This window comes from Herpetosiphon llansteffanensis, from assembly GCF_003205875.1.
Taxonomy (GTDB): domain Bacteria; phylum Chloroflexota; class Chloroflexia; order Chloroflexales; family Herpetosiphonaceae; genus Herpetosiphon; species Herpetosiphon llansteffanensis.
The window spans coordinates 56,570-171,912 of sequence record NZ_PUBZ01000125.1 but is presented as its reverse complement, the minus strand read 5'-3'; the positions used below and the strand labels follow the sequence as shown (position 1 = coordinate 171,912).

Genomic DNA, 115,343 nt, shown 5'->3' with positions numbered 1-115,343 from the left:
AGAGTTGAATTGAATCTTGGATGCGTTGCTTGGCAGCTTCAGCACCTTGCCATTCGCCAACTTCGACAGTTTTGTTTTCCAAGGCTTTGTATGAGGCAAAGAATTGGGTTACTTCTTTGATGAAGTGGGGTGGCACATCACCCAAATCTTTGATATTGGCGAAGTAGGGGTCGTTGGCTGGAACGGCAAGAATTTTATCGTCGTTTTCGCCGCCGTCGATCATGCCAAACACACCAACTGGGCGCGCTTCGATCAAACAGCCAGGAAAGGTTGGGAAGTTGATCAGCAAAATTACATCTAATGGATCGCCATCGTCACAGTAGGTTTGGGGAATCAACCCATAATCGCCTGGATAATAGACGGCTGACGAAAGCACCCGATCAAGCTTGATCAAACCAGTATCTTTATCGATTTCATACTTATTGCGTGAGCCACGGGGAATTTCAATCACTACGTTAATAATTTCTGGCGCATCGTCGCCAAATGGCACATCATGCCAAATATTCACAGGGAATTCCTCCATACATGGGTTATCAAAACGGCGCAACTATACCACGTTTTAGCGTGCTTGCAATGTATTTGACGCACTGCATTGTAGAGAAATATGCCACAAGGGGCTATAATTCACTACGTTGTGGCTATTAGGATAGCATACAATCACGCAATAGCTTACTAAACATGGAGCAGCCTCATGCGTTTTCCCATTGTAATTCAAGGCGGCATGGGTGTCGCCGTATCAGATTGGCGGCTAGCCAAGGCCGTTGCAAGCGCAGGTCAACTTGGTGTGGTTTCTGGAACTGGGATCAATGTAGTGCTTGCTCGGCGTTTGCAAGAGGGCGATCATGATGGAGCAATGCGTCGGGCGCTGGCGCATTTCCCGATTGCTGGCTATGTCGAGCGCATTCTCGAACGCTATTTTATCGAAGGTGGCAAGCCTACCGATCAGCCATATCGGGCTGTGCCGATGTATACTGCCGTGCCATCGAATGAATGGCAGCTTTTGAATGTTGTGGCTTCGTTTGTCGAAGTATTTTTGGCCAAGGAAGGCCACGACGGCGTGGTGGGCATCAACTTGCTTGAAAAAGTGCAAATGCCCAATTTATCAGCCTTGTATGGCGCAATGTTGGCCGATGTTGATTATGTGCTGATGGGTGCGGGTATTCCGCGCGAAATTCCTGGCGTGCTTGATCAGTTTTCAGTTGGCGAGGCTGCTAGCCTGAATATTTACGTTGAGCAAGCTGGAGCTGACGATAAATTAGCTGTGCATTTCGATCCAAAGCAGATTTTTGATAATCCACCTGCCACGCTCAAGCGCCCAGAATTCTTGGCCATTATTGCATCGAATACCTTGGCAATTGCTTTGGCCAAAAAAGCCACCGGCAAAGTTAATGGCTTTATTGTCGAAGGCCCGACCGCTGGTGGCCACAATGCGCCGCCGCGCGGCCAACCAGTCTTTAACGAACGCGGCGAACCAGTCTATGGCCAGCGCGATGTGGTCGATTTGGTCAAATTGCAGGATTTAGGTTTGCCCTTCTGGATGGCTGGTTCGTATGGCTCGCCCGAGCGTTTGGCTGAAGCCTTGGCCAGCGGCGCTGTTGGCATTCAGGTTGGCACTGCGTTTGCCTTATCGAATGATTCAGGCTTTAGCCCTGAAATTCGTCAATCGCTGCTAACCGATATTGCCAACGATAGCCTGACAATTTTTACCGATGCTTTGGCTTCGCCAACCGGCTTTCCCTTCAAAGTGGCCGAGCTGAATACCACGTTAGCCTTAGAGCCGACCTACAAAGAACGGCCACGGATCTGCGATTTGGGCTATTTGCGGGTGGCCTACCCCCGCGAAGATGGCACGATGGGCTTTCGTTGCCCAGCAGAGCCAGTTGATCAATACGTGAAAAAAGGCGGCGATATTAATGACACAACCGGGCGCAAATGTTTGTGCAATGCCTTGTTTGCCAACATTGGTATGCCACAGCAACGCAAAGAGTATACCGAGCAACCTTTGGTGACCTTGGGTGATGATATTAAAACTGTCGCCGCCTTGCTCGAAATTCATCCGCAAGGATTTAGCGCGGTTGATGTGTTGGAATATTTACTGGCAGCAGTGCCCCAGCAATAGCGCAGCTTAGCTAATTTGATCAATAAGAAGCAGCAGCAATCATGGGCGATTACTGCTGCTTGATCGTTAAGCGGCCAAGGTAAGGTCCGCCAAGGTAATCCGATGGGCCATGCCTTCTAATACATCGGTCATCACCGCATCGGGCTTAATCAGATTGGTCAAGGTGGCAAATAACACATAGGCACAGGCACAGGCTTGGGTATCCAACTCGTTGGACAACTGATCTTGGGCTGTGATGCTCATGCTGATGGCATCGATTTTCAAACATAAATCATCAAGCAATTCGTATACATTCATAACATACTCCTTTTTCACTCACTGAACTTAGGCGCAATGGGTCAGGGTGTTGGCGGCAATAATCGATTTTTGGGTTGCAAATAAGGCCTGAATCAAGCGTTGATTGGCGGGAATTTGCTGGCTGAGGGTTAATTGCATCACTTTGATCAACGCTTTGGCTTGGCGCACGTGCTCAGCAGAGATGGTATTTTGCGCTTGTAGCAGACTCATTAGATCGTCTAATTCATCAATGGCTGCTGCCAATGAGGCATGGGGATCGATAATTTCGGCCAATAATTGATTGAAGCGTGCTTCTTGCTCTGGAGTCATTGCGTTTCCTCCGCTAAACCATCGAATTTGTCGCTACTGTATATAGATGCAGAAACAGGGTTTTTTTTGCATGCTGCAATCAAATTCACCAAAATTGCTGTGAATCTGCTGCGATTGTGCGGCAACGCAGTTGGAATTCTTGCTAAAGTGAAGGTACTGGCTAATGCTTAGTAGGGAGATCCTGATGCGACGATTAATCTGGCTAATCCTGATGGGAATAATGAGTGGCATTTTGACTGGTTGTAGCACAGCCCCAGCGATTGGCTCTGCCGTTCCGGTAACGCCCTTAGCACGGCTTGACGATCGCTACAATGGTGTACCGCTCTACCAACTTGAAGAAACCGAGCTTGGTTTGATGATTGCAGGTATGCCGAATGAGCACAAGGCGTTGTTGGCGGTGACACCGCGGGCTTGGCAGCCGATTGTGGCCGACGTAGACCTTAAAAAAACACTTTTGATTGGGGTATTTACTGGTGAGAAACAATCAGGTGGTTATCAAGTTGCGATTAAAGCAGTTGGTTACGTTGATGCTACCTTAACCATTCAAGTACACTACACTATTCCCGATCCCAATGAGTATTCTCAACCGTTTATCCCAACCACCTCATTAGAGATTTTCGGGATTGATCGAATGTCTCTACCAATGGCAACCCTCCTCGGTGTACGCGTGATTGATCAAACTGATACCGAACTGGCACATCAAACCTATCAATTGCCATAGCTTGTTCTAGCGTAATTGAAGCAGATTTGTCACGGCTTCAGGCCAACTTGGATACTCAAAACGAAATCCATGCTCAAGCAAACGTTGGGGAATAACATTGCGGCTTTTGAGCACTAATTCGGCTTCCGTGCGCAGCATCCATGCGCCAATCTGCATAAGTGGGCTGGGGATAGGCACGCCAAAGCGGGTATTCAAAGCTTGGCGTAAGTGCCGCATAAACTGATGATTTGGCAATGGCTGCGGTGCGCTGAGATTAATCGGCCCTGCTAGGTCTGGTTGTTCAATTAGCCAAGCTATAGCACGCACCAGATCGTGGCTATGAATCCATGCGACATATTGTTGGCCATTACCAATTGTTCCGCCTAAGCCAGAGCGCGCCAAGCGACAAAGAATATCGAACACACCACCACGATCGTGGCTCATCATCATGCTGGTGCGTAGCATTATTTTGCGTGTATGTGGAGTTTTGGCAGCAACTGCCTCATATTCCCATGCCTTAACGAGATCAACATTAAACTGCCAACGTGCCGAAGCATGCGTTTCATTGCCGCCAATTGTATGCTTCGCTTCGGTTTGTGGCTCGTTGCTATGGGCATAGATGGCTGAACCGCTTGCTTGCAGCCAGAGCCGAGGTGGGTTTGAAAGTTGTTGGATTGCTTGCCCAAGTAAGCGCGTCGTCTCGATTCGCGAACGCCAAAGCTCGCGACGATTAGCGGCTGTATAGCGGCAATTAACGCTCTTGCCTGTCAGATTAATCAAAACATCGCTATGCTCCAGGTGCTCAACCCACGGCCCAAGCTGCACCGCATCCCAACTGATTGTTGTCTGCGTGCTTGTTGAACGCCCCATAATCTGCACGCTATGGCCTTGATTACGCCAATAGCTGGTTAATAACTGCCCAATTTGGCCACTTCCGCCAACAATCACTAGCTGCATTGTCAATACCTCGCAAGGCTTAATAATTAATAAAACATTTGTGCTATACTCAGCTTGCTAATTTGAAGTAAGGCCTAAATAAGTGGCATTGGCGCTAGTGGAAGATACGTCTTGATATAACTCACTAAGCTGGTGTTTGCCTGCAAACATTGCCAACTCTGCTGGGCCAAGGCTGCGCGGCGTTGTTCGATGGCGGCAACTGCGCGTTGGGGGTGTTGCTGGTCGAGGGTTGCTAAAGTTGTGCGAATTGAGTCAAAATCGGCATGTGCTTGCCGTAATAAAACAACAATTCGTAAACGGCGCAACTGACGCTCATCATAATAGCGATATTTGTTGGATTTATGACGGATTGGCTGCAACAAGCCTTGTTGCTCCCAGAAACGCAAGGCCGAAATTGGCACACCAACTGCCTTGGCAGCCTCGCCAACCAAGAGCCGTTGCTGCTGGCGCTGGCTTGGCGCTAGTTGGTCGGCCACCGCTTTGAGTAGGCTTAATGTCTGATCAAGCTGCTGGTGAATTGTATCGAGTTTAGCATGATGTTGATTGATCAGATTAAACGCTGTTTGCTGATCGGGCTGGTGAAGCGCCGCCATAATTTTTTGCGCAGTGCGCCAGCCATAGCCATTGATCATGGACTGGGCAGCGTTCAGTGCATCGATATGTTGCTGGGTATAGCGGCGATAGCCATTTGGGCCGCGTTCGACAACTGGCAAAAAACCTTCAGCTTCATAATTGCGCACTTGCTGAACACTGATATTAATCGTCCGCGCCAAATCAATTGTGCGGAAATAACGCTCAACCTTCATGTTAAACCTTCATCTTGCACTTGAGGCTTTAATTGATGATTTGAGTGTGGTGAGCACCTAAAAAAGCCTAAAACTCACGAGACTTGCATCTATGTTCTAGAATAAACCTAGATCGTTTGGATAGCAAGTTGATTGCTGGTAACGATTCACTCAGCGGCCAGAGATTTGTAGTTATCAAGGAGTCTGATGATGCAGGATCGAGCGTTTATTGAGGTGTATGGCGCACGCGAAAACAACCTCAAAAATATTTCCTTGAATATTCCTAAACAGCGGGTGACAGTATTTACCGGAGTCTCTGGTTCGGGGAAGTCGTCGTTGGTGTTTGATACAATTGCCGCCGAGGCCCAACGCCAACTCAATGAAACCTTTACCTTTTTTGTGCAGGGCTTTTTGCCGCATTACGGCCAGCCCGATGTTGAACGAATTGAACATCTCAACTCACCAATTATCATCGACCAAAAGCGGGTTGGCGGCGGTTCACGCTCAACGGTTGGCACTTACACCGATATTGCAGTGCTGTTGCGTTTGCTCTTCTCGCGGGTTGGCAAGCCTTTTGTTGGGCCTGGCTATGCCTTTTCCTTCAACACGCCGCAAGGCATGTGCCCAGAATGCGAGGGCATTGGCAAGACGGTTCAGCTTGATATGGATAAATTGCTCGACCGCAGCAAATCGCTGAATGAGGGTGCGATTCTGCACCCAGAGTTCAAAATTGGCAAATGGATGTGGAAGATGTATCCGCTTTCGGGCTTGTTTGATAACGATAAACCGATTAAGGATTATAACGAACAGGAATTGCAAGCCTTCTTGCATGGTGCTGATCTTAAGGTTTCGTGGGGCGAGTTTAGCTCAAAATACGAAGGCTTGCTGGAACGTTTAGAGCGCATGTATCTCAAAAAAGATGCTGCTGCAATGTCCGATCGCAATCGAGCAGTGTTTGAGCAATTCACTACCTCGCAAACTTGCCCGCTCTGCCATGGCCAGCGTTTGACCCAAGCCGCGCTGAATTGTCGGATTGCTGGGCGCAATATCGCCGAACTTGCCGATTTGGAAGCCACCGATTTGATGAGTTTCTTGGCCGATTTTACCGATCCGATTGGCGATCGGGTGGCGGAAAAACTGTTGGAGCGCATCCAACAGTTGGTTGACATTGGCTTGGGCTATTTGAGTTTGAGCCGTGAAACTGCCACGCTCTCTGGTGGCGAATCGCAGCGGGTCAAGATGATTCGCCATCTTGGTAATAGCTTGACTGAAATGCTCTACATTCTTGATGAGCCAAGCGTGGGCTTGCATGCCCGCGATGTGGCGCGGCTCAATCGGTTACTGCAACAACTACGGGATAAAGGCAATACCGTGCTGGTCGTCGAGCATGATCCCGATGTGATTGCGATTGCCGACCATATTGTCGATATTGGGCCACGGGCGGGCGTGCATGGTGGCGAGGTTGTGTTTGAAGGCAGTTTTGCTGATCTCAAGCGTTCAAAAACCTTGACTGGAACCTATTTGCAGCAGGAAGTGCCAACCAAACAGCATTCGCGCACCCCAACCGGACACTTGCCAATTGTGAATGCGAATTTACATAACCTCAAAAACGTTAATGTTAATATTCCGACTGGCGTGTTGACCGTAGTGACGGGTGTTGCTGGCTCAGGCAAAAGCACCTTGATTAACGAAGTCTTTTTGAGCCAACATCCGAATGCGATTGTGATCGATCAATCCAAAGTTACCGCCAATAGCCGTTCTGCTCCAGCGACCTACACCGGCATTATGGATGATATTCGTCAGACGTTTGCCAAAGCCAACGGGGTGAGCGCCTCGTTATTCAGTTTCAATTCAACAGGCAGTTGCGATAATTGTAATGGCTTGGGCTTGGTTTATACCGATTTAGCCTTTATGGAAGGCATTTCTTCGACCTGTGAAATTTGCGAAGGCAAGCGTTTCAAAGCAGAAGTGCTGGAATATCACCTGCGCGGCAAATCGATCAGCGACGTGTTGGATATGACTGCCGAGGAAGCACTGGATTTCTTCAGCGAAAAGAAGATTAAGCCTGTGCTGCAAGCCATGAACGATGTTGGTTTAAGCTACTTGAAACTTGGTCAACCTCTCAGCACGATCTCTGGCGGCGAAGGTCAGCGGCTCAAATTGGCAACCGAATTGCACAAAAAGGGCAGCGTTTATGTGATGGACGAGCCAACCACAGGCTTGCATCGCTCGGATATTGGCCTGCTGATGCGCATTATCGATAGCTTGGTTGATGCCAAGAATACAGTGATTTTGATCGAACACCACTTGGATATTATTCGCCAAGCAGATTGGATTATCGATATTGGGCCTGATGGCGGCAGTGCTGGCGGCGAAATTATTTTTGAAGGCCCTCCGTTGGCTTTGAAAGATTGCGCCCGCAGCATCACCGCCCAATTTCTCTAATTATGGGTTCCCTCACCCCAACCCCTCTGTTACAAGGGAAGGTTGTGATCGATTGGTGGTGGCAAGTATTCCCTCACCCCCCAGCCCCCTCTCCCACTGAACGCGGGCGAGGGGGAGCTGCGCGGTTTCACCACGATTTCGGCGAAAACCACCAACCCAAAAAGCCCCTCGCCCGCGCACGGGAGAGGGGTTGGGGTGAGGGAAGGTTTGAACACAACACGATATTAACAATCTACCTTGTAAGGATCGGATGAGGTTCTCAATCGATAGCCTTGATTTGATCAAGTGCCATGTTCAATTGCAACACATTAACCCGTGGCTCGCCCAAAATTCCCAGCGTTGGTTGGCTGGTATGTTGCTCAACCAATTGTTGCACTTGGCTTTGCGTCAGGCCCCGTGCCGTGGCAACTCGCTGAACTTGATAGAGCGCAGCAGCAGGCGAGATTTCCGGATCTAGCCCGCTGGCCGAGGCGGTGACCAAATCGACTGGAATTGGCAATGGGTTGTTGGGATCGGCGGCCTTGAGCGCGGCGATCCGAGCTTGAACCGCTTCGGCCAAGCTTGGATTGAGCGGGCCGTAGTTCGAGCCGCTGGAAGCTGCTGCGTTGTAGGGCACTGGGCCGGTTGCTGAAAGACGGCCCCAAAAATAACCAGCTTGGTCAAATTGTTGGCCAATTAAGGCTGAGCCACGTTGCACGCCTGCTTGCTCAATTAGGCTGCCATTGGCCTGGCTCGGAAACGCCACTTGGGCAATGGCTGTCACCAACACTGGATAGATAATTCCGGTCAAAACGCTAAAGATGATGATTGCGGCCAAAGCTGGCCGAAGAAACGTACGCATTATTGATGTTCCTCATCGTTAATCCAACGATAATTAATTGCTTGCTGATCGCGCCGAACGTATTGCAAATGGCCGTGGGCAGGCGTGGCCGAATGCCGCCACGCCCAGATGCTGATTGCTGCATAACCCACGATCAACACAGCGATTGATAACGTGATAGTGAGAATTTGGCTCAATGCTTGGATTTGAATTTCGCCAATGCTCACAATGATGCCAGCACACATCAGATCAAGCCAAATGTGTGATGCTTGCTGCCGTTGCATGATCGTGCTCCTAGACAAGGCCCAAGCCCACTAACAACAGATCGATTAGTTTGATGCCAATGAAGGGCACAATCAAGCCGCCAAGCCCATAGATCAGCAAGTTGCTGCGTAAGGCTTGCGCTGCGGCGACCGCCCGATAGCGTACTCCGCGCAAGGCCAGCGGAATCAGAAACACAATAATCAAGGCATTGAAAATCACCGCCGAAATAATTGCGCTTTCTGGCGAGGCCAAGCCCATAATGTTGAGTTGATTCAACACTGGGTAGGTGCTGGCAAAAGCCGCAGGAATAATCGCAAAATATTTGGCAATATCGTTGGCAATTGAAAAGGTGGTCAGTGCGCCACGAGTCATCAATAATTGCTTGCCAATCTCGACAACTTCGATCAATTTGGTCGGGTTGGAATCGAGATCGACCATATTGCCTGCTTCTTTGGCGGCGTTGGTGCCAGTATTCATGGCCATGGCTACGTCTGCTTGAGCCAAGGCTGGCGCGTCGTTGGTTCCATCGCCAGTCATCGCCACCAAGCGCCCACCAGCCTGATATTCGCGAATCAGGCTAAGTTTGGCTTCGGGCGTGGCCTCGGCCAAAAAGTCGTCAACACCTGCTTCGGCAGCGATGGCGGCGGCGGTCAGAGGATTATCGCCAGTGATCATGACGGTTTTGATGCCCATGCGGCGCAGTTCGCCAAAGCGCTCTTTCATACCACCCTTGACAATATCCTTGAGCTGGATAACGCCCAAGGCGCGTTTGCCATCGGCGACGACCAATGGCGTACCACCAGCGCGCGCAATCGTTTCAACATTGGCACGCACATCGCTTGGCAAGACCGATTGTTGTTCGCGCAAATAACGCTCGATTGCATCGACTGCGCCTTTGCGAATTTGGCGGCCTGCGATATTGATGCCGCTCATGCGAGTTTGGGCGGTGAAGGCCACAAATTCAGCATCTAGCCCAGCAGCTTGGCGCTCACCAATTTGGTAGTGCTCGTTGGCAAGCAGCACAATCGAACGGCCTTCTGGCGTTTCGTCGGCCAGCGAAGCCAATTGGGCTGCATCGGCCAACTCGCGCACTTCCACGCCTGCTGCTGGCAAAAAGTTGGTAGCTTGGCGATTGCCCAAGGTGATCGTGCCAGTTTTATCCAATAGCAACACATCAACATCGCCTGCTGCTTCGACTGCCCGCCCCGACATGGCGATCACATTGGCTTGAATCATGCGATCCATGCCTGCGATACCAATCGCCGAGAGCAAACCGCCAATCGTGGTCGGAATCAAACAGACCAACAGGGCGACCAAGGCAGTGACGGTAATTGGCAAGGCTTGGCTGCTTGGATCAAGCGCCTTAACCGCTGCGACGCTATAGATTGAGAAGGGCAAAAGTGTTGCCGTCGCCATCAAAAAGATGATGGTTAATGCAGTCAGCAAAATGTTGAGCGCAATTTCGTTTGGCGTTTTTTGACGTTTTGCGCCTTCGACCATGGCAATCATGCGGTCGAGGAAGGTTTCGCCTGGATTGGCGCTAATTTGGATAAGCAGCCAATCGGAGAGCACTCGCGTGCCGCCAGTTACCGCCGAACGATCGCCGCCACTTTCGCGAATGACCGGAGCGCTTTCGCCAGTGATTGCGCTTTCGTCGACCGCCGCCACACCTTCGATCACATCGCCATCGCCTGCAATCGTTTCGCCAGCGCTGACCAAAATGTAATCGCCTTTGCGCAGATCGCTAGCAGCCACAGTTGTTTGCTTGCTGGTGCGTTGCGCTGAGCTTAATTTAACTGCTTGCACATCACGACGTGATTGACGTAATGTATCTGCTTGGGCTTTGCCGCGACCTTCGGCCATAGCTTCGGCAAAATTGGCAAACAACAGCGTCAACCAGAGCCAGCCAGCAATCGCCAAGCTAAAATTGGGCGAAGTTTCGCCGCCAGCAATTAATGCGTGCATCCATAAACCAGTGGTGAAAATCGCCCCAACAAAGACCACAAACATTACCGGATTGCGCACTTGCAAGCGCGGATCGAATTTGAGCACGGCTGCTTTGAGCGCTGGCCCAACAATCGCGCGATCAAACAGCGAGCGGTTTTTTGGAAGTGTATGATTCATCGTTCTTGCCTTATAAACTCATCAATAAATGTTCAACGATCGGGCCAAGCGCCAAGGCTGGAATAAACGTCAGCGCCCCAACAATCAACACCACGCCAATCAACAAGCCAACAAACAAGGGCGTATGGGTTGGCAAGGTGCCAGCGCTTTGCGGAATGAGCTTTTTATTGGCCAGCCCGCCAGCAATCGCCAAGGTTGGAATAATCAGCCAGAAGCGCGAGACCAGCATGGCGATGCCTAGCCATGTGTTGTAGAACGGCGTATTGGCTCCAAGGCCTGCGAAGGCGCTACCATTGTTATTGGCGGCAGAAGTTGCCGCATACAGCACTTCGCTAAATCCATGCGCGCCGCTATTGAACACCGTGGCTTTGCCAGCGTCGCTGCTCACGGCAATCGCGGTGATCAACAAGGTCGTGACACACGGAATCAAGATAATCAGCGCGGCCATTTTCATCTCAAAGGCTTCGATTTTTTTGCCCAAATATTCAGGCGTTCGGCCAACCATCAAGCCCGCTACAAACACCGTGATGATTGCAAAGATCAGCATGCCATACAGGCCAGAGCCAACCCCGCCGAAAACCACCTCGCCAAGCTGCATCAGCACCATTGGGGCTAAACCACCAAGCGGCGTGTACGAATCGTGCATCGAATTGACCGAGCCATTTGAGGCGGCGGTAGTGACGGTCGCCCACAAGGCCGAATTGACGATGCCAAAGCGGGTTTCTTTGCCTTCCATATTGCCGCCCGCTTGCAAGGCCGAAGCTTGGTCGTCAATGCCGAGCTTCTGATAGAGCGGATTGCCAGCTTGTTCAGCGCCCACGGCCAGCGCCGTAAACCCAAGCAAAATGATCGTCATGGTGGCCAGAATCGCCCAGCCTTGGCGTTTATCGCCGACCATAATGCCGAAGGTGTAACAGAGCGCCGCCGGAATCAAGACAATGCTCAACAGTTCTAACAAATTGCTCAGCGGCGTAGGATTTTCCAAGGGATGCGCCGAGTTGACGTTGAAAAAGCCACCGCCATTGGTTCCCAATTGTTTGATGGCAATTTGCGAAGCTGCTGGACCAAGCGCAATTGTTTGTTGGCTGATTGTCTGGCCATCGACGTTGACGATTGGTTGCAGCAACTCGATCGTTTGCGAGGTGTTTAAGCTTTGCACTACGCCCTGCGACACCAATACCAGCGAGAGCACCAGCGATAATGGCAACAAAATATAGAGCGTCGAACGCGTCAAATCGACCCAAAAATTGCCAATTGTGCTGCTCGAACGGCGGGTAATGCCGCGAATCAGGCCAATCAACACCGCCATGCCCGTGGCGGCTGAAACAAAATTCTGCACCGTTAGGCCCAGCATCTGGGTCAAATAGCTCATCGTTGTTTCGCCAGCATAGCCCTGCCAATTGGTGTTGCTCACAAAACTGGCAGCAGTGTTGAAGGCCGAATCGGCGCTAATTGCTGGCAATTGTTGAGGATTGAGTGGCAGCCAAGCCTGCACACGTTGCAAGCCATAGAGCAACAGCAAGCCCACACCATTGAACCCCAGCAACGCCACGGCATAGTGTTTCCAGTTCATCTCTGTTTTTGCATCGATGCCCAAGAGCCGATAGATCAAACGCTCGATTGGGCCAAAAAAGCGTTGCATGGGCGGCGTTTCGCCATAAACCTTGGCCATATAGCGGCCCAATGGAATGACACAAGCCAAAAGCACCAGCAAAAAGCTGCCAATTTGAATGATAATATTGCTGATCATTAAAACACCTCGGGCTGCATCAACGCCCAAAAGAGATAAATAACTAAGCCAAGGGTTACGAGTGCCGCAATTAAATACAATGTGCTCATTGCTTGCTGCCTAACGCGGCACACAGCCGCAACAATGCCCATGTCACGAGCACAAATATTCCCATTAATCCCAGAAACCAAACATCCATAAACGAACCTCAATCAACCATATTTAACCTGCATCTATTCAACCAGAAATGGCCTCAAGCAGGTATCAAGATTGATCAAAACCAGATCAAGAAAGTATCAAGATGAAGGATGAAGGATGAAAATTAACCGCGAAGAACGCGCAGAGCACGAATGTGTTATCGATTTGGTGCTTGCATAACCAAATTTAACGCAGAGGCGTAGAGGATGAAGGGCTATTGGCTGGAGGCATTGGGCTGGCACGAATCTAATCCAAATAATCTGTGTCAATCTGTGGCTAAAAATATGTATTCGTCGAATTCGTGGCGAAAAAATATAGCTTCGCGATCTTCGCGGCCTTCGCGGTTTCGATCTTTCGTGCCCTTCGTGCGCTTCGTGTTCTTCGTGGTTCCTAACCCTTCGTGCGCTTCCTGGATCAACATTGGAGTTTGCTGTTTTCAGCACTGGGATTTTCGGGTATCATGGTAGCAGTTGAACCAACGAGGTATCCCCATGGCTGTTGTCAGTGTCAATGCTCAATCCAAAACCCAACGTAAATGGCTCCTGTTTTTCGCTCCGTTAATTGGCATTATTGGGCTGTGGCTAGCGAGCGGTTGGCTTGTGCCTAGCAATTTAGCCCCATTAACCAATAAACTGCAAGGTTTGGTTACGACCTTCCAAGGGATTTTTATCGAAGCCTTGCCCTTTTTAAGTGCAGGGGTGATTGTCTCGGTTTTAATTGGCGAGTTTGTGAAGCCCCAGCATTTGGCCAGTTTTGTGCCGCAAAATGCCTTTGGTGCGTCAATTTTTGGTTCGCTCTTGGGCTTGCTGTTTCCCGTCTGCGAGTGCGGGGCGATTCCCACTAGTCGGCGCTTGTTGCGCAAAGGCGCTCCGGCCCCAATGGGGATTGCCTTTGCCTTGGCGGCTCCGGTGGTCAATCCTATCGTGTTGATCTCAACCTCAATTGCCTTTGGCGATGTGCGTTGGGCGTTGGCGCGGGTTGGCTTTACGATCGTCATTGCTTTGACGATTGGCTTGATTATTGGGGCTGGAATTAAGCGCGAGTCGATTCTCACGCCGCTTTCATTGACTGCCGATGATCATGACCACAGCCATTGCGACCATGACCATGGTGCGTGCGACCACACTCACGACCAATCAAAAGGCCGTTTGGCGGGCTTGATTGCCCATGGCAGCACTGAGTTTTTCGAGATGGCGCAATATTTGGTCATTGGCTCGTTGCTGGCGGCCACGATGCAAACCTTCATCCCACAATCAGCCTTATTAACCTTGAACGATAGCAGCATCGGCTTTTTTGCGCCGTTGGTCGGGATTGTGGTGCTGATGTTGGTGGCAGTGCTGCTTTCAGTTTGTTCAACCGTTGATGCCTTTTTGGCCCTTTCGTTCCTTGGTTTGTTCCATCCTGGTGCGGTCATGGCCTTCTTAGTATTCGGCCCGATGATCGATATTAAAAGCACGTTGATGCTGACCTCAACCTTCCGGCGCTCAGCGGTGGTGGCGATGGTCGTGCTGGCGGCGTTATTTGCAATTATCGCTGGCTTGATCAGCTATGTTGTTTTGGTGTGAGGTAGAAAATGCAACGTCAAGTGCTTGAGCGTTGGCTCTCGATTGCGGTGATGTTTGGCTTGGGAGCCATGATTATTTTCAAATGGCAGACCAACCGCTTGAATTTGTATATTCATCCGCGCTATACTAGCTTGTTGGTAGCGACGGCGATTGTGTTGCTGCTGGCGGCGCTAGGTATGGCCCTGACCAAAGCGCCAGCAATTCCCAAACATATGCTGGCCTTGCTGACGATTCCGGTGGCTTTTGCTTTGCTGGTTCCTGCTCGTCCGTTGGGCGCAAATTTGGTCTCTGGCAAGGCGTTAAATGCCAATTCGAGCGATAATTTGCTTGCCCGCTGGAAAACCAACTTATCTGATGATAGCAAAAGCTGGACGCTGCTTGAGTGGACGACCGCCGTGCGTCAGAGCGATCTTGCGGTGTTGCGCGATAAGCAAGCTGCCTTCGAGGGCTTTGTCTATCGAACGCCCGATTTGCCTGCTGATGAAGTGTTGGTTGGGCGCTATGTTGTGACCTGCTGCACCGCCGATGGCACCGCCTTGTCGTTGCGCGTGAAGGCCAGCAATGGCGCAGATTTTACTAACGATCAATGGGTGCGGGTTGAAGGAACATTTGTACCAGCTGAAATTAATGGCTCGATTGTGCCGCAGATCAGCGGAACGCTCGTTGCAATCGATATGCCAAGTTCACCCTATTTGTATCCATAACTATTGCTGAGGAGTTTACGATGAAACCATGGCTTCGCCGAACGATCATTTTCTCAGGTATTAGCCTGTTGTTGGGTGCAATTTTCAAGGAATTTTCGCAACCACGTGGTTTGCGGGTTGGTGAAGGCAAAGTTTTGGGCGTTCCCTACAGCCTACGCCTACCAAACGGCAGCGATCTGCGTCAACGCTATTGGAATGCAGAAGGCAGCCCAGTTGCGCCACCATTGCTAGGGGTTGGTTTTTATCCCAATATTCCAGCCTTGTTGCGCAAGTTGCAAAAGTAGGGTTCGGGGGTCGGGGAGCAGAACATAGAGCATAGAACATAGAGCATAGGAACTGGGGATTGGCCATCAGGATTGGTTGTTTAATGCAGAGGCGCAGAGGATGGAATGGCTACAGGCTATTGGCTCTGGGCTAGCGGAAAAATTTTTTCGTGGAATTCGTGGAATTCGTGGCGAAAAAAGCTTCGTGTGCTTCGCGTTCTTCGCGGTTGCGGCCCTTCGTGTTCCTTCGTGACTTTCGAGGATCAATTGTGGAGATCGGTAGTTATGACCAGTGTTGCGATTATTGCCAATCCAGCCTCAAGTAAAGACATTCGGCGGGTGGTTAGCCATGCATCGAGCGTCTCGAACAACGAAAAAACCAGCATTGTGCGGCGGGTTTTGCAAGGTTTGGCGGCTACGCCAGTTCACGAAGTTTGGTATATGCCTGATCATGCTGGGATTGTGCGCAACGCTGCTGAACGCCAACAATTGCCATTTCGTTTAATCCCATTCGAGGGTCAATGGCACGATCATGCTGATGATACGACCTTGGCAGCCCAGTTGGCCGAGCAACATCAGATTGGCTGTTTGATCACGCTTGGCGGCGATGGCACTGCTCGGGCCGCGATCAAAGGCTCGCGTTCGATGCCGATTTTGGCGCTTTCGACCGGAACCAACAATGCCTTTCCGCAGACAATCGAGCCGACCTTGGCTGGCTTGGCTGCTGGCAGCGTGGCATGTTTTGCGCCTGAGGCAATCAATCGCCATGCCTTGCTCGAAATTTATCGCAACCACGAATTGATTGACATAGCCTTGGTTGATGTGGCCAGCGTTGCCGATAGCCTTGGCGGGCGGGCGGTATGGGAAATTAGCAAAGTGCAGCAATTGATTACGACCCGATTAACCCCGGGCACAGTTGGGCTTTCGGCGATTGGCGGCCATGCTGGAGTTGCACCTGCTGAGGCGCAAGCGGTGCATGTGCTGCTTGGGGCTGGTCGCAGCATCAACGTGCCAATTGCGCCTGGGATGATTACGCCAGTGTCTGTTGCTGAACATAGCTATTTGCATGCTGGGCAACGCATCGAGTTGCGCAGTGGCGCTATTGCGCTTGATGGCGAGCGCGAATGGATGGCACGGGTGGGCGAACAGTGGCAGGTTAACGTCATTGCCGAAGGCGTGACAACTGTTGATCTTGTTGCGGCCTTGGCAGCATTTGCCCAACAGCAAGCGAGGTAAGTTTGTGGCCCGTTTAGATTTAGCGCTTGAAGACATTGTACAACTGCGCAAACCGCATCCCTGTGGCGGCTATCGCTGGCGAGTCACCCGCTTGGGAGCCGATATTGGCTTGCGCTGCATGACCTGCGAGCATAAAGTGATGTTGCCACGGGCAACCGTCGAGCAACGCACCAAAGCCCATTTTGATGCAGAAGGCCAGCCTAAGCCTGCAATAACCACCGACAATGCTCCATAAATGAATGGGGCATTTCTTCATGCTTGGTGCTAGTTACGTGGATTCCACTCAAAAATTGTTGGTGCATTGATATGATGCTGATTGAGCCAGTTATTAATGAACAAGGCGAGTGCAAACCAGCCACTGCCTTGGTCTTTATAAGTATGGATTGTTTGAATGAGTGCTAATAGCGCAGTTTGATTGACGGGGGTTGATTGATTGAGCGTATTCCAAGTCTCCAAGCTTGCAATGCCGCTCTCCCAGCGCGGATCGAGAGGATTAATTGCCTGCATTGATTGAAAATAGCGCATTAACCCTGCATATGTGTCAACATCAAGCATCTATTCCTCAGTTTGAATAGGCCGAATACTAGGCCAAATCGTGGTACTTGCTGCCTCTTTAAATACTCATCAACCCCCAACATTGGGTTGCCAGATTTCTAGTACAATAGTACCACCTGTGAAGGAGGTGGCGTATGCTTGAACGACCTTGTTGGCAGTGCCAAACTGGCAATAGCCTCGATCAAACTCATTGCGTTGTGTGTGGGGCCGATTTGGCGCAACCAACCCCAACAACCAGCCTTGCAACCAAGGCTCCAACCAGCTTAACCTCGCGCCTGCGGCAATCGCCAATTTTGCGCAGCCCTGTGGCGAAGTCGGTGGCACTTGGCCTTGCGGCCTTGGCCGTCGATCTCGGCTCGAATTTGTTGAGCAAGCGTCAAAAGCCTGCCACGCCAACCACGGCTTTAGCAACGCGGCCAGCTGCGGCGCAGCGAGTGTTTTTGCGCCAGCGCGAGTGGCAAGAGTTTGATGAGCAGGGAACCTTACGTCGCCATGTTGTGGAGCGTCTGATCATTCGCGATGAATAAGCCAATCTTTATCAAACTTGGCGGCTCGATGTTGACCGATAAAACCAGCGCCGAACGCTTGGTCGATCACACGCTCAAGCAGGTTGTGACCGATTTATTTGCTTGGCGACAGGCCCATCCTACCCAGCCGATTTTGCTGGGCCATGGTGGTGGCTCGTTTGGCCATTATTGGGCTGAACGCTATCACACGGCGCAGGGCATTATCGACGACCAAAGTTGGTGGGGCGTGGCGCGGGTTGCCGATGCGATGGCGCGGCTCAATCGCGCTGTGGTCGGGGCCTGCCTCGATGCCGAATTGCCAGCGATTGGTATGCAGCCGATGGCTTCGGGCTTTGCTAATGCTGGCGAGATTCAACAAATTGGTACCCAGCAAATCGCAACCTTGTTGGCTGCGGGAACGATTCCAGTAGTCTATGGTGATGTTTTGCTCGATCGCGTTCAAGGTTGTACAATCGCTTCGACCGAACGGATTTTTAGTGCCTTGGTGGGCACACTCCAACCAAGCCAAATCATTTTACTTGGCGAACAGGCCGTCTACGATGCCGACCCCCGCCAAAACGCCGCTGCCCAACCAGTTCCTTTGATTAATCGGACAAACTACGCTACCATGATTGCTCGTCTCGGTGGCTCGCATGGCGTTGATGTCACCGGTGGCATGCGCAATAAAGTTGAAGCAATGTGGCAATTAGTCCAACACGCACCACAGCTCGAAATTTGGATTTGTGGTCCTCAACAGTTGCAAGCTGCGTTATCAGGACAATTAAACGGCCCTGGCACAATCATCAAGCTCGATTAATGCCCTGCGTGCTGATCGCTATGATTTGCTATGCCTTTGGAGGTTTTTATGCAACGGCTTAAATTATTCACATGGTGTCTGTTTTTATTGGTTGGCTGTGGCCAAATTGCGGTTGAACCCAAGCCAGCTCCACCAGAATCGATCACCAGTGATGATTATGATGTTGCGGTGGTAAGCGTCGATTTCGACCCTGCCTTGCAAGGTTCGCGCTTGCCAATTAGCGATAAATATGCGGTTTTGGTCGCTTTGGAAAATCGTGGCCTGCTAACCGCCTATAATGTCAAAGTTAATGCGCGCTTGCGCCGCACGAGTGATGATATACTTATGCTGAGTGGTAGTAGAAGCGTCAATGAGTTGGCTCCTGGCCAAATCATCGTCGTGCGAATCGAGCCTGAGGGAGCGATACCAGCCAATGCCGATGTCTATAGCTTAATTGTGCGCGCCGAACCACTTAGCCAAGAAACCCTTACCAGCAATAACACGCGCGAATTTACCATCCGCGTTGAGCCATAGCCTGCGGGAGCACCTATGCGTCAACTATTACCCCAAAACCGTGCCATTTTGTCGCTGTTCGCTTTGCTTTTCGGTGGGTTGTTTGTCGGCATGCTCATGTCGGTCAAGCCCCAAGTGGCACTTTCGAGTAGTAGTAGTTCGCGCAATAGCTCGGCTAGCCTCAGCGTCGATCGCATCGGCACGCTGCGCGAGCATCAGCAAGAATTAAACGCTGAACTTAGCCGCCTGCGCGATGAACAAGCAGATTTGCAAAAGCAATCGACTTCGAGCCAAAGCAACTTCGAGGAAATTCGCACCCAAATCGATCAGCAACAACAGCTTGCGGCCTTAGTTGCCATGCGCGGGCCTGGGGTTGTCGTCACCCTGAATGATAGCAACGCCAATTCGTTGCCCGATGAAGTTGCTGACGTAAATCGCTATATCATCCATCAGCAACAGCTCGTCACTTTGGTTGGCGTGCTATGGAGCAATGGCGCAGAAGCAATTGCGATCAACGATCAACGTATCACTGATCAAACGTCAATTTACTGCGTTGGCTCAACCATTCTGATCAACCAAGAGTTGATGGCTCCGCCGTTTACGATTCGGGCCATTGGCGACCCCACCAGTTTGGCCAATGCCGCCAGCAATTCCTCATTGCTCACCGATTTGTGGAACCGCCAGCGCGAATTTGGTATTGGTGTTGATGTCAAGCAAAAAGCTCAAGTCCAAGTGCCAGCCTATACCGGCCCCTTGGCCAACCGCCATCTGGAGGTTGCGCCATGAAATTGCTGCGGATTCGGCGGGGCATGTTGCGCCAAAGCCTGCTGACCTTGATGTGTATGTTGATTGGCTTTGCAGTGGTAACCCAACTCCGCACCTATGAAAATATTGCTAACGATGTGGTGAAGCTTTCGCCTGAGCAACGCGCCGAATTGATGATTAGTCTGATCGACCGCAATGCAGCAACCGAGCGCGAAATCAATGGCTTGCGCCAACAAAACGACGAGTATCGCCGTACCCAATCGAATGGTACCAGCACCCTCGATCAATTGGCTGGCGATTTAAATCGCTATAAATTGCATACTGGTGCGGTGCAAGTCCAAGGCGCTGGGGTCACCATTACGATTAATTATCCCTTGCGGGCAGCAGATGTGATTGCCTTGACCAACGAAGTGCGCAATGCCAGCGCCGAGGCGATTGCGATCAACGGACGGCGGATTATTGCCCGTACCCGAATCGAAGAAGATGATAACGCCGAATTGTATCTTGATGGCGAAATCCAGCACGCACCCTACACCATTCAAGCGATTGGCGACAAAGAAACCTTGATGGGCGCATTAAATCGGGTTGGCGGCCTGATTCGGATTTGGAACGAGATCGATGGGGTTGATATTACAATCGAGCAAACAGCTGTCATCACAATGCCGCGAGTGAGCAACCAGCCTGAATTTCGTTATGCCCAACCAGCGCCCAAAGATGGCCAATAGTTTTGTCATTTTGGGCCAAAATACGCTGCCATAGCCCGACATCCTTTGGTACAATAGTGCAAACATCATTGCACATCAAAGGAGATCGTTCGGAATGGTTCACCAAGCACAGGTCGTAATTATTGGGGCAGGCATCATTGGGGCTTCTGTTGCCTACCATCTTGCTGCGCGGGGCTGTACCGAGGTAGTGGTGTTAGAAAAAGAAGCGGTTGAGGTTACTGGCTCAACTGCTCGTTCTGCGGCTGGGGTTCGCCATCAGTTCTCATCACGCACCAATATCTTACTTTCCCAATATAGTATCGAACGCTACAAACATTTTACCGAAGAAATTGGCGGCCATGCCGAATTGCATCAACATGGCTATCTCTTTTTGTTTAACGATCAGGCAGCATGGCAAGCCTATCAAGCAGTGATCGAGTTGCAACGCAGCCTCAATGTGCCAGTCGAGGTGCTTACGCCAGAACAGGCAGCAGGCTACATTCCCGAATTAAACATTAGCGATATTGTTGGGGCAACCTATTGCGCCGAAGATGGCTTTGTCGATCCGCATGGCATTGCGATGGGCTACTTGAACAAAGCCCGCGAACTCGGCGTGAAGGTGCTGCGCGATGCACCAGCCCTCGGCTTTGAATTTGCTGATGATCAGGTCGTAGCGGTGCAAACGCCCCAAGGCACAATTCGCTGCAATTATGTGGTTAATGCTGCTGGCCCGTATGCTGGCGAAGTTGGCAAAACTGCTGGCTTTGAGATTCCAATCAAGCCTTATCGCCGCTGTATCTATGTTTCCGATCCCTTCCCTGCCTTGCCCAAAGATATTCCGCTGACGATCGATGTTGGCACGGGAGCCTACATTCGCAAAGAGCAAGATACGGTTTTGATGGGTTTGAGCAATCACAACGAGCCATCATCGCACGATACTACCGTCGATTGGGATTGGCTGGATACGGTTTTGGAAGCAATGCTTAATCGCTTTCCAATTTTGGAGCGGGCTGGCCTCTCTGAGCGCCAATCGTGGGCTGGCTCGTATGAAATTACGCCCGACCACCTGCCAATTCTAGGCCGCATGCCCAATTGTCCCAACTGGCTGAATGCAGCCGGATTTAGCGGCCATGGCGTGATGCATGCTCCCGCAACGGGCTTGCTGATTGCCGAGGAAATTCTTGATGGCCGCGCGCACTCAATTGCGATTGACGAGTTGCGGATCGAACGCTTTGCTGCTGGCGAATTGCACGCCGAACGCAATGTGATCTAGGGGTGTTTCAAGCCTGCGTTTTGCGTAGCGAGCGACGCAGGCTTGTTGGAGTGGTGAGCAACGCCTATGCAGAGCATCGACAAACTCTTTGTAAACCGCGAAAAACAAACTGCTGGCTTCATCAAAATGCTCAACGGCCAAACCTCCAAACGGATCATGATGATCGAGGCCAGCGGGGGCTTGGGCAAATCGTGGACTGTCGAATTTATGCGGGCTGAATGCCAACGGCAGCGCATTCCAAATGCTGAAATTGATTTTGCCGATAGTATCGTCTTTGATTTTTTGGCGTTGTTGCGCCGCGCGCGCGATGGCTTCGGCGTTGCAGCCTTTAATCTTTTTACCCAAGCAATTAATGAGGTAACCCAGCCAACCGTGCGAATTGAAACTGGGGTTGCCAATACCAATGCCATTAATAATTTGCTTGGCCAAAGCAACACATTCTCCGGCTCGAATGTCAATGTTGGCGAAGTGGTTGCTGGCAATGTGATCAAAGATAATTCGTTTGTAATTAATGCAGATAATGCTGTGGTGCGCCAAGCCTTGCAAGATCGTTTGAGCAGGGCTTTTTTTGAATGTTTGGCGGCGCTGACGAGCCAAGGCCCACTATGTTTTTTCTTCGATACCTACGATAAAGTAACGGTCGAAGCTGAATCGTGGCTGATGGGCCAACTGCTGCCGCAGATTCGCGATGGCTTGATTAATAATGTGGTTGTGGTGATCGCTGGGCGTTCGGTGCCAAAATTAGATAGCCAATGGGATCATCTGATTGCCCGAACTGGTTTAGATTTATTATCCGAACCCCACGTTAAGGAATATTTAGTTCAGCGGCGTGGCCTCAGCGATGATCCGAATGTGATCAAAGCCTTGTTTCAAGGCAGCACTGGTCAACCTCAATTGCTCGCGATGTTGGCCGATAACATCTTGCGCTCGCAAGCGAGTGGAGGCGACGATGACTGGCTCTGAACCCCATCAATGCCCCAACTGCGAACAGCTTTTGCGCTCAACCAGCCTGTTTTGCCCGCGCTGTGGCACGCCGATTATGCCGACCGTCAGCAATGCGCTGCAACTCTCGATTACCCAAATTTTGGCAAGCATGAAGCCTGGCCAAGCAGAAGTGATGCGGCGTTGTGCGGTTCCACGCTGGTTTGATGCAGAAATCTTGGCTGTGCTGCGCGATCGCGACGATGGCAATAATGCTAAAATTCTGCAACAAGTAGCCGAATATAGTTTTGTGCGTCAAATTGGCGAGGGCCGCTATGCCTTTATCGACGATGTACGCAACTATTTGCTTGGCGATTGGCGCTTGCGCCCCGATGAATTGCGCCTGATTCATGAGCGCTTGTATAAGTATTTTAAGCTGCGTGTAGAGTCAACCGTTGTTGAAAACCGCGCGACATGGCGGCGTGAATTTGTATCGTATGATTTGCTTTTGGCCTCGGCTATAACCACAAGCCAGCACGATCCATCTGATAATGAGTCGGCTCTCTCTAAATATGTAAAAGCGATTAAGAGTTTTCGTGATTTGTTCGAAGAAGCCTTCAATGCCCATCGCATGGCCGAAGCTGAGGCGATTTTGCTTGCTGCCGAGGAGCAAAGCAATATTCTAACTCCCTTGGTGCGCGATTGGCTGCTCTATTATCGTGGCAAGATGAATTTTGCCATGGTGCGGCTCGATGAGGCGATCGAGTGTTTTGAAATTTTGTTGAAGCGCGATGATCTTGATGCTGAGTTGCAAGTGTTGCTGGCAATTAGCCTCGGCGATGTGCAGGTTGAGGCTGGGCATTGGTCGGCCTCAATTTTATCGTATCAAAAAGCCTTGGCAACGCCAAAAATTGAGCTAGATCAACAGGCCGAAGCCCACCTTGGGATTGCCGATGCCTACAATGAAATTGCGGTCAGTGCTGGTGGTTGGCATCAACCACAAATTCAGAAATATCCGATAGCCCGCGCTTTTGCAAAAGTTTTCCAATCGATTGCAATTATTCCGATGTTTATTTTGGTCAACATTTTGCGCCGTTTGGGGGCCGCTGTGCCCAAACCGCTGATTTTGCTGCGCTACCAAAATTGGCTGCTGGCACGGATTTTTCGGGCCTCGCGCGAAGAAACTATGGCCGCCTATAAAATCTTCCGTCAACAGAACGATCACGTGAATATGATTCGTTGTGAGATGCGCTTGATCGACATTGATGTGCTGTTTGGCAGCGTTGATGATGCCATAAACTTGGCCAAGCAAAGCCTCGAACGACCTGGCTGTGAAGAGCCATATCGCAAAGCGCGGGTGCAAGTAACCTTAGGGCGAGCATTAATCGCCAAACGCGATTTTGCGCAGGCAATTGATGTGCTCAATCAAGCTTTGACGGTGTTTCGAGCGGTCGATGATGGCCGTTGGGAAGCACGGGCGCTGACTGCACTTGGGCGGGCTTTGCAGGAATCTGGCCAAACGGAAGCGGCGCTCAAAACCTACCAAGCAGGTCTAGCGCGGGCGCGTGGCATTGGCTCGGTGCTGAGCCGCGAACGCATTTTATACGAGCTGCGCACCTGGCGACGCTCACAATTAACCTACCCCAGCGAAATTAGCACAATCTTGCGCGATGAGCCAACCCAACGCTTTGTGGCGCGCTTTCCACGCTTTCTGCTGCCCTATTTGCAGGTTGGCCAAACCTTGCTGATTCCCTTGATTTTGGTCTTTGCGGCAATTGTCGCGCCCACGGTTGGCAATCAAACAATTGTCCAAGCGAGCAGCAATTTGGTCTTGCCTGCTGCTGATGTGTATATTTTTCCTTGGTATCGGCTGATTATCTCGCCGTTGATTATGCTGGTGGCGACCGGCATTGGCTATAGTATTTTGGGCTTGATTGTGCTGTGGTATATGCCGCTGACCCAGTTGCGTAATAATCAGCCAACCGTGCACACGCTCACGCCTGATGAGTTGATTCACTACGATCCATCTGGCCACGAATCGCATCGGATTAAGTGGTCTGATGTGACCGAGATTATTACTGCTGATCGGCGGGTTTGGAAACGCCCGTTGATGGTGTTTTCGCGGAGTTTTGTGCGCTCGACGATGCAGCCGTTGCTACGGGTTGATGGCATTACTGGCTGGTACAACAGCGTTATCTATTTGATTGAAAAACGTGCGCGTGAAGCTGGGGCGCAAATTACCTATCTGAGCGCCGATATTAGCTTGTTGCGCAGCAGTTGGGGCGTAGTGATCGGGCTTGGCACGCTATTGTTGAGCGTGATCATTGCCAGTGTCAATGGCTGGATTCCGAATATTGCCGAATTTTTGCCAGCAAGCTTCTACGCAATTATTCAATTAGTTGGCTTTAGCGGGGTTTTGCTGATTGGCCCAACTATCTTCTGGACGGTGATTCGCCCGCTACGGCTGGATAATGAATTTGCTTTGGATGAGCGTTTGCCAAGTTTGGCGGCGATGATTGGCTTTATTGTGATGGTGCTGTTTATTATCACCGATGGCGCGATTGTGCGGGTGCCAATTTTCAGCGTTTCGCTGTTTATTGCTGGGGTCTATGTCTTTAGCGAGGGCATTTATCAGCTTGGGGTGCGGCGCGGCAAAGATCGGCGCTGGCGCACTGGGGTAACGATTGTTGGCTTTGGTTTGCTGCTAGGAGCAATGCTGATTGTGCGTGAAACGGTTTGGCGCGAGTTTTATCATGCTCGTTCCTATGCCTATGCCATTCAGGGCAACGATGCGGCGGCGGCTGATGATCGCTTGCGCGAAGTTGCCCAAACGACAATGCTGTTTGAGCGGCCTATGGCCTTGGAGCAAGCAGTGTTGGCCAGCCAAAGTAGCGATTGGGAGCAAGCCGACCAGCAATATACGGCGATTGTCAACAACCGCGAATACGATGCGCGAACGCAGGCTTTGGCCTACCATAACTGGGCCTTGACCGAGCTTGCGCGCTGCAAAAAAAATAGCTGTAGCGAAGCAGAATGGGCGCGAATTGCCCAGTTCGAGGCCACAGCAATTGAATTAATTGATCAAGCAATCACCCAGCACAATGCTAATTCCGAAGAGCGGGCGGTGTTGCTTGAGGCCCAAGGCGCGGCCTATATCGAGGTTGGCCAAATTCCGGCGGCGATTCAAAAATTAACCGAAGCCTTGGCCAGTACCAGCGAACCTCAAGCCCAGCAACGAATCCGTGATCTGTTAAATTCGCTGCAACGCTAAATTACTCAATTGCCAAGCGATAGCCAACCCCAGGCTCGGTCAATAAATAGCGTGGCCGGGCGGCATCGGCCTCAAGTTTATGCCGCAATTGGCCCATATACACCCGTAGATAATGGTTTTCTTCGGTATAGGCTGGCCCCCAAACCTCGCGCAAGAGCTGGCGATGGGTCAGCACTTTGCCTGCATGCTGCACTAAGGTGGTCAATAACTTATATTCGTTGGGCGTGAGATGCACCTCTTCTTCGGCCACAAACACCTGCCGCCGCACCAAATCGACGCGCAAGCTGCCAACCTGAAAAACTGGTTCGCTTTTTTCACCAGTTTGGTGGTGCAAATGGCGCAAGGCAACCCGCAAGCGGGCCAACAATTCGCCCATGCCAAATGGCTTGGTCAGGTAATCGTCGGCACCTGCATCGAGGGCGGCAATTTTATCATCCTCGCGTCCGCGCGCTGAGAGCACAATAATTGGCGTGTTGGTCCATTCGCGCAAGCGTTTCGTCACCTGCAAGCCATCCATGTCGGGCAGGCCCAAATCTAAAATGATAATTGCTGGGCGTTGCATGGCCGCCTGTAATAAGCCATCCTCGCCATTTTCTGCCTCGATTAGCGTATAGCCATGGCTTGGCAGCGAGGCGCGCAGAAAACGCCGAATTGGCGCTTCATCTTCAATCACTAAAACACTGATTGCGTTTGACATCAACCTTATTCCTCGTCGATTTGCGGCGGTTGGCCGTCGATTGGCAGAGTGAAGGCGAAGATTGTGCCGCCTGTTGGGCGATTTTCAGCCCAAATTGTACCACCATGCGCTTCGATAATGCCGCGACAGATCGTTAGCCCAAGCCCAACCCCGCTGCTTGCTGAACGATTGGTTTGCAAACGAAAAAACTTTTCGAAGATCGTTTCAAGCGCACTGGCTGGAATGCCAGGCCCATGGTCGGCAATCTGAACCTCGATCATGGCAACTTGTTGGCTGGCGCGAATCTCGATTGGACTACTGCTCGGCGTATATTTGAGGCTATTTTCGAGCAAATTGACCAGCACTTGCTCGATTAACACGCTATCAAACGGTACAAAGGTTTGTTCTGGCACATCAATACTGATTGTGCGATGCTCGATCTGTGGGCTTAAGCGGGCGAGGGCTGTGCCAATCACTTCTTCGAGCGCTTGCCATTCTTTATGCACTTGCACCGCGCCTGCTTCCAAGCGGGTCATATCGAGCAAATTGCTGAGTAAGCGGTTGAGCCGCTCGCCCTCGTCGGCAATCATCTGAATGAGTTCTTGCTGCACCTGTTGGTCAAACTGGTTGGGCTGATCAAGCAAGGTGCTGGCTGCACCGCTGATTGCCGCCAACGGCGTGCGCAGATCGTGGGAAACCGAGCTAAGCAGCGAGTTGCGCATGCGCTCGGTTTCAATTTGCACGCTGGCAGCCTGGGCTTCCTCGGCGAGGTGGGCGCGTTCGATTGCGACCGTCGTTTGGTTGGCAAAGGTTTCGAGCAAATGGCCATGGCTTGGGTCGAGCAAGCGACGTGGCTGTTCTGGTTGTAACGCCAATACGCCGACAATTCCACGGGTTGCCACTAAGGGCAGATACATGGCCTGCGCGCTGGGCAAGGTGTCGCTGTGCATGCCCGCTTTTTGCTGGTGATCATAGACCCACTGGGCGGTGATAAGTTCGCGTTGGTCGTTGATGAATGTTGCTTGTTGACCGACGACCGCCCGCACGTGACCCTTAGCATTGGGCAGCAAAATCGCTGCTTGGCCTTCAAAAACGCTGCTAATATGCTGCACTGCGGTTTGCAGCAAATTATCCAAGCCGCGAATGCTGGCAAATTCGCGGGTCATGGCATAGAGCGCGGCGGTGCGGCGCTCGCGTTGGCGGGCGGTTTCGGCCTGCGCCTGAATTTGCACCGTCAGGGTGCTGATCGTCAGTGCCACAACTAACATCACTAGAAAGGTCAACAGATATTGCACATCGGAGACGGCAAAGGTCAAATAGGGCTGCACGAAGAAAAAATCAAATGCTGCGACGCTCAAAAGCGAGGCGCTGATCGCTGGCCCGCGTCCGTAGCGTGCCGCCACCCACGTTACGCCCAGCAGATAGAGCATAATCAAATTCGATAATTCAAGATGCGGAAAGATGCCTTGGGCCACGATCGTACACAGGCCAATAATGCTGATTGATTTGACATAATTAATTATCGCTGGTTTTGTTTGCTGGCTTGGCTTGGTTTGGGGTTTATGGGTATCGTCGTGTTCGCCGCTAATCACATAGACATCGATTTCACCGCTTTGGCGAATCAATTGATCAACGATTGAGCCAAACAGCAATTCGCGCCAACGCGGCTGAGCTGGCTTGCCAACAACGATCTTGGAAACATTGCGTTGGCGAGCATAGCGCAATATTTCATCGCCCGGGTTGATGCCGCCAAGGGTCACGATTTGCGCGCCCAAACTTTCGGCGAGGCGCAAGGTTGCGGTCACACGGTCGCGATCGGCCTCGCTGAGCCGTAGTTGTTTGGGTGTTTCAACATAGGCTACAATCCACTCGGCCCGCAGATCGGTGGCCATGCGGCGAGTTGCGCGCACCAAACGCTCGGAAAGCGGGCTTGGCCCAACCCCCACTAACAAGCGTTCGCGGGTTGGCCAGGTAGTAGGAATCGCGTGATCCGAGCGATAACGCTGCATTTGGGCATCAACCCGATCGGCAGTGCGGCGTAGGGCCAGTTCGCGCAGGGCAATCAAATTGCCTTTGCGGAAAAAATTACGTGCTGCTTGGGCTGCTTGGCTGGCAATGTAAATTTTGCCTTCGTTCAAGCGCCCAAGCAATTCATCAGGCGGCAGATCGATCAACTCAACTTCATCGGCGGATTCAAGCACCGCATCGGGCACCGTTTCGCGCACAATCACGCCAGTAACTTGAGCCACAAGATCGTTGAGGCTGGCCAGATGCTGCACATTGACAGTGGTATACACATTAATTCCCGCATGCAACAGCTCGTCAATATCCTGCCAGCGTTTGGCATGGCGCGAATTTGGCGGGTTGCTATGCGCCAATTCATCGACCAAAATCAGGCGTGGCTTCCGCGCCAAGGCCGCATCAAGATCAAACTCGCGCACGGTTGTGCCGCGATATTCAACCTGCAAGGCTGGCAGCTGAGGCAAGCCAACCAAAAGCGCATCGGTTTCGGCGCGGCCATGGGTTTCGATATAGCCAACCAGCACCTCAACCCCTTCGGCGTGGCGTTGTTGGGCAGCTTGCAGCATTGCGTAGGTTTTGCCAACGCCTGCTGCTGCACCAAAAAAGACCTTTAACCGCCCACGTTGCGCTTGTTGGCTGGTATGTTGAATTCGTTCAAGCAGACGATCTGGGTTTGGGCGTTGATGTTCCATCGAAAAAAAGCCTTCTCTGTTGGTAGAAAATGTCAAGTTTTAAGCGTTGGTTTGCGCTAAGCTGCATCCATCGAATGGTGATTGGATCAATCATCAAACCAATGGAGGTATGTGATGGATGGACTGAATAAACCGCATTCACGGCGTAAATTTCTTGCCAGCAGCGGTTTGGCAGCGGTAGCCGCAAGTAGCCTGTTGGGCGATCAAGCGCCAGCAGCGGCGACCGCAAGTTCTAGCCCAACCATGCTTGATCAAATGGCGCTGCCGCCAAGTGCCAAAATGAGCATTCGTTGTCTGCGTGCACTGACCCTGCTCACAATGAGCACTAAGCTGACTGATCAGGAATTTAGCGCCGAAGTTTACGCAGTTGGCCTCAAAGATTTTACAACCAATTTGCAAGCCTTGGTTGGCCGGGGCACAAGTGACCTTGTGAGCTATCGGCCAAATCCTGAAGAGAGCCTGCCAGCACGGCCATGGTGGTGGCCCAAGCGGCGTTTTCGACTCTATGCTGGGCAAATTCCAAGCCATGAGCCAATTCCTGAGGCTGGCGGATTAGTTTTGGATTTACTGCGCAGCCTCGACAGTTATAACATCGCTTTTTATTCCGATCAGCTTGAATTTGCCGAACTAAGCCAACATTTGGCCTTGGCCGAATTGCAAAGCCAAACCCAACGCTTAATTGATGCCCAAAGTTTGGCTGGATTATACCCAGGCGATGATATTTGCCCGTGGTGGTGGCCGATTCCACGCCCAAATTGGTGGGTCGATTTGGCCGAAAATGGCTTCGCAGTGCCACCGATTCCAATTCCACCGTGCGATTTACGCGAGCTTGCGATGAATCTGCAACGCGGCTTGCTGCAAATGGCGGTTGCCGAACGCTATAGCGATAGCGAGCGCGGAGCCTATCGACTTGATACATTGCGCCCATTCATTCACGCTGGAGCCAACCAACTCGCTGCCTATGCTGGCACGCTGACTGGCTGGCTGGCTGAAGATATGCTTGATCGCCCGCCACCGTTGCCTTATTTTGAAACCGATAATCTGCTCGACGAGCTTGATGGCCTAGTTGATCGCCCGCCACCGCAGCCCTATCGACTTAATCTTGCCGACCAAATTATGCAAGCCTTGCAGATTGTTGGCGTGGCTTGTCATATTCGCAATAAGCAACTTGCTGGGCGCTTGCAAACTGCTGCCCTCAATCAGATCAAGGATTTGGCCTATCAGATCTAAGCGGCGGCTGGGAAGTGAGATTCTACCTTGCTTTAGCCCAAGCATGGCAGGTTGCGACGAAGCGCTGCGCCATGCTTGGGTTGGCGAGCCAATGCAGATGAATATAACTTGCCAGTAAATTGCCCACCTGATAGCCCTCGTGGTGCTGGGTTGTGCCATCAGGCGCGATCACGCGATAGGCGGCATTACTTGGCTCGGGATTTGCCCAGCGCGAATAATGAAATTCGTGACCGCGCACCTGACTATCTGCACTGAACAAGGGATTATCGTGGCAAGTGCTAATGGAGCGATAGCCCAAACTGACCCGTTGTTGCATGCTGCTTGCGCCTGGTAAGAGGCCAACCATCGGCCAAGCAGCGCCTGCATGGTCAACAATCGCCTCGGTCAAATACATCAATCCGCCACATTCGGCGTAGATTGGCATGCTGGCGGCGTGGGCTTGACGTAATGCATTTAGCATGGCCTGATTCGCGCTCAACTCGGCAGCATACAGCTCAGGATACCCACCGCTCAAAATAATTCCTGCACAACCAGTTGGCAAGTGCTGATCGGCAATTGGGCTAAATAACACCACATCTGCTCCTGCTGCCTGCAAACATTCTTGCATCTCAGGGTAGATAAAGCTAAACGCCGGATCATAGGCCACCGCAATGACAGGCCGTTGGGCATAATCGATTGTGGCGCTTGCCAATGGCTCAAGCTGAATTGCTGGCGCAGTTTGCGCCAATTCAAGTAACCGATCAAGCTGGCAGGTGCTGCTTAATGTTGTTGCGACCGATTCGAGCGTTTCCAAAGTAGTCTGCTTAGCAGAATCAGCAGTGACAAGGCCAAGATGGCGTTCAGGGAGTTTGAATTGGGCTTGGCGTGGCAAATAGCCCAAGCATGCAATTCCTGTGTGGTGCTCAATCGCGCTGGCGCATAAATCGGCATGGCGAGCGCTGCCAACCTTGTTTAACAAAACCCCGCCGATCTGCACTTGAGGATCGAAATGCTGAAAGCCAGCGACGATTGCCGCCGCGCTGCGCGCCATGCCGCCAGCATCGATCACCAAAACCACTGGTGCTTGCAATAAACGGGCAATGTGAGCGGTGCTGCCTGTATCATCCAACGCGCCATAACCATCGAACAGGCCCATCACGCCCTCGATAACCGCGAGATCGGCGCTGGCTGCGATTTGGCAAAAGTGGTGTTGCAATTGCTCAGCGCTGAATAACCACGCATCTAAATTGCGGCATTGGCGTTGAGCAACGAGGCTATGATGGCCTGGATCAATATAATCAGGGCCGCATTTGAAGGGCTGAATGCTTAGGCCACGCTGGCGCAGCGCCCCAATCAAGCCAGCAGTTAACAAGGTTTTGCCACTGCCACTATGGGCGGCAGCAATAATCACACGGGCAGTCACACGATGCTCCTATCCACAAAAAAACCAAGCATCATTCGCTGATGCTTGGTTGAACCAATCAATCAAATCGCTTTAGCTATGAGTTGCGGCAGCTTCCTCAGGCAGTTGGTTGCCTGCATCGTGAATCGCCTTGGTGGTGTTGGTCAAAAAGAGAATCACAATCCCACCAACAAACAATACAATTAATGAGAGAATTGCTTGGCGATACGAACCGGTTGTAGCGACTACCCGAGCAAAAATAAACGGCCCAATCCACGAAGTGCCGCGCTCGGAGATTTCGTAAATGCCATAGAATCCAGCCTCGCGGCCATGCGGAATCATGCGCGAGAACAAAGCGCGAGAGAGTGATTGCGAGCCACCAAGCACCAAAGCAATGGCAGCACCCATAAACCACGCTTGCAGCACGCTATCCAGCAAGGCATAGGCATAGATGATTACGCCTGTCCAGATAAACAGCGAAATCAAAATTGCCGTTTTGGTGCCGACTTTACGTGAAATGCGCTCAAAGCCCAACGCGCCGCCAAAGGCCACAAATTGAATCATCAAGACCAAGCCAAGCAAGAACGATTGTGAATCAGCCTCTGGTAAGCCTTTGGCTTTAAAGAGTTCGTTGGACAGAAACACCGCTGACATGCCGATGACCGTTTGAATACCATCGTTGTAGAGCAAATAGGCGATTAAGAAGCGCAGGGTTTGGGGCAAACGCTTAAGTTCGCGAAAGGTCGTCCAGAGTTCGCGCATACTGACCGTCAGATAATGTTGGCCTGCTGGTACCTTGCGGCTGGCAGCCCGATTTTTGAGCCGCTTGATGCCAAAGTAGCCAAAAATACCCCACCATAAGCCTGCTGAAGCCAAGGAAATCCGCACGGCCAACCCAGTTGTCAGGCCAATTTTCTCTGCAAACATCACCAACACAAGATTGATCGCCAATAGCACCCCGCCGCCAATGTAACCAAAAGCAAAGCCTTGGCTCGAAACCTTATCGCGCATATCCTCGGTGGTAATTTCGTTGAGGAAGGCATTGTAGAAGACGATTGAGGCCCCAAAGCTTAGGTTGGCCACCACAAAGGCAAATGCCGCAAAGATGTAGGTCGCTGGGGTTGCAATAAACAACATCGTTGTTGCAGCAGCACCCAACAAACAAAAGAACATCAACAATTGCTTTTTGATATTGGTGTAGTCGGCCAACGCGCCGAGTAATGGCAAAAAGAGAAATTGTAGCAACACCGATAACGAAACCGCATCAGGATAGAGCGATTCGGCAGTAATCTTGTAGAAACCCAAATTGAACACCGTGCCCTCATCACCAACCCTCTGTTTGGCCAAGGCTTCCAAAAATGGCCCAAATAAGGCGGCAATCACAGTTGTGGTGAAACCTGAGTTTGCCCAGTCGTAAAGCCGCCAACCTGCGATCTCCCGTCGATCATTGACTGGATGTGCTGAAGCTGTGCTAGGAACTAAATCGGCCACTGGTGGTCTCCTTGTGCCATGCAAGAGGAATGAATGTGTGTTCCGTGGGTGTGCGCCTAAGTATAGCCGATTGTGGCATTTTTCGGATACACCGAAGGGTACAGCCCAAGGATGATGCTTTGCTAAAGCGTTGGTTAAGGATTTCGTTGAGGTGGCTAGCTCGTTTGGGTTTGAGTGCTGGCGCAAAGATGCGACTATTTGTTGCAATATGATATTCAATTCGCTACTAATTGATCGCTAAAATTCCCACAGATCTCGTTGATTGCTTGTTTGCGCTGGATTTGTGAGCGAAATTCAGCTTTTTCTCTCAATGGAAACGCTACCGACATTTAATGGTGGCCGTTTTAGGCACCAATTGCATTGTATACTAGCGAGCGATAGGCAAAAATACCAATTAAAACCAGCATTATTGATCGACGCTGAAGCCAAATTAATCGGATTGATGAGCTTGGATTATCCACACATCAGCAGCTTTGCTGGTTGATTGTGGTTTGAGCAATGGTGCTAGAAAGTGAGTTCGCTATGAATCAGCATGATCTTGATCGCGCTGCTGAACAGGAGGTGTTAGAGCGTTTGGCAACGCTAAGTACAATGCAATTTGATGATGTTGATCGGGCAATCCAGACCTATCTGGCAGTTGCATGTGAGGTGGCTGGCACCAAAACAGCGCTGATCGGCGATTTGAATCGCACACATCAATATATTCGGGCAATTTACCCGGCCTCGACGGGAAATCTGGCTGCTGGCAGCATTTTGGCGCGCGAAGATACGTTTTGTCAGTATATTGATGTGACGGCTCAGCCGCTGGTTGTCGGCGATACAGCAACCGATCAGCGGGTGCAACCATTGCTTTTGCGGCTTGAAACCCCAATTCGTGCCTATTTGGGTGTTCCAATACCAGCCTCGACCGCAGCGCTGACACCAACCTTATGTACCTTTGATCCGCAGGCCCATCGGTTTACGTCGGTTCATGTAGCAGCGCTTAAATTATTGGCCCATCAGATTGCCCGCTGGATGCCAGAGTTGCGTGCTCCTGCGACTGACGAACCGCCAGTTGCCTTGGCCAATATGAGCGTAGCCGAATTGAATCAGATTGTGGCCCACGATATTCGTAATCCCCTGCATTTTTTGCAAGGCACGCTGGAATTATTGCAAAGCGAGCCTGCGCTGATTCCTGATCCCACGTTAGGCAGTTTGTTGCCTCAGGCCTATGGTTCGGTGATGCATATTCAACGGCTGGTGCGCGATTTGGTTGATGCAACGACGTTAATGACCGGCTCGCTCTCATTTGTGCGCCATACAATTGAGCTTGGCTCATTAATCGACGAGATTGCAGCGGTTGCCAAAAGTACGCTCAACCCACGCTGTAGCTTGGTCGTTGCGATCGAGCCAGATTTGCCAACCCTGATTAGTGATCGCGATCGGGTGTGGCAGGTATTGCACAATTTGATTAATAATGCTGTGCGCTACACCGAAACTGGCACAATTACGGTTCGCGCGCGGGCCAGCAAGCAGCAAACCATTCGGATTGAAATTGACGATACTGGGCCGGGGATTCATCCAGCAGATATTGAACGGATTTGGGAGCGTCATGCGCGCGCCAGCACAATCGCTCATGGTTGGGGCTTGGGCTTGGCGATTGTGCGTTCGTTGGTGTTGGCCTTGGGTGGCCAAGTTGGGGTTGAAAGTACGGTCGGCGAGGGGAGTTGCTTTTGGGTGGTGTTGCCAGTGGTGCGCTCTGAACCAGCTTTGGTCGATTATCAGCCGTGGCGTTCGTAGCAATTAGCCATGGGTATGGCGAATTGGGCTGTGTCCCCTTACCACTAGCCCCTCTCCCACTGCACGCGGGCGAGGTTCATCAAGAATTGTGCTAGAACGGGGGTATTAAAGCCCCTCTCCCGTTGGACGGGAGAGGGGTTGGGGTGAGGGGATCAGCTTAAAACCTTAGTGAATAAAGCTGGTTTCCCCGCTTGTTTCGCCTGTGCGGCGCAAAAAGAGCGCCAACAGTAAGCCAACCACGGCCAAACCTGCCGCAACCGCAAAGGCCTGCTGGATACCAGCGTTTAATGCCGCCAACGGATCGGCGGAGATCGTTTGTAAATGGCGGGCCTGCCCAGCGCTCATAATCGTGATCAACAAGGCTGTGCCAATTGCGCCGGCAACTTGCTGCAACGTATTGGAGATTGCGGTGCCATGCGAGTGCAATGCTTGGGGCAATTGATTTAGCCCAGTTGTCAGTACTGGTGTAAACAAGCAGGCAAGGCCCAAACTGAAGATTACATGCAAGCCTAAGAGCCATATGACTGATGTGCTTGGATTGAGCGATGTCCATTGCCAAAGAGCGAATACTACCAGCAACATTCCGCCGATAACCAGCACCCGTGGCCCCGAACGATCGAAAATACGCCCGACAAATAGCCCACTAAAGCCCATCAATGCGCCGCCAGGCAGCAAAAACAGCCCAGTTTGCAGCGTATTGAAATGGCGAATTTCTTGAAAATAGAAGGGCAACAAAATCGCCGATGAGAACAGCGTCACCATCACAACCATCATCATTACGACGCTTAGCGTAAACATGGGAAAGCGAAAGACGCGCAGATCAAGCAATGGGCTAGCTAAGCGGGTTTGTCGCCAAGCAAATAAAGCTATGCCAACCACGCCAATCCCAATCAAGCCCAATACCAACGGATCGCTGAGGCTGCTGCCTGGTTCGCCTGCGCGGCTAAAGCCATAGACCAGCCCGCCAAAACCGACGGCGGCAATAATGATTGATGCAATATCAAGGCTGGCTGGCTGAAGCTTGCCAACATTAACCAAGCGCAGATAGCCATAAATCAGCACACCAAGCGCAATCGGAATCACGAAAATAAACATAAAGCGTCATGATAAGGCTTGGATAATCAGGCCCGATATGGCTGGGCCGATGGCTGGAGCAACCGAAATGACCATGCTGGCGGTGCTCATCATGGCCCCACGCCGCTCCATCGGCACAAGCACCAAAATCACCGTCATCAGCAAGGGCAACATGAGCGCTGTGCCCGATGCCTGAAAAATGCGCCCAACTAAGAGCACTTCAAAACCTGGGGCCGCTGCTGCTGTCAGCGTGCCAAAGCTGAACAAACCCATTGCCGTTAGAAAGAGCGTTCGCGTGCTAAAGCGCTGAATCAAAAAGCCCGTGGTTGGAATCAACACCGCCATCACCAAAAGGTAGGCCGTGGTCAGCCATTGAACGGTGCTGGCCTCAACTTGGAACTCGGCTTGTAAGCGTGGTAGCGCCACACCCATAATGGTTTCGTTGAGAATCACCACAAACGTAGCGATCAGCAAGGTTAAAATGATGCCTTTCTCGCTAGTCGTGTTGGTCGAGGCATGAGAGTTCGAAGTTGTCTCTACGCGCATAACATTCCTTTAACTATTCCAGCCCAAACCATACGCTGGTTGGTACAATCGGTATCTATCGAGCGAGGCCCTTCGCGCTTCAATTGACATGCTTGATACAATCAGCCTGATCAGCGGTGATCAGCGAGCCATAACTGGAGTGATAGCATGAGCGATCTATTAGAACAAAATAAACAAAAAGTCCAAGCATTTTACGATTTAATGTTTAACCAATGTCAGCCTGCAGAAGCGATCGAGCGCTATGTTGGCGATCAATATATTCAACATAATCCGGCGGTGGCCGATGGTAAAGCAGCATTCATTGCCTATTTTGAGCGCATGGCAGCAGAGTATCCCGGCAAACATGTTACGTTCAAACGCGTGATTGCCGAAGGATCGTATGTGGTGTTGCATTGCTACCAAACGTGGCCCGGCGATCGCGATTGGGCCGGAATCGATATTTTTCGCCTTGATGAAGCTGGTAAGATCGTTGAACATTGGGATGTGCTCCAGCCGATTCCTGCTGATTCGGCCAATGACAACACCATGTTCTAGCGTTTAGCGCCAGCGTTGCAGTGCGCCATGAAAACAGTAATGCATCTTAACTCCTGTTGGGTGGAAACTTACAAAGCTTGAAAGTAGCGGGCTATTGGCATCAGTTGAAAGCCTTGTTTGACGTAGGTTTGGCGCGCAGGCTCATGGCCAGGGTCGCCACCAGTTTCAACCATTGCTACCCGCATGCCAGCGCTGCGAAACTGCTCGACCGCAAAGTTGGTCAGTGCAGCACCTACCCCACGTTGCTGGTAGCTTGGCTCAACTGCGAGCATCACAATTTCGCCCATGCTACTTGCTTGATGCAGGGTTGTGGCCACAAAGCCCGCAAGCTGCTGATCAAGCAGCGCAACCCAAACGTGGTTGGTTTCAGCGGCACAGACATAAGCCACTGCCTTGCGCTGGTCTTGTTGCCAGTCGGGATAAAAATGGCTGAATACGGCTGCATCCATTGCTGCTGCCATCGAAGCAAACACTGGTGTCCAAGCCCGAATCGAAAGCTCGCCTACCGCCGTGCCATCCGCAGCGGTGTAGCGCCGAATCGCGACCTCCATAATACCTCCATAAAGAGAGCCGTAGACCACATTCTACGGCTCCGTTGATCCTACCATGACTGGTCGCCCCAACCCTCCATCGCGAGACCGAACATTGTGAAAGGATATGCTATGAAGAATCATGACATTGAAATTATCGTCTGTTTGGCAGATGATGATCGTGAAAGTGAAATACCTGGATGGATTGCGGAAATCTGGCATAAAGGCGAGACGGTAGCTGAAGTGTATGATTCTCCTCAAGGCTTGCAGATTATCCTCTATCCGCGCCGCGATGGTGATCCATGGCGCTGGGCGTATGCCGATTTGATGTTGATGCTTGAGAAGGCCAAAAGCGTCTTCAAAAACTATCAATAGCCTGTGATTATCGGGAATACTGGGTGCGAACGTCTTCTTGCAAGAGGACGTTAGTTAAAGGAGTTCGATCGTGCCTGTGCTGCCATCGACTCGAATTCGTTGGCCATCGCGGATGCGCTGAGTTGCATCGGCAACGCCAACCACTGCTGGCAAGCCATATTCGCGGGCAATCACCGCGCCGTGGGTCATTAGCCCGCCAACTTCGGTGACAAGGCCGTGAATTGCTACAAACAATGGGGTCCAGCTTGGGTCGGTAAACCGAGTGACCAAAATATCACCTGCTTCAAGCGTTGCTGCTTCCATCTGTAATATCACCCGTGCCCGACCTTCGATGAGGCCCGCCGAAACCGGCAAACCTACCAGCGCCCCAGCTGGTACGTCGCTGCGTTGATAGCTGCCATTCAACAGCTCGCCGTCAGAGGTCAGCACGCGGGGCGGGGTTAGTTTTTGATAATGGCTGTACTCAACTCTTCGCTGCTCAACAAGGCGATAATCAAGCTGCTGCGTACGCATAACCTCGTGGAGTTCAGCAAATGTGAGATAGCCTATATCGCTTTTGTTGCGCAAGATGTTGGCTTGCAGCAACACTTCGGCGGCCTGCAACAACGCCTGTTTATAGACAAAATAGCGGCTAACAATGTGATATTTGGGATACTCGCGATAGCCAATAAAGTTGCGAATGAGATCGATCACGCGTTTGGTGGCGGCGGCTTTGGCTGCTCCATCAGGCAATTGCTGCAAGCGCGCCAAAAGTTCATGCTCTTTGTTGAAGGCTACTTGGCGACCATGGGCGAATTTTTGTTGGCTGGCTCCAGGCGTAAAGCTTTTAATGTTATGCAGCATTAATGGCAGCAGGGTTGCTGGATTTTCGCTCCAACGGGTACGCGTAATGTCAATTTCGCCAGCGCAGCGCATCCCGTATTTGGCCAAATAGGCCTCGATTGCCTGCTGCGCTATGCTGCCACCCTCAAATTGTTCCAACTGGGCTAAAAAATTCGGCTTGGTGGTCTGGGCTAAATAGTTAATTACTGCTGGATAGGGGCGAATTGCATCGGCCACATCCAACAGCGCTAAACCCATTGCCGACGTGATATTGTGATCGACCGATTGCGAAATGCTATCAGCAGCGTTTTTCTCATCCAGCCACTCGTCCATGCGCTCGTTGAGCCAATTCGACGCATTAATTGCATTCATAATCACCCCAAAACTTTGTGGGTTAGCGAGGCTTTGCTTGAGCTGTTGAATGTCGTGCAGAATATAGTCGCAGAGTTCAGCCCCAGATTTTGCAACGATGGTTTGTTTTAAATTGGCCAGATCGCGCTCACTTTGCTCAATCAACGCAGTCACAAGCGCTGGGTCGTTTTCAATCGTTGGCTGAAATTCGAGCGAATCAGCGCTTGCAGGCTTGAATTTATCCAGCGTTGATGCTGCTGGCTGCGCTGGTGCTGCTGGAATAAAATCGCCGCGCTCGATCAGCGTGGTCAAGGCAGAGCGAATTAACGGATCGGATTTGCCCAAAACATCGACCATAATTGCGCGGCGGGCTGGTACAGCCAGATCATCAATCACATCGACAAATAAGCGTCCGCCAGCATGCACCATTGGGCGGCCAGCAGTTAATTGCCAAATCGACAAACCCAAGGGTTTCATCGCATCGGTCATCATTTGTTGGTGGCCCACCGAAATGTAGATGTGATTGCGCGCATCATTGGCGGCAGGAATTGGGTACAGCGTGGTGATTGGGCGGCTCTGAACGATATAAAACTGATCGTCGGCCAAGCACCACTCAATATCTTGGGGCTGGCCAAAATGCTGTTCGATGGTTCTGCCAATAGCTTCAAGCTCCAATAATTGGGGCTGGCTGAGGGCTGGTTGGTGTTGTTGTTTAGGCGTAATTGGCTGTTCTTCAGTTCCGCCAGCCTTGCTTGGAACACTGGCTCGTTGCTTGATGGCGATGCTTGTGCTCACAATCTCGCCATTGCGCAGTTGATAGCTATCTGGATTGACGCGGCCAGCAACCAAGGCCTCGCCCAAACCAAAACTGGCTTCAATTGCCAAAAGCTTGCGATTGGCCGTAATCGGATCGGCAGTGAACATAATGCCTGAAACGTTGGCGAAAACCATGGCCTGCACAATCACTGCCAAGCGAACGCTACGCTGATCAAAGCCCTGTTGCAGCCGATAGATCATGGCTCGTTCGCTGAATAGCGAGGCCCAACATGCTTTGATCTGCTGAATGATTGCCGCTTCGCCAACGACATTCAAATAGCTATCGTGCTGGCCAGCAAACGAGGCGCTTGGCAAGTCCTCGGCGGTTGCGCTTGAGCGAATCGCATAGGCCGTGGCTACGCCAAACTGTGTCAGCTTCTGGCTAATTGCTGCCTGAATCTCGGGCGGCATTGGGCTTGATTCAATTGTTTGGCACAGGCTGGCGCTCAATTCGGTAATTGCTGCCCGATCAGCAACCCGCAACAGTGCTGCTTGCTCAAGCAATTTGCTGATGGCTGGATTCATTTCAAGCATTCGCCGAAACGCGGCGGTCGAAAGACAAAAGCCAGTTGGCACATGGATGCTTGGAATCTGGGTAAGTATAGCTAAATTGGCGGCTTTTCCGCCCACCAGCATGCTATTGGTTGGGTTAATTTCATGAAATTCAAACACATAGGCATTCATCAATTGCTCCCTTTGTTCGTGTTGGATCGCGCTTGCTTAGCCGAATGCTGAGGATTGTAGCTGAGTGGCGTGCGAAAAAGAATCGGCGTTGGGCCGTTTTGTGGCCTAGACAGCCATGCTATACTCAATCTGAGCAAAGCACCAAAACCAAGCGACCATTTTGGTCGCTTTTTTGTTTAATTATAGTCAGAAATATTGTTTTTATTGACATAATGAATTGGAAAGGATTGAAAATGCTAAAATATGCGCTACCAGCGATTGTGCACCAGACCAGCAATAGCTTGATTCTTGGCACCCTGCCCGGCGACCAATCGCTGGCCGCTCAGTTCTACTATATGCATCCCCGCAATCAATTTTGGCGCATTATGCAGGCATTATTTGCTGCTGAGCCTGGCACAACCAGCGCAGAACGAACTGACTTTTTAGCGCGCCATGGCATTGCACTTTGGGATGTGTTGCATGCTGCTGAGCGTGATGGTAGCCTTGATACGGCCATTACTCAGCCCATCCCCAATGATTTTGCAACGTTCCTAAGCAACTATCCAACGATTCGCACAATTGGCTTGAACGGGATCAAAGCCCAGCAATTGTTTGAGCGGCTGGTGTGGCCGACGCTGAGCGCTGAATTGCAATCGCGATTAACGGTGCATGCGCTGCCATCGACCAGCCCCGCCAACACCCAAGCCTTTGCCGCGAAACTCCAAGCATGGGCCGTGATCTTGCAGCATAAGCAGCAAGTTTAAAAGCATGAGCCTTGCTCAAATTGAGCCAATTCGGAAAAATAGTGTGGAGGTATGCGCCATGAAATATACAGTAGCGATCGAGATCGACTTGCCGCGCTCGGAGGTGGCCCAGCTGCTCGCCGACCAGACAAACATTCCCAAATGGCTGCGTGGCGTGGTGCTGCACGAGCCGCTAAGCGGAGCACACGGCCAAGTTGGCACAACATCGCGAGTTGTGATGCAGATGGGGCAGCAGACCTTTGAAGCCACCGAGACGATTACGCGGCGAGAACCGACCGATCTTCGCACTATCCCGCCAGCGAGCGTTGTTCACTTTGCACGCGAGATCGTTGGTGCTGGCATGTGGAGCGCCGCGCACGAGCAACTGACCGAAGTTAGCCCAGCTAGAACGCTGTGGGTGAGTGAGAACGAATACCGATTTAGCAGCTTGCTGATGCGCTTGGTGGGGTTGCTGATGCCTGGGACATTTCGCAAACAGTCGCTCCAACACATGCAAGATTTCAAGGCCTTTGCCGAGCATGGCAAGGATGTGCGCGAAGCAAATGGCTGATTATTGCGCTTTTATGAATCATTTACTTCCTGGTCGATGCGAATCTCAGGATGAAGGCGTGCGGGTTGCGTCGGGTGCTTGCGCGTAACGATATAGAAATGTGCAAAGCCGCAGTCAATGATGCCCAGCTGAGATTGATATTCAACGTTGAGCATAACCCAACTGTAAGCTGCAAGCTCGACTGTAACCATTTTGTCTGTAGCTACCTATGGAATATGCCTGATTCCTCCACGCTTTCGTCTGCCTCTGATCAGCAGCATTGTTGTCACGAAGAACGCCAACCGGTCTTTTGGTGTGTGTATTCTTACCGCAACGCTTGGAGGAATCGATGATCCGTCGTTTGTGCTGTTTGATTCCGTTGGGCATGATCGTACTCCTGTTTATGCAGCCTATTGCGCATCCGCTTGTGGCGGCCCAATCAGGTGATACCGTTGTTGACGCGCAGAGTGCACATGTAGCAAATGGTAGCTGGGCTAGCGCGTTGAGTTTGCCCAATAGCAATCTCGATAGTATTGCCGTGATTGATACGACGCTCTATGCAGTCTATTCGCAAAGTGGCATTACCCGCCTTGCACGCTGGGATGAGGTAGCGGTGCAATGGGTTTTAATTCAGGCTGACACCACAACTGATTCATGGCGCTCGCTGCAAGTTGGCGCAGATGGCCGTTTGTATGCCTTGCGCACGACTCACAGCGCGGCACTGCCCTATCGGATTACTGTGCTTGCTGGTTCTGCTTGGGTTGATGTCACCACGCCAATACCGTTTAGCAACTTTCCGCTTGATTCGGTTGTCGCTGTGCGAACCAATGCAATTTACGCTATTGATACTTCTTCACTCATGGCCATTTGGAATGGCAGTGCATGGACGTTTACCTATGCGCGCACAGCAGAGGATGGGTCGATTGGCGAGATTCATAATCTGTATCGCTGTGGCAATAGCCTCTACTTTACGATTAGCACTACATCACAAGTTAATGAGCATGGCGGCGATGTTCGGACATGGGTCAAGAAAGTTGCATTATCAACCAATAGCCTATCGAATATTGGCAGGCTTGATCGTTTAGGCGGTTGTAGCGGCCAAACCTATTATGGCTGGGCGGAAAGAACGATCAATATTGGTACAGAAACCAGTGTTACCCGTTCATTTAACATTGGCCCAGCCGAGGCCAACCCCTACATTACTTCCATGGTTCAAATTGGTGGCTATGTCTATGTGGTGGGCTACTTTGATACGATTGATGGGGTTCAAACGGGCAGCGTTGCGCGTTGGAATGGCAGTTCGTGGGAAGGGCTTGGCCCAATTTTTCAACGAGCCAATGGAACTCCTTGGCAGGTTATGGCTTGGGGGCATCAGGTTGTGCTGGGCGGAGCTTTTTTTGGCCCGACCGGCAGTGCTCGCAATGTTACTGCTTGGAGCCAGAATTTACCCTATACCACCTATAGTCCATGGCTTAGTAAGTAACATTATTGAGAGAAAAGTCTGTTTTACAAACAGGATCAATCAAGAGAACGTGGAGTTGCGAATAGAAGCCTTGCTTATAAGCAGCTAAGGCTCCTTGGCTGCATCCCACGTTCTGCAAACCATTCTACCTGCGCATAATTGGGCTGATTATTCCTCTATGGCCCCGCCGATCTCGCGCAAATGCTGGCGAAAAGTTAGGCTTGAGTCAAGTGCACGTTGCTTCAGATAGGTCTGAAATTGGACTTGTTCGCGCAACGTGCTGCCTGCTTGGATGGCACTGGCTTGTTGGCGTTCACGCTCAGCGATTTGTTGGGCGGTTGCCAAAACCTCAGCGGCATCGGCAGCAGCGACAAACAACACGCCATCTGCATCGGCAAATACCAAATCAGCCTTGGTTACGCGACACGTGCCGATCTGGGCATTGCTTAGGGCTTCTACTTCCCATGGGTCAAGCCGCTGTGGCCCAGCTGCGCAACGCCCAGCGCTAAAAACTGGCAAGCCAATGCGCAATAGATCCTTGGTATCGCGATGCAAGCCCCAAACGACGATTGCTGCCAAGCCAACTGCTTGCGCTTCGAGCACAATCAAATCGCCAATACAGGCTTCATCGGTTCGGCCTGCATTATCAATCACCAAAATATCGCCAGCTTGGGCAGTTTCGAGCGCAGCGAGGAATATATCAACGCTGCCATAATGCCGAACTGGCAGCGCTCGGCCAACACAATGGCTATTTGGCAGCAAGGCTTGAATTGCTGTTGGCGCAGCGCGCAGCGGTAGCTTGAGGCGTAGACAGGCATCGGCAATTAATGGGGTCGAAAGTGACGCGAATTGGCGAGTATAGGCACCATGATCCATTCCATCCTCCTGCATTGAGGTCTATTCAACGTTGATAGTTGTATGATACAAGTGGCGACAAGTGACATTCTTGGGATGCAGGCAGGACAATTTGAGATTGTGAATTAATTGGATGCAGGCTCGACGATATGCTCGTCGAGCCTGCGTGCGCGTAGGTTTAGTTGGCTGCTGGCTGGTGTAAGCCAATCCGGTTGCCTTCGGTATCGATAAAGATCGCCATCCAGCCTTGTGGGCCGATGGGGGTTTTATCGAGGACGACCGTGCCACCTGCTGGTGCAATCCGTGCGACAATTTGTTCAAGCGCTTGGCCTGCATTGAGATAAATCAAGGTTCCACCACTGGCTGGCGTTGCATCGTGAGGAGCCACAATTGCCCCACCCACGCCACGCTGATCGGCAGCGAAAAAGCCATGAGGAATGCCCATAAAATCATCTTCACGGATATCTTGCGCTAAGATGGTGCTGTAGAAACCAACGGCGCGCGAGAAATCGGTGGCGGGAATCTCAAACCAAGTAATTGCGTTGTTCATAAAGTCCTCCTGAAAAGTGATATGCGCTGAGCATACCGCAGCTGAGTGACAACCCTATGTCAGTAGCAATTTGGCATTTGAGTGAATTTCCAATATTCGTTCAATTCGGCAGCAACAAACCTTTAGCTGCGCTTAGAACCTAAAAACGGCACAACTGGGTATGCCAGTTGCGCCGTTTTAATGATGTTTAATTTGGCTTAATTAGTTCATGACAAGCGTTGCCACAAATGCCAGATAGGTAATGCCTGCCAATGCTCCTAGCAAATTGGCAAAGGTCGAGGCTCCAACGCTGCGCAATAAAATAAAGCCTGCAATTAAAACCCAAACTAGGGTATGACCCCAACGCAAAATCAAATAGCGAATGCTGGTGGTATCGCCTGGCACTTTATCGCTTGGCCAAACATAGACAAAGATTGCTGCAATAACGAGCGCCAACATCGACCAAACTACTGCTGGAATTCCTAAAAAACGTGTACTCACGTTGACTCCTTCACACTACGAAAATTGAGCGATTACTGCTATTTGATCACTGATTTCTCATTCCTTCGCCACCGTCCGTCCGATCCCCTCACCCCGCCCCCTCTCCCGTGGCGCGGGGCTTTAACATAGTGGTTCTATCGCGACTCGTCGCTGAAAAATGGCGGCTCCCCCTCGCCCGCGTTTTCGTGGGAGAGGGGGCGGGGGGTGAGGGAATGCCTCCCGACCCCCAACAGCCGATCCCTGTTGTCCTAGCCCTTTTGCCAAAAAACCGAATCTTCGTCAATCGGCTGCATGGTGACGGTTTCGCCAATTGATTCGAGATAATCATGGACGGCGTTGTAGCACTCTTCGAAGGTCGCGTAATCATCAACAATCACATAGCCACCTTGGGAAACTTTGGGGTACAACGCCTCTAAAGCATCGTAGGTTGAATCGTATAAATCGCCATCTAAGCGCAAGAGGGCCAAATTATCGATTGGCGCTTGATGCAGGGTATGGCAAAACCAACCCTTGAGAAACTTAACTTGCTCATCAAGCAAGCCATATTGCTCGAAATGTTGGCGCACTTCCTCGTAGGACGTGCCCTTCCACAGCAGATCGAGAATATCTTGAATCGGTTTGGGCGGTGGGCCATTTTGTTCTTGGGGCAAGCCAGGCGATTCGGTTTCGCCGAGCAGGCCTTCTGCTTCGTTTTTGGGAAAGCCTTGGAATGAATCAGCGACCCAAACGGTACGATCGCTGCAATTGTAGGCCTTGAGAATGCCCCGCATAAAGATCGTTGCCCCGCCGCGCCAAACGCCAGTTTCAATCAAATCGCCAGGAATTTGCTTTTCGAGAATATCGGTAACCACAGTTTGAATATTGTTGAGCCGATGCATGCTGAGCATGGTATGTGCTTGGCTTGGCCATTCATGACCATTCAGCCGTTTCTCGCGATCAAAGGTGCTGTAGGGGCCGGTGTAGGGCGCGGCCATGCTAAATGGCTCATACACAATATTGCGTAACGGCTGATCTTCATAGACCAAGCCCATAATACAGCGCTTAAGCAGGTCGAGGTAGAGTTGTGCTTCGACATGTGCCATTGGTTGTTGGTCTCCCATGCAAAAATTGCTAGCTGGATATTAATTCGTTGGCGCTGACAACGAGCGTTGTTGCGCCACGTTGGTTAATAGCTCAATGACCCGTTCTGGGCCTGGTAGCTCGCGAATTTCGGCTTGAAAGCGTTGGGCGTTGCTGCGATAGCGGGGACTTTGCAATAGCTCGCGCACGCTGGCCCGAATCGATTCGACCGAAAACTCAGGAACCCATTGATCAAAAAATTCTTTGGGTTGGTTGGGCAAGCGCAAAACCTTGCCTAAACCAAGCTCTGCCGCCCGCATCGCGCCCGCTGGTTCTTCGCCAGCCACAGGTATCATCAACAACGGCATGCCATGGCTAATTGCTGACATAATTGTGGCAAACGGACAGTGAGTGATAAAAAGATCGCAATGCGGAAACAGCAAGGCTTGGGGAATGTATTGCTCGATATACACATTCGCTGGCTGCGGCCCAAATTGGGCTGGATCTTGTTTGGTGCCAACCGTCAAAATCAAATTAATTGGCTCGTCGCGCAGGGCCTCAAGAATCATTGGAAAGATCGTTGGGGTATCAAAGACTGAACTCATTGAGGCATACACTGTTGGCCGATCGGGCAATTGCGCGACCCACGCTGGCAATTCGCCATCGCTAAACCGCGTAAAACGCAATGGCCGCAACGATTCCATGGTCGGAATTTCCTTGGGCTGGAACGAAGGTGGCGCGAAGGCCAAATATAATGCTGGATAGAGCATATCCATGGTTGGGTAGGGCGCTAGGCCATAGGTGCTGCGCAAATAAGCTAATTCTTCGCCAATTAATGATTCAAGTGCATTCGCCGAAAGAAAATAGCTAATGCTGATTGTCGCTTGCGGAATGCCCAATAGTTCGGCGGCAACACAGCTGCCAAACTCAAAATCGTTGCGCACAATAATATCTGGTTGCCACGTTTTACCGAGGTTGAGCAGATCGGCAACCATCGCATGCGCAGCAGCATCAGCGAAGATGCTGCCTAAAATTGCCTGCCCTTGTTCAGCAAACGGCAGCTCGAAAATCTCTGGAAAGGTTTGGGCCATTTCTGATGAAAGCCACTCTAATCCAGCAGGAAAGCCATTAAACCCCTTGGCTACGATGCTTGGAAGCATTTTGGCCGATACTGCAAAGGCCACGTCATGACCAGCCTCTTGCAACACTTGGGCAACTGGCAACATGGGATTCAAGTGACCAATGCCAGGATTCAGGACAAATAAGGCACGCATTGAACAATCCAATCCTTTCTGGCTGGGTGGCGGGCTAGCCGCTGTGAACAATGTTGGTCGCTGGCTTGCGCCGATGAAACTGCTAAGCTAGCGATGTGACCGACCGAACTACCGCTTGGATGTGGTGGTTGACATGCTTGGTTAGCTCGTGCTGCGATGGGTTGTGCAGATAAAAATGATCGCCAGCCATCAGCTCAATCTCGCAGGCATTGCTGGTATGATTGCGCCACAATTCAAGCTCAGCAGCGGCAACACTCGGGTCATCGAGGCCGCCATACACCACCATTGGGCAATCCAGCACAATCGCATTGTTGTATCCGAAGGTTTCGCAGACCGCAAAATCGGCGCGCAAAATCGGGGTCAACAGTTCGACTAACTCTGGATGCTGCAAAATATCTTTGGGTGTGCCATTCAATTGCATCAATCGATCCCAAAATTGCTGGTGTGGCAACTGGTGAATCACGCTTTGGCGTGGGATATGTGGCGCTGCATGGCCCGAAACGAAGAGCATTTGGGGCCGTAGCTGATGCTCATGTTGCAAGCGCCGACTGAGTTCGTAGCTGACCAACGCGCCCATGCTATGGCCAAAAAACACAAACGGCTTTTCCTCAAGCAAGGGTTTAATCACCGGAATCAAGTCGTTGAGCAATTGATCAAGATTGGTATAGGCAGGCTCCATGAAGCGTTTGCCTCGGCCTGGCAATTCAATGGCACAAAGCTCTACCTCTTGGTCAAGCTGTTTGGCCCATTGATGAGCACGTTGCGCCGTGCCCCCTGCATAATGAAAGCAAAAGAGCCGCAGTGTAGCGTTCGGTTGCTTGCGCAACCATTCAATCCATAAGTGTGATTTCATGCGATCCTTCATTGGGTGATGGTGCAGGTTTCAAGGATGAATCAGCAGCGACGTTTTTCAACGCTACTGCCAAATGGCTGGCCAAAATTGGCAGCGCTGGCTCGCTCAGCAGGGTGTTGTGCGTCCCTGGAATGGTTTGGATGTGAATCTGACCAGTCACAAACTGGCCCCAACCCAAATCGGCCATGTGATAGGCAGCTTGCAGTTGGTCGTCGTGTTGGCCAGCCAAATCGGCAGCCCGTAAGATCAAGACCTCGTTGGGATAGGTCGCTGGTTGATAATTCCAAACTGCTTGCGAATGGGTGCGAAAGGTTGCGACAAGGTGCCGCAAACGTACTAGCGTGTAGCTATCGGGCAAGCCAAGGTGCCGCTTGATGATCTCCAAAATCTGATTCCACATCGCTGCATCTGGCTCAGCTTTGGGGTCGTCAATGCCCAAAATGCTGGCATCTACGCCAAGCATGGCAATTAACAGCTCCAGATCGGTCAGTTGTTCTGGTGACGTGCCAGTCAATGTGGCGGGCGTATCGATTAATGCCAATAAACCAACAGTTTCGCCTTGGGCGACTAAGTGGCTGGCAATTTCAAAGGCAATCGAGCCACCCATCGACCAACCGCCAAGCAGATATGGCCCCTGCGGCTGAACGTTGCGTATATCGCTGAGATAGCGTTGCGCCATCACTTTGACATCGTTCAGTGGCGTTTCTGGGTGCTCCAAGCCAAAGGCTTGAATGCCATAGAATGGGCGTTGCGTGCCAAGCAATTGCGCCAAGCCAGCATAGACATTGGCCATACCGCTCATTGGGTGAATGCAGAAGAACGGTGCGGCTTGGCCTTGCGGCTGTAAACGTACCAACGACGATTGCTGATTGGCTTGCGGCGCGGTTTGGGCTTCGATCAATTGGGCTAATTCGGCAATTGTTGGTGCTTCAAATAAGCTGCGCACCCCGAGATTGGTGTGGACTTTTTCTGCAAGGTGGGTTGCAACTTGCAAGGCCAACAGCGAATCGCCGCCCAATTCAAAGAAATTATCGTGGATGCCAATCATTGGCACACCCAAAACTGCGCCCCACAATGCGCCAATTGTCTGTTCAAGGTTGCTGCTTGGGGCAACATACTCGCTTGTGAGCTGGGGCCGCTCGTAGCTATTGCCTGCATCGTTTTGCTCAACCGACTCTTGGTTGTTGGTTGCTTGAGCAGTTTCAGGTAACTGTGCGCCTTGGGCTTCGCTAGGATTGATATATTGCTCAACCCAATAGCGTTTGCGTTCAAATGGGTAAGTTGGCAGGGCGATGCGGCGTGGTTTGCTCACGACCCGTTGCTGCCAATCGATCGCAACGCCTGCGATCCACAAACGGCCCAGCGCGTTTAACAAACAGTGCGTATCAGTTTGCTGATCTTGCGGGTGGCGCATCGATTGAACCACAACCCGCTCTGCGCCAAAGTTGGCTTGAGCACGGGTTAAGGTCGTTAAGGTTTGGCCTGGCCCAACTTCGAGAAAGACATGGGCGGGGTTTTGTAAAAGTTGGCTCATGCCAGCGCTAAATCGGACGGTTGAGCGCAAATGCTCAACCCAATAGGTTGGATTTGACCATTGCTCATGGCGCATCCAATCGCCTGTTACATTGGAAATATAGGGAATCGTGGCGGGCTGCATGCTGATCGTTTGGGCAAAGGCGGCAAATTCTGCCTCGATTGGCTTGAGCATGCTCGAATGGGCTGCTACGCGAATTGGCAGGCGACGGTATTTAATCTCGCTGCTTAGTAGCTGCTGCTCTAGTGCATCAATCGCGGGAATTGGCCCCGCGACGACCGAATGTTCAGGGCCATTCAGTGCCGCCAGCGAAAGTTGCTCGCCAAGCAATGGCAATACCTCAGCTTCTGGTAAGGAAATATTGATCATGGCCCCGTCTTCAATCCGATCCATTAATAGGCCTCGGAACTCGACTAAACTGAGCACTGCTTCAAGCGAGATGGAGCCAGCCAAATGGGCCGCCGTGTATTCGCCCAAACTATGGCCGATTAAGGCGACTGGTTGAATGCCCCATGCCAGCCATAATTGGGCCAAGGCATATTCGGTGATGAAAATTGCCAACAAACTGTAGTACATACTGGCCAGTTGTTGTTCATCAACGCTCGTGTTTGGTGTATAGACTAAGTGGCGCAAATTTGCACTAGTTTCGGCGTTGAGCAAACTCAAACAGCGCTCAACTGCTTGGCGAAAGCTTGGCTGCGTTTGGTAGAGTTCTTGGCCCATGCTTGGGTGTTGCACGCCGCTGCCAGGGAACATAAACACAACTGCTGGCGTAGTGGCATTGATTTGGCCGCTGACCATGCGTTTATCGCGTTGGCGCAAAATTTGGCTGGCCTCGGCGATCGATTGGCAAACGACGACCCGCCGATGATTGAAGGCTTGGCGGCCAACCTGCAAGGTATAGGCAACATCGGTCAAATTGAGTTGTGGATTGGCTTCAAGATGATCGGCCAGATTTTTGGTCGCCGCATTCAGCGTCGCCCGATTACGCCCAGAGATCACAAGCATTTGCAGCGCAGCGGTTTGCGCGCTTGACTCAAGTGCTGGCGCTTGCTCCAACACAACATGCGCGTTCGTGCCGCCAATGCCAAATGAACTCACGCCCGCTCGCCGCACAGGCTGATCTGCTGGCCAGTCGCTTAGTTTTGTATTGACATAAAAAGGCGATGTTTCAAGCGCAAGTTGGGGATTTGGGTTTTGATAATGCAGGCTCGCAGGAATTTTATTGTGATGGAGGGCTAGCACGGTTTTGATCAGGCTGGTTACGCCTGCTGCTGTATCGAGATGACCGTAATTTGATTTAACCGAGCCAAGCATACAAAACTGGTTTTTTTCGGTTTGCTGACGAAAAGCCTTGGTAAGCGCCGCAACTTCAATCGGGTCGCCAAGAATGGTGGCCGTGCCATGGGCTTCGATGTAGGAAATTGTAGCAGGATCTACGTCGGCAACTTCTTGGGCAGCGCGAATCACCGCAGCTTGACCATCTATACTGGGCGCGGTATAGCCAATTTTTAGTGCTCCATCGTTGTTGACCGCCGAGCCTTTGATTAAGGCATAGATCGTGTCTCCGTCGGCGAGCGCATCGTCCAGCCGTTTGAGAACGACAATACCTGCGCCATTGCTATTGACTGTGCCTTGGGCTTGGGCATCGAAAGGCCGACAATGGCCATCGGGCGAGAGAATGCCGCCTTCTTGGGCCTGATAGCCTTGCTGTTGGGGCACGCTGATCGAAATCCCGCCAGCAAGCGCTATATCACATTGAAAGCTCAGCAAGCTTTGGCAGGCCAAGTGCGTTGCAACCAACGAGGTTGAACAGGCGCTTTGCACGCTAAAGCTTGGGCCGCGCAAATTGAGCTTATAACTGACTCTAGTGGGCAAAAAGTCTTTGTCATTGCCCATGATCAATTGGGCTAGATCGGGAATTGTGCCGCGCCCTTGTTGGCTGACGAGGTTGCGCAGCAAGTAGGTATTTAAGCTTGAGCCAGCAAACACACCGATCAAACCTGGATAGGTTGCGGCATTATAGCCAGCATGCTCCAAGGCTTGCCACGCACATTCCAGGAAAATGCGTTGCTGCGGATCGAGCAATTCTGCATCGCGTGGCGAATAGCCGAAAAAGCCTGCATCGAAAAACTCAATACCTTCGAGCACCGAGCCAGCTTTGACATAGCGTGGATGGGCCAATTGTTCAGGCGTAACGCCTGCGGCTAGCAATTCAGCAGCATCAAAAAACGTAATGCCTTCGGCTCCAGCACAAAGCTGCTGCCAAAAACTATCAACATCTGGTGCTTTGGCCCAGCGCCCAGCTAAGCCCACTACGGCAATATCAAGGCTGCCATCGTTGGCGAAGGTTTCATCATGACTCATCGTCGTTATCCTATCTTTCGTTAACGGCGGCGACGTTGGCGTTGCAACGCTTGGCGCTGTTGTTGGGCACGATTATCGCGATCAACAAAGGTTGATGCTTGGGTCGATTGCTCGCTGCTCAGGTAGGCGGCGAGGGTCTGAATGGTTGGATACTTGAATAAATCTAAGAGCACAAGTTCGCGGCCCAAAAGCTCTTGTAGCCGACTATGCACTTGCACCATTGCCAGCGAATTTCCGCCAAGATCGAAGAAATTGGCTTGGGTGCTGATTGGCGTAAGTTGCAAAATCTCTTGCCAAAGGCTGGTGATGGTTTGTTCAAGGTTATTTTGTGGCCCCAGCGCTTGGCCACTACTTTGATTGTGGCTCGGTGCTTGTTGGGCAAGGCTGCGATAATCGATTTTGCCGTTGGGAGTAAGCGGCATTGTTGGCACGACCACAAAAGCGGCAGGCACGGCAAAGGCTGGTAATTGTTGTTTGGCATAGGTTTGTAAATCGGCAGCCAGATCGTACGGCGCTGGAATTTGATTGGTTCCGACTGCCTGTTGCAGCGCGTTTGATGCCTCAGCGGCAGTTGGATTGGCCACAACATAGGCAATCAGCCGTGCCGTGCTGCTGGCTTGATCGTGAATCAGCACCACGCTCTGCTCAACCGCTGGATGAGCATTCAAGATACTGCTGATCTCGCCAAGTTCAATCCGATGACCGCGCAATTTAATTTGCTGATCGATCCGTCCGATAAATTCAATCTGGCCATCAGCACGATAGCGTCCTAGATCGCCGGTGCGATACAAACGCTGGCCTGGGGTTGAACTAAATTGGTCGGGTACAAAACGCGCAGCAGTCAGATCAGGACGGTTGCGATAGCCGCGGGCTACGCCAACCCCACCAACATAGATTTCGCCAATCACGCCAACTGGCACGATGTGCTGGTGCTGATCAAGCAAATAGATTTGCAGATTGGCCAGCGGGCGACCAATGGGCGGCGTGGTCGTGAGGCTTGGCTCAAGGTCGGTCAAGCTGGCACAAACGGTTATTTCGGTTGGCCCATAGGCGTTGATCACGCGGCGATCAACCGCCCAGCGTTGAACAAGCTCAATGCTCGAAGCCTCGCCAGCAGTAATCAGCGTGGTTAAGCTTGGCGCTTGATCGGCTGGTAACACCGTCAATAATGATGGTGGCAAGGTTGCAACGCTCACGTTGTGCTGGCGAATAAAGCCGAGTACGTCGGTGCCTGCGGCCAAACCGCCTGCTGGCATCAGCACCAAACTTGCGCCAGCCAACAAGGCCATGCCTATTTCCGAAATTGCCGCATCGAAACTCAATGAGGCAAATTGCAGCACCCTGCTTTGCGCAGTTACCCCAAAACCAGCAATCTGGGCTGTCACAAGGTTGGTTAGGCCGTGATGCTGAACCATGACCGCTTTTGGTTGACCAGTCGAGCCTGATGTGTAAATCAGATAGGCCAAATTGGCAGGCTGAACTGTGCTTGGCCGATTATCCGTTGGCTCACTGCCATCGCAAATCGTAGCGAGGTCGAGAATTGTTAACCCGTCGTGCTTGAGCGCTTGCACGGTTTCCAGCAAATGGCTTTGGGTCAAAACCATGGCTACCTGTGAATCGTTGAGCATCCATGCCAAGCGCTCGCTGGGATAGGCCGGATCAAGCGGCAGATAGGCTGCACCTGCTTTGAGGGTTGCCAACAAAGCAACGACCATAGCTAGTGAACGATCACAACAAATGCCAACCAAACTTTCTGGGCCAATACCTTGCGCTTGCAAACGATAGGCCAATTGATTGGCTCGTTGATTAAGCTCGTCATAGCTGAGCGTTTGCTCGTCGCCAATGAGGGCGATTGCGTTTGGCGTTTTGGCTACTTGGGCTTCAAAGCGTTGCGGGAACAGCTGCTGATCGGGGGCAGCTTGGGTGCTGGAATTCCAATCTTTGATGATTTGGGTTTGCTCGTTGGGCGTGAGCATTGCCAATTGCGAGAGCTTGGCTTGGGGTTGCTGGGTGATGCTGTTCAGCAAGGTGACATAATGCTGGCTCATGCGCTCAATCGTGCTGGCATCAAACAGGTCAACATTATATTCAATCGTGGCACGCAGGCCATTATCAAATTCAACCATCGACAGCGTGAGGTCAAATTTTGATGGACTCGCCACATCTTCCAAAATATCCAAGCCCGAATGACTGCCACCGATGGCAACATTTTGCAGCACAAACAACACTTGGAACAAGGCCGAACGACTGAGATCGCGGGTTGGTTGCACGGCATCGACCAACATTTCAAACGGCAAATCTTGATGCGCATAGGCTCCAAGCGCTACTTCGCGTACCTGCGCCAGCAATTCGAGAAATGTTGGATCATTGGCAGGTTTGACGCGCATAACCAAGGTATTGACGAAGAAACCGATCAGATCTTCAAGTTCGCGGCGATTGCGATTGGCAATTGGCGAACCGACGATAATATCGTTTTGGCCGCTGTAGCGCTGCAACAAACCAACCCAAGCGCCGAGCAGCAACATAAATAAGGTTGCTTGCTGCTGCTGACTAAGCTGATTGAGCTGGTTGGTAAGCTCGCCGCTGATCCAAAACGTGTGCCGCCCGCCTTTGAACGTTTGAATGGCAGGCCGTGGCCGATCGGTTGGCAAGGCGAGCACCGGCAATTCGCCAGCAAGCTGATTTTTCCAATAGCTGAGTTGCTGGTCGAGCGTTGCACCTTGTAGCCACTCACGTTGCCATGCAGCAAAATCTGCGTACTGCAAGGCCAATGGCGCTAGTTCTGGCAGCGGCTGCTGGTTTTCCAAAGCGCTGAAAATCGCTTCAAACTCTTGGATAAAGATTTTGGCCGACCATGCATCGAAGGCAATATGATGGATAGTTAGCAATAAAATGTGCTCAGCGTGGCTAACGCGCAGCAATTTGGCCCGAAACAGCTGATCATGGCGCAAATCAAATGGCTGCTCGGTTTCCGTTTGCATCGCTTGGTGGAGTGCTGCTTCGCGCTCGCTGGCATTTAATTGACTGAAATCGAGCAACGCTATATCGACGGTTTCGACAGGCATAATTGCTTGCTGCGGCAGGCCATCGATCATGCTGAAGCTGGCGCGCAATGGCTCATGGCGCTGGACAATCGCGGTGAGAGTTTGGCTTAGAATGCTTGGTAAATCTGCATAGCTCCCGCGAATTTGCATGGGAATTGAAATGTTATACAGCGCTGCATTGGGCTGAAGTTGCTCAATTAACCACAGCCGTTGTTGGGCAAACGACAATGGATAGCTGTGTTGATCGCGCCGCGGCTGAATCTGTTGGGCTGGTTTATTGCCCTTGGCTTGAACTTTTTGCAAAAGTAGGGCGCGTTTGGCAGGCGAAAGGGCCGCTAAACGCTCAGAATAATCATTCACAATCAAACCTCATGGAGCACATAAAAACGACTATGAATCCCCTCACCCTCAACCTACGCACTGCGGCCCCTCACCCCAACCCCTCTCCCGTGGCGCGAGCGAGGGGCTTTAACACTCTTGTTCTTGCCCGATTCGTTGGTGAAACCCGGCGGCTCCCCCTCGCCTGCCTTCCGCACGCAGGATGGAATCGCCACAACAGTATTACATCCCCGCTTGAATCTCCTCTTCCGATAAGCCTTCAAGCTCGGCCAGCAGCGCTTCCATGTCTGCTGCGTCGATTTGTTCAAGTTGCAAGTTTTCAATTGTTGTTGCTAGCTCGGCAATGGTTGGGGCAGCGAAAAGTTGATAGAGCCGAACTTCGAGTTGAAAGCTATCGCGCAAGCGTGAGACAAGCTGGGTTGCTAGCAGCGAATGCCCGCCCAAAGCAAAAAAGTTGTCGTGAATGCCAATCTTGGGCTTGCCCAGAATCTCCTGCCAAATGCTGACCAATTGGCTTTCAACATTCGTGGTTGGTTGATCAATCACGGCATGCTGGTTTGCAGTGCCAATTTGGCTAAGTGCAGCTCGATCAATCGTGCCGCTGCTGGTGCGTGGCAATTCGTCAACCTGATACCATTCGATGCTGGCTGCGCCAAAATAGCTCTGCGCAAGTTGGCGATAGCGCTCGTGGCTGAGCGTGCCATGCTGCTTGCTGGTATAAAGATTAAGCTGTTGTTGCACTGGCTGATTGCTGGCGATATACGGTCGCAAAACTGGGCTATCGCCGTTTAAGCCAATCATCAACAGTGGATATTGGCGCTGGCTGATGCCCGCGAGCAGCGATTGCAAGCCTTGGCGCACGCCGATTAGGCTATAGCCGCGCTCTGCGGAAAGGCCGCGAATTTGCTGTGGATTGTTGAGGCTCATGCCAATGTTATCCCATTGGGTCCAGTTTAAACAAAGCGCCTTGGGATGCGACGTTTGGCGTTGATGCAGCATAAAGCTGTCGAGGAAGCTATTGGCTGCCGAGTAGGCGCTAAATGTTGCGCCGCCAAAGAAGCTATTAATCGACGACATGGCGATGATTGGCAGCTCTGGTCGATTGATCAATGCTTGTTGCAAGGCCCACGTTGCATAGACTTTGGGCGCAAACATCATTTCAAAGGTTTCAAGGCTTTCATTCGTAATCCAGTGGCGATCCATCACCGTCCAGTGATAGGCCAAGTTGCCAGCGCCAGCAAAGTGGAAAACCCCCGCCAATGGCTGATTCCAGCGCTGTTCGGCAGCATTGATTAAGCCTGTTATCTGCGCAGGATCGGTCAAATCTAGCGCTTGATAGTGCACATCGTTGCTGAGATCGCTCAGATCTTTATAGGCGCGCAATCGTTTGCCCACGGCGCTATCGGCGCTCAAATGTTCAGTCCAATCGCTTGCCAATGGCAACTCGGTTGAGCCAGTAATCACCAGCCGCGCGTTGTAATTTTGCAGCAACCAACGAGCAAATTGGCTGCCAATGCCGCCCAGCCCACCAGTAATCAGATACAGGCCACCATTGATCAACGGTGATTCGATGGGCGTTGCTTGCGCCATTTCGGCTTGGATTAATGCTGGCACCAAGCGTTGGCCTGCGCGATACGCCACCTCGGCTGGTTGATTGGGCAGCGCCAGTTCATGGCAAATCTGCTGGCTATTGGTCGCTGCTGGCGCAGCATCGAGATCAAGATGTTGGCAGCTGAGCCAATCAAGCTCTAAAGGGATCGTTTTGAGTAAGCCATGAATTGGCGCTGCCGCATAGACCACCTGATCGCTTGGATTAATTGCATGACTTTGTTGCGAAACCACGGTTAAGTGCGCGTTGGCGAGCTTTTGCGTGGCGAGCGCTTGGGTCAAGTACAGAATGCTATAGGCTCCACGATATTGGGCCGCCGCTAGTTCGCTTGCGTGCGCGATGTGGCTTGGCAGATCAGCGCTATACAAGTGAATGTAATCGTGAATATTGGCTGCACTCAGCGTTGCGACAAGCTGCTGATAGTGTTCGCGATCGTTGAGATTAATCGTGTAATGGCGATCGTGTTGGCTGAATGTTGCGCCAGCGCTGACCAAAACCCAAGCCCGTTGCTGCTGTTCAAGCACCCCGATCAATTCGCGAGCGAGCGCAGTATCGTCGCTGAAAATGGCATAGCTTGGTTTGAGCAAGGCGAGATTGCTGCGTTGGCTGGCTGGTTGCCATTGCTTGCTATAAAACCAGCGCGGCAGCGTTTGCTCGTTGGCTAAGGCCAGATCGATGCGCTTGCTGATCGCGCTAAAGTCGCCAGCGACGTAGCGTTGGCTCAATTGCGAACGCTGAATTTTGCCAATAGCCGTTTTGGGAATATCGGCTTTGGCAACTGGCAGCACAGCACTGGGATTGATGCCAATTTTCTGGACCACAACTTCGCGAATTTGCTGAATTTGCTCAAGCTGCTCGCTAAATTCAGTTGATTTTGAATTGTAGAAAATGACTAGCGATTCGGTACCACCAGCATGTTTGCTGGGCACGCTACAGGCTGCGCTATACGAAACCTCAACGCCTGCGATTGTTTCAACTAAGGCCTCGATTTCGTGATTGTGATAATTAATCCCATTGATGATGATCACATCTTTTTCGCGTCCAGCAATCGTCAAACGACCTTGGTGCAAAAAGGCCAAATCGCCAGTCGTAAACCAGCCATCGTTGGTAAAAACTTCTTGGTTAAGTTCGGGGTTGCGGTAGTAGCCAGCGGTAATTGTCGGGCCTTTAATTTGCAAGCGGCCAATCATATCTTCGCCAAGAATTTGATCATTGGCGTTGACGATGCGCAAGCTAACCCCGGGCAATGGAGCGCCAACCTCAACGAACGCAACCCCAATGCTGTCGGCAGTCGCTGGTTGAATGATGCTTTGCAACGACGCTTGATCGAGTTCGTGAAAACCGCTGTTCGCGCCAAACACCAATTGATCCGATGAGCTAATGCCCGATGAGGTTTCCGACATGCCATAGGCTGGATGCATCGCGTTGGCTGGCAACCCATGAGCTTGCAGCAAGCCAAGGAAATTGAGCGCAGTTTGCTTGTTGATGCCCTCGCCACCATTCAAAATAAAGCGCAGGGCCGATAGATTGCGGCGATGACTATTAACTCGCTCGTGCTGATCGTTGATCAGGGCATAGGCAAAGTTGGGTGCCCAGGTAATCGTTGCGCGATACTGCTCAAGCAGATCAAGCCAACGCACTGGGTCTTCCAAGATATAGTCGGTTTTGGCCTGAATTTGGCGACAGCCCAAGCAGAGATCATGAATGTGAAACATAACGATGCCACCAACATGATCAAGCGGCATCCAATTTAATGAAACATCGTTGTGATCAAAATGATTGTGTTGCGCGCTGGCCTTGGAGCGGCTAAGTGTATTGTGATGACTGAGTTCAACGCCTTTGGGCACGCCGGTGCTGCCTGAGGTAAATAACACCAAGGCTGGGTCTTGTGGTGAGAGTTGTTGGTGCTGCTGATCAGGCTGATGCTGGCGTAGCTGTTCTACTACCTGCATTGTTAGTTTGGCAACGCCAAAGCTATTGAAGCTGCGCTGCAAGTGGCTTAAGCTCGCTTGTTCGCTGACAATCAATGGTTGTTCCAAAGTTTGCCAAGTATTATAAAGTTTGCTTAGCGCTGGGTTGTTGGGATCGCTGCTGGTGGGTACTGCTAGCGGCACTGCAATAAAACCACCAAGCATACAAGCCCAAAATGTCGTCACAAATGGCTCGTTATTGGTGCATTGCAAGACAACATGCTGGCCCTTTTGCAAGCCTGCCGCCCGCAAACCAGCCAAAACCGCCTCAGCAGCGGCTAATAACGAAGCATACGATTGCACCAAAACCGTGCCATCGGCTTCGATGTAGCGAATGCCATGGTCAGGATACAGCTTAGCGGCCTGCACCAAGGCCTCAGCCAAGTTAAACGGCGCTTGATCGGCCTTGATTAATGGCTGACCAACGGCCAAGGCTGGTTTTTCGCTCACTACCAATAGTTCTGCTGGCTGCTCACTCATGCTGCGCTGCGAGGTGCCAACATGCCCAATTTCCAGCACTGGCAACATATCGTCGAGATGCAGCGGCGTTGTGGCTGGCACGATTGGCTGCGCCACCAACGCGACTTCCGCGCCATTGGCTGCCTGTTGCAGTTGCGCTTGCAAATCGATCAATTGGCGGCTATCAAGCACGCTGGTTTGGGCTAATTGCTCGCGATCAGGCTGGCCATCGGCCATGCGTGGCAAGCGATCGATTTGAATCAAGCCGAGGGTTGGTAATTGGCAACCAAGCTGCGTTTCCAAGTAGCCCAGCACTTCTGCTGGCTCAAGGCTGTGGTTGGCAACCACAAAGCCAGTTAATACTTCTGCCTGATTGAGCGTGGTCCGGCGCACCACACAGCTTGCACTAATTGCCGGATGCGTTTCGAGCAGACTTTCCAGTTCTTGCAGTAATAATGGCGCACCAGCAAGCTCAAGCGCTGGATCAAGGCTACCGCTGATTGTAATCCGGCCATCATCTTGCCAGCGCGCAAGGTAGCGGGTTTGATACAGCTGGGTATCTGCGGCAAATGGGCTAGCAATAAAGCGCTCTGCATTCAATTGCGCTTGATCAAAACCAGCAAAAACTCCTGCACCAGCAACATACAATTCACCAGTTAAGCCAATTGGTGCTAGCTGCTTGTGCTGATCGAGGATAAAGGCTTGGATATGTGGCACAGGTTTGCCGCTATGAATTTGGCCGGTTTGGCTATTTTCGCCAACCACCGTCAGCAATTGCAAGGCCGGAAAACCATAGTAGTTGTGCCAGGCAGTTTGTTGCTGCTTGAGCTGTTGCTTCAACGCCTCTCCAGCGAGCAAGCCTTCGCCGCTGCTGAGAATATGGCGGACTTTGGGCAAACCAAGGTTGGCTTGTTGCAGCTGGCCCAAGGTCGCGAGGCTCAAGCTTAATGTTTGTGATTGCTCGACATAATTCTGCTGTGACAGTGCTTCAAGCGTGCTAAAGCGCAGCGTGCCGCCACTGGCAAGGGTTGCCAAACTGATGAAGGCCGCAAAATCGGTAAATTCTGCGCCAAGCCACATGCTCTGTTGAAAGCTTACTTTGGCTTTGCTGAGATTGAAATCGATAAAACTCAGCAGATTGGCCTGCGTGAGCTGGCCTGCTTGCATCGACCCACTGGGATGCGAGGCATAGCTCAGAGCAATAATGCTTTCGGCGGTTGCTACAGGTGGCTCGATTGCAACTGAATCGCTGTGCATGAGTTGCTCAAATTCGATGCTTGGAGCCTGATCATCCAACAGCGCCAGCGTAGCAGCTGTGCCAACCACCAATTGTTGGCGGGCAATGATGCTGCGCAAGCGAAAACCTGCCAAATTGGGGCTAAGCAAACTATAGCGTGCGCCTACCAGCAGCGCTGCCAGCAGCATGCTACAAATATCGATTGGCTTGGTCAGCAGAATTGCCACGGCACTGCCAGCACCAATCTGCTTGGCAGCTAAACCATTGGCCAGCTGGTGGGCGCGCGTCGCAAGCTCGCCATAGGTCAGCACCTGCCCGCCATCGATGAGCGCTACGTGGCTCGATTGCCGTTCAACGCTCGTTGTAAAACGTCGCTGGATACTCTGAAAATCCATGTCCATTTCACCCTTTGCAGCGTATCCAAGGGCTAGATTTGATGCAAGCCCTTGGAGATTAGATCGATTTAGAACAAATCGTAGTCGTCGTCGTTCGCTTGGACCCAACCGCCGAGCAGCAGTTCCTTTTCGGTCGCACTCAACAATGAGACTTCGCTGATCTTCTGCTGTGGATTCGCGACCATGCTTTCCAGCAATTGTAAAAATTGCTCGACCATGCGCGTCATCGTCGCGGCTTTAAACAGGTCGCTGTTATATTCGAGCCATGCATCGATGCTTGAGCCATGGTCATAAAGCACCAAACTCAATTCAAATTTGGCCGATTTGGTTTCGACACTGCGCGGCACAATCTGCACCTCAGGCAAATCAAGGCTGGTGCGTGAAGCGTTTTGCAACACCAACATGGCTTGGAAGATCGGCGAACGATTGCTTTGGCGTTCAGGCAAGATCTCGCTAACCAACAAATCAAACGGCAGATCTTGGTGGCTGTAGGCATTGAGCGCGGTTTCGCGAATCCGCTGCAAGACTGTTTGGATGGTTGGTTCGTCGCTCAAATCGCTGCGAATTGCCAAGGTATTGGCGAAGAATCCAATAATGCTCTCAAGCTCTTGGCGATTGCGATTGGCCACCGGCGTGCCGACCACAATATCGGTCTGGTTGGTATAGCGATTGAGCAGCACAACCCACGCTGTCATGAGCAGCATAAACATGGTTGCTTCGTTATCACGGGCCAATTGATTGAGCTGGCGATAGAGTTCTGGCTCGATGCTCAGCGTTTCATGACTGCCATTGAAGGTTTGGACGCTTGGCCGTGGGTAATCCAGCGGCATTTCGAGTGTCGGCAGTTTGCCACGCAATTGGTGTTTCCAGAAGTCGAGTTGGGCTTGCAATACGTCGCCTTGCAACCAATGGCGTTGCCACGCAGCAAAATCGGGGTATTGCAAGGCCAATTCTGGCAATGGGGATGCTTGGTGGCTGGCAAATGCTTGGTAAAGTTGGGTCATTTCGCTAAACAAAATGCCCTGCGACCAATCATCAAAAGCAATATGATGAATGCTGAGCGCCAACACATGCTGATGTTCGCTGAGTTTGAGCAAACGCCCACGCAACAATTGGTCGCGATCAAGCTGAAATGGCTGATTAACTTCTTGTTGCAACCGTTGATCAAGCGCCGTTGCTTGGGCCTCGCCAGCCAGCCCACTCAGATCATGAATCGCGAGGGTTAGGGGTTGGGCTGGCTGCACTTGCTGAATTGTTTGGCCTTTGTGGCTCACAAAGCGGGTGCGCAAGCCATGATGGCGCTGCACAATTTCATTCAGCGTGCGTTCCAAGGCATTAATATTTAATTTGCCATTGATTTCGAGCACAACTGGCACAGTGTAGAAGCTGCTGCTTGGGTCCATTTGGGCCAAGAACCAGATGCGTTGTTGGGCATAAGAGAGCGGCAAACGCGCCTGCGGATCGGCTTTGTGAATGGCGATAATGCTAGTTTGGGCTGGCGTTTGGTTTGCCTGCTCGATAATGCTGGCCAAGCCTTTGATCGTTGGGCTGAGGAAGAAATCACGCAGGTTCAGGCTAACATTAAAGACCTCGCGAATGCGTGAAATCACTTGGGTTGCGAGCAATGAGTGGCCACCCAAATCGAAGAAATTATCTTGAATGCCAACCTGCGCCACGCCCAGCAAACTCGTCCAAATTGCAATCAGCGATTGCTCGGTCACGCTGGTTGGTGCGGCGAGCGGCACGTTGCGCTCGACAGGCTTGGTTTGCTGTTGGTTGGGCAAGGCGCGATAATCAATTTTGCCATTGGCTGTCAGCGGAATCGCATCAAGCATAATAAATGCGTTTGGTACCATATACTCGGGCAGCCGTTGCTTGAGAAAGCTGCGCAGTTGGCTAAATCGTGGCGCTTGATTCGGCAGCGTCACCAAGTAGGCTACCAAGCGCTGATCATCAGCAGAGATCGTATTGACCGTCACGATTGCATCAGTAATGACCGGATGTACCATCAGTGTGGCTTGAATTTCGCCTAACTCAATGCGGAAGCCGCGAATTTTGACCTGATTATCGCGCCGCCCAAGGTATTCGATCTCGTTATTGGCCAGTCGGCGCACCAAATCGCCAGTTTTATACAGCCGGCCTGTGGCAGCAAACGGGTGTTGGATAAAGCGCTCGTTGGTAAGTTCTGGCCGATTCCAATAGCCGCGCGCCAAGCCAGCCCCGCCAACATACAATTCGCCTGCAATCCCAACGGGCACTGGCTGACAGTGATCGTCAAGCACATACAAATCCAAATCGGGAATTGGCGCGCCAATCGGACTGGTTTGCGGGTTTTGTGCGTCGTGCAGCGTAAGTGGGCGGTAGGTCACATGGACGGTGGTTTCGGTGATGCCATACATATTGACCAATTGAGGCCGCGCATCGCCATGGCGCTCAAACCATGGTTGCAAGGCACCAACATTCAGTGCTTCACCACCAAAGATGACATACCGTAAAGCCAGCCGTGAGGGTAGCGCTTGCTCTGCATCGTTGATGATTAATTGGCGGAAAGCCGATGGGGTTTGGTTCAAAACCGTCACGCCCTCATCGCAGAGCAATTGATAGAACGCTGCTGGATTGCGGGTGGTCATAAATGGCACGACCACCAGCCGCCCGCCATAGAGCAACGCGCCCCAGATTTCCCAGACTGAGAAATCAAAGGCAAATGAATGGAACAAGCTCCAAACATCGTGCTGATTGAAGCCAAACCAATGTTCAGTTGCGCTGAATAAACGCGCCACATTGCGATGGGTAATCAGCGCACCTTTGGGCGTGCCGGTCGAGCCAGAGGTATAAATGACGTAAGCCAAATTATCGAGCTGGGCGCTTGCTGGCAGATTGGTTGTTGGCCGATTGCTCAGTTCCGCATCAGCAGCATCGAGCAGAATCAATTGCAACCCAGCTTGCGGCAGTTTGTTGCTACAGCGCGTTTGGGTTACAACCAGCCCAACTTTGGCATCAGCCAAGAGCCAAACAATCCGCTCTTGTGGGTACGACGGATCAATCGGCAGATACGCCCCGCCAGCCTTGAGAATCGCCAAAATGCCAATGATTGTATCGAGCGATGGCTCAACACACAAGCCAACCAAACTATCTGGCCCAACATTGAGCGTTTTGAGTTGATGCGCTAATTGATTGGCGCGGCTATTCAGCTCTGCATAGCTCAGTTGGGTTTGCTCAAAGCGCACTGCAATTGCCTGCGGATTGGATTGGGCTTGCTGCTCAAAACGCTCGTGCAATGGCAATAAGTTTGCTTGCGCTACAGGTTTTGCTTGCGGCAGCAATTGTTGAAGCTCGGCTTTGCTCAACAATGGCAAGCGGGAAAGTTCCAAATCGGGCGTAGTCAATGCTGCTTCAAGCAGTATTTGGTAATGTTGGGCCAAGCGTTCAATCGTTGCCCGATCAAAAAGGTCGGTTTTATATTCAAAACTCAGGTTTATCTGCTGATCAAGTGAAATTGCCTCAAGGCTCAAGGCAAATTTGGCTGTTCCGGTCTCAATCGGCCATGGCTCAACGCTAAGTTCTGGCGTTTGGAAGCTATTAAGTGTATCGCGCTGAAACACAAACAAGCTTTGGAAAATGGGCGTATGCGCCAGATTGCGTTCAGGTTGCAAGGCCTCGACGAGTTGCTCAAATGGCAGATCTTGATGATCTTGAGCCGCCAAATTGGCAGCTCGCACTTGATCCAAAAAGCTGCGAAAACTCATGTCGCCAGCGGCTTGGGTGCGAATAACCAGGGTATTGACGAAGTAGCCAATCAAGGCTTGCAAATTGTTGTAGTGACGATTGGCTATCGGCATGCCAACGAGCAAATCGCTTTGGTTGGTATAGCGGAAAAGCAAGGTTTTCCAGACCGTCAGCAACATAATGTTGAGCGTATAGCCTTCGCTGCGACTCCATGCCACCAAGCGTTGCACCAAATCGGCGCTGAGTTGCACTCGATAATGCGCGCCGCGCGATGATTCGATCGCTGGATAAGGCCGATCGGTGGGCAATTTGAGAATTGGCAATTCGCCTGCAAGTTGGGTTTTCCAATATTGAAGCTGTTGCTCCAACACGCTGCCTTGCAGCCAATTACGCTGCCACACAGCATAATCGGCATATTGAATTGGTAGGGCTGGCAAGGTGCTTGGTTGGCCAGTGTAGGCAGCATTCAACAAGCTATTCAATTCGGCGATCATCACGCCAGCTGACCAGCCATCATAGACACTATGATGGACGTTGATCAATTTAATATATTCGGTATCGCGAATATGCAGCACAAGGATGCGCAATAATGGCCCGGTTTGCAAGTCAAATGCTTGTTGAGTTTCGGCCTGAAGCTGGTGTTGAATCGCGGTTTCACGCTCATCATCGCTCAGATCGCGCAGATCGACTAGTCTAAACCCAGGGTTAAGCTCGGCATGAATCTGCTGATACGGCACGTTATCCACGAGCTTGAACGTGGTGCGCAAGACTTCATGGCGCTGGGCAATGGTGTTAAAGCCTGCTTGGACTGCGCCAATATCCAGCTTGCCAACATAACGCACGCCATAGATAATGTTATATAACGGACTGGTTGGGTCCCACTGATAGAGCACCCATTGGCGTTCTTGGGCAAACGATAAGGGCAGCGTATTGGTTGTGCGTTCTTGGGCGACCAATGCTGGTGGCTGATTGGCAGTTTGTTGCAGCCGACGAATCAAGAGTGCTTGTTTTTCAGGCGGTAATGCAGCGATTTTGGCAGCAAAATCAGTCATGTGAAATCTCCATACCTCAGCCAACCAGACGAGATTGAGCCTCATCAGTGGAAAGTTGTTCTAATTCAGCAAGTATTTGCGCGATCTGGTCGTGATCGCTTTGCTCTACTTGTTCAAGCAGTGCTTGTAGCGCATCATCGCGACTTTCAGGCGCAGCAAACAGCTCCGATGATAGTTCTAAGGCTAGTTGTTGATTGATGTTCGCCCCAATTTCATCAATGCTGGGGCCTTGAATCAGATAGGCAACCGACAAGGTTACGCCAAGTTGCTGGCTGATGCTGGTCTTGAGTTCAATTGCCATAATCGAATCAAGGCCAAGCGTATGCAGTGGTAGCTGACTAGCCAATTTTGCTGGGTCAAGCTGCATCACTTTGGCGATCAAGGGTTTGAGTTGCTGGCTTATCAAGGCTTGGCGTTCGCTTGGGTCGGTTTGTTGAACCAAGCGGCGAAATTCATGCTCGTGGTTGGCTGTGTTTGCTGCCTGATCAACGCTCGTTTGTGGCATGAGCGCCGCAAAGAAGGGCAACGCTGCCACCACTGGATTGGTTCTGAGCCAGGTTGCCCAATCGATCTCGGCGATCGTTGTTTGAATTGCCTGATCGCTGAGCAGCTGCTCCATTGCAACTAAGGCTTGGTTTGGCTCGAGCAACTGCACGCCATGAGCTTCGAAGATTTGAGGATTGAGCCGTGCGGCCATGCCCACGCTAGCCCATGGCCCCCAATTGATGCTCAGCCCAGCGAGGCCTTGACTGCGGCGATAGGCTGCGAGGCTATCCATAAAGCTATTTGCCGCAGCATAGTGGGCTTGACCAACCGAGCCAAGGCTTGCCGCCAGCGATGAACAGAAGATCATAAAATCAAGTGGCTCAGCGCTGAAAACCTCGTGCAGCGCCCATGCCCCAGCAACCTTGGGCGCAAACACACTGCTTAGCGCGCTTGGCTCCATGCGATAGAGCATTTGATCATCGAGCACACCCGCTGCATGCACAATCCCACGAATTGCTAAACCAGTTTCGGCCCGATAGTGCTGCAAAAATTCAGCCAATGCTGCCTGATCGGCGACGTTAATCGCTGCATAGTGAACATTTGCACCAGCCTGCTCTAAATCATGCAGAGCATTGAGCAGTTGCGAGCGCTGATCCGACAAGCCTTGTTGGGAAGTGTTGGCGGGCTGTAATGGGCGGCGACCAAGAATGACCAAATTGCGCGCACCCTTCGCGAGCATCCAATGGGCGATTTCCAAGCCCAAGCCGCCGCTGCCGCCAGTGATCAGATAGGCTGCGTCGCTGGTTAAACTGATGGCGCTTGGTTTGGCTGGCGCTTGACGTTTTTGCAAGCGTGCAACCAGCACTTGTTGATTGCGCAGCGCTTGTTGATGCTCATTCGAGCGTTGCAGCAACAAACCTGCTAGTAGGGTTGCTTCGTTGAGCGGGTTTGGATCAAGGTCGACCAAGGTTGGGTTGAGTTCGGGGTGTTCCAAGGCAGCGCTGCGCAACAAGCCCCACAGTGGTGCTTGAGCCAGATTCACAAGCTCGTTGCTGACTGCTTGGCCACCACGGGTAACACACCACAAGCGTGAGTTTGCCCGATTTGGGTCGCTGATGGTTTGCAACAAGGTCAACATCGCGCTGCTTTGTTGAATTGCGGCGGCTGCTGGAGCTTGATCATTGCTTGCGGCGAGCGGCCATAAACAGACGATGTGTTGATAATGTGCCTGCAATTGGGTTGTGAGCCACTCGCGCAGAACGCTTGGTTCAATTGTTTGTTCGAGGCAATCGACCTGTTGACCATGGCCTGCGAGGTTGCTGCTCAATTGCTTGGCAAGCTGATCGTTGGGATTGGCCAAAATCAGCCAGCGCTCTGCTGGCAGCTCGGCAGTTTGGGCTGTGCTTGCTTGCCAAGCATAGTCATACAAGCCTTGCGGAGCTTTGGCCGTGGTGCGGGCAGCCACTTGAAAGAGCCGTAAACCAGCAATTTCAACGACCACGCGGCCTTGAGCATCAGCAATGATCAAATCAGCTTCATACATCAGGGTTTCATCGGCGGGCGCAGAACGCAAGACCGCGTGACACCAAGCCTCAGCTGGAATCCGATCAAGCACATTCAGCCGTTCAATCGCAATTGGCAGGTAGGTCTGATCATTGGTGTGTTGATCGAGAATGACCGCGACCAATTGGAAAGTTGCATCAAGCAAGGCTGGATGCAGCTGATCATACGCTTCAAGTTGCCCAATCACGCTGGCGAGTTGGAGTTTGGCCAAGGCTTCATGCTGGCCGCGCCAGATGCTGGTTAATGATTGGAATGCTGGCCCATATTCCAACTGCACCTGTTGCATGCGTGCATAATGCTCGCTGACAGCAATCGTTTCGGGGCAGCGTGCTTGCAATTCATCAAGCGCAAGATAGGTTGAATGGCTCGCAACGGCGCTAGTATCAAGTGCTGTCGCCGTTGCATGCAATTCCCATGGGCTAGTTTGATCGGCTGCTTGGCTCAAAATTTGGCAGCTGAAACTATTGCTCTCATCAGCAGTGCAAATCAGCTGAATTGTGCGTTGGCCTTGCTCAGGGATGATCAACGGTTGCTTGAAAACGAGATTGTGGAGCGTAACGGTTTGTTGGCCACGGCTGCGCAACGCCGCGACAATCATCTCAACATAGGCTGCGCCAGGCAACAAAACTTGCTCTTGCACCACGTGATCCGCCAAATAGGCTGGGTAGTTAGCAGCCACATTAGTTTGCCAAAACTGGCCGTTATTCAAGGCCGAAGCGATTGAAATGCCGAGCAATGGGTGTTGATTGCTTGCTGCTGGCTGAACCTTGCCGGATAAAAGGGCTGGGACAAACGCGCCACGAGCAGTTGCTTGCTTGGTTGCTGCTGGCAAAAGCTGATCAAACCAATAGCGCTCACGTTGCCAAGGATAGTGCGGCAAGGCGCTGCGCTGACGTGAATTGGGATAGATCTGCTGCCAATCGGGCGCGTAGCCAGCAACATACAAGCGGCCAAGGGTCTCGAACAACACGCCCAACTCAGCTTGATCGCGGCGTAATGAGCTGAATACTTGGGCAGGCTGCTTAAAGTGTTGAATACTGCGCAACATCGATTCGCCTAAAACCGGGTGTGGGCTGATTTCCAAAAATGTATCGTAGCCCTTGTCGAGTAAGCTTTTCACAGCATTGGCAAATAAAAATGGTTCGCGCAGATTGCGGCCCCAATAGCCATCCGTGTACAGCGTTTGCTCAACAAAGTCGCCAGTTACGGTTGAAACCAAAGGAATCATTGGTGCTTGGGGTTGAAGTTGCGCCAGCGCCACATTTAACTGGGGCACGAGTGGCTCCATATGCGGGCTGTGGAAGGCAATATCGACCCCGCGTACCAAGCGGGCAAATACATCGTTGTGTTGCAGTGAGGCAACTAATTGCTCCAAGATGGTTGGATCGCCAGCCAAAATACACGATGTTGGGCTATTGATCCCAGCAATTGCAACCTGTTGCTCGCGGCCAGCCAAGAGCAAGCGAGCTTGTTCAAAGGTCAGTTCAACAGCGGCAGTTTTACCCTTGCCAGCAACCTGTTTCATCAAGCGACTACGATGGTAGACCACCTGCACCGCTTCATCGAGGGTCAAGACCCCACTCACATGGGCGGCGGCAACTTCGCCCAAACTATGGCCCACAATGGCCGCTGGCGTGATGCCCCAAGAGCGCCAAAGTGCCGCGAGGCTCACTTGCAGGGCAAAAATAAGCGGTTGCGCCCGATCAGTTTGGTTGATCTGCTCGCCAATCTGATCATCAAGCAGTGCTTCAAGCAACGACCAATCTGCATAGGTGCTGAAACAGCGGTCGCATTCTTCGAGCGTTTGGCGAAAAACTGGTTGCTGTTCAAGCAGCCCACGGCCCATGCCAAGCCAATGTGAGCCTTGGCCGGAAAACACCCACACCAATTTGTGCGCTTGGCTCTGTGAGCGGTCTTGCGTGATCAAGCCATTGGCAGTTCGGCCTTCAGCAAAATCGTTGAGTTGCTCGATCAGCAGGCTTTGGCTGGCGGCGCTTGCAGCAAGCCGATAATCGAGTTGGCTGCGGCCAATACTAGCACTGTAGCAAATAGCGCCAACGTCACTCGCGCTGCTTGCAGCAATTTGCGCTGCATAACGCGCAGCAAGTTGCCGTAAAGCTGGCTCACTTTGGGCTGATAAGGGCAAGAGCAAGGGCCATGCTTCGGTGCTGCTGGCTGCTTGGACTTCGGCTGCTGGAGCCGATTCGAGCACCACATGCGCGTTTGTGCCGCCAAATCCAAAGCCGCTCACTCCAGCCAATAATGGGCCTGCTGAGCTTGGCCATGGCCCCAATTCATGCTGCACCTGCAAGCGCAGTTCATCAAACGGAATCATCGGATTGGGCGTTTCAAAATGTAAACTTGCTGGCAAGATGCGATGTTTCATTGCCAGTGCCACCTTGATCACCCCAGCAATGCCTGCTGCCGATTCGGTGTGGCCAATGTTGGTTTTGACCGAGCCAATCACACACGGTTGTTGCTCGGCGCGACCAGTTGATAAGACTGCGCCAAGGGCTTGGGCTTCGATCACATCGCCGAGGCTTGTGCCCGTGCCATGGGCTTCGATATACTGAACAGTTGCGGGATTGACCCCAGCGCGGCGATAGGCTTCTTGGAGCACGACCTCTTGCGATTGCCGATTGGGAGCCATAATGCCGTTGGTACGGCCATCGCTATTTACCGCGCTGCCACGAATAACCGCGTAAACTGGGTTGCCATCAGCCAAGGCTTTGTGCAATGGTTTGAGGATAATAACGCCTGCGCCATCGCTGCGGACAATGCCATTGGCGCGAGCATCGAAGGTTTTGCAACGGCCATCAGGCGATAATGCTCCAGCCTTGGAGAAAAACAGGTTGCCATCAGGCAGCAAGCTAGCATTAACCCCACCAGTGACCACCAAATCGGCCTCGCCAGCCTGTAACGCCTGACATGCCATATGAATCGCAACCAACGAACCAGAACAGGCAGTGTTGACACTAACGCTTGGGCCTTGCAAATTAAGCACATACGAGAGCCGATTGGCCAAGATGCTGTGCGATGTGCCTGGCCCGGTATAGGCATCGATAATTTCAGGATGGCTGAATAAAATGCGGCCATAATCTTCGCTGACTGATGCAATAAAAACCCCAGTGCGGCTGCCAGCAAGGGCTTGCGGCGATTGGCCAGCATCCTCGAACGCTTCCCAGGTACATTCGAGCAGCATCCGTTGCTGGGGATCAAGGTGGATGGCCTCGCGTGGCGAGATACCAAAAAAGGCTGCATCGAAATAATCAGGCTGATCAACAAAGCCACCCCAACGGGTATACATTGTGCCTGGTACGCTGCGATCGGGGTTATACACCGCCTCTAAATTCCAACGTTCAGCAGGAATTTCCGTAATTGCATCACGCCCGTTGATCAATAAATCCCAATAATCAGCCAAATTGCTGGCCCCGGGGAAACGGCAACTCATGCCAATAATGGCGATTGCTTGGTCGCTTTGCTGCGACTCTGCTATGTTTCGTTGCGCCGCTGGCTCCGATCCAATCAATGCTGGCACAAGCGTCTCAATGCTTGGATAATCCCAGAGCATTGTTGGTGAAAGTGATCGTCCAAGCAGTTCTTCAAGCTTGCTGATTAAACTAAGCGCTTGGAGCGAATCGATTTGATAGTGGGCAAACGGTAAGCGCACATCAATATCGGCGGGGGCAACATTTAAATAAGTACAGAAATGATTAATTAACCACGCCGTTAGATTCTCGGTGGTTGGCGTGATTGCTTCAGCCTTGATGTTATCAGTTCCAGTTGGTAGGTTGTTCATAGAATTCCTTTGTATGGAGTGTTGCACAGCAAGGTTTAATGCTACAGCGTGAGCATCTAGATACTGGAAGGTACATCATATCGAAATCGTTATGTGTATTGAACTGTTAACCTTCAACCATCAGCTCGTAATGATTGAATTTATCGATTTACTGACCGGAATGTTCTAATAACAGCAAAAATATTACTAATAATAAAATTATGATCGAAAATAACTGAATATATTAAAACGGTAACATATAGCAGATATAAATTCAGAATTATTAAATTGAGAATATATAGCGCTATAATTACAAAAATTATTGGATAATAGGTGAAAATAATTAAAATCGAAAGATTATCGGGCATTTGGTAATGATATTGCTCAATAATCTAATGGTGTAAAGCGATTAAGATGCATTCTATTGTGCAAACTACCCAAATAAAGGTTCACAATAATTTGGGCAATAGTGCTAAATAGCATTCATCTATATACATTTACATTGTAAAAGGAAAACAGCAGTGCTTGCTATGAAGCAGCAGAATGAACTATTTTATTTGTTAAATCGAGTTAACATGCGGTTAAGACATTAACCAAAAATTGTGCTCGATCAATAAATTTAGCTCAATTGGCTTATAACGCGGCTATTATAGTTAAAGCATAAGAGCATTGTCAAGGCGCATTAAATATATCTAGACAGGCTTATTATTTCCCAGTGATCAGATTATGCAGCAAATTCTTAGCTCTTGCATAATTTATTTTCTTAGGTTATTATCCCCGCTATGTGCTAAGAATCGTTAATTTTAAGATTAATTCGTTGACCTATATGCATCGGCATAAATCAGCCCTAAGACTCATTAATTTTGGTGCTATTTGTGAGAATTAATTGCAAAAACTGGTCATAAGCAGATTCTCCAAGCATTCCAAATTAATTAAACTAACATCGTATAGTTTAATCGATTCATTCTCAATCAATTAAACTAACATCGTATAGTTTAATTGATTCAATCTCAATTAATTAAGCTAACAGCGTATAGTTTAATCGTTCAGCGCACTATTCTAGGGTTATTGACTGCATTTTCTCAGCATAGGTTGTGATACCAAAAACATGCTGACCATGGCTAGGTGTCACTGAGCAAGCAAGTAGATTGAGGCCGTTAGTTGGTTCAGCTAGCCAATCAATTGAGGAGTAACAACGACAGCATGAATATTTTTGATCGATTACGCATCATCGGGTTGGGTTTGCAGGCCACCAAACAGCTTTTTGCATTAACCGAGCATGCACCGTTTGAGGCTAGCGCACCAGCAACCGACGATTCCGATTCGCTAGCTGTTGGCACATTGTTGGTTCCCATAACCGATAGTTTGGCCAAAGTTGCCGTTTTATATGGCTTGAATGGGCTAAGTGCCTTGCTCAATGCGGTTAAATCTGGCGATGATGCTGCCAATCCGCAAGCCCAAGTTGCTTGGGGGGCGTTTCAAAAATCGCAGGTTAATGGCGGCCAAGTTTGGCGGATTCTGACCTATAGCTTGGTTCACCCCAGTTTTGCCCAGGCCTTGCGCGAGAGTGCTGCAATGGGGATTTTGGGCACAGCAACCACCCGCTTTCAATCATTCAGTTTAGCGTTTTCGGCAGTGCGGCTGGGCATTTTTGTGCCATTGCTGGTCACTGCGCCGCAAGCAGATAACGACGCAGTGCTGATCAACATGTCTGGCTCCTCTTACTGTCTGCTTGGGGTCTTTTTGGCCTCACTCGCGACCGACCGTGACCGGCTGAGTGTGCGCTCCCAAAGCGATGTTTTGGCGGCAACTGGCTTGGGTGTGTTGAGCACTCAAATGCTAGTGCGGCTTTTACGCTCAAGTGGTCAAACGCGCAAAGCTGGTTTGGCTTCGTTGGGTGCAGGCATTGTTAGCACGGTAATTATGCAGATCGTTCGGCGAGTTAATGCCAATAAAGCTGACTAACAGCGCTTGGCCTACTGCGCCACTCATTGCAGCATCCTAACCTTTGGCGCAATTGCAACCCTGATACACATCGTTGGGCGAACCAGTTGGCTTGATTTCGCCGCAGGTTCGCCGCCAATTCCTCGTCGTTGTTTGGTTGCGCAGGCAACTAACTAGCCATCATGCGGTCGAGGCTTCCAATGCTGAAAACTGTCTATCCCACCTGAACCTCAACGGAGCAGCTTGATGATTATTCTTGAAACCAAGGAATTGGCCAAAAGTTTTCGCGTGCGAGGACGCTTAGTCGAAGCCGTCAAAGGTGTAACGATGAATGTTCAAGCAGGCGAGATTTTTGGATTTCTGGGGCCGAATGGGGCTGGCAAAACCACAACCATGCGCATGTTAACTACGCTGCTCAAGCCGAGCAGTGGCCAAGCAACCATTGCCGGCATTGATCTTTTCACCAATTCGCGTCAAGTTCGCGAAAAAATTGGCTATGTGAGCCAAGCTGGTGGCGCTGAAGGTGCATCGACGGCGCGGGAAAATTTGATTCTGCAAGGCCGTTTTTATGGCCTGAGCTTGCCCGATGCGGTCGCACGAGCTAAAGAGTTGCTTGCAGCGCTCGATCTGGAGCAAATTGCCGATCGCCCGAGCAGTAGTTACTCTGGTGGCCAACGCCGCCGCCTCGATTTGGCACTGGGCATGGTGCATAAGCCAAAATTGTTATTGCTCGACGAACCAACCGCCGCGCTCGACCCACAAAGTCGGGCTTGGTTGTGGACTGAGGTGCGGCGGCTTAACGCTGAAGGCACAACCGTTTTTATGACGACTCATTATCTCGATGAAGCAGATGCGCTGTGTCAGCGTTTGGCAATTATCGATGATGGGCGGATTGTGGTTGAGGGCACGCCCGATGCGCTCAAACGTCAAATCGTTGGCGATACAATCACGCTTGGCCTGCAATTTCAGCCAGAAACTGGCCAGCACGTTCAGGCGCTATTACAAGAGCAGAGCTATATCCATTCGCTAGAATACGATGAGCAAGCAATTCGCTTGGTTGTTGATCGGGGCGCAGAGGCACTGCCGAAGATTCTCCGGCTGATTGATGATGCCAATGTGCATGTGCAAACCGTCGAGCTTTCGCGCCCTTCGCTTGATGATGTGTTTCTTAAGCAAACTGGTCGTTCATTACGCGAGTCTGCCAACTAAGAGGATATTCAATGCAATCGCTCCGTGATACATGGTTGCTATTTAAGCATTATCTCACCATGACCATGCGCAACCCAGTGATGGTTATTGTCGGCCTTTTTCAGCCAATCGTGCAATTGCTGCTCTTTGCCCCGTTGCTCGAGCCAATCGCCAATACCGAGGGTTTTCCCGAGGGCGGCTCAATAGGGGTGTTTACGCCTGGTTTGCTAGTGATGCTGGGCATTACTGGCTCATTGTTCGTGGTGTTTGGCTTTATTGCCGAGCTGCGCGCAGGCGTGCTTGAACGTATGCGGGTTACGCCGCTGAGCCGTTTGGCCTTGGTGCTTGGGCGTTTGCTACGCGATGTGGTGATGTTGCTGCTCCAAGCTACGGTGCTGGTTGGCGTGGCATGGCTGATGGGTCTGCGTGCTGATCCAGCTGGGGTAGCGCTTTCAATGTTGATTGTGGTGCTGCTTGGGTTGTTGGTTTCGTCGTGCTCTTATGCTGTTGCGCTGATTTTGCAGGATGAAAATGCGGTTGCTTCGGTGCTCAACTTTTTGATCTTGCCGATTTTATTGCTTTCGGGCATTACCTTACCGCTTACTTTAGCGCCAAACTGGATTCAAAATGTGGCGGGTGTTAACCCATTTGCCTACGCGGTTGATGCGTCACGAGCCTTATTCATTGGCCAGTTTAGCAATCCTGCGGTTTGGCAAGGCTTTGTTGTGATGGGTGTCTTAGCATTTTTGGGCGTTTTCTGGGCTGTGCGTTCGTTCCGTCAAGGGGTTGCTTAGCACAGAAGCATCAAACGCACATAACCGTAGCCACTCCAGAAGGCTCTGTCAGATTGATTAATCGCTACCATGGAGCATGTTTGAATGGCGACAATTGTGATCAGTATGTTTCCCGAAGAAGGCCATCTTATTCCTAGTTTTAAGCTTGGCAAACGGTTAAAAGCCCAAGGCCATCAGGTGTATTATTTGGCGCTGGCCGATTTTGAGGCCTATGTTCGCAGCCAAGGCTTTGACTATTTGGCCTTATTGCCAGAAGCCTTTCCGCTTGGCTTTCGGGCGCAACAAATTGAACGAATTGCAACAACCAGCGGCAGAAGCTTCTTGAAAGAGGTTTCGCATACAGCCTTTTATCGGGCGTTATGCCAAACGGTGCTTGAAGCCCAAAACCCGATCAAAGCCAGTTTGCTGGAAGTTGGCGCTGATCTCTGTCTTATCGATGGCTTTATGGCTCCGCTAAGTTTGATGATTCAGCATATGGGCATTGCGGTGGTAAGTTTGAGCATTAATATTAATTTGCCGCAAGCAGCCAATTATCCGCCAGTTGTGACCAATATTATTCCCGATGCAACCTCAGCCTCGCCTTCCAAGGCCAGCATGGCTTGGAAATTTAGTGGAATTGCGGTCAAAATTACCAATCTTTTGGTGGGCTTTAATTTCCAAAAAGAGCTGACCAAGGTTGCGACCCATTTTGGCTTCCCAGCCGATCTGATTGTGCCAGCTGCCTTGTTTCCACGGCTGCGGCCACAACTTGAGATTCCAGAAATTGTGCTTTGTCCGCAGGCGTTTGATTTTCCACGGCCAAGCGTTGAGCAAGGTATTTTCTACTGCGAACCATCGATAGATCTTGATCGGCAGGAAGCAGCCTTTGATTGGTCGCAGATTGACCCAAGCAAGCCGCTGATTTTCTGCACCTTAGGCAGCCAAAGCCATATCTACAAGCAAAGTCGGCGCTTTTTTCAAACCGTTATCGATACCTTGCGCGAGCATCCCGAGTGGCAGTTGATTATGGCGCTTGGTTCAAAGTTTCAAGCCCACGAATTTCAGCATGTGCCAGCGAATGTTCAGCTGCTGCAATGGGCTTCGGTGGAGCAAATTCTGCCGCGCGCCAGCGTGATGATTACCCATGGCGGGGTTGGCGCAGTCAAGGAATGTTTATATTTCAACCTGCCAATGCTGGTTTTTCCTGGCAATCGCGATCAACCTGGCTATGCTGCACGGGTTGTCTACCATGGGCTGGGCTTGATGGGCGCAATCGGCAAAGTATCGGCCCAAAGCCTTGCAACAATGCTCACCGATGTGATTCAAAACCCCAGTTTCAAGCAACGGGTAACGGAAATGGGCGCAGAATTTCGCGCGCTCGAAGCTTCGATGCCTGCGCTGGAACTGATTCAAAGCAAGTTACCCAATAGCCGTACGGTTGCCTCGTAACCAGTGCCAACACCACGGTTGGCTTGGCCAACCATCGCCAATCGGGCTTAGCTCCCGAGATATTCACTGTCATTTGATTTCACCGCTAGCGAGGTTCTGATAGGCTGCGGCTCTGCTGCCGCCACGATCAAGAGCCTCCTATGCCGTGCCTTACACCTCGATTTGAAGGTTGGTTTCGCCCAACTATAACGCTATAAGGGAAGCATACAGCAGATGAATATTGCCCAGCATATTGAACAAGCGCAACGCCAAACGCCCAATAACATCGCCTTGATCTTTGAAAATAGCCATTATAGCTACCAAGCACTTGACCAATTGGCCAACCAAGTGGCGAATGGCTTGAGCGAGCTTGGAATTCAGGTTGGCGAGCGAGTAGCGTTATTCTTGCCCAATATTCCTGAGTTTATGTTTGGCTACCTTGGGATTATTAAACTGGGGGCGATTGCAGTTTCGCTGAATGTGCAACTCCAGAGCGCAGAGATTCAATTTATTGTTAACGATAGCCAAGCCACAGCGATTATTACCACGCCTGAATTAGCAAGGCTGATTCCAACTGACGCTTGCCCAAGCCTCAAGCATGTGTTGCTTACTGGCAATGCCGATGCTGCTGCTAGTTTCGCTGATTTGATGCGAAAATCCTCAAATCAATATCAATCACGAACAATGCAAGCGCATGATCCAGCAGCAATTGTCTATTCATCGGGAACGACAGGTTTTCCTAAGGGTGTAACGCTTTCGCATAACAATATTATTTCGAATATGCAGGCGAAAAATCGCTATTGTGATATGCGATCCAGCGATAGATTATTATTATGTGTGCCACTCTTTCACTGTTTTGGCCAAAACGCAATTTTTAATAGTGCGATTAATGCTGGCGCAACGATTGTGTTGCACCGTAGTTTCAACCTCGATCTGGTTATTCGTTCGATTCAAGCCGATCAGGTGACGATGTTTTTTGGCGTACCAACCATCTATTTGCTGTTACTGAATAAAACCGAGCCTGAGCAATTGCAGCCTGTGCGCTATTTCTTCTCTGGCGCAGCAATTTTGCCAGTCGAGATTGCTCAGCGCTGGTATGCAAAATATAAGCTGCCAATTTATGAAGGCTATGGCTTAACCGAAACGTCCCCATTTGCTGCCTACAATCATAGTTTGCGCTATCAATTAGGCTCAGTTGGTACGCCAATTGAGCATGTTGACATAAAAATCGTCGATATTGAAACAGCTGTTGAAGTATTGCCCGATCAGGTTGGCGAAATTATTATCCGTGGCCCAAATGTCATGCTGGGCTATTGGAATAATCCAAGCGCAACTGAGCAAGCGATTCGCAATGGCTGGTTTCATACGGGCGATCTAGGCAAAAAAGACCAGCATGGCTATCTCTTCATCGTTGATCGCTTGAAAGATATGATCAATGTTGCTGGGCTAAAAGTTTACCCCGCTGAAGTTGAAAATGTCATCTTCCAATTACCTGAGATTGCAGAAGTTGCGGTGTATGGTGTCGCTGATGCCATCACTGGCGAACGGGTTGAGGCCCAAGTGGTCTTCAAACCAGATCAGCAACGAACGATTCAAGAAATTATCGCCTTTTGTCGCAAGCACATGGCGAGCTTCAAAGTGCCAACCGCAATCAAGGTTGTTGCTTCAATTCCCAAAAACCCAACCGGCAAAGTGTTAAAGCGGCTCTTACGCAACGAGGCAGGAGCCTAGGTTCGAAAGGTTTAGGACAATGTTAGAGCGACTATCAACCAATTCATTGTTGGAGAACCCTATGCGCAATCAAGTAACCCTAACAGGAGCAGGCCTAACCATTGAGGATGTTGTTCGTGTAGCTCGCCACCATGAAACAGTTGGGCTTAGCGATCATCCTGATATACTGAACCGGATTGCTGCCTCGTGTGCCTATATTAATGATGCGGTCAAAGCAAGCAAGCCAGTTTATGGCGTGACGACCGGCTTTGGTGGCATGGCCGATGTGGTTATTTCGCCAGAAGAAGCCGCCGATTTGCAGAATAATGCAATTTGGTATCACAAAACTGGCGCTGGTAAATTATTGCCCTTGGCCGATGTGCGGGCGGCCATGTTGCTGCGCGCCAATTCGCATATGCGCGGGGTTTCGGGCATTCGGCTTGAAATTATTCAACGCATGATGACCTTTTTGAATGCCAATGTTACGCCGCATGTGCGTGAATTTGGCTCAATTGGGGCGAGTGGCGATCTGGTGCCATTGATCAGCATTACTGGGGCCTTGCTGGGCACTGATGCAGCATTTCGGGTCGATTTTGATGGCGAGGAAATGGATTGTATCTCGGCCTTGGAACGCCTAAATTTGCCGCGTATGCAATTGTTGCCCAAAGAAGGCTTGGCGATGATGAATGGCACCTCGGTGATGACTGGGATTGCCTCCAATGTGTTGCATGATGCGCGCAACTTGCTGGGCTTGGCCTTGAATATTCATGGATTGATGATTCAAGGCTTGCAAGGCACCAATCAATCGTTCCACCCATTTATTCATGCCCACAAAGCGCATACAGGCCAAGTTTGGGCCGCCGACCATATGTTGCAAATTCTCGATGGCTCGGTGTTATCACGCGATGAGCTTGATGGACGGCACGAATATCGCGAGGGCGATTTGATTCAAGATCGCTATTCGTTGCGCTGTTTGCCGCAGTTTTTGGGGCCAATTATTGATGGCATGGCCTATATTACCCATCATTTGCGGGTTGAAATTAACTCGGCCAACGATAATCCTTTAATTAATACCGAAGATCAGGCCAGCTATCATGGTGGTAATTTCCTCGGCCAGTATATTGGCGTGGGCATGGATCAATTGCGCTATTACATGGGGCTGATGGCCAAACACCTTGATGTGCAAATTGCCTTGTTGGTTTCGCCGCAGTTCAACAATGGCTTGCCAGCTTCGTTGGTCGGCAATTCCAGCCGCAAAGTAAATATGGGTCTCAAGGGTTTGCAAATTTCGGGCAACTCGATTATGCCAGTGCTAGGATTTTTGGGTAACTCGTTGGCTGATCGCTTTCCAACCCATGCTGAACAATTTAATCAAAATATCAATAGTCAAGGCTTTGGGTCGGCCAACTTAGCGCGCCAAACGATTGAAACCTTGCAACAGTATATTGCCATTGCCTTGATTTTTGGGGTGCAAGCTGTTGATTTGCGCACCTATAAAATTGCTGGCCACTATAACGCGGTTGAAACGCTTTCGCCAATGACAGCGAAACTCTACACTGCTATGCGCGAGGTGGTTGGTCGGCCTGCATCGCACGAACGCCCCTACATTTGGAACGACGATGAACAAGCGCTCGACCAACACATTAGCGCAATCGTCAGCGATATTACCAATGATGGGATTATTCCACAAGCAATTCAGCAGACCCTTGATAGTTTGCGCTCGATTATTTTATTTGCCTAATGGAAGGTTCCCTCACCCCAGCCCTCTCTCCCACTGGACGCGGGAGAGGGGGAGCATCCGTGGTTCACCAAGGAATTGGGAGCGAACCACGGGATTAAAGCCCCTCGCCCGCACACAGGAGAGGGGTTGGGGTGAAGGGATCTTAAAACCGACCCTTGGAAGCCAGCCCTCTCTCCCACTGGACGCGGGAGAGAGGGAGCATCCGTGGTTCACCAAGGAATTGGGAGCGACCACGGGATTAAAGCCCCTCGCCCGCGCACGGGCGAGGGGTTGGGGGTGAGGGGATCTTAAACATCTTTAGCTATGTTAGGAGCAATTTGGCATTTTGGTAATTTTCTAGCATGCGTTCAACTTCGACGGCAAGGCGTTGGCGCAGTGAATCTGGCTCCAAAACGTGGACATGTGCGCCCCAACTCAGCAGCCATTGGGTGACATCGTGTTCGTTGCGGGCAAGCAGCGTTACCAGCAACCCAGCCTCACATGGCTCATGGGCCACCGCATAGAACGATGGCTCTTCGCGTACCCAGGCCGCACTTTCATGGTCAAATAAGACCCTGATGCGCAACGTGCGATCATTGCGTTGATCCTCGTCGAGGCTGAAGTTGCTGGGTCGCTCAAAGCTGATGTTCATAACGCGTAGCTCGGCGATGCGCTCAATCCGAAAGGCGCGAATAGCTTGACGTAACATACAAAACCCAATCACGTACCAACTCTTGCCCGTGTGAATTAAGCCATACGGATTGACTTCGCGCTCAAGTGCAGCGGCTCCGTGACGCGCTTGATAGGTCATGCGAAGCCGTTGTTTGGCCACGATTGCGCGCCGGAGTTGCGGCAAGAGGCTAGTTTCATGCTGATTGGCCGCGCCACCTGGCACAAAGCGAATCGTGGCCCGCAGCGATTTGACTTCGGCTCGTTGTTGCTCTGGCAGTGCGCCTGCAATTTTACGCGCTGCTGCATGGGCCGCTTGGCGATACTCAGCATCGAAGCTTGCGGCCATCAGGTCGGCTCCCAATAACAACATCATTGCCTCATCGGGGCTAAAACGCAGTGGCGGCAGAAAATAGCCTTCAACCAGCGAATAGCCTTGGCCTGCTGCTGCGACCACAGGCACGCCAGCTTCACAGAGCGCCTGAATATCACGATAGATTGTACGCTTGCTTATTTCGAAGGTTTTGGCTAAATCCTCGGCGCGCCGTCGACCGTGCGCCTGCAACTCCAGCACAATCGCGAGCAAACGGTCGGTTCGGTTCATGGCAGTTCTCCAACGATCAATCCAACAGCTCAATTCATTCTACGCGAGGAATTCAGCACTGTCATGTTGGGGCTGCAACTTTGGCTTTTGCTGCACCGTCTCAGGCGATGAGCCATTGTTTGTCATTCAAGGAGTAGCACGTGATTGCCAAATCTTCGTCATCCAAGTATTCGACGCGGGCTGGGAGCGGCGCACATCAATTTCATTCTTATCGTTGGCTTTGTTTGTTGGCATTGATCGGCATGCTTTTGGCGCTTAGCCATCAGACGGTTGCTGCCCAACGTGTTGATGAGCAGACGCTCAGCAGCATCGATGCCTATATTAATCGCCAGATGGATGAATTGCGCATTCCAGGTTTAGCACTGGCGATTGTGCATGGCGATCAGATTGTTGTTGCCAAAGGCTATGGCGTGGCCAATCCCCAAGGCGCTGCCATCACAACCCAAATGCCGTTTAGTATCGGCTCGTTGACAAAATCGTTTACCGCAATCGCCATTATGCAGCTTGTTGAGGATGGAAAACTTGAGCTTGATGCGCCAGTCCAGCGCTATCTACCGTGGTTTCAGGTTGCCGATCCAGCGGCTTCGGCATCGATTACGCTGCGCCATTTGTTGACCCATACGAGCGGGCTGCCGCGTGATTTGGAATCATCTGGCATGCCCGACGATGCGGCCAACCCACTGCGTCTAGAACAGCGGTTACGCGAACTTAACGCTACGCCGCTTGAATTTCCGCTTGGCAGTTACAGCTATAGCAATGCTGGCTATATGCTGCTCGCCATGATTATTCAACAGGTGACAGGCCAGAGTTATGAAGGATATGTGGCCAAACAGGTGTTTGAGCCATTGGGCATGAGCCACAGTTTTGGTTCGATTGATGCAGCGCGATCGGCGCAGCCAGCCACTGGCTATCGCTATTGGTTTGGCCATCCAATTGCCGCAGCAGAACCAGCCTATCGGAGCGGCCCGGGCAATGGCGGTTTGTATGCGAGTGTCGACGATATGGGGCGCTATCTGATTGCGCAGCTCAATCAAGGGCGGCTTGGCAGCGCGGCAATTCTCTCGCCTGCGGGCATGGCAACCCTGCATCAGCCAGCTGTTGAGCGGGCTGGTGGTTGGTATGCCATGGGCTGGGGCGTGAGCCAAACCAATGGTCGAACCCTGCTGAGCCATAGTGGCCAGACCTACAATTATTTTGCGCGCATGGTGCTCGTACCTGAACAAGCTTGGGGCGTGGTGGTGCTGCAAAATTCACAATACACGGTTCGGCTGCTTGCTGGCGATCTCCGCCAAGATGCGCTTGCAGACGGAGTTGTGAGCATTTTGCTTGGCGAAACTCCAGTTGATCCACCAAGTTCAAACATGTTTTGGCTGATCTATGCTGGCTTTGGGCTGCTGATTGTTGTTCAGCTGGCAGGCATTGTTCGCGCTAGCCGGATTCGGCGGCGCAAACGTAGCCAACCTGGGCAGCTCACAATGCGCCGAAGCTGGTGGCGGATTGGCTTGCCAGTTGCGGGCAATCTGGTTTGGGCTGGATTAATGCTGCTTGGCTTGCCTGCGGTCGTTAATTTGACCGAGGTTGGCTACCAAATCCCTGATTTGACGGCAATTCTCTTGGCGAGCGGCGGTCTTGCTTTGGGCTGGAGCATCGTCAGAATCACGTGGATTATCCGACCTTTAACGAGTTAATAAATTGCAAATATGTCTGTTTTACAGAATAAATTAATATTGAGTAATACTATAATATGTGATATAACAATCGGTACTAAGTAGTCTAATAAAAAGCTTAGTAGCTGCTTTTGCTTCTATTTTTCCTATCTAATCACTATGCCAAGATTTGTATAACCTTACTTTGCAGGATGAAAGAGGTAGTTTAATGGCTAAGAAAAATAATGATCATGTAGCTGCAATTTTAGAGTTGCTTCATGACCCAAACTTTGTCCAATTTGAGGCAGAACAAACGGCTCCAACAATATTTAATGCTGTTGGGCGAACGCATACTGAAACATGGCATAGTGCACTCTTGGGCTGGTTACTTGATCCGAAGGCAAGTCATAATCTAAAAAACTACCCATTACAACGGTTTTTGCTGCTCATGGCCAATAATCAGGTAACCAGCCATCCAGCAGCATTTGATTTACGCTGGCTACTCACATTTGTTCAGCTTGATGAGGCCAATGTCCGCCCAAATGAGCGAGAACCAAGCGAAGTCAGGGTCAAAGATACAGGTCGCTTTGATGTTTTTATCGATACGCTACGTTTCAATGGAGATCTTCCTAGCCCATGGCAGGAGGTGCAAATCCTCATCGAGATGAAAGTTGGCGCAGTAATCGATCAAGGCCAATGTGCGCGTTATATTCAGCATATTGAACACCAAATGCAGCAGCAGATTTTGACAATTCCCGTCTATCTTGCTCCTAGTAAGGCGTTTGTGAAGGATACTGCCTCATTATTGGGCGATGATCGTTGGATACCAATTCATTTTCAGGATTTGTACGATGAGGTCATTGAACCATGTCTGCAATCGCCGAATATCTCACCATTTGGGGCAACTGTATTAAATGAGTATGTCAAAACGCTTCGTTATCGCTTGAAAGGTGGTTCTCCATTGATTATTAATCAGCGTGATAAAGAGTTAGTTTGGCAGTTGTTTAACGATCACCAGGCGGCAGTAACAATGTTTTACCAGATTTTAGCCGACCAATTGGATGATCAAAAATCACCAATTCAGCCTTTAAATGCAACCAACACTACTGCTAAATTTGCGATTCGCATTGATCAAACCGTATTTCAAGCAAAATCAATGCGCGATTTGTATCAGCAAGCCTTACAGTATCTTGATCAACGTGGCTTACTTGAACATCTTCCTTTGCCAATTGCTTCAGGGTCAAAGCGCTATCTGCTTGCAAACCAGCCAATCCATCAAGCAGGCAATGAATTTATTTTGCCTGCTAACTATAGAGATTATTATATGGAAGCCAATAAGAGCCATGATGGCGGGCTTAAAGATTTAGGCAAGTTATTAAGTTTGTGTGGTTTACGCTTTGAGGTATTGTAAACAGACACTTGTATTACCAACCTAGGTTTCGTATAAAAATCTTATCCTGTGGCGCTAACAGCAACGTATGTTAGCGCCACAATAATGAAATCAACCATCGCTCTCCTAATATTAATGGTTGATTTGCGCGAAGACCCCTTTAGCAAGGAATAATCTTTAATACTTGTCATAATAGTTTCGGCATATGGCTGAGGGTTGTTATCCCAAATTTGCACTTTTAACGTATACTGTTGCGCGTGCAATTGTTCACATGGGAGGCGACCAGTGCCAAGTAAAATTGACCCCAATGATTGGGATGCGAACTTTTCGGCTAAGGGGCCGCGTCAACAAGGCCCACTCGGTGTTTTGCTGCAAACCTTATTAGTGCTTGGGATTGCTGGTGGCTTAGGCTATGGGGTTTGGCTGCTGAATCAGAGCCTTGATGAGCAAAATGCCGCCAATAATGCAACCGCCACGGCTGTTGCGCCAACAATGTTTGCACGGGCAACGCAACGCGCACTTCAAGCAACCCAAGCGGCGGTTCCAACTGCAACCCCCAATTTGCCGCTTGGCCGTTCGTTGGCAACTACGCCCTTACGTTTTGAGCCAGACGAACGCGCAAGCTCGAAAGGCAATATCAACCCCAACGATAGCCTGCAATATATCGAATCACGTGAGGTTAATGGAGTTCTTTGGTGGAATGTTCGGCTTGCTGAGCGCGCCAACACCGATTTGCCCGCCGCCGATATTGGCAGCAGCGGCTGGGTTGTGGCCACAACTGTGACTGAGCCAAGTGCGCCGCCGCCAGTTGTTGCCGATACAACGGCTGTGCCTGCTGGCCCAGTTGACCTGCCAACCGCGCCAATCGATCCAAGCAGCGTGATTTTGACCCGCAATAGCAACACGAATATGAGCGTGTCGCATCCACAGGCTTGGACTGAATATGCGATTGGTGACGATCTCGCGGTCTTTTTTTCAACCGCAACCGATGGTGAGCAAGGCATCTTGGCCCGTAAGGTCATTGGCAAAAGCGACGATGCTGCTGGCATCCAATCAGCAATCGAGGAAACGCTTAATCTCTTGGCTGCGCCCAATACCCAACGCGAATATGTGATCAATGCCTCTGAAGGAACTGTCAAATTTGTGCGGCTTGTGCGTGGGCAAGAAGCAAAAATTCAGGCCTTTGTCACGGTCAAGCCCGGCCCTGGTGGCAGTTTGGGCGTGATCGTTGGCTTTGTGCCCGAATCTGGTTATGCAGCAAATGAAGCTATTTTGCAGCAAATAACCCGCAGTGCAATTGTGCAATAAACAGGCTCGGCAGGTGGCTTGCGCCGAGCACCACCTGCTTTTTAATAGTGGCATATGCTATGCTATGCGATTGAACGAATGTCGCAGTTTAAAGGCGGTTAACCATTTATGGCACACGAGGCAAAGCAACCAATTGATCAAGCAGCCAACGCGCATGATGATCATAATCATGACCATGGCTCGCATCACCGTCCAGCTCCGACCGGGCGTTATCTCGCGCTGCTTTCCTTGTCGGCGCTGGGCATCGTCTACGGCGATATTGGTACCTCACCACTCTATGCAATGCGCGAAAGTTTCCATGCTGGCCATGGCCTCGCCCTGACCCCAGCCAATATCCTTGGGGTGGTATCGCTGATTTTCTGGGCCTTGGTCACGGTCGTCACGATTAAGTATTTGATCTTTATCGTCAAGGCCGATAACCGTGGCGAGGGCGGGATTTTGGCACTCACCGCGTTGGCCACACCGATCAAACAGATTGGCACAACCGGCAAAAAATGGGTCGTGTTGTTGGGGGTCTTTGGCGCGGCGCTGCTCTATGGCGATGGCATTATTACGCCAGCGATCTCGGTGCTCAGTTCAATTGAGGGCTTGAATGTCGCGACAGACTTCTTTCAACCCTATATTATTCCGCTGACCATTCTGATCTTGATTGGTTTGTTTTTGATTCAGCGCTTTGGTACAGCTCTGGTTGGCAAACTGTTTGGGCCAATTACCTTGCTCTGGTTTACTGTGCTCGCCGTGCTTGGAATCGTCAATATTATTCACGAGCCAGGCGTAATTCGGGCGATCAACCCGCTGTATGGCTTGGAGTTTTTTCAGAATAACGGCTGGAAGGGCTTTCTTGTGCTGGGCAGCGTGTTTTTGGTGGTAACCGGCGGCGAAGCGCTATACGCCGATATGGGCCACTTTGGGCGGCGGCCAATTCGCATCGCTTGGTATGTGGTGGTGCTGCCAGCGCTGTTGCTCAATTATATGGGCCAAGCTGCGCTGCTAATTCGCGAGCCAGAAGCGGTCGAGAATTCGTTTTTTCGTATGGCTCCATCATGGGCTTTGTATCCGTTGGTTATTCTGGCTACGCTGGCAACCGTGATTGCATCGCAGGCGCTAATCTCAGGTGCATTTTCGATTACGATGCAAGCCAGCCAACTGGGCTTTTTGCCTCGTACCCGTACCTTGCACACCTCGCGCACCGAATATGGCCAAATCTACATTCCAGTGGTTAACTGGCTGTTGATGGTGGCGTGTATTCTGGTCGTGATTGCCTTCCAAACCTCATCGAATCTTGCTGCTGCCTATGGGATTGCAGTCACCTCGACGATGGCAATTACCTCAATCATTTTCTATGTGGTAGCCCGCGAACATTGGGGCTGGAGTGCGTTGAAAGCTGGTTCGCTCACTGGCTTCTTTTTGGTGATTGATATGGGCTTTTTGATTGCCAATGCAGTCAAAATTCCGCATGGTGGCTGGTTTCCCTTAGTGGTTGCAGTCGTCTTATTTACGATTATGACCACCTGGAAGCGCGGTCAGCATCTGGTGGCCGAACGAGCGAGTAGCGATCAACTGCTTTCTGAATTGACCAACCGCATTGCTCACGATCCGCCAGTGCGCGTGCCTGGAACGGCGATTTTTCTCAGTGCGCGGCGTGATGGTGCGCCTGAAGCGTTGTTGGCCAATATGCGTCACAATGGCGTATTGCACCAACATATTTTGCTGGTGACGGTTGAATATCGCCAAGTGCCGCACGTTGAAGAGCACGAGCGCTTTTTGGTTGGCGAGGCTAGCCATGGCTTCCGCACCTTGACGATTTTCTTTGGCTTTATGGAAGATCCTGATGTGCCGAACGCCTTGGCCAAGGCAGTTATTCCAGGTCTAGCCTTCGATCCCGAACAAACCACCTACTTTGTTAATCGGACGAAGGTCATTGCAACCAAGCAATTGCCCGGCATGGCGCTTTGGCGCGAACGGTTGTATGCAGTTATGCTGCAAAACTCAACTAGCGCCGCCGATTTCTTCAGCCTGCCGCCAACTTCAACTATCGAGATTGGCACACGGGTCGAAGTCTAAAACCGCAGTTCAATTGCGCGAAAACGCAGGCTTGTGGCAACCATTCCACAAGCCTGTTGGCTTTAATCTAACTATATTCTGTTTTGATAGTTTCGATGATGTTGTCGTTGCGCAACTGTGCTCCAGCCCGCTGCATGGTGGCATACACCAGCCCAAGAATGGCGACGCAACAAACCCCAATCGCACCCCACGGCAAGGTAAAGCCAAAACTGCCAACCATACCAAATTGATAATAGAGAAAAACACTGAGGGCAATTGCTAGTGGCAGCCCATACAGCAGCGCAGTCAGGCCATAAAATAGGCTCTCGTAGCGTAGCATACGCCTGAATCCTGCTGGGGTTAGCCCAACCGATTTGAGCATGGCAATTTCGCGCCGCCGTAGTTTGATGCTCGTATCAAGGGTATTGAGCATGTTAATCACGCCGATCAGCGTAATTAAACTAAGAAACCCATAGAAAAACAACCGTGTCATCAGGTTTTGTAGCTCTTGGCTGCGATTGGCTTCTGCTGCTGAATAATATGAGAAATTGCCGCCAACCGTGCTTTTATACAGCTGTCTGAGCGACTCGACTGCTTTGTTTGGGTCGTTACTCTCGATGTACATTGCCCCCGGATTGATTGGCCCAAACTGGAGCAATCGGTCGTGCAAACCATCAAATACCGCATCAGAGACGATTAAATCGGCAACCATTGCAGGCCCCATGCCAATCATGCTCAGCGGCGCTTGTTCAGTGACTGCACCGACCGTCCATGTCAGGCTGGGCGTGCTTTGGTCTGCTGCAAAAATCGCGATTGGATCGCCTGGCCGCAGCGTGAATAGGTCAAAATCATAGAGCTTGCCATTCTGGCGATGCTTGTAATGGTTGATCAAGATGCCCTGTGGCTGGGCAGGATCAAGGTATTGCTTTGGGTCGAGGTCAAGCTGCTTGAGATAGTGATTGAACTCACTCTGCCCCACGGCACAAACTTGGAGCACAAATTGGTAGCGATCATTGGCCATAGCTTTGGCTGGATTCAGCTCTTGGATTGCTTGATGGGCTTGGTCGGTGATGCCGCTGCGTGAAGTAATGTATTCTTCGTAGGTGCAGCGGCGATAGGCAACCCGTTGGATTGCGGGCAATTGGCCGACCTGCGCGGCAAAATCATTGGCATGGCTCTGGCGATAATCCAAATCAACAATCAGATCAAAGCCCGTTGCTTGACTGGCCATGGTTCTGGTTGTCGTCGTGTAGAGCATCAGTGAATTGAAGCCGATAAATAAGATGATGCTGATCATTAGCGAGATCAATGAGGTGCGATAGCGTTTGCGGTCGCGCTTGAGCGCTTTGAGTGCCAATTCGCCCTCGAACCCGAAGAACCGCCGAACGAGCGGGCTGGTTTGCCATTTGAGCGGCTGATTGGCTTGAATGTCGTCATGCAAGCGAATTGCCTCAATTGGCGTAATTTTGGCAGCGCGGCGGGCAGGAATCCAAACCGAAACGACGGTTGTTGCAGCGGCAAATAGGCCGCTCAACCCAATGATTAATGGCGAGATGATCAGCGGCATGCCCTGCTCTGCATCGACAATTAACTGGGCAACAACGCCTTGGGTAAGCTGCAAGAGCAGTCCAACCCCAGCGATTGCGGCCACGAGGCCCAATGGAATGCCGATTGCTGCGATAATTGCCGCCTCAATCAGCACGATCCGCCGAATTTGCGCGGCGGTAGCTCCCACGCTGGCAAAGATGCCAAACTGCTTTTTGCGCTGGCCAATCGAAATGCCAAACGCATTGTAGATGACCAACGCCGAACCAAGCACAATCAGGCCAATCAGCGTGCTAAGAATCACCAAAAAGGCTTGCACATAATTGGAGCGACCGCTGCCACCCATCCATGGCAACAAACGCTCGTTATAGCTAATTTGCTGGCTCGCATTTAACCCAATGCTGCTGGCGATTGCTGGTGCAGTGGCGTTAATTGAACGTGGCTCGTGAGCCAAAACAGCAACATCGACATGCTCGCTTGGCGTTAGTTGCGCTGAATCGAAGAACGTAAAGGCCTGAAAGGCTGCGGGCATGCTGGTTTCATTGGGGAGTGGCACGATGTGGCCGACCACCGTATAGCGTTTGCTATAGCTTGGCGTGATTGTTTCTGTTGCTTGCAGCGCTACAAATTCTTCGCCACCCCAGGCTTGCACCATCGCTGCCCGATCGGGAATGTTGCGCAGGCCAAAGCTGAGGGTGATTGACGCGCCGAGTTGCAAATCGAGGCCTGAATCTTCAACCATCACTGGAGAAACGAGCAGTTCATTGCTGGTTTCAGGCAAACGCCCAGTAATCAACTGAATTGGTTGCTGTTGCAATGAGCGCTGATCATAGGCTGTGACATACAGATACGGTCGGACTTCGTTGTGGCTGCCGTAGGTTGCACTGCCCAGCGGTTGGCTGAGCATTGCCGTTTCGATTGCGCTATGCTGGCTGATAGTTTGGGCTTGGGCAACTGCCACGTTTTTGAATTGGGCATGCCAATTGCCAGCCATAAAGATCGCATGATCGATCATCACCTGCTGAACGCTGCGACCCAACAAAAACACGCCGCAAATCAGGGCCGAGGAGAGCATTACGCCGACGATGGTTATGGCAGTGCGCTGTTTGTTGAGCCGCAAGTATTTGAGCGTATAGCGAATGAGAATGTTCATGGTTGCACCGCCTCATCGCGCACGATTCGCCCATCGCCAAAGCTGATGATGCGATCTGCTTGGCGGGCAATCTCATGGTCGTGAGTAACGATGATTAATGTTTGTTGATAGCGCTGATTGGAAAGTTTGAGTAGCGCAATAATCTCCTTTGAGGTGGCGCTATCGAGGTTGCCGGTTGGCTCGTCTGCAAGCATCAGGGCTGGCGTATTGATCAGCGCCCGCCCGATTGCGACGCGCTGTTGCTGCCCGCCGGAAAGCTGGTTGGGCAAGTGATTCAGGCGCTCGCCCAAGCCTAGTGTGGCAACAACTTCTTGCAAGCGTGCTTGCTCAAGCTTGCGTTGATCAAGCAACAGCGGCAGGGTTATATTCTCTGCAACGTTGAGAATCGGAATCAGATTGTAGAACTGATAGATGAGGCCAAGCTGTTGGCGGCGAAAAATCGCCATTTGGGTCTGATCAAGGCTGCAAATATCGCTGCCATCGACCAGCACCTGGCCAAAACTTGGCGTATCGACCCCGCCAAGAATGTGCAGCAGCGTCGATTTGCCCGAGCCAGAAGGCCCAACAATCGCCACAAACTGGCCTTTTTCGACAGTGAAACTCACCTGATCAAGCGCCTTAATTTGGGTCGCGCCGTGGCCATAGACTTTTGACAGCTGGTTTACCTTGAGAATTTCCACGCTTTCTCCTCCAATACATGCTGGTTGGCTCACATCATGGCTGCATTCGTGGATCGTGGGTTGGGTCGAGATACATTTCTGGGCAGCCCGATTCAATTGCTTCTGGGCGATATTCGTAATGCCAAACTTCGTTCCCATAGATTTGACATAATCCGAAATTGTCGCCATGTTGAATCAGCCAATCGAGGGCTTTGTAGGGGCCAATATCGACCGCTAAGCCTGCGACGTGGGTTGATGTTTCTGGGCTAGCGACCCAACGCGCAGCTTCGGCCTCAGAGCCATAGTTCACAATTGCCTCCTGCAGCAATTGATTTTGATAGGCTGGAGAACGCCAGCCACTGGTGACATTGAACACAACATCATTTTCGGCAGCATCGTTGGCTGCTTGACGCAGGGCATTCAACAGAGCTGGGTCAAGATTGGCGATTGCTGGCAGGTCGGTATCAAACACAGTTGTGCCCTCAGGCACCATGCCATCAGCAATGCCAATCTCGCCATCGTGGGCAAATTGTGGCGGATCGTTGGGCGGCGCAAGCATTTCGCTGGGTGGCGTTGGCTCGCTCGTTGCTTCAGGCTGCGGCGTGGCAGTTGCTGGCGCTGCAGCTGCCACAACTGGCGGCGGCGATGGAAGCAGGGCGGTCTCGGTCGGTGGGCCGTCGATCAGGATAGCGGATTGGTCGAAGCCTGGCATCCGCAGTTGGAAGCTGCGGAATGCACCAAACGCTGCGACGATGAGCAATCCGGCTACTAGCAACCAGATAATCCGACGGGTTGGAGTTTGGGTTGGTTTGTGATACATCATGGCGCTAAGGTAGCAAGCCTAGTGTTGCCAGAACGTATTCAATTTTCAATATGCTGCTGATATGGTTGGGCTGCTATAATTTGTTGCATGAACGAATAGGAGCATTTGCGCATGCGGGTCTTAATTGTTGAAGATGAACTTTATTTGGCCGAGGCTATTCGTGATGGCTTGCGTTTGGCAGCAATTGCCGCCGATATTGCAGGCGATGGCAACACTGCATTAGAACTGTTGGATCTCAACAGCTACGACATTGTGGTGCTCGATCGCGATATTCCAGGCCCTTCTGGTGATGAAATTGCCAAATTGATTGTTGCCTCTGGCAGTGGCATGCCGATTCTCATGTTGACTGCTGCCGACCGACTTGATGACAAGGCTTCTGGTTTTGAGCTGGGCGCTGACGATTACCTGACCAAGCCGTTTGCGCTGCAAGAATTGGTGTTGCGGCTGCGCGCGCTTGATCGGCGGCGTGCTCATAATCGGCCACCAGTGCGCGAGCTTGCTGGTTTGCGCCTCGATGTCTTTCGGCGCGAGGTCTATCGTGATGGCCGCTATATCGCACTGACGCGCAAGCAATTTGCGGTGCTTGAGGTGCTCGTGGCAACCGAGGGTGGAATTGTGAGCGCAGAAGAGTTGTTGGAACGCGCTTGGGATGAACATGCAGACCCATTTACCAACGCCGTGCGCATTACCGTCTCTGGCTTGCGCAAACGGCTTGGCGAGCCATGGTTGATCGCGACTGTGCCCGGGGTTGGTTATCGAATTGACATCCATGAAGAGGCTGAACGTGGCTAGGCCAGATGGATTGAGCGTTCGGCTCAAGCTGACCATCAGCTATGCAGGCCTATTAATCTTTGCCGGAATTTTGATGGTGGCAGCGATCGGGGTCTTTTATTATGTGCCTGACGCAGCGATTACCGCGCTTGGGCGCTATGTTCCCGACATGTTGCGTGAGCCAGTTGCGCGTGCCTCAGCGGTCTTATCATTCTTATGGCTTTTTGGCTTGCTTGGCGGCTGGTTTTTGGCTGGGCGCATGCTGGCTCCGCTGGCGCGAATTACTGATGCCACCCGCAAGGTTGCTAGCGGTTCGTTGACGCATCGGATTGGCTTAGAAGGCAGCAATGATGAGTTTCGCGAGCTAGCCGATAGCTTTGATGCAATGTTGGTGCGGCTCGAAGCTCATGTTGGCGAACAACGCCGATTTGCCGCCAATGCCTCGCATGAATTGCGCACACCCTTGGCGATTACCCAAACCTTGCTCGATGTGGCGCGTAGCGACCCAAACCGCATCACCACGGAGTTGATCGAGCGGCTGCATATGGTCAATGCGCGGGCAATCAACTTAACAGAAGCTTTGCTGATGCTTAGTCGTGCTGATCAGCGCTCGTTTACGCCTGAACCAGTTGATCTCTCGCTGATTGCCGACGAAGCGACTGAAACGCTGTTGCCACTTGCTGAACAACGCGGGCTGAGCATTGAAACCTTTGGCGATCTGGCTCCGACCATCGGCTCAGCGGCGCTTTTGCTGCAAGTGACCATGAACCTTGTGCATAACGCGATTGTGCATAATCTGCCAGAATATGGCTGCATTTGGGTTTCAACCAGCGTCGAACACAACGCGGTGCTGCTGAAAGTCGAAAACAGCGGCGAGCAACTTAGCCCAAGTGTGGTCGCTACGCTGGTGGAGCCGTTTCGCCGTGGTAGCGAGCGCATCCAAACCAGCCATGCTGGCGTTGGGCTTGGCTTAGCGATCGTGAAAAGCATTGTTCAAGCTCACGATGGCGTGCTCACGCTCACCTCACGCGCTGCTGGTGGCCTGTGTGTGAGCGTTCAACTCCCGCTGCATGTGGATCATGATTTAGTGCTAGCCGCCCAAAAAGATGTTCAACCAGCCTCAGTGTGCTGAATCGGATCTATACTGTAAATTATTCTGTTTTGCAGAAAATTAATCTAGCATAACGAATGGTATAAACTACGAGCACAATCATCAACCCACAATTCAAATGCTGTTTTGGAATGATTGTCGTTCAACATTCAGCAACAGAGGTGGCATGGATATTCCTCACAAAGTCTATGATATGGTGATTCGAGGAGGTACGATGGTTTGTGCAGAAATTCCAATGCCTGCTGAATCGACCCGTCGGGCATTCATTGGTGTCTATCCTCTGAACAATAATGAATTTAATATTCGTTATTTTGAGGTAGAACGGCATTTAATTGAGATTAATGATGACATTGGAGAAAGTTCATTACTGAATCAGGAGTGGTATCGGAATGTCACGGCAGACGAACTGTGGATTATCCTCAGCAAATGGTTGGACGATTTTAACGAGCTCGTCCAACCATATCGCAATGATTACCCGATTTAGGTTGCGCGAGAATTAAAGGAGGCGCATGATCTGCCACAACCTGCGCCTCCTTGACCAAATCTATGTGTATTGCTTGGCATAGTTTAGGGTATTGAGACTGCATCGCCTGCCAAGTAACGGTGGGTATTACTGACCCGTTGCCCACGCAAACGCTGCTTTGACCAGGGTTTGACCATCAGTGCTGAGCGTGCCGCTATCACTGAGGAACAGCCCAACCCGTCGGGCTGGAGCAACCACGTTGCCAACCATCGTTGCGCCCTGCGCGTAGCCAAAATAGACTTTTTTACTATTGCTGCTCCCTTGCGGAGCAATGCTGATCGCGCTGCTCGCTGGCACACCATAGGCCATGGTACCGCTGCCGGTGTAGACCGTGACCGTACCACTTAAGCCACCTGCTAAGCCATGGGTCGCATTGCTGATGACAAGACTATTGCCGGTGGCCGTCCCATAATCGGTCGTGGTGGTTGGCCCCGTCATGCCCAAATCGTCGTAGATCGCATGCTCCCACACGATGACTGGCACCGCGACATTGGTGAATTTCGTTCCAACATTGCCGGCTGCGACCGATGACGAAATCAGCACCAGCTGCTTGCCCGTCGCATCAGCACTGCTCGATTGGGCTGCGCTCTTGAGGCTGACCGTGTAGCCTTCGCCAACTAAGAGTGACTGAATCATCGTGTCACTGGCATTCAAGGCAGTTGCATCACCCACAACAAATAAGGCCGTTTTGGGCGTGCTGGGCGTGCTGGTGCTGCTAGCACTGGTTGGCGTAGCGGGTACGGGCGTAATGCTGGCGGGAATGCCGGTCGCGGTCGCCGTTGCTGGCTCAGCGGTGGCCGTGGCACTATCAACCACGGTGAAATCGAGGGTGAAACTGCCACCTTGGGTGCCCGTGGCATTTGCACCACTAAACGCGGTTACGACGAGTTGATGCTGGCCTGCGCTGGGAGTCCAAGCAGTATAATCGCTGCCCGTGTTGCCCTGCAAGGCATACGGTGCACCACCCTCAATGCGATAGGGCGCACCGTCGAGGCTGAACCGCACACTGCCGACCGTGGCTGGGCTGGTGTTGGCGCGAATGTTGAGTCGCCGCGTGCCCAAGGCCACAAAATCGAGGACGGTTGTGCTATCCATCGGATCAAAGCCAATAAGTGGTTGGTCGGTATCCGCATCAAATAAGGTTAATGACGTGACCGTAATCCCCCCAGCAGGCGTTGGCGTAGCAACCGTTGGTGCGCTGGTACTGGTTGGGGTGGCAGTGACCGGAATGGGTGTGCCGCTGGGATCGAGCCACTGGCGAGTTTCGAGGTTGAGCCGCAAGACAACACTCGTATGATCGGCGATGGTTGCAAAATAAATCTGCGCACCATCCGTATGATGAATATATAAGGGTTCTACTGTGCGAGGAGAACTATAGCGTGTCGCAACATCCTGTGTTTGGAGCGTCTGCGTTTCAACCAGTATATATGATACGCTAGGGTCAGCATCTTTTGTGTAGAGTACCAATTCATATTGGGAGTGCGTATCGACCATGAACCAACAATCATGGACGGTTATCGTTCGATCAGGAATATCAAAACATCCATAATGCCGTCCAATAACTCTTGGCACTGGTGACAAAAATGGAGTGAGACGAGTACCATTGGCTCTTGAGGTAGCAATTGCTGCAAAATCAGGGCTGAGGGTGCGGGTAGGCCCACCCGCCGCGACGGTTGCATCATAATATTCTGCTTCGCGATCACGGTCGGCCCAATAGGTTGCCTCAGCCGCTGGTTCAAGAGTTGGGCTTTGGGCAAAAGCGGTTGCTTGCGCATGCAGGGTTGCATTAATCGCATCAACCGTTTCCGTCGGATGAACCGTGGTAGTTGATAAAAAGCTTTGTGTGTTATGATCTCGTGCTTGTTCTTGGTTGCTTATTCTGCCACATCCTACTAGTAGCATAACGAAACTAAGTCGTAGTCCAAGCTTGATCCATGACTTAACCATAGTACTTTCTCCAGACTTACAAGGATGGGTTCCCTGTTTGCACACAAGATTAGTGATATATGTGGACTTGATTTATAGCATCACTCGCCTGTTGTTGTTGGGAAACAAATTTTTTCTGGCTCGCATGCAATATCAGTAATATAGTTGAGCTCGACTTGTGGTATGACTTGCGAATCAGTTCCTACTTCTTTGGTTTTATTCAACCGCAGAAAATCGAATAAGGCTTGCCATCCATGATTGGGTGTAAAGTTAGGGCAGCGGGACTCATCAATACATCCATACTCAGCCCACGTACTGTCACTTAAACAGAAACCAGTACTTGCACAATCGAGAGGCGTTGGCAAGCGTGGCTCATAGGGAACCGGATCATCACCACTACATCCTGATGCGCCACACTGCGTCATTACCCCCGTAAAGTCCACAGGGGTAAATTCGGAATTTTTATTCAAATAACGACGTACATGAAACCATTCATAGGCATATGGCCCCTGATAAATTTGCGGGATTGCCCGGGCAAACGGTTGCTTAAAAGCCACATGATACAACCGTCGCATATGTTCCAGATTGCCTGTATCAGAACGAGGACAACTCTCACAGCTGCCAAAAAAATAATAGGGAATCCTTGTAGCCTTGGATTGTTGCCGTTGATAGCCAGTAAATCCATCAATCCATTGGCGCGTTTCTGGCTCATAGCTTGTCCATTCTTTAGCACCACCTGTATCCAGATTATCAGCCACGGGAGTAATATACTCCGCGTCGTAGGCTCCGGCGATTGATACATATTCCCTTGGTTTAATCGAACTTCCATCGAGCATAAGCGGAACTTCAAGATAGTTATTATTAATGTCAGAGAGCATTTTTGACCATGCCACTCCATGGGCAAAGGTCAAATCAGGATTATCCTTCCATCCCGATTCTCCGTAAACAGCGGAATTTGAAACTCCTAAGGCAAGTTTCAATCTACCCTTTGGTGGCAACTCTGTATGTTCATTACGAGAACATACATGTCCATCATAGGCGATAGAGGGCCGTAAGTAGCCCTCAATAAAAGCCACAGTATTATTTTTAACGTCTGAAATCCCTATTATTTTATTAGTCTTAGTAATTCTAATAGGCTTTATCCCATAAATCGGATTAATATCAGACCCAAGATTTCTTGGGCTTCCTAACGCAAGTACCACCACCCCTTGAGCATTTGACCATTGGAAATAATCACGAATAAAACATCCTAATTCATGCATCCCCCCAGCGTCGGTAGACAGAACATAATAACTTTTCGTAAATCGAGGTGGTTGCACAGCATTTATTGCACCGACCGTTGCATGTCCAAGAAATCCGGCTGTATCGGAGCCAGTTGAACGCATTCCCACCACAATTCCATCCCCAGCCGCCTCGATGAGATCGATAATCCATTGCTCATAGTTCGATGAACCCTGCAATTCGTGTTGCTCAAGCACCGTCCCATTCGGGTGGAGCGTGATCAAAAAGCCGCGTTGTACGCCAAAGGTGCGGGTCGCGCTAGTGAGACCATTGGTGACCCCACCAACAAGTACCTGGCCTGTACTAAAGACGGTCAGGGCATTGGCAAAGGTTGCACTATAGAAGTCGTTGATCGACACTTCATCGCTCAGCCGCCTGAGGATGGGCAGTGCTCCCGTGGGCGTAATGGATGCCACCCATAAACGAATGACCGTATCGTATGACGCATTGGTTACGGATTCATGGAAGGCAACCCACAGATTGCCCGCACTATCAATGGCCAACGGGCCACTAATCCATGCGTTGTCGCTCTCACTCGCAACGCGCGCATCCGCAGTGGTATGATTCCCACTCGGGAAGCGCTCATACACAATCACCCATCCGGTGCCGACCCAGCGGCTTACACCGGCACTCCAATCCTCGCTCAATCCACTACTTGTTACCGTCCAGCGTGAAAAACTGCCATAGAGAACGCCACTACTGTTGACCGCGAGATGACGATACAGCATCGGCGGTGCAGTCGTCGTGGTATGGTTCGATACACTCGGCGTAATCGTCGTTACCGTACCGATATTGCTTGGCAGATTGTGCCACGCCATCCAAACCTGCTCGGCACTTGGATGGGCCACCAGATCATCAATCATCCCATTGGCGATGGTTTCAACAACAGGGATGCTCGTTGGAGTCGCAAAGCGCACGATTTGGACGAGCTGGGGGTTTTCAGCAACATAGGAGCCAACGCCAACCACGATCATGCCACCGGATGTCACGGCTACGCGTGCGTGCGTTGCAAGAGATCCAAGCAGTTGCCGATCAAGGGGCGTTTGGCCATCACTCCCAATGCGCCACAGCACCGCCCCACTATCACCAGATCCAGCGAGGTAATACTGGCCATTGGGATGGTGTGCCAGATTGCTCACGGCCCGTAAGTCTGGGCCAAACACCCGATTAATGGTTAAACTGGGGTCAAGCACCAAGGGGTGGCTGGGGTCATAGGCCCCAACGGCAAAGCCCACGGTGCCATCCTGCGCGATGCGAAAAGCCACCGGTACGAACAGGCGATCCTCGCCAATATCTTGCCACGCGATCGGCGCACGTTCGGTGATCGTCGTTGTTGCATTGATCTGAATCACCAACGAGCCATCGGTGGCAATGTGCACACCAGCGGCCTCAGGATAGCGCCAGCCAATCTGGCTGGGATCGGCTCCTGCGGCCACGAGATAGCTGCTCTTGAGCGTCGTCGAGGGCGTGACGGTGTATTGCAGATCGATGTGAGGATACACTGTGCTGGCCTGAATCTGCTGATATTGGGGCAAATCGGTGCGCCATCGGCTTTGATCGGCGTGGCGATAATCCGAGACGGTTGTCACCAGTGGCAGATGTGAATCCCACGCGGCTGGCGCGGATGCACCAACCAACTGCATCGTCAGCGTGATCGGCTCAACGCTCGTGGTAAGGGAGGGGGTAACGCGCAATTGCCAGCCTAACGGCTGCACCTGCAGGATGCCGCCGACCAACCCTACTTCATAGACAACATCGTCGGCTAACTGGCCATCATTGGGCACAAATCCACTGCTGTTCATCAGCACCGTTGGGGACACTGGGTCAGCACTGGTGGTTGTTTGTCCAGGCGAGGTTGCTCCCGCATTCGGTAAGGGGGCAGCGTTAACAGGCGGGGTCGCACGATCAGGAACCTAGACGACCTAATCGTCTCGCTATGGCTCTAAAAACCAGGGCAGCGTTAACAGGCGGGGTCGCACGATCAGGAACGGCAAGCCAACTCAGACTACTGATGACAATCAGACACACCAAAAAACGCCGTATGCGCTGCGGCCAACGGGCACGGTCTCTCATGAGGATGTCCTCCATCACCTCACTCAATGAATCAGGCTTATCCTAGCACACGCATATGTGCACGTCAATTGCGTGAGACCACGCGCTGATCAAGCGCGCGTGGGGTGCAAACTGGCAATGAAAGCTCAATTCTTCAGGCCATCAAGGCAGGTGAATGTGACATCGGTCTGATCGTAGATCAGGTTGTCGAACACCAACAGATCACCTGTGTTCCGCTGCGCAACGAGGCATTGAGCATTGTTGTTCGACCAGACTCAGCTTATAGCGATTATGCGCAAATCAGCCCAGCCGATCTTGCTGATGCCTGTTTTGTGTTGACTGAAGAGGGCTGCACCTATCGCGCCCTGTTGCTGGGAGCGCTGCGACAGGCCGCTGTTCCGCATGATGTGGTTTGTGAGTTTGGTAGCCTAGAAGCGATTAAGCAGTGGGTGATGCATGGCTTGGGCATTGCGTTTTTGCTGCACATCGCGGTAGCAAAGGACGTTGCCCAAGGGGTGTTGAAGGCAATTCCATTTGCCTACCCTAGCTCGCTCTATACCCAAGTAATTTATATGCAACAAAAATGGCAATCGCAAGCGTTTCAACGCTTCCTTAGTTTGCTGATCCAAGCGGGATCTGCTGATGTATGCGTACCAAACCGATTGGTGTAGTGCAATCAGCATTGCGCCTCCTCACGCCAACTCAGGGCGCTAGTTGACAAGACAACCTGGGCTGACTATACTAGCGCCGAATAAAAACAGTTTTCTCCGTTTAAACAGACTCTATTCTTTTTATTCAGCAACGCAGACCAGTCGCGCGCGTGCGTGGCTGGGCTGAGCTTTTTTACTGCGCCCTTTGGCGGGCAACCAAGGAGCCGTCTATGCGAACCCAAGATTTGCAGCCACTGGCCGTCGACTCGGTGTGGTCGCCGCTCTCGGCAACTATTGCGCGGGTTTCCGCCCTCGATTCGCTCTTGGCGGCGGCGGTGCTACCCGAGCCAACAGCAGACTGGCGGCGGATTAGCGATTTGCTTGATCCAACGACGCAGCCCGTTTGGTTCGATGATCTGCTCACGCAGATTATGGCTCGCTATAGTTTACGTGAGCGACGAACTGCGGCGATCTTTTTCTTTGGCTCCTATGCTTGGTATGTTACGGCTTCGGCAATTGCGAGCTATCTGAGCGATCGGCGCGTGCCCTCGATCGCCGTCGAGGATCTAGCCATCCGCTTTGATGTGCACGGCGACGAGCCACATATTCAAGTTGCGCTGCTTACGCCTGGCTTCGCTGCGCTGGCCGATGATCCTGCTGCCAACGAGCCAATGGTGACCGTTTGCGCCAACCTTGATGAGTTACGCGAACAGCTGCGCAGTCAGATTGAAACCCATATGCAGGTCATGATCAGCTTTCTATCCAGCCAAGTGCGCTTAGGCCAGCGTGGCCAATGGAATATGGTGGCTGATACTTGCGCAGAAATTGGCCTCTGGATTGGCCATCAGATGGGTGATCAAGAGCGCGCTTGTGCTGAAGCATTAAGCCTGATCAAAGTGGCTGGCTCGCCCATGCGCCCTAGCCCAACCCGCTACCTGACGCTTAGCGAAGGCGATCGCTGCGAGACATTTCGTATGCGCGGCAGTTGCTGTATGTATTACAAAACGCCAACCACGAATAATTGCAGCACATGTCCGTTATTGTCGGAGGACGAGCGGATCGCGCGCTTACGGACGTGGATGCAGCGTGATCATGATCATAGCCATAACTAAACCGCAGCGTAAAAGCAGGTGCCAATGATCTGGCTGCGTGCCGTTCCATTCTGTATCGATGCCTGCGCTATGTTTGTTACAGCGCCATGAAGCCCAATGAAAGGACGATGATGAATCTTCGAGGATTATCCCGCTTGGGATTGATAGCTTTGCTTGGATTGACCGCATGCGGTGCGCCAGCAGCCCAGCCGACCGCCACCACCGCGCCTGTTCCGACCGCTACCACCGAGGCTGCTGCGGTAGCTCCAACCGCCACAAGCGCATCAAAGCCCGCTGGCACGTTCAGCATTACCGATGGAACTGGAACCACGCTGAGTTTTGCGCAAGCGCCAGCAAAAATTATTTGTCTGTACAAGCGTTGTACCGAAGTATTGGCCTCGTTGGGCGTTATTCCCCAAGCCTTGCCTGCTTCGATGGCCGAGCTTGCGAAGGATGCTAGCTATTTCAGCCAACCAAACCAGATTGTGCTCCTGCGCGAAACCAACGATGAAATTGGCTTTGACCTCGAAGAGTTAGCCGCGCTCAAACCCGATCTCATTCTCGGCTGGGAAGAGTTGCGTACTAGCATGAATGGCATCGCCCAAGTCTATGCGGTTACCAACGATATGAATTCATACCAAGATAGCCATGCCGAAACTCGCGCCTTTGCCGCCTTGCTTGGGCGCGAAGCCGAGGCCGAGGCTGCTATCAAAGGTTTTCTTGATCGCTTGGAAGCTTACAAACAACTTTCGCCCAAGGATCGCTCGGTTATGTACATCTTTTTCTATGATGATAAAGTGTACTATCGCGACGGCGACTCAGCGACCTGCGCACTGTTGAACGAAGTTGCGAGCTGCGCGTGGCCCGATCCTGCCAAAGCATCAAGCTGGAGCGTCGAAACCTCAATTGAAGGCTTGCTTGCCCTCAACCCCGATATGATTATTGTTGATAGCTATGGCTTGGATGCTAAAACTAACGACGAGTTACGGGCGAGCGTCGGCAAAAATCCACTTTGGCAAGAACTGACTGCCTACAAAGAGCAACGGCTGCTTTTGCAACCAGTCGGGATTCACAGCATGGATGGCATGGGTACGGTTGGCGCTGCTCGCTTGCTCGATACCTATATGCCGCTGCTGTATCCTGAAACCTTCCCTCAACCACTGACCGAGGATGCAATTAAGGCAGGCCAATAATGCCGTCCACTGCTCTCTCCCCTGATGGGGCGCAGGCAGTGCGTACAAGTGCCCGAATCGGTCGGGCACTTGCGCTGGCACTCATCTTGGCAATCGCGCTTGTTGGGGTTGGGATGCTGGCACTGATGCTTGGGGTAACCCCGATTCCAGCCGCTGATGTATGGACGATTTTGCTGACTGGCGAGGGCGAGCGCGTGCCGACCCTCGTTATTCAGACCTTGCGTCTGCCACGCTTTATCCTTGGCATGCTTGCGGGCGCAGCACTCGGGCTGGTTGGGGCATTGCTCCAAAGCGCGCTTGATAATCCGCTGGCTGAGCCGGGCTTGCTCGGGGTTTCATCTGGCGCTTCGCTCGTCGTTGCAATCGTCATCGTTTTTGATTTGAGCCTGCCCTTTGGAATGCTGCCTGCGCTTGCCTTAGCTGGCGGGCTTGCGGCGGGTTTTCTGATCTTGCTCGCAACGCGGCTTACCCGCGATCCTGTGCGCACAATTTTGATCGGTGCAGCAATTAGTGCGCTGCTAAGCGCCATGATCACCTGCGTGGTTGTGTTGGGCGAACCCAACGAGATTCAGGTGCTCTATAGCTTTTTGATCGGCAGCCTAACTGGGCGCGACTGGGATGATGTGCGCATGGTGCTGCCATGGCTGGCGCTTGGTATTCCAGCCTCGTTGCTGTTTGCACGGGCACTTAACCTGCTTCAGTTGGGCGATGAACTGGCCGAAGGGCTTGGGCTGCCAGTATTTCGAACCCGCACCATTCTGCTGATATTGAGTTCGGCAATGATGGCTGCGGTTGTGGCTGCATGCGGACCAATTAGCTTTATTGCCTTGATTGCGCCGCATATCGTTCGCCGCATTCTGCGCACAAGCGATGCGCGGCCCGTTTTGCCGCTGAGCGCAATGCTCGGCGCATTCCTGCTAACTGCTGCCGACCTGCTGGCGCGCGAGATTTTTAGCCCTGCTGAGTTGCCGGTTGGCCTGATCACCGTTGTCATGGGTGCTCCCTTGGCATTGGTGCTGTTGCGGCGCACCTTGACTGCGCGCCAAGCGACTGAGGAAGGCGCATAATGACGACGACTCAACATAATCATCAAGTATCAAGGCCTGATCCACGTTCTTGGCTGATCCGCACCTTTCCACTCGCACTGCTGCTTGGCCTCATCGTGATCGTTGGCTTGTTGATTGTGCATATTGTGGTTGGCACGGTGGAGTTGACCCCGAGCCAGATTCTGGCTGCTCTGCTCAATCAAGCAGATGATCCACTGCATCGGCAAGTGATTTGGAGTTTGCGCATGCCGCGCGCGTTGGTCGCGTTGGTTGCTGGTGGGATGCTCGGTTTGGCGGGAGCGATTCTCCAAGCAGTTACCCGCAATCCGCTGGCCGACCCTGGGTTGCTTGGGGTTTCGTCGGGCGGTGTGCTGGCGGTTACGCTATGGATTGCGATCGCTGCCCAAGTGGGTGATGCAGAAAGCCTGCCCGATTCTGGGTTGATCTTACCAATCTTGGCCTTGGTTGGCGGCCTGACCACCGCAACCTTGGTTTATACACTGAGTCGGCAGCGCGGCACAACCAACATGGTCCGACTCGTTTTGACCGGAGTTTTGGTTGGTGGCTTGTGCAGCGCCATGACCTCGCTGCTGCTTTTGTGGGCGAGTGAATATAATGTGCAGCGCATGTTGCGTTGGACTATCGGCTCAACCGCTGGCCGTGTTTGGGTGCATTGGCATACACTCTGGCCTGCGGCCTTGCTGTCACTCCCGCTTGGGCTTGCTTGCGCCGGAATCGCCAATGGCTTGCAGCTTGGCGACGAGATGGCAACCAGTTTGGGGATTAGGGTTGAGCGCGGACGGGCTATGTTGCTGTTTGCCGCTGCGCTGCTGACGGCAGGAGCGGTTGCGGTCGTGGGCAACGTCGGCTTTATTGGCTTGGTTGGGCCACACATGGCGCGCCGAATTGCTGGGAGTGATGGGCGGCGGCTGTTTCCATTAAGCGTCTTGCTTTCGGGCAGTTTGCTGCTACTAGCTGATATTTTGGCTCGAACTCTGAGCCTCGATTGGCTGGGTCGCTTGACCAACCTCCCGATTCCTGAAGGCGCTGGGCTGCCAGTTGGGGTGATAACCGCCTTGCTGGGAGCACCATTCTTTCTCTATTTATTGTTGCGCCAACAGCAATAGCTCAATCACAATCCTGCGTTGTATCCAGCGCAAGGAGCAATGTTATTTATGCAATTCAAGGAGATTCTTGCCCAATGAGTAGCGATACAGCCCCAATTGTGCTTGAGGCCGAAGCGATCCATGTGCACTATGGCGAGCGATCGGTGGTTGCCGATCTTTCGCTCCAACTTACTCAAGGCACAGTAACCGCATTGGTCGGGCCAAATGGCTCGGGCAAATCGACGCTGCTCAAAACCATGGCCCGGCTGCTTGTGCCAAGTGCAGGTGCTATCTATCTTGATGGCAAAGCAATTACTGGTATGGCTTCAGCAACGATTGCCCAACGCTTGGCGATTTTGCCACAAGGGCCGCGCGCGCCTGAAGGCCTGACCGTGCGCGAATTGGTTGAGCAGGGGCGCTATCCGCATGTCGGTGCGCTCCGTATGTTGCGCCAACAAGATCATGTCGCTATTCGCGAGGCCCTAGCACTGACCGATATGGAGCGCTTCAGCCATCGCGCGCTCGACACGCTCTCTGGCGGCGAGCGTCAGCGTGCTTGGATTGCCTTGGCCCTAGCCCAAGCAACGCCCTTGTTGCTGCTCGATGAACCAACAACGTTTCTGGACATCGGCCACCAGTTAGAGGTGCTAGAGTTGGTTCGGCGGCTTAATCACGAGCGTGGCATGACCATCGCCGTAGTATTGCACGACCTGAATCAAGCAGCGCGCTATGCTGATCGGCTTGTAGTCCTCCAGCGCGGCACGATTATGAGTGATGGCCCACCATTAACCACGCTGACTCCAACGATTCTTGAGCAGGTCTTTGGTGTGCGCGCGCATATTATTCCCGATCCTGAAACAGGCGCACCAATGTGTGTTCCCTACGCAACAATCAAAACCTGAAAATAAAACAGAGATTACTCTGTTAAACAGAATAAATACAATTTATCAGTAATTGCATAAACAAGGCCATGCTTTCAGAGCGAAAGCATGGCCTTGTTCAATTAATCAAAGGCTATGGTTTCATCAATTCAGTTGCATCAAGATACAAATCATCGGTTCCGGCAGCGGTTTCGATATACCATGTAACCCGTTGCAATGTGCCAGTCCACGTTGGGGTTACTTGGCCGCTCAATTGAGTCCATGCGCTGTTCGATAGAGTGGTATTTGGTGAGAGTTGTAGCCATTGATTGCCAGTTGAGGTCTCAATTTGCAACATAATGCGGGCTTGAGGTGTGCCACTTGCGCTGCGCACCCAAGCTTTGGTTTGATAGGTTACACCTGCTTGGAAGTTAGCAATGTTCAGTTCTTGGGCAGGGCCGTTCCATGCTGCAACCCGCTGGCTGAATTTCAGGGCATTTGCGCCTTGATAGATAGGGCTGTTGACAACCGTTACGCTACAGCATGCCCAGAAACTGCTGCCTTGCTCCATGCCCTGGTTGCGCAACAGATTGGTTGGGCCAGGGGTTGCTGTCGGCGTTGGTGTGTTGGTTGGAATTGCCGTTGGGGTCGCGGTTGGAATTGCGGTTGCTGTTGGCGTAATCACAATTGGGCTAAATTCATAGGCTCCAAGGTCGGGGGCGCTGCCAGTGTAGGCAAGACCGACGTTGATGCCTTTATCGATTGCAAAACTATTGTTACCAGCCAAAGCATAAAATGGATATGGCTTTGCGCCTGTCAAATTGAGGCCTGCTGGTTGTGACCAATTGTTGCTTAAGCTGACGCTGGTTACTGGCGGCCCATAATTGACAAAAAAGCCCCAATTGGTGCTTGCATAGCTATTATTGCTCAAAACGAGGTTGGTACATGCAGCAGGCACAACACATTCGGTTGCAACAATCGCATTCAATGTTCCAATTTCATTGGTTTGAAAAATATTATTGCGAATCTCGATATTTTTTAAATAGATGCCAGGCTTATCGCGCCGTTGAATATAAATTGGAATGCCAAACGAGCCATAGCCAGTGTTATTATAAAATTTTACGCCATCAATATACGATGCCTGTACATGCAGCATGCGATGATTGGTTGTTGTGCCTGATTCAAAAATGTTTTGCGAAATCTGGTTATTTTTGCGTTCAGGACCAACATTTTCATCAGCACCCGACCAAACTGCAATGCCAGCTTCACCAGGATTTTTAATATAATTATGATGAATCTTGGTATTGCTCATCGCTACTTCAATGGCTAAATTACCATACCAAGAGGATTCATTTTGCGGTTTACATGCAACGCCTGACGTACACCATTCGACTAACTTCAAGGTATTGTCGTGAAAATCAAGCGTGGTTGTTGCTAGAAGTTGATTATTATCGTACCAAGCAACAAACGAAGTCCATGTATTAACTTGCACATTATTAATTTCATTGCCTTCCAGCAAATTCCATAATTCGATACTAGCAGCCATACCGCGCCATGTGCCGCTAGTAATATTTGGGTCGGCCATAATTGTGCCATGATGAATGTGCGTATGCTTAAACCAACCACCTTTGGCAAATTTCAAGCCGTAAGCATCGCTCGTTGGGCTATTAATAATGAAATCGTGAATCTCAGCACCATCAAGCCCGCCAATTTGCACTGCTCCACTCATCCAATTGCCCATATGTTTGCCTGCATTGATGACGCTAAAGTGATGCAATTTGAGATTTTGGACATAGGTTGTTGGGGGAATATGCGCATCAGCGCTATCATCATTAGGGTTGTAGCGAATGCTGCCATCAGCATTAATGTTAATCGCCGCAAAATCTACATCGCTAATCCGCACATTGTAGAGTTCAAAATTATGCCGCCCTTGCATATAAATGCCCACATGCAGGCTGCGATTGTTGCCATTAATGCTTAAATCGTGGATTGACTGGTTGCCATTTGCTGCTGGCGCAGAGATGAAATTTAACATGCCTTCATCGTAGGTCGCGCCGTTGGGAGTCCAAGTTGCGCCTGTCAAGATGGTTTTGCTCAAGCCAGCTCCTTGAATATTCACCCCCGTTGGAATATACAATTTGTTGGGCACAAGGTGCGTGCCTGCATTGAGGTAAATCGTGTGGCCTTGATTTGGGGCAACCAGCGCGATGGCGGTTGCGAGGGTTTGCCAAGGTTGGCTGCTACTGCCATTGCCTGTTGTATCATTGCCAAGCGTTGGGTCAACATAATAGGTTGTTGCCAACGTTGTTGCCTGTAAGCCAAGAGGTGAGGCAGCCACGGCCCTTGGCTTTGCCACCAGCAATCCGCTACTGATTAATAATCCGACAACGACCAAGCCAACAACCAGCCGCCAATGTTGCGTTCTCATCCTTACCATCCTTCGACACCAACAATACACCACCAGCATGCATGGCTTCAAGCGGCGCGACAATTGGTTTGGGCGGCAAAAATGGTGGCAATGATCAATCGTTGAGACCGCTTTCAGCAAAGCAGCAAAAATGGGTATTGGCTTCTATGTGTAGAATACTCTACCACAAAAATGTTTAAACATTATTAAGCTGGTTTAAAGCTCTAACTAGCAACTGATCGCGCGATGTTGCTGGCGGATCGGCAGTTTCTCATGCTGCCGATCCGCGCTTTTAACTTACTTTGCAAGCCAGCGCATCTCTGATCGCTGAGCTAAATCGGCAAATTGCTCGTGGCTCGCGCCGCGCAAGTACACATCCAAAAACATTCGTACATAGCTATCTGCAAGCGCTAAGCCTTGGCTTGGTTCAAAGCCAGCGGGCACCAACAAGGGCGATAAGAGCTGGGCGAAGGTGAACGACAAATGCGAGCTGTTGGGCAATTCGAGCCAAACTGCCTGATTCTGCGCATTGCTGATGAGGTGGTTCCAGTTTTTGACCGCATCGGTTACGTTGCTGCTTTCCTGCGAAGTCAGCAGCAGCAAGGGCTTGGTTGCTGAGCGCTCAACGCTTTGGCCATATAGTCCGCCATCGAGATTGACCACAACCGTGCAGCGAGCATCTATTGCGCAAGTTTCCAAGGCAGTTGCACCACCAAACGAGTGGCCAAAGATACCAATATTTGCGAGATCAAGCTGCCCAGCCAATAATCCATCGTTTGCATTCCACTGTTCAAGCGTATCCAAAACAAAGCGTTGGTCAGCAATCCAGACGGGTAATAGGTACTGATTAATCTGGTCGGTCGTGGCTTCTTGAGCTGGATCAATGCCAAAGTTGGCAAAATTGGCGAAGCGCACTTCGCCATCGGGAAACACCGTTACTGCCGCCGCATCAGTGTGATCTATCGCAACCACAACATAGCCCCAACTTGCCAGTTCCTGAAAGGTCGAGCTATTTTGGCCGCGCAAGCCAACCATGCCTGGCGAAAACACGAGCACTGGCAACGGCCCAGCCTTGGTTAATAGTGGCACTCCTTCGCTGGCAGCAAGTTTGATGTAGCGTAAATGCTGAAAAACGAATGCAGGAATTCCGGTCATATCTGCCAGCCCAGCAGCAAGCTGATTGGGGTACTTGGTGAATGGCGCAGGCTCACCAGCGTGGGCAGCAGGATACCAAACCGAAACCATCAGGCGGCGTTGACGGCTTGCATCAACCACTTCGCGATCGACAATTCCAACCGCATACGGCCCAGTCGGCAAGGGCAAGGTTGGCACTGGTAGTAGCCAGCTTGCACCAATAATGCCTAAAACAAGCCCAACAAAGCTTATGCCACCAATAATGCGCAAACGGCGTTCGCTATACGCCAGCCATTGGTTGAGCAACAACAAGCTGGCTAGGCCATATAACGGCAGCATTTGAATGCGCCAACCCTCGTAGAGAAGGTGAATCAACACCATTATTGCTGGCAGCGCGGCTGCACTCAAGCGCCAGCGTGCATGCGCGCGTTGGGGCATAAACGGCAAGCACAAGGCTGGCAAAAAGGCTAAACAGACAATCCATTCCAAATTGCGCATTGTAGGCTTCCTTTGCAAACACAGTCAACGATCTGGTTGCAGGATAGCTGGTTGCCATCGCGAACTCATATCGAAACGGTTGTAAGTTATTGCCCACAAACAAACATTTGTTAACGAATATATTGTAGAATATTCTGCATAACAGAACAAAAAATTAAACAAGCTTCTGCTTTTCGGTCTAATTCTTGCTCTTGCTGAAGATAAAACTGAACGATCGAATAGCTAAGAGGAGCGAATTATGAGTTCAGATACGAATATTGCTGAAGTGTATGATGGTGTCGTTGTCCAGCTGGAGACGTTGTTGCGCTCACGTTTTGATGACATCACATGGGATCTTGGGCGTTACAGTGCGCTTGATGCCCAAGCCAAAGTTGAGCATCTGCCCAATGGTAACCAGCATATTACTGGCATTATCCTGACCGGAACGGCGAATGATGGCAAGCACCAGAGCAGTTTCATTCCAATTGACTTTACGCCAGAAGGCTCCCCCACAATCGATAACCTTGATGAAACAGTTATTGCTTTGGCTGAGCAATTACGCGTATCACTTTTAGAATCAGCAAGCTAGTTTTTAATGAAGCTTATTTGACATAAAATAGAATCGTCGTAGCCAGATTAGCATTGTGCATGGTTGATAATCGCTTTTTTAGTGGACTAGCTAATGCAGATATCCACGAAGGTCAGCTGCCCTTGAACATCATAATAGGCAGCTGGCCTTCGTTTGGTTGTTCGTATCGAGCTATGTTATCCAGTGGATGCTATAGCTCGAAACTTATAAACAGGTAGCCCATTCCCATATTAATTGGTAGGATTGGTAAAGAAGGAGAGCCATTTAAGGTTGGTTGTGGAGCATCTTACGTTGCTACAACAAATGGCCAGCTTTTTCTTACCATTAACGATGCAGAGAATCGAGGAGATAACCATGGATCGATGACAGTGCACATTGCTGTTCAGTGAGGCTTTCCAGAAAGCTGATCTTACGGTTTGGGCAAGATCGCGTTGCTGTGAGATACTACGTATAAAAATAGCCTAGTCGATCAAAAACATCTAGCATTTGTGGTGCTTTGTTCCGCTAGGAATGCTGGCCATAACCAGCATTGTGGGTTCTAGCTATGGAGGATCATGATGAGTTATAGCGAAACTCATGACATTATTTCAAAACTGCACGCCATTCTTGCTGCTGTTCCCGATGCTGCTGCTGAGCATCATCTTGGGCGGCCATTTTTGACCGCCTACCAAATTGCGATTGCCTTTGCCCATCGGCATCCTGATGATGTGGCAAACTTAGGCCATCCTATCGGTGGCCAAGGGAGTGGCAGTCGCTATAGTCTTTCAACCTATGTTGCCCGGCTTTTGTCGGGCTATGTAAAAGCCAACCCAAACGGGCCAATCGAAGGGGCATTTATCTCAAATTGGCATCTTAATGAGCTAACGTTCAGCTATAATGAGCAGGTTATTCGGTCATCATTAACTGAATCGGCTTTTACGCTCTCGATGTTTCGACTAAAATCATAACCCTAGCATCACGATCATCAAGCAAACGCCGCTATAAAACGAAATATGCCAGATGTTTCGTAGCAAAACTACAGTTTTGCTGCATTTTTTTGTGCCCAAACAACCCCTTGCTAGCTTGAATCAACCTCGCCCATGCTTGACAAATTATTGAGACTCAGTATTATTATCAAGCCTTATTGAGACTTAGTATTATTATTGTATAGCTGTAGGGGGCATGCGATGGGGCATCTGTTGATGCTAGAGAGTTGGGTTGGAGGAACGGGCCAGATTTTGCCAGCGGCAATTACGGCGCTGGGCCATAGCTATAGTTTTGTGACGCGGCGACGTGAGCATTACGCTACGCCACCAGCCACGCATCCCGTGTTGGCCTATGCTCAACATCTGCTTACCACGGAAACCAATGACGAAGCGGCGCTGATCGATTTTCTGCGTGAGCAACATCGCTTGCTGCACTTCGATGGCGTGTTGACGATTTGTGATTATTACATCGATACCGCGCGCCAAGTGGCTGCTGCCCTTGATTTACCATGTTCGTTTCCGAGCAGTGTGAGCAGCATTCGCAATAAAGGCCTGTTGCGCCAAGCGCTTGATCGGGCTGGTTTGGCGAATCCCGCCTATCAACTGGTGAACTCGTGGAGTGAGGCGCAAACTGCGGCGTTAGCAATTGGATATCCGTTGGTGATTAAGCCAACCGATTTGGCCTCGAGTGCCTATGTGCGCTTGGTGCGCAACGAAGCTGAATTGCACGAAAGCTATGCTACGCTCGCTGGTTTTGAGCGCAACTTCCGTGATCAGCCCCGCGATCGGGCGGTGTTGCTCGAAGCCTATATGCATGGCCCAGAAGTCAGCGTTGAAGCGTGTACGTTTGCTGGCGAAACTACCATCCTGGGGATTACGGATAAGGGGATTACTGCTGAGCCGTATTTTATCGAAGATAGCCATATGTTTCCGGCGGCGCTGAGCGAGCAGGAGCAAGCAGCGATTATTCAGCTTGTGCGGGCTGCGCTCAACGCGGTAGGCTTTGATCATGGCATCAGCCATACTGAAGTTAAATTGACTCCCGCTGGCCCACGGATTGTCGAAATCAATCCACGTGTGGGTGGCAATTACATCGCCGAATTGGTTGATCGGGTCAGTGGCATCAATCTGCTGAATGCAACAATCGATTTGGCGCTTGGCCAACAGCCAAATGTGCAGCCACGCGCAACGGGCATCTCCAGTGCGGCAATTCAATTTTTGGTGCCAAAACAGGCTGGCGAATTGCAGGCGATTCATGGCCAAACTGCGCTCGCAAACGCGCCGCATGTTGCTCGCTGGACGCTCAGCGCAACAGTTGGCAGCACCATTGATCAGCCAATCGATAATGCTTGTTATTTGGGCCATGTGGTTGCGGTTGATGCTGATGGCTTGCAAGCCCGGGCATTTGCCAGCCAAGCGGCGGCCTTGCTGGAATTTGAATTGGCCGAGAAGCCAATTTTGGAGGTTGCTAGCAATGGCTAATCCACCATCGATTGCTGCGGCGAGCGTTGAGGAATTGGTTGCAGCAGTTCAGCGTGGCGCGTATGCAGTTGATCCAGCTGAGCTATTTGCGACAGGAGCAATGTGGATTGCGCAAAGTACGAAGTTTCCGGGCACAACTCAGCTTTATCGCAACCACTATTTGCTGCTGCGCTCGGGTGCTGCTTTTGGGGCGTGCTGCCTTGAACGCGACGACTTGCCATCGTTGGTTGCTGAAGATCTGGCGGGCGCTTCGCTGGCAAGCTTGCTGGATGATCCGCGTTTGCCCGTGCGAATTGCTGCGCTTGATGCCTATTTTGGCACCGTCGCGCCACATCGTGATGCAGCTCATGCCACGCCATGGCAATTGCCACTTGGCACACCGCACGATCGTGCTTTAGCCCGTGATCGGGCGATTGTGAGCTTGCTCAAGCTTGAGCCTGGCCAACAGGTGGCGCTGATTGGGGTGGTTAATCCACTGGTGCAAGCAATTCGCGAGCAAGGTGGCGTGTGTTTGCCCTGCGACTTCAACATGCGCCAAACCCAATGGGGCGAGCCAGTGAGCAAAACCATGGAGCCAGCACTTGACGCTGCTGATCTGGTGATTGCAACTGGCATGACCCTCAGTAATGGCTCGTTTGATCGGATTTTGGAGCGGGTGCGGGCGCGCTCGATTCCGCTGCTGGTCTATGCCCAAACTGGTAGCAGCATTGTGCCGCAGTTTCTTGATCGCGGCGTGACAGCGGTATCAGCTGAGCCTTTTCCTTTTTCGCAATTCAGCGCCGAGCCAAGCGTGCTGTACCGCTATCAATAACCCTGAGTGATTAGTTATGGAGGAACGGATGGAGCTTCCAACCACCTTTTCCAACCTGTTACACGATTATCCCCAACTTTATGACCAAGTGATTCCCGACCCCAAGCAGGCGATGGGGCGCTTTTTGCATGGGCTGCTTGAGCAGTTTGCGCCAGGCCCACGCTTGCTTGATGTGGGCTGTGGGCTTGGGCGTGAGATCGCCTATCTGCAAACCCAAGGCTATCAGCCGATTGGCATCGATTCGTCGGCGGCGATGATCGAATGGGCTAGTCAACGTCATCCAGATGTACGCTTTGTTCAGGCCAGCCAACAAACCTTTGAGCTTGATTGTACATTTGATGCAATTATTTGTGTTGGCAGCACGTTCCTTTACAACTTGACCAATGCAGAGCTGCTTGGCACGCTGCGGCGCTTTCGCCAACACCTCGTCGAAGGTGGCGTGGTAGTGCTGGATATGCGCAATGCTGCCTTTTTCTTGACTGAAGCTGGCCAACGCTGGCTGCGCCAAGAACATCGTGAGGAAACTGAGCTAGCAAATGGCACGCTCGTTGGTCTAACACGATTTGACATAACTCCAGATACGCAAATTCTTGAGCGTTACTATACCTGGCTATTTCCTGATCAGCCAGCGCTGCACGAGCACCTGCAACATCGGCTGCTTTTTCCGCAAGAGTTGCGGTTGTTGCTGCAACTAGCTGGCTTTGGCCTTGAAGTGATGTTTGACGAACCGGCTCCGCACATTGGCGCATTTGCTGGCGATTGGACGTTTGGCCAAAGCCTATTTGGGCGACGACTGCAAGTTGTGGCGCGGGCCTTGCCGCCAAGTGAGCAGGGAGCGAGCGCATGGAGCTAAGCTTGGTGGAGCGGCAGCGTGGGTTGCGGGCCTTGCTGGTCTTTACCTTTTTCATGGTCAGCGGCTTTACGCTGGTTATGCCCTTGGTCGCTGTTCATTTTGTGAATACGCTTGGCTGGGCGGCGGCGACCGTTGGCTTGGCGCTGGCTGTGCGCCAATTGACCCAACAAGGCTTGGCATTGGTTGCAGGCAGCCTGACCGACCGCATCGGGGCGCGCCAACTGTT

At 51.4% G+C, this 115,343-nt stretch carries 84 protein-coding genes and 1 pseudogene (2 of these 85 running past the window's edge); 48 read left to right on the top strand and 37 right to left on the bottom strand.

What is annotated here, in order from left to right:
• On the bottom strand, positions 1–508 hold the 5' portion of the coding sequence (locus tag C5S61_RS20550; protein ID WP_110518106.1) for an inorganic diphosphatase. The gene continues 29 nt to the left of window position 1, outside the view; the window shows 508 of its 537 coding nt (coding positions 1–508); its start codon is at positions 506–508; its stop codon lies beyond the left edge, outside the window.
• Positions 509–691: 183 nt separating this feature from the next.
• On the opposite strand from C5S61_RS20550, the gene C5S61_RS20545 reads away from it, so the two are divergent.
• Positions 692–2,119: a nitronate monooxygenase gene (locus C5S61_RS20545; protein ID WP_110518104.1), complete on the top strand. Its 1,428-nt coding sequence runs from the start codon at positions 692–694 to the stop codon at positions 2,117–2,119.
• A 66-nt stretch (positions 2,120–2,185) separates the two neighbouring features.
• On the opposite strand, the gene C5S61_RS20540 is transcribed toward C5S61_RS20545, so the two are convergent.
• Together C5S61_RS20540 and C5S61_RS20535 are read right to left on the bottom strand one after the other, a co-directional pair.
• Positions 2,186–2,416 carry a hypothetical protein gene (locus C5S61_RS20540; RefSeq protein ID WP_110518102.1) on the bottom strand — a complete coding sequence of 77 codons (231 nt, stop codon included), beginning with the start codon at positions 2,414–2,416 and terminating at the stop codon, positions 2,186–2,188.
• A gap of 27 nt (positions 2,417–2,443) precedes the next feature.
• Positions 2,444–2,725, bottom strand: a complete 282-nt coding sequence (locus tag C5S61_RS20535; protein ID WP_110518100.1) for a hypothetical protein — start codon at positions 2,723–2,725, stop codon at positions 2,444–2,446.
• Between the two features lie 184 nt (positions 2,726–2,909).
• Between C5S61_RS20535 and C5S61_RS20530 the strand changes: the two genes are divergently transcribed.
• Positions 2,910–3,446, top strand: coding sequence for a protease complex subunit PrcB family protein (locus tag C5S61_RS20530; protein WP_124033478.1), 537 nt, complete (start codon positions 2,910–2,912; stop codon positions 3,444–3,446).
• 6 nt (positions 3,447–3,452) lie between these two features.
• Here C5S61_RS20530 and C5S61_RS20525 read toward each other — a convergent pair whose 3' ends face one another.
• On the bottom strand, positions 3,453–4,382 hold the full coding sequence (locus tag C5S61_RS20525; RefSeq protein WP_110518096.1) for a TIGR01777 family oxidoreductase: 930 nt from the start codon (positions 4,380–4,382) through the stop codon (positions 3,453–3,455).
• A gap of 74 nt (positions 4,383–4,456) precedes the next feature.
• On the bottom strand, positions 4,457–5,188 hold the full coding sequence (locus tag C5S61_RS20520) for a MerR family transcriptional regulator (RefSeq protein ID WP_110518094.1): 732 nt from the start codon (positions 5,186–5,188) through the stop codon (positions 4,457–4,459).
• A 186-nt stretch (positions 5,189–5,374) separates the two neighbouring features.
• Between C5S61_RS20520 and C5S61_RS20515 the strand changes: the two genes are divergently transcribed.
• A complete protein-coding gene (locus tag C5S61_RS20515; protein ID WP_110518092.1) occupies positions 5,375–7,612 on the top strand; it encodes an ATP-binding cassette domain-containing protein in 2,238 nt (745 codons plus the stop codon).
• Positions 7,613–7,871: 259 nt separating this feature from the next.
• On the opposite strand, the gene kdpC is transcribed toward C5S61_RS20515, so the two are convergent.
• The 5 genes from kdpC to kdpF are packed head-to-tail and all read right to left on the bottom strand — an operon-like array spanning position 7,872 to position 12,659.
• Positions 7,872–8,453 (bottom strand): potassium-transporting ATPase subunit KdpC, encoded by a 582-nt coding sequence (kdpC, locus tag C5S61_RS20510; RefSeq protein WP_110518090.1) that lies wholly within the window; start codon positions 8,451–8,453, stop codon positions 7,872–7,874.
• Positions 8,453–8,716 carry a hypothetical protein gene (locus C5S61_RS20505; RefSeq protein WP_110518088.1) on the bottom strand — a complete coding sequence of 88 codons (264 nt, stop codon included), beginning with the start codon at positions 8,714–8,716 and terminating at the stop codon, positions 8,453–8,455. Before C5S61_RS20505 ends, kdpC begins: the two co-directional genes overlap by 1 nt.
• A gap of 10 nt (positions 8,717–8,726) precedes the next feature.
• Complete coding sequence (gene kdpB / locus C5S61_RS20500; RefSeq protein ID WP_110518086.1) at positions 8,727–10,820, bottom strand: potassium-transporting ATPase subunit KdpB; 2,094 nt, start codon at positions 10,818–10,820, stop codon at positions 8,727–8,729.
• Between the two features lie 10 nt (positions 10,821–10,830).
• Positions 10,831–12,570, bottom strand: coding sequence for a potassium-transporting ATPase subunit KdpA (gene kdpA / locus C5S61_RS20495; RefSeq protein ID WP_110518084.1), 1,740 nt, complete (start codon positions 12,568–12,570; stop codon positions 10,831–10,833).
• Positions 12,570–12,659, bottom strand: coding sequence for a K(+)-transporting ATPase subunit F (gene kdpF, locus C5S61_RS20490; protein WP_110518082.1), 90 nt, complete (start codon positions 12,657–12,659; stop codon positions 12,570–12,572). The genes kdpA and kdpF overlap by 1 nt, the downstream gene beginning before the upstream one ends.
• 579 nt (positions 12,660–13,238) lie before the next feature.
• Between kdpF and C5S61_RS20485 the strand changes: the two genes are divergently transcribed.
• The 5 genes from C5S61_RS20485 to C5S61_RS20465 all read left to right on the top strand — a co-directional run bounded on the left by C5S61_RS20485 (position 13,239) and on the right by C5S61_RS20465 (position 16,750).
• Complete coding sequence (locus C5S61_RS20485; RefSeq protein ID WP_110518080.1) at positions 13,239–14,312, top strand: permease; 1,074 nt, start codon at positions 13,239–13,241, stop codon at positions 14,310–14,312.
• 8 nt (positions 14,313–14,320) lie between these two features.
• Positions 14,321–15,016 carry a TIGR03943 family putative permease subunit gene (locus C5S61_RS20480; protein WP_110518078.1) on the top strand — a complete coding sequence of 232 codons (696 nt, stop codon included), beginning with the start codon at positions 14,321–14,323 and terminating at the stop codon, positions 15,014–15,016.
• 20 nt (positions 15,017–15,036) lie between these two features.
• Positions 15,037–15,300 (top strand): hypothetical protein, encoded by a 264-nt coding sequence (locus tag C5S61_RS20475; protein ID WP_110518075.1) that lies wholly within the window; start codon positions 15,037–15,039, stop codon positions 15,298–15,300.
• 264 nt (positions 15,301–15,564) lie between these two features.
• Positions 15,565–16,515 (top strand): NAD(+)/NADH kinase, encoded by a 951-nt coding sequence (locus tag C5S61_RS20470; protein ID WP_164689693.1) that lies wholly within the window; start codon positions 15,565–15,567, stop codon positions 16,513–16,515.
• A gap of 4 nt (positions 16,516–16,519) precedes the next feature.
• Positions 16,520–16,750 (top strand): DUF951 domain-containing protein, encoded by a 231-nt coding sequence (locus C5S61_RS20465; RefSeq protein WP_110518071.1) that lies wholly within the window; start codon positions 16,520–16,522, stop codon positions 16,748–16,750.
• A 29-nt stretch (positions 16,751–16,779) separates the two neighbouring features.
• Here C5S61_RS20465 and C5S61_RS20460 read toward each other — a convergent pair whose 3' ends face one another.
• Entirely contained in the window at positions 16,780–17,070 is a 291-nt protein-coding gene (locus tag C5S61_RS20460) for a hypothetical protein (protein ID WP_110518069.1), read from the bottom strand.
• A gap of 134 nt (positions 17,071–17,204) precedes the next feature.
• Between C5S61_RS20460 and C5S61_RS20455 the strand changes: the two genes are divergently transcribed.
• The 8 genes from C5S61_RS20455 (at position 17,205) to C5S61_RS20420 (ending at position 25,819) form a co-directional block, all read left to right on the top strand.
• Positions 17,205–17,597 carry a hypothetical protein gene (locus C5S61_RS20455; protein WP_110518067.1) on the top strand — a complete coding sequence of 131 codons (393 nt, stop codon included), beginning with the start codon at positions 17,205–17,207 and terminating at the stop codon, positions 17,595–17,597.
• Positions 17,590–18,393 carry an isopentenyl phosphate kinase gene (locus C5S61_RS20450; RefSeq protein WP_110518065.1) on the top strand — a complete coding sequence of 268 codons (804 nt, stop codon included), beginning with the start codon at positions 17,590–17,592 and terminating at the stop codon, positions 18,391–18,393. Before C5S61_RS20455 ends, C5S61_RS20450 begins: the two co-directional genes overlap by 8 nt.
• A 48-nt stretch (positions 18,394–18,441) precedes the next feature.
• Complete coding sequence (locus tag C5S61_RS20445) at positions 18,442–18,906, top strand: YajG family lipoprotein (RefSeq protein WP_054532717.1); 465 nt, start codon at positions 18,442–18,444, stop codon at positions 18,904–18,906.
• A gap of 15 nt (positions 18,907–18,921) precedes the next feature.
• The gene (locus C5S61_RS20440; RefSeq protein WP_110518063.1) at positions 18,922–19,671 is read left to right on the top strand and encodes a DUF881 domain-containing protein; all 750 of its coding nucleotides are present in this window, start codon (positions 18,922–18,924) and stop codon (positions 19,669–19,671) included.
• Positions 19,668–20,375 (top strand): DUF881 domain-containing protein, encoded by a 708-nt coding sequence (locus C5S61_RS20435; protein WP_110518061.1) that lies wholly within the window; start codon positions 19,668–19,670, stop codon positions 20,373–20,375. The genes C5S61_RS20440 and C5S61_RS20435 overlap by 4 nt, the downstream gene beginning before the upstream one ends.
• Before the next feature lie 40 nt (positions 20,376–20,415).
• Positions 20,416–21,627 (top strand): NAD(P)/FAD-dependent oxidoreductase, encoded by a 1,212-nt coding sequence (locus tag C5S61_RS20430; protein ID WP_338066661.1) that lies wholly within the window; start codon positions 20,416–20,418, stop codon positions 21,625–21,627.
• A gap of 66 nt (positions 21,628–21,693) precedes the next feature.
• Positions 21,694–22,590: a hypothetical protein gene (locus tag C5S61_RS20425; protein WP_110518057.1), complete on the top strand. Its 897-nt coding sequence runs from the start codon at positions 21,694–21,696 to the stop codon at positions 22,588–22,590.
• The gene (locus C5S61_RS20420; protein WP_110518055.1) at positions 22,577–25,819 is read left to right on the top strand and encodes a tetratricopeptide repeat protein; all 3,243 of its coding nucleotides are present in this window, start codon (positions 22,577–22,579) and stop codon (positions 25,817–25,819) included. The genes C5S61_RS20425 and C5S61_RS20420 overlap by 14 nt, the downstream gene beginning before the upstream one ends.
• 1 nt (position 25,820) lies before the next feature.
• Here the strand turns inward: C5S61_RS20420 and C5S61_RS20415 are convergent, their stop codons facing one another.
• Complete coding sequence (locus tag C5S61_RS20415) at positions 25,821–26,516, bottom strand: response regulator (protein ID WP_110518053.1); 696 nt, start codon at positions 26,514–26,516, stop codon at positions 25,821–25,823.
• Positions 26,517–26,521: 5 nt separating this feature from the next.
• The gene (locus C5S61_RS20410) at positions 26,522–29,209 is read right to left on the bottom strand and encodes a DUF4118 domain-containing protein (protein WP_110518051.1); all 2,688 of its coding nucleotides are present in this window, start codon (positions 29,207–29,209) and stop codon (positions 26,522–26,524) included.
• Between the two features lie 114 nt (positions 29,210–29,323).
• On the opposite strand from C5S61_RS20410, the gene C5S61_RS20405 reads away from it, so the two are divergent.
• On the top strand, positions 29,324–30,439 hold the full coding sequence (locus C5S61_RS20405; RefSeq protein ID WP_110518049.1) for a hypothetical protein: 1,116 nt from the start codon (positions 29,324–29,326) through the stop codon (positions 30,437–30,439).
• A gap of 22 nt (positions 30,440–30,461) precedes the next feature.
• On the opposite strand, the gene C5S61_RS20400 is transcribed toward C5S61_RS20405, so the two are convergent.
• Together C5S61_RS20400 and C5S61_RS20395 are read right to left on the bottom strand one after the other, a co-directional pair.
• A complete protein-coding gene (locus tag C5S61_RS20400) occupies positions 30,462–31,841 on the bottom strand; it encodes a cobyrinic acid a,c-diamide synthase CobB (RefSeq protein ID WP_110518047.1) in 1,380 nt (459 codons plus the stop codon).
• A 72-nt stretch (positions 31,842–31,913) separates the two neighbouring features.
• Positions 31,914–33,311, bottom strand: a complete 1,398-nt coding sequence (locus C5S61_RS20395) for an MFS transporter (protein WP_110518045.1) — start codon at positions 33,309–33,311, stop codon at positions 31,914–31,916.
• Between the two features lie 522 nt (positions 33,312–33,833).
• On the opposite strand from C5S61_RS20395, the gene C5S61_RS20390 reads away from it, so the two are divergent.
• The gene (locus tag C5S61_RS20390) at positions 33,834–35,090 is read left to right on the top strand and encodes a GAF domain-containing sensor histidine kinase (protein WP_164689692.1); all 1,257 of its coding nucleotides are present in this window, start codon (positions 33,834–33,836) and stop codon (positions 35,088–35,090) included.
• A 165-nt stretch (positions 35,091–35,255) separates the two neighbouring features.
• Here C5S61_RS20390 and C5S61_RS27150 read toward each other — a convergent pair.
• Positions 35,256–36,710: pseudogene (locus tag C5S61_RS27150) on the bottom strand (MDR family MFS transporter).
• Between the two features lie 147 nt (positions 36,711–36,857).
• Here C5S61_RS27150 and C5S61_RS20380 point away from each other — a divergent pair.
• Positions 36,858–37,244: a nuclear transport factor 2 family protein gene (locus C5S61_RS20380; RefSeq protein ID WP_110518041.1), complete on the top strand. Its 387-nt coding sequence runs from the start codon at positions 36,858–36,860 to the stop codon at positions 37,242–37,244.
• Between the two features lie 68 nt (positions 37,245–37,312).
• Here the strand turns inward: C5S61_RS20380 and C5S61_RS20375 are convergent, their stop codons facing one another.
• Positions 37,313–37,795 carry a GNAT family N-acetyltransferase gene (locus tag C5S61_RS20375; protein ID WP_110518039.1) on the bottom strand — a complete coding sequence of 161 codons (483 nt, stop codon included), beginning with the start codon at positions 37,793–37,795 and terminating at the stop codon, positions 37,313–37,315.
• Between the two features lie 111 nt (positions 37,796–37,906).
• On the opposite strand from C5S61_RS20375, the gene C5S61_RS20370 reads away from it, so the two are divergent.
• Positions 37,907–38,149, top strand: coding sequence for a hypothetical protein (locus C5S61_RS20370; RefSeq protein WP_110518036.1), 243 nt, complete (start codon positions 37,907–37,909; stop codon positions 38,147–38,149).
• A 54-nt stretch (positions 38,150–38,203) separates the two neighbouring features.
• Here the strand turns inward: C5S61_RS20370 and rph are convergent, their stop codons facing one another.
• Entirely contained in the window at positions 38,204–40,822 is a 2,619-nt protein-coding gene (rph, locus tag C5S61_RS20365) for a rifamycin-inactivating phosphotransferase (RefSeq protein WP_110518035.1), read from the bottom strand.
• A gap of 233 nt (positions 40,823–41,055) precedes the next feature.
• Here rph and C5S61_RS20360 point away from each other — a divergent pair, with 233 nt between their 5' ends.
• From C5S61_RS20360 to C5S61_RS20345, 3 genes are all read left to right on the top strand, one after another.
• Positions 41,056–41,565, top strand: coding sequence for a DNA-deoxyinosine glycosylase (locus C5S61_RS20360; RefSeq protein ID WP_110518033.1), 510 nt, complete (start codon positions 41,056–41,058; stop codon positions 41,563–41,565).
• A gap of 58 nt (positions 41,566–41,623) precedes the next feature.
• Positions 41,624–42,115 (top strand): SRPBCC family protein, encoded by a 492-nt coding sequence (locus tag C5S61_RS20355; protein WP_110518031.1) that lies wholly within the window; start codon positions 41,624–41,626, stop codon positions 42,113–42,115.
• 328 nt (positions 42,116–42,443) lie between these two features.
• Positions 42,444–43,577 carry a hypothetical protein gene (locus C5S61_RS20345; RefSeq protein WP_110518028.1) on the top strand — a complete coding sequence of 378 codons (1,134 nt, stop codon included), beginning with the start codon at positions 42,444–42,446 and terminating at the stop codon, positions 43,575–43,577.
• A 147-nt stretch (positions 43,578–43,724) separates the two neighbouring features.
• Here C5S61_RS20345 and C5S61_RS20340 read toward each other — a convergent pair whose 3' ends face one another.
• From C5S61_RS20340 to C5S61_RS20290, 11 genes are all read right to left on the bottom strand, one after another.
• Positions 43,725–44,432: an RraA family protein gene (locus C5S61_RS20340; RefSeq protein ID WP_110518026.1), complete on the bottom strand. Its 708-nt coding sequence runs from the start codon at positions 44,430–44,432 to the stop codon at positions 43,725–43,727.
• A 157-nt stretch (positions 44,433–44,589) separates the two neighbouring features.
• Complete coding sequence (locus tag C5S61_RS20335; RefSeq protein WP_110518024.1) at positions 44,590–44,961, bottom strand: VOC family protein; 372 nt, start codon at positions 44,959–44,961, stop codon at positions 44,590–44,592.
• Positions 44,962–45,162: 201 nt separating this feature from the next.
• Complete coding sequence (locus C5S61_RS20330) at positions 45,163–45,441, bottom strand: hypothetical protein (protein WP_110518022.1); 279 nt, start codon at positions 45,439–45,441, stop codon at positions 45,163–45,165.
• A gap of 248 nt (positions 45,442–45,689) precedes the next feature.
• The gene (locus C5S61_RS20325) at positions 45,690–46,523 is read right to left on the bottom strand and encodes a TylF/MycF family methyltransferase (RefSeq protein ID WP_110518336.1); all 834 of its coding nucleotides are present in this window, start codon (positions 46,521–46,523) and stop codon (positions 45,690–45,692) included.
• A gap of 39 nt (positions 46,524–46,562) precedes the next feature.
• A complete protein-coding gene (locus C5S61_RS20320) occupies positions 46,563–47,774 on the bottom strand; it encodes a glycosyltransferase (RefSeq protein WP_110518020.1) in 1,212 nt (403 codons plus the stop codon).
• An 82-nt stretch (positions 47,775–47,856) separates the two neighbouring features.
• Positions 47,857–48,627 (bottom strand): thioesterase II family protein, encoded by a 771-nt coding sequence (locus C5S61_RS20315; RefSeq protein WP_164689691.1) that lies wholly within the window; start codon positions 48,625–48,627, stop codon positions 47,857–47,859.
• A complete protein-coding gene (locus C5S61_RS20310; RefSeq protein ID WP_110518017.1) occupies positions 48,605–52,528 on the bottom strand; it encodes a type I polyketide synthase in 3,924 nt (1,307 codons plus the stop codon). Before C5S61_RS20310 ends, C5S61_RS20315 begins: the two co-directional genes overlap by 23 nt.
• 20 nt (positions 52,529–52,548) lie before the next feature.
• Positions 52,549–55,932, bottom strand: coding sequence for a non-ribosomal peptide synthetase (locus C5S61_RS20305; RefSeq protein ID WP_164689690.1), 3,384 nt, complete (start codon positions 55,930–55,932; stop codon positions 52,549–52,551).
• 201 nt (positions 55,933–56,133) lie between these two features.
• Positions 56,134–61,581, bottom strand: a complete 5,448-nt coding sequence (locus tag C5S61_RS20300; RefSeq protein WP_164689689.1) for an SDR family NAD(P)-dependent oxidoreductase — start codon at positions 61,579–61,581, stop codon at positions 56,134–56,136.
• Between the two features lie 68 nt (positions 61,582–61,649).
• Positions 61,650–66,359, bottom strand: a complete 4,710-nt coding sequence (locus tag C5S61_RS20295; RefSeq protein ID WP_164689688.1) for a non-ribosomal peptide synthetase — start codon at positions 66,357–66,359, stop codon at positions 61,650–61,652.
• Between the two features lie 16 nt (positions 66,360–66,375).
• Positions 66,376–72,207, bottom strand: a complete 5,832-nt coding sequence (locus C5S61_RS20290) for a type I polyketide synthase (RefSeq protein ID WP_110518009.1) — start codon at positions 72,205–72,207, stop codon at positions 66,376–66,378.
• Positions 72,208–73,389: 1,182 nt separating this feature from the next.
• On the opposite strand from C5S61_RS20290, the gene C5S61_RS20285 reads away from it, so the two are divergent.
• The 6 genes from C5S61_RS20285 (at position 73,390) to C5S61_RS20260 (ending at position 80,970) form a co-directional block, all read left to right on the top strand.
• A complete protein-coding gene (locus C5S61_RS20285) occupies positions 73,390–74,151 on the top strand; it encodes a rhomboid family protein (RefSeq protein ID WP_110518007.1) in 762 nt (253 codons plus the stop codon).
• Positions 74,152–74,376: 225 nt separating this feature from the next.
• Positions 74,377–75,339 carry an ATP-binding cassette domain-containing protein gene (locus tag C5S61_RS20280; protein ID WP_205701444.1) on the top strand — a complete coding sequence of 321 codons (963 nt, stop codon included), beginning with the start codon at positions 74,377–74,379 and terminating at the stop codon, positions 75,337–75,339.
• 11 nt (positions 75,340–75,350) lie between these two features.
• On the top strand, positions 75,351–76,112 hold the full coding sequence (locus C5S61_RS20275; protein ID WP_110518005.1) for an ABC transporter permease: 762 nt from the start codon (positions 75,351–75,353) through the stop codon (positions 76,110–76,112).
• Between the two features lie 84 nt (positions 76,113–76,196).
• Positions 76,197–77,540, top strand: coding sequence for a glycosyltransferase (locus C5S61_RS20270; protein WP_110518003.1), 1,344 nt, complete (start codon positions 76,197–76,199; stop codon positions 77,538–77,540).
• A 213-nt stretch (positions 77,541–77,753) separates the two neighbouring features.
• On the top strand, positions 77,754–79,250 hold the full coding sequence (locus tag C5S61_RS20265; protein ID WP_110518001.1) for a class I adenylate-forming enzyme family protein: 1,497 nt from the start codon (positions 77,754–77,756) through the stop codon (positions 79,248–79,250).
• Between the two features lie 61 nt (positions 79,251–79,311).
• Positions 79,312–80,970, top strand: a complete 1,659-nt coding sequence (locus C5S61_RS20260) for an HAL/PAL/TAL family ammonia-lyase (protein ID WP_110517999.1) — start codon at positions 79,312–79,314, stop codon at positions 80,968–80,970.
• A gap of 301 nt (positions 80,971–81,271) precedes the next feature.
• Here the strand turns inward: C5S61_RS20260 and C5S61_RS20255 are convergent, their stop codons facing one another.
• On the bottom strand, positions 81,272–82,222 hold the full coding sequence (locus C5S61_RS20255; protein WP_110517996.1) for a helix-turn-helix transcriptional regulator: 951 nt from the start codon (positions 82,220–82,222) through the stop codon (positions 81,272–81,274).
• Positions 82,223–82,362: 140 nt separating this feature from the next.
• Here C5S61_RS20255 and C5S61_RS20250 point away from each other — a divergent pair, with 140 nt between their 5' ends.
• From C5S61_RS20250 to C5S61_RS20235, 4 genes are all read left to right on the top strand, one after another.
• Complete coding sequence (locus tag C5S61_RS20250) at positions 82,363–83,910, top strand: serine hydrolase domain-containing protein (RefSeq protein ID WP_110517994.1); 1,548 nt, start codon at positions 82,363–82,365, stop codon at positions 83,908–83,910.
• 148 nt (positions 83,911–84,058) lie between these two features.
• Positions 84,059–85,279 (top strand): PD-(D/E)XK nuclease family protein, encoded by a 1,221-nt coding sequence (locus C5S61_RS20245; protein WP_124033477.1) that lies wholly within the window; start codon positions 84,059–84,061, stop codon positions 85,277–85,279.
• 264 nt (positions 85,280–85,543) lie between these two features.
• Positions 85,544–86,566, top strand: coding sequence for a hypothetical protein (locus C5S61_RS20240; protein WP_110517990.1), 1,023 nt, complete (start codon positions 85,544–85,546; stop codon positions 86,564–86,566).
• 108 nt (positions 86,567–86,674) lie between these two features.
• Positions 86,675–88,630, top strand: a complete 1,956-nt coding sequence (locus C5S61_RS20235) for a potassium transporter Kup (protein ID WP_240614546.1) — start codon at positions 86,675–86,677, stop codon at positions 88,628–88,630.
• A 67-nt stretch (positions 88,631–88,697) separates the two neighbouring features.
• On the opposite strand, the gene C5S61_RS20230 is transcribed toward C5S61_RS20235, so the two are convergent.
• The 3 genes from C5S61_RS20230 to C5S61_RS20220 are packed head-to-tail and all read right to left on the bottom strand — an operon-like array spanning position 88,698 to position 92,786.
• Positions 88,698–91,307, bottom strand: a complete 2,610-nt coding sequence (locus tag C5S61_RS20230) for an ABC transporter permease (protein ID WP_110517988.1) — start codon at positions 91,305–91,307, stop codon at positions 88,698–88,700.
• On the bottom strand, positions 91,304–91,987 hold the full coding sequence (locus tag C5S61_RS20225) for an ABC transporter ATP-binding protein (protein WP_110517986.1): 684 nt from the start codon (positions 91,985–91,987) through the stop codon (positions 91,304–91,306). The genes C5S61_RS20230 and C5S61_RS20225 overlap by 4 nt, the downstream gene beginning before the upstream one ends.
• Before the next feature lie 34 nt (positions 91,988–92,021).
• Positions 92,022–92,786 (bottom strand): M15 family metallopeptidase, encoded by a 765-nt coding sequence (locus C5S61_RS20220; RefSeq protein WP_205701443.1) that lies wholly within the window; start codon positions 92,784–92,786, stop codon positions 92,022–92,024.
• 114 nt (positions 92,787–92,900) lie between these two features.
• On the opposite strand from C5S61_RS20220, the gene C5S61_RS20215 reads away from it, so the two are divergent.
• The 3 genes from C5S61_RS20215 (at position 92,901) to C5S61_RS20205 (ending at position 95,155) form a co-directional block, all read left to right on the top strand.
• Positions 92,901–93,581 (top strand): response regulator transcription factor, encoded by a 681-nt coding sequence (locus C5S61_RS20215; RefSeq protein WP_110517984.1) that lies wholly within the window; start codon positions 92,901–92,903, stop codon positions 93,579–93,581.
• Positions 93,574–94,692 (top strand): sensor histidine kinase, encoded by a 1,119-nt coding sequence (locus tag C5S61_RS20210; protein ID WP_110517982.1) that lies wholly within the window; start codon positions 93,574–93,576, stop codon positions 94,690–94,692. The genes C5S61_RS20215 and C5S61_RS20210 overlap by 8 nt, the downstream gene beginning before the upstream one ends.
• A 193-nt stretch (positions 94,693–94,885) precedes the next feature.
• Positions 94,886–95,155, top strand: coding sequence for a hypothetical protein (locus tag C5S61_RS20205; RefSeq protein WP_110517980.1), 270 nt, complete (start codon positions 94,886–94,888; stop codon positions 95,153–95,155).
• A gap of 126 nt (positions 95,156–95,281) precedes the next feature.
• Here C5S61_RS20205 and C5S61_RS20200 read toward each other — a convergent pair whose 3' ends face one another.
• Positions 95,282–97,141, bottom strand: coding sequence for a hypothetical protein (locus tag C5S61_RS20200; RefSeq protein ID WP_124033476.1), 1,860 nt, complete (start codon positions 97,139–97,141; stop codon positions 95,282–95,284).
• Between the two features lie 80 nt (positions 97,142–97,221).
• Positions 97,222–100,203 (bottom strand): DUF7948 domain-containing protein, encoded by a 2,982-nt coding sequence (locus C5S61_RS20195; RefSeq protein WP_110517976.1) that lies wholly within the window; start codon positions 100,201–100,203, stop codon positions 97,222–97,224.
• A gap of 375 nt (positions 100,204–100,578) precedes the next feature.
• Between C5S61_RS20195 and C5S61_RS20190 the strand changes: the two genes are divergently transcribed.
• From C5S61_RS20190 to C5S61_RS20165, 6 genes are all read left to right on the top strand, one after another.
• A complete protein-coding gene (locus tag C5S61_RS20190; RefSeq protein WP_110517974.1) occupies positions 100,579–101,124 on the top strand; it encodes a LysR family transcriptional regulator substrate-binding protein in 546 nt (181 codons plus the stop codon).
• 209 nt (positions 101,125–101,333) lie between these two features.
• On the top strand, positions 101,334–102,215 hold the full coding sequence (locus tag C5S61_RS20185) for a (2Fe-2S)-binding protein (RefSeq protein ID WP_110517972.1): 882 nt from the start codon (positions 101,334–101,336) through the stop codon (positions 102,213–102,215).
• Between the two features lie 134 nt (positions 102,216–102,349).
• Positions 102,350–103,387, top strand: coding sequence for an ABC transporter substrate-binding protein (locus C5S61_RS20180; RefSeq protein WP_164689687.1), 1,038 nt, complete (start codon positions 102,350–102,352; stop codon positions 103,385–103,387).
• Between the two features lie 38 nt (positions 103,388–103,425).
• Positions 103,426–104,454, top strand: coding sequence for a FecCD family ABC transporter permease (locus tag C5S61_RS20175; protein ID WP_164689685.1), 1,029 nt, complete (start codon positions 103,426–103,428; stop codon positions 104,452–104,454).
• Positions 104,454–105,560 (top strand): FecCD family ABC transporter permease, encoded by a 1,107-nt coding sequence (locus C5S61_RS20170; RefSeq protein ID WP_110517965.1) that lies wholly within the window; start codon positions 104,454–104,456, stop codon positions 105,558–105,560. The genes C5S61_RS20175 and C5S61_RS20170 overlap by 1 nt, the downstream gene beginning before the upstream one ends.
• Positions 105,561–105,634: 74 nt before the next feature.
• Complete coding sequence (locus C5S61_RS20165) at positions 105,635–106,441, top strand: ABC transporter ATP-binding protein (protein ID WP_110517963.1); 807 nt, start codon at positions 105,635–105,637, stop codon at positions 106,439–106,441.
• 112 nt (positions 106,442–106,553) lie between these two features.
• Here the strand turns inward: C5S61_RS20165 and C5S61_RS20160 are convergent, their stop codons facing one another.
• Both C5S61_RS20160 and C5S61_RS20155 read right to left on the bottom strand, forming a co-directional pair.
• The gene (locus C5S61_RS20160; RefSeq protein WP_110517961.1) at positions 106,554–108,827 is read right to left on the bottom strand and encodes a carbohydrate binding domain-containing protein; all 2,274 of its coding nucleotides are present in this window, start codon (positions 108,825–108,827) and stop codon (positions 106,554–106,556) included.
• A 276-nt stretch (positions 108,828–109,103) separates the two neighbouring features.
• Complete coding sequence (locus tag C5S61_RS20155; protein ID WP_110517959.1) at positions 109,104–110,438, bottom strand: alpha/beta hydrolase family protein; 1,335 nt, start codon at positions 110,436–110,438, stop codon at positions 109,104–109,106.
• Positions 110,439–110,676: 238 nt separating this feature from the next.
• On the opposite strand from C5S61_RS20155, the gene C5S61_RS20150 reads away from it, so the two are divergent.
• The 6 genes from C5S61_RS20150 to C5S61_RS20125 form a co-directional block, all read left to right on the top strand.
• Positions 110,677–111,006 (top strand): hypothetical protein, encoded by a 330-nt coding sequence (locus tag C5S61_RS20150; protein ID WP_110517957.1) that lies wholly within the window; start codon positions 110,677–110,679, stop codon positions 111,004–111,006.
• Between the two features lie 557 nt (positions 111,007–111,563).
• Positions 111,564–111,953, top strand: a complete 390-nt coding sequence (locus C5S61_RS20145; RefSeq protein ID WP_110517955.1) for a hypothetical protein — start codon at positions 111,564–111,566, stop codon at positions 111,951–111,953.
• Positions 111,954–112,187: 234 nt separating this feature from the next.
• Positions 112,188–113,453, top strand: coding sequence for an ATP-grasp domain-containing protein (locus C5S61_RS20140; RefSeq protein ID WP_205701442.1), 1,266 nt, complete (start codon positions 112,188–112,190; stop codon positions 113,451–113,453).
• Positions 113,446–114,264, top strand: a complete 819-nt coding sequence (locus C5S61_RS20135) for a Rossmann-like domain-containing protein (RefSeq protein ID WP_110517951.1) — start codon at positions 113,446–113,448, stop codon at positions 114,262–114,264. The genes C5S61_RS20140 and C5S61_RS20135 overlap by 8 nt, the downstream gene beginning before the upstream one ends.
• Before the next feature lie 28 nt (positions 114,265–114,292).
• Complete coding sequence (locus C5S61_RS20130) at positions 114,293–115,117, top strand: class I SAM-dependent methyltransferase (protein WP_205701441.1); 825 nt, start codon at positions 114,293–114,295, stop codon at positions 115,115–115,117.
• Positions 115,108–115,343 carry the 5' end (the start) of an MFS transporter gene (locus tag C5S61_RS20125; RefSeq protein ID WP_110517946.1) on the top strand. The gene runs 1,006 nt beyond the window's last position, so the window shows 236 of its 1,242 coding nt (coding positions 1–236); its start codon is at positions 115,108–115,110; its stop codon lies off the right edge, out of view. Before C5S61_RS20130 ends, C5S61_RS20125 begins: the two co-directional genes overlap by 10 nt.

Excerpts from the sequence above, each read along its gene's own strand:
- C5S61_RS20545 (WP_110518104.1), top strand. The coding sequence starts at position 692 with ATGCGTTTTCCCATTGTAATTCAAGGCGGCATGGGTGTCGCCGTATCA.
- C5S61_RS20540 (WP_110518102.1), bottom strand. The coding sequence starts at position 2,416 with ATGAATGTATACGAATTGCTTGATGATTTATGTTTGAAAATCGATGCC.
- C5S61_RS20535 (WP_110518100.1), bottom strand. The coding sequence starts at position 2,725 with ATGACTCCAGAGCAAGAAGCACGCTTCAATCAATTATTGGCCGAAATT.
- C5S61_RS20530 (WP_124033478.1), top strand. The coding sequence starts at position 2,910 with ATGCGACGATTAATCTGGCTAATCCTGATGGGAATAATGAGTGGCATT.
- C5S61_RS20525 (WP_110518096.1), bottom strand. The coding sequence starts at position 4,382 with ATGCAGCTAGTGATTGTTGGCGGAAGTGGCCAAATTGGGCAGTTATTA.
- C5S61_RS20520 (WP_110518094.1), bottom strand. The coding sequence starts at position 5,188 with ATGAAGGTTGAGCGTTATTTCCGCACAATTGATTTGGCGCGGACGATT.
- C5S61_RS20515 (WP_110518092.1), top strand. The coding sequence starts at position 5,375 with ATGATGCAGGATCGAGCGTTTATTGAGGTGTATGGCGCACGCGAAAAC.
- kdpC (WP_110518090.1), bottom strand. The coding sequence starts at position 8,453 with ATGCGTACGTTTCTTCGGCCAGCTTTGGCCGCAATCATCATCTTTAGC.
- C5S61_RS20505 (WP_110518088.1), bottom strand. The coding sequence starts at position 8,716 with ATGCAACGGCAGCAAGCATCACACATTTGGCTTGATCTGATGTGTGCT.
- kdpB (WP_110518086.1), bottom strand. The coding sequence starts at position 10,820 with ATGAATCATACACTTCCAAAAAACCGCTCGCTGTTTGATCGCGCGATT.
- kdpA (WP_110518084.1), bottom strand. The coding sequence starts at position 12,570 with ATGATCAGCAATATTATCATTCAAATTGGCAGCTTTTTGCTGGTGCTT.
- kdpF (WP_110518082.1), bottom strand. The coding sequence starts at position 12,659 with ATGAGCACATTGTATTTAATTGCGGCACTCGTAACCCTTGGCTTAGTT.
- C5S61_RS20485 (WP_110518080.1), top strand. The coding sequence starts at position 13,239 with ATGGCTGTTGTCAGTGTCAATGCTCAATCCAAAACCCAACGTAAATGG.
- C5S61_RS20480 (WP_110518078.1), top strand. The coding sequence starts at position 14,321 with ATGCAACGTCAAGTGCTTGAGCGTTGGCTCTCGATTGCGGTGATGTTT.
- C5S61_RS20475 (WP_110518075.1), top strand. The coding sequence starts at position 15,037 with ATGAAACCATGGCTTCGCCGAACGATCATTTTCTCAGGTATTAGCCTG.
- C5S61_RS20470 (WP_164689693.1), top strand. The coding sequence starts at position 15,565 with ATGACCAGTGTTGCGATTATTGCCAATCCAGCCTCAAGTAAAGACATT.
- C5S61_RS20460 (WP_110518069.1), bottom strand. The coding sequence starts at position 17,070 with ATGCTTGATGTTGACACATATGCAGGGTTAATGCGCTATTTTCAATCA.
- C5S61_RS20455 (WP_110518067.1), top strand. The coding sequence starts at position 17,205 with ATGCTTGAACGACCTTGTTGGCAGTGCCAAACTGGCAATAGCCTCGAT.
- C5S61_RS20450 (WP_110518065.1), top strand. The coding sequence starts at position 17,590 with ATGAATAAGCCAATCTTTATCAAACTTGGCGGCTCGATGTTGACCGAT.
- C5S61_RS20445 (WP_054532717.1), top strand. The coding sequence starts at position 18,442 with ATGCAACGGCTTAAATTATTCACATGGTGTCTGTTTTTATTGGTTGGC.
- C5S61_RS20440 (WP_110518063.1), top strand. The coding sequence starts at position 18,922 with ATGCGTCAACTATTACCCCAAAACCGTGCCATTTTGTCGCTGTTCGCT.
- C5S61_RS20435 (WP_110518061.1), top strand. The coding sequence starts at position 19,668 with ATGAAATTGCTGCGGATTCGGCGGGGCATGTTGCGCCAAAGCCTGCTG.
- C5S61_RS20425 (WP_110518057.1), top strand. The coding sequence starts at position 21,694 with ATGCAGAGCATCGACAAACTCTTTGTAAACCGCGAAAAACAAACTGCT.
- C5S61_RS20420 (WP_110518055.1), top strand. The coding sequence starts at position 22,577 with ATGACTGGCTCTGAACCCCATCAATGCCCCAACTGCGAACAGCTTTTG.
- C5S61_RS20415 (WP_110518053.1), bottom strand. The coding sequence starts at position 26,516 with ATGTCAAACGCAATCAGTGTTTTAGTGATTGAAGATGAAGCGCCAATT.
- C5S61_RS20410 (WP_110518051.1), bottom strand. The coding sequence starts at position 29,209 with ATGGAACATCAACGCCCAAACCCAGATCGTCTGCTTGAACGAATTCAA.
- C5S61_RS20405 (WP_110518049.1), top strand. The coding sequence starts at position 29,324 with ATGGATGGACTGAATAAACCGCATTCACGGCGTAAATTTCTTGCCAGC.
- C5S61_RS20390 (WP_164689692.1), top strand. The coding sequence starts at position 33,834 with ATGAATCAGCATGATCTTGATCGCGCTGCTGAACAGGAGGTGTTAGAG.
- C5S61_RS20380 (WP_110518041.1), top strand. The coding sequence starts at position 36,858 with ATGAGCGATCTATTAGAACAAAATAAACAAAAAGTCCAAGCATTTTAC.
- C5S61_RS20375 (WP_110518039.1), bottom strand. The coding sequence starts at position 37,795 with ATGGAGGTCGCGATTCGGCGCTACACCGCTGCGGATGGCACGGCGGTA.
- C5S61_RS20370 (WP_110518036.1), top strand. The coding sequence starts at position 37,907 with ATGAAGAATCATGACATTGAAATTATCGTCTGTTTGGCAGATGATGAT.
- rph (WP_110518035.1), bottom strand. The coding sequence starts at position 40,822 with ATGAATGCCTATGTGTTTGAATTTCATGAAATTAACCCAACCAATAGC.
- C5S61_RS20360 (WP_110518033.1), top strand. The coding sequence starts at position 41,056 with ATGCTAAAATATGCGCTACCAGCGATTGTGCACCAGACCAGCAATAGC.
- C5S61_RS20355 (WP_110518031.1), top strand. The coding sequence starts at position 41,624 with ATGAAATATACAGTAGCGATCGAGATCGACTTGCCGCGCTCGGAGGTG.
- C5S61_RS20345 (WP_110518028.1), top strand. The coding sequence starts at position 42,444 with ATGATCCGTCGTTTGTGCTGTTTGATTCCGTTGGGCATGATCGTACTC.
- C5S61_RS20340 (WP_110518026.1), bottom strand. The coding sequence starts at position 44,432 with ATGGATCATGGTGCCTATACTCGCCAATTCGCGTCACTTTCGACCCCA.
- C5S61_RS20335 (WP_110518024.1), bottom strand. The coding sequence starts at position 44,961 with ATGAACAACGCAATTACTTGGTTTGAGATTCCCGCCACCGATTTCTCG.
- C5S61_RS20325 (WP_110518336.1), bottom strand. The coding sequence starts at position 46,523 with ATGGCACATGTCGAAGCACAACTCTACCTCGACCTGCTTAAGCGCTGT.
- C5S61_RS20320 (WP_110518020.1), bottom strand. The coding sequence starts at position 47,774 with ATGCGTGCCTTATTTGTCCTGAATCCTGGCATTGGTCACTTGAATCCC.
- C5S61_RS20315 (WP_164689691.1), bottom strand. The coding sequence starts at position 48,627 with ATGAAATCACACTTATGGATTGAATGGTTGCGCAAGCAACCGAACGCT.
- C5S61_RS20310 (WP_110518017.1), bottom strand. The coding sequence starts at position 52,528 with ATGAGTCATGATGAAACCTTCGCCAACGATGGCAGCCTTGATATTGCC.
- C5S61_RS20300 (WP_164689689.1), bottom strand. The coding sequence starts at position 61,581 with ATGGATTTTCAGAGTATCCAGCGACGTTTTACAACGAGCGTTGAACGG.
- C5S61_RS20295 (WP_164689688.1), bottom strand. The coding sequence starts at position 66,359 with ATGACTGATTTTGCTGCCAAAATCGCTGCATTACCGCCTGAAAAACAA.
- C5S61_RS20290 (WP_110518009.1), bottom strand. The coding sequence starts at position 72,207 with ATGAACAACCTACCAACTGGAACTGATAACATCAAGGCTGAAGCAATC.
- C5S61_RS20285 (WP_110518007.1), top strand. The coding sequence starts at position 73,390 with ATGAATATTTTTGATCGATTACGCATCATCGGGTTGGGTTTGCAGGCC.
- C5S61_RS20280 (WP_205701444.1), top strand. The coding sequence starts at position 74,377 with ATGATTATTCTTGAAACCAAGGAATTGGCCAAAAGTTTTCGCGTGCGA.
- C5S61_RS20275 (WP_110518005.1), top strand. The coding sequence starts at position 75,351 with ATGCAATCGCTCCGTGATACATGGTTGCTATTTAAGCATTATCTCACC.
- C5S61_RS20270 (WP_110518003.1), top strand. The coding sequence starts at position 76,197 with ATGGCGACAATTGTGATCAGTATGTTTCCCGAAGAAGGCCATCTTATT.
- C5S61_RS20265 (WP_110518001.1), top strand. The coding sequence starts at position 77,754 with ATGAATATTGCCCAGCATATTGAACAAGCGCAACGCCAAACGCCCAAT.
- C5S61_RS20260 (WP_110517999.1), top strand. The coding sequence starts at position 79,312 with ATGCGCAATCAAGTAACCCTAACAGGAGCAGGCCTAACCATTGAGGAT.
- C5S61_RS20255 (WP_110517996.1), bottom strand. The coding sequence starts at position 82,222 with ATGAACCGAACCGACCGTTTGCTCGCGATTGTGCTGGAGTTGCAGGCG.
- C5S61_RS20235 (WP_240614546.1), top strand. The coding sequence starts at position 86,675 with ATGGCACACGAGGCAAAGCAACCAATTGATCAAGCAGCCAACGCGCAT.
- C5S61_RS20230 (WP_110517988.1), bottom strand. The coding sequence starts at position 91,307 with ATGAACATTCTCATTCGCTATACGCTCAAATACTTGCGGCTCAACAAA.
- C5S61_RS20220 (WP_205701443.1), bottom strand. The coding sequence starts at position 92,786 with ATGTATCACAAACCAACCCAAACTCCAACCCGTCGGATTATCTGGTTG.
- C5S61_RS20215 (WP_110517984.1), top strand. The coding sequence starts at position 92,901 with ATGCGGGTCTTAATTGTTGAAGATGAACTTTATTTGGCCGAGGCTATT.
- C5S61_RS20205 (WP_110517980.1), top strand. The coding sequence starts at position 94,886 with ATGGTTTGTGCAGAAATTCCAATGCCTGCTGAATCGACCCGTCGGGCA.
- C5S61_RS20200 (WP_124033476.1), bottom strand. The coding sequence starts at position 97,141 with ATGGTTAAGTCATGGATCAAGCTTGGACTACGACTTAGTTTCGTTATG.
- C5S61_RS20195 (WP_110517976.1), bottom strand. The coding sequence starts at position 100,203 with ATGAACAGCAGTGGATTTGTGCCCAATGATGGCCAGTTAGCCGACGAT.
- C5S61_RS20185 (WP_110517972.1), top strand. The coding sequence starts at position 101,334 with ATGCGAACCCAAGATTTGCAGCCACTGGCCGTCGACTCGGTGTGGTCG.
- C5S61_RS20170 (WP_110517965.1), top strand. The coding sequence starts at position 104,454 with ATGACGACGACTCAACATAATCATCAAGTATCAAGGCCTGATCCACGT.
- C5S61_RS20165 (WP_110517963.1), top strand. The coding sequence starts at position 105,635 with ATGAGTAGCGATACAGCCCCAATTGTGCTTGAGGCCGAAGCGATCCAT.
- C5S61_RS20160 (WP_110517961.1), bottom strand. The coding sequence starts at position 108,827 with ATGAGAACGCAACATTGGCGGCTGGTTGTTGGCTTGGTCGTTGTCGGA.
- C5S61_RS20155 (WP_110517959.1), bottom strand. The coding sequence starts at position 110,438 with ATGCGCAATTTGGAATGGATTGTCTGTTTAGCCTTTTTGCCAGCCTTG.
- C5S61_RS20150 (WP_110517957.1), top strand. The coding sequence starts at position 110,677 with ATGAGTTCAGATACGAATATTGCTGAAGTGTATGATGGTGTCGTTGTC.
- C5S61_RS20145 (WP_110517955.1), top strand. The coding sequence starts at position 111,564 with ATGAGTTATAGCGAAACTCATGACATTATTTCAAAACTGCACGCCATT.
- C5S61_RS20140 (WP_205701442.1), top strand. The coding sequence starts at position 112,188 with ATGCTAGAGAGTTGGGTTGGAGGAACGGGCCAGATTTTGCCAGCGGCA.
- C5S61_RS20135 (WP_110517951.1), top strand. The coding sequence starts at position 113,446 with ATGGCTAATCCACCATCGATTGCTGCGGCGAGCGTTGAGGAATTGGTT.
- C5S61_RS20130 (WP_205701441.1), top strand. The coding sequence starts at position 114,293 with ATGGAGCTTCCAACCACCTTTTCCAACCTGTTACACGATTATCCCCAA.